Source organism: Fervidobacterium sp. 2310opik-2, assembly GCF_011057735.1.
In the GTDB taxonomy this organism is placed as follows: Bacteria; Thermotogota; Thermotogae; order Thermotogales; family Fervidobacteriaceae; genus Fervidobacterium; species Fervidobacterium nodosum.
In genome coordinates this window covers 1-115,343 of the sequence record NZ_LNGG01000006.1, presented here as the reverse complement: position 1 = coordinate 115,343, position 115,343 = coordinate 1, and the positions used below count along the sequence as shown (strand labels likewise).

At 34.7% G+C, this 115,343-nt stretch carries 107 protein-coding genes and 3 tRNA genes (1 of these 110 running past the window's edge); 69 read left to right on the top strand and 41 right to left on the bottom strand.

Annotation, left to right across the window (positions count from 1 at the left end):
- The 7 genes from AS161_RS03740 to AS161_RS03710 form a co-directional block, all read right to left on the bottom strand.
- A protein-coding gene (locus tag AS161_RS03740) for a 5'-nucleotidase C-terminal domain-containing protein (protein ID WP_164541837.1) crosses the window boundary here: on the bottom strand, positions 1-1,210 show its 5' portion. The gene continues 596 nt to the left of window position 1, outside the view; 1,210 of the gene's 1,806 nt are visible here — the first part of the coding sequence; it begins with the start codon at positions 1,208-1,210; the stop codon falls past the left edge of the window.
- 139 nt (positions 1,211-1,349) lie between these two features.
- The gene (gene pdxT / locus AS161_RS03735) at positions 1,350-1,925 is read right to left on the bottom strand and encodes a pyridoxal 5'-phosphate synthase glutaminase subunit PdxT (protein ID WP_011994874.1); all 576 of its coding nucleotides are present in this window, start codon (positions 1,923-1,925) and stop codon (positions 1,350-1,352) included.
- A 3-nt stretch (positions 1,926-1,928) separates the two neighbouring features.
- Positions 1,929-2,804, bottom strand: a complete 876-nt coding sequence (pdxS, locus tag AS161_RS03730; RefSeq protein ID WP_011994875.1) for a pyridoxal 5'-phosphate synthase lyase subunit PdxS — start codon at positions 2,802-2,804, stop codon at positions 1,929-1,931.
- Positions 2,805-2,843: 39 nt separating this feature from the next.
- On the bottom strand, positions 2,844-4,508 hold the full coding sequence (locus AS161_RS03725; RefSeq protein WP_164541836.1) for a methylmalonyl-CoA mutase family protein: 1,665 nt from the start codon (positions 4,506-4,508) through the stop codon (positions 2,844-2,846).
- Positions 4,509-4,550: 42 nt separating this feature from the next.
- The gene (locus AS161_RS03720; protein ID WP_011994877.1) at positions 4,551-4,871 is read right to left on the bottom strand and encodes a flagellar protein FliT; all 321 of its coding nucleotides are present in this window, start codon (positions 4,869-4,871) and stop codon (positions 4,551-4,553) included.
- 30 nt (positions 4,872-4,901) lie between these two features.
- A complete protein-coding gene (folK, locus tag AS161_RS03715; protein WP_164541835.1) occupies positions 4,902-5,678 on the bottom strand; it encodes a 2-amino-4-hydroxy-6-hydroxymethyldihydropteridine diphosphokinase in 777 nt (258 codons plus the stop codon).
- Positions 5,675-7,051, bottom strand: coding sequence for a pyruvate carboxylase subunit B (locus AS161_RS03710; RefSeq protein ID WP_164541910.1), 1,377 nt, complete (start codon positions 7,049-7,051; stop codon positions 5,675-5,677). The genes folK and AS161_RS03710 overlap by 4 nt, the downstream gene beginning before the upstream one ends.
- 238 nt (positions 7,052-7,289) lie before the next feature.
- Between AS161_RS03710 and AS161_RS03705 the strand changes: the two genes are divergently transcribed.
- The 26 genes from AS161_RS03705 (at position 7,290) to queD (ending at position 28,741) form a co-directional block, all read left to right on the top strand.
- Positions 7,290-7,826: a hypothetical protein gene (locus AS161_RS03705; RefSeq protein ID WP_164541834.1), complete on the top strand. Its 537-nt coding sequence runs from the start codon at positions 7,290-7,292 to the stop codon at positions 7,824-7,826.
- A 6-nt stretch (positions 7,827-7,832) separates the two neighbouring features.
- A complete protein-coding gene (locus AS161_RS03700) occupies positions 7,833-9,110 on the top strand; it encodes a nucleotidyltransferase (RefSeq protein WP_011994881.1) in 1,278 nt (425 codons plus the stop codon).
- Complete coding sequence (locus tag AS161_RS03695; RefSeq protein ID WP_164541833.1) at positions 9,107-11,878, top strand: DEAD/DEAH box helicase; 2,772 nt, start codon at positions 9,107-9,109, stop codon at positions 11,876-11,878. Before AS161_RS03700 ends, AS161_RS03695 begins: the two co-directional genes overlap by 4 nt.
- A gap of 58 nt (positions 11,879-11,936) precedes the next feature.
- Positions 11,937-12,593, top strand: a complete 657-nt coding sequence (locus AS161_RS03690; protein ID WP_164541832.1) for a hypothetical protein — start codon at positions 11,937-11,939, stop codon at positions 12,591-12,593.
- Between the two features lie 2 nt (positions 12,594-12,595).
- Positions 12,596-12,880: an EscU/YscU/HrcU family type III secretion system export apparatus switch protein gene (locus AS161_RS03685; protein WP_206518766.1), complete on the top strand. Its 285-nt coding sequence runs from the start codon at positions 12,596-12,598 to the stop codon at positions 12,878-12,880.
- 28 nt (positions 12,881-12,908) lie between these two features.
- Positions 12,909-13,856 (top strand): PEGA domain-containing protein, encoded by a 948-nt coding sequence (locus AS161_RS03680; protein ID WP_164541831.1) that lies wholly within the window; start codon positions 12,909-12,911, stop codon positions 13,854-13,856.
- A gap of 33 nt (positions 13,857-13,889) precedes the next feature.
- Entirely contained in the window at positions 13,890-14,999 is a 1,110-nt protein-coding gene (gene prfB, locus AS161_RS03675; protein ID WP_164541830.1) for a peptide chain release factor 2, read from the top strand.
- Between the two features lie 20 nt (positions 15,000-15,019).
- Positions 15,020-15,835: a septum site-determining protein MinD gene (gene minD, locus AS161_RS03670; protein WP_164541829.1), complete on the top strand. Its 816-nt coding sequence runs from the start codon at positions 15,020-15,022 to the stop codon at positions 15,833-15,835.
- A 5-nt stretch (positions 15,836-15,840) separates the two neighbouring features.
- Positions 15,841-16,116, top strand: coding sequence for a trigger factor (locus AS161_RS03665; protein ID WP_164541828.1), 276 nt, complete (start codon positions 15,841-15,843; stop codon positions 16,114-16,116).
- 41 nt (positions 16,117-16,157) lie between these two features.
- Positions 16,158-16,904 (top strand): hypothetical protein, encoded by a 747-nt coding sequence (locus tag AS161_RS03660; protein ID WP_164541827.1) that lies wholly within the window; start codon positions 16,158-16,160, stop codon positions 16,902-16,904.
- 29 nt (positions 16,905-16,933) lie between these two features.
- Positions 16,934-17,248, top strand: a complete 315-nt coding sequence (locus AS161_RS03655; protein WP_011994890.1) for a hypothetical protein — start codon at positions 16,934-16,936, stop codon at positions 17,246-17,248.
- Positions 17,187-18,020, top strand: a complete 834-nt coding sequence (locus tag AS161_RS03650) for a class I SAM-dependent methyltransferase (protein WP_206518760.1) — start codon at positions 17,187-17,189, stop codon at positions 18,018-18,020. The genes AS161_RS03655 and AS161_RS03650 overlap by 62 nt, the downstream gene beginning before the upstream one ends.
- Positions 18,021-18,063: 43 nt before the next feature.
- Positions 18,064-18,978, top strand: a complete 915-nt coding sequence (gene ftsY / locus AS161_RS03645) for a signal recognition particle-docking protein FtsY (RefSeq protein WP_164541826.1) — start codon at positions 18,064-18,066, stop codon at positions 18,976-18,978.
- The gene (locus tag AS161_RS03640; RefSeq protein WP_164541825.1) at positions 18,959-19,615 is read left to right on the top strand and encodes a DUF2225 domain-containing protein; all 657 of its coding nucleotides are present in this window, start codon (positions 18,959-18,961) and stop codon (positions 19,613-19,615) included. Before ftsY ends, AS161_RS03640 begins: the two co-directional genes overlap by 20 nt.
- Positions 19,594-21,174 (top strand): 3D domain-containing protein, encoded by a 1,581-nt coding sequence (locus AS161_RS03635; protein WP_164541824.1) that lies wholly within the window; start codon positions 19,594-19,596, stop codon positions 21,172-21,174. Before AS161_RS03640 ends, AS161_RS03635 begins: the two co-directional genes overlap by 22 nt.
- Before the next feature lie 46 nt (positions 21,175-21,220).
- Positions 21,221-21,646, top strand: coding sequence for an Rrf2 family transcriptional regulator (locus AS161_RS03630; RefSeq protein ID WP_011994895.1), 426 nt, complete (start codon positions 21,221-21,223; stop codon positions 21,644-21,646).
- The gene (gene mnmA / locus AS161_RS03625; protein ID WP_164541823.1) at positions 21,643-22,689 is read left to right on the top strand and encodes a tRNA 2-thiouridine(34) synthase MnmA; all 1,047 of its coding nucleotides are present in this window, start codon (positions 21,643-21,645) and stop codon (positions 22,687-22,689) included. The genes AS161_RS03630 and mnmA overlap by 4 nt, the downstream gene beginning before the upstream one ends.
- A gap of 55 nt (positions 22,690-22,744) precedes the next feature.
- Positions 22,745-23,266 carry a hypoxanthine phosphoribosyltransferase gene (gene hpt / locus AS161_RS03620; RefSeq protein WP_011994897.1) on the top strand — a complete coding sequence of 174 codons (522 nt, stop codon included), beginning with the start codon at positions 22,745-22,747 and terminating at the stop codon, positions 23,264-23,266.
- On the top strand, positions 23,263-24,465 hold the full coding sequence (locus tag AS161_RS03615; protein ID WP_164541822.1) for an LCP family protein: 1,203 nt from the start codon (positions 23,263-23,265) through the stop codon (positions 24,463-24,465). Before hpt ends, AS161_RS03615 begins: the two co-directional genes overlap by 4 nt.
- 30 nt (positions 24,466-24,495) lie before the next feature.
- Positions 24,496-25,116 carry a hypothetical protein gene (locus tag AS161_RS03610; RefSeq protein WP_164541821.1) on the top strand — a complete coding sequence of 207 codons (621 nt, stop codon included), beginning with the start codon at positions 24,496-24,498 and terminating at the stop codon, positions 25,114-25,116.
- An 11-nt stretch (positions 25,117-25,127) separates the two neighbouring features.
- Positions 25,128-25,628 carry a hypothetical protein gene (locus tag AS161_RS03605; protein ID WP_164541820.1) on the top strand — a complete coding sequence of 167 codons (501 nt, stop codon included), beginning with the start codon at positions 25,128-25,130 and terminating at the stop codon, positions 25,626-25,628.
- A gap of 88 nt (positions 25,629-25,716) precedes the next feature.
- Positions 25,717-25,801 (top strand) — tRNA-Leu (locus tag AS161_RS03600).
- Positions 25,802-25,918: 117 nt separating this feature from the next.
- A complete protein-coding gene (locus AS161_RS03595) occupies positions 25,919-26,650 on the top strand; it encodes a WecB/TagA/CpsF family glycosyltransferase (RefSeq protein WP_164541819.1) in 732 nt (243 codons plus the stop codon).
- Complete coding sequence (gene rsmG / locus AS161_RS03590; RefSeq protein WP_164541818.1) at positions 26,616-27,257, top strand: 16S rRNA (guanine(527)-N(7))-methyltransferase RsmG; 642 nt, start codon at positions 26,616-26,618, stop codon at positions 27,255-27,257. The genes AS161_RS03595 and rsmG overlap by 35 nt, the downstream gene beginning before the upstream one ends.
- A 13-nt stretch (positions 27,258-27,270) precedes the next feature.
- Positions 27,271-28,362 (top strand): Gfo/Idh/MocA family oxidoreductase, encoded by a 1,092-nt coding sequence (locus AS161_RS03585; protein ID WP_164541817.1) that lies wholly within the window; start codon positions 27,271-27,273, stop codon positions 28,360-28,362.
- Positions 28,363-28,384: 22 nt separating this feature from the next.
- Entirely contained in the window at positions 28,385-28,741 is a 357-nt protein-coding gene (gene queD, locus AS161_RS03580; protein WP_011994904.1) for a 6-carboxytetrahydropterin synthase QueD, read from the top strand.
- Between the two features lie 75 nt (positions 28,742-28,816).
- On the opposite strand, the gene AS161_RS03575 is transcribed toward queD, so the two are convergent.
- The 10 genes from AS161_RS03575 to AS161_RS03530 form a co-directional block, all read right to left on the bottom strand.
- On the bottom strand, positions 28,817-33,769 hold the full coding sequence (locus AS161_RS03575) for a DNA-directed RNA polymerase subunit beta' (RefSeq protein WP_164541816.1): 4,953 nt from the start codon (positions 33,767-33,769) through the stop codon (positions 28,817-28,819).
- A gap of 120 nt (positions 33,770-33,889) precedes the next feature.
- Positions 33,890-37,438 (bottom strand): DNA-directed RNA polymerase subunit beta, encoded by a 3,549-nt coding sequence (locus AS161_RS03570; RefSeq protein WP_164541815.1) that lies wholly within the window; start codon positions 37,436-37,438, stop codon positions 33,890-33,892.
- A 196-nt stretch (positions 37,439-37,634) separates the two neighbouring features.
- The gene (rplL, locus tag AS161_RS03565) at positions 37,635-38,024 is read right to left on the bottom strand and encodes a 50S ribosomal protein L7/L12 (RefSeq protein WP_164541814.1); all 390 of its coding nucleotides are present in this window, start codon (positions 38,022-38,024) and stop codon (positions 37,635-37,637) included.
- A 61-nt stretch (positions 38,025-38,085) separates the two neighbouring features.
- Positions 38,086-38,631 carry a 50S ribosomal protein L10 gene (gene rplJ, locus AS161_RS03560; RefSeq protein WP_011994908.1) on the bottom strand — a complete coding sequence of 182 codons (546 nt, stop codon included), beginning with the start codon at positions 38,629-38,631 and terminating at the stop codon, positions 38,086-38,088.
- A 236-nt stretch (positions 38,632-38,867) separates the two neighbouring features.
- Complete coding sequence (locus tag AS161_RS03555; RefSeq protein WP_164541813.1) at positions 38,868-40,628, bottom strand: penicillin-binding protein 2; 1,761 nt, start codon at positions 40,626-40,628, stop codon at positions 38,868-38,870.
- Positions 40,625-40,885 (bottom strand): hypothetical protein, encoded by a 261-nt coding sequence (locus tag AS161_RS03550; RefSeq protein ID WP_011994910.1) that lies wholly within the window; start codon positions 40,883-40,885, stop codon positions 40,625-40,627. The genes AS161_RS03555 and AS161_RS03550 overlap by 4 nt, the downstream gene beginning before the upstream one ends.
- Positions 40,886-41,034: 149 nt before the next feature.
- The gene (rsmH, locus tag AS161_RS03545) at positions 41,035-41,919 is read right to left on the bottom strand and encodes a 16S rRNA (cytosine(1402)-N(4))-methyltransferase RsmH (RefSeq protein WP_164541812.1); all 885 of its coding nucleotides are present in this window, start codon (positions 41,917-41,919) and stop codon (positions 41,035-41,037) included.
- 253 nt (positions 41,920-42,172) lie between these two features.
- Positions 42,173-43,108 (bottom strand): carbamate kinase, encoded by a 936-nt coding sequence (arcC, locus tag AS161_RS03540; RefSeq protein WP_164541811.1) that lies wholly within the window; start codon positions 43,106-43,108, stop codon positions 42,173-42,175.
- 42 nt (positions 43,109-43,150) lie between these two features.
- A complete protein-coding gene (locus AS161_RS03535; RefSeq protein ID WP_164541810.1) occupies positions 43,151-44,032 on the bottom strand; it encodes a bifunctional enoyl-CoA hydratase/phosphate acetyltransferase in 882 nt (293 codons plus the stop codon).
- Between the two features lie 42 nt (positions 44,033-44,074).
- Entirely contained in the window at positions 44,075-44,911 is an 837-nt protein-coding gene (locus AS161_RS03530) for a M55 family metallopeptidase (protein ID WP_164541809.1), read from the bottom strand.
- Positions 44,912-45,424: 513 nt separating this feature from the next.
- Between AS161_RS03530 and dnaA the strand changes: the two genes are divergently transcribed.
- The 10 genes from dnaA to AS161_RS03480 all read left to right on the top strand — a co-directional run bounded on the left by dnaA (position 45,425) and on the right by AS161_RS03480 (position 55,382).
- The gene (gene dnaA, locus AS161_RS03525) at positions 45,425-46,759 is read left to right on the top strand and encodes a chromosomal replication initiator protein DnaA (protein WP_164541808.1); all 1,335 of its coding nucleotides are present in this window, start codon (positions 45,425-45,427) and stop codon (positions 46,757-46,759) included.
- Between the two features lie 75 nt (positions 46,760-46,834).
- Positions 46,835-47,017 (top strand): ferredoxin, encoded by a 183-nt coding sequence (locus tag AS161_RS03520; RefSeq protein ID WP_011993198.1) that lies wholly within the window; start codon positions 46,835-46,837, stop codon positions 47,015-47,017.
- Positions 47,018-47,357: 340 nt separating this feature from the next.
- Positions 47,358-49,211, top strand: a complete 1,854-nt coding sequence (locus AS161_RS03515) for a hypothetical protein (protein ID WP_164541807.1) — start codon at positions 47,358-47,360, stop codon at positions 49,209-49,211.
- Complete coding sequence (locus AS161_RS03510; protein ID WP_164541806.1) at positions 49,208-50,308, top strand: BMP family ABC transporter substrate-binding protein; 1,101 nt, start codon at positions 49,208-49,210, stop codon at positions 50,306-50,308. Before AS161_RS03515 ends, AS161_RS03510 begins: the two co-directional genes overlap by 4 nt.
- A gap of 210 nt (positions 50,309-50,518) precedes the next feature.
- The gene (locus tag AS161_RS03505; RefSeq protein WP_164541907.1) at positions 50,519-52,063 is read left to right on the top strand and encodes an ABC transporter ATP-binding protein; all 1,545 of its coding nucleotides are present in this window, start codon (positions 50,519-50,521) and stop codon (positions 52,061-52,063) included.
- Positions 52,060-53,094, top strand: a complete 1,035-nt coding sequence (locus tag AS161_RS03500) for an ABC transporter permease (RefSeq protein WP_164541805.1) — start codon at positions 52,060-52,062, stop codon at positions 53,092-53,094. The genes AS161_RS03505 and AS161_RS03500 overlap by 4 nt, the downstream gene beginning before the upstream one ends.
- Positions 53,091-54,050, top strand: coding sequence for an ABC transporter permease (locus AS161_RS03495; protein ID WP_164541804.1), 960 nt, complete (start codon positions 53,091-53,093; stop codon positions 54,048-54,050). Before AS161_RS03500 ends, AS161_RS03495 begins: the two co-directional genes overlap by 4 nt.
- 45 nt (positions 54,051-54,095) lie before the next feature.
- Positions 54,096-54,494, top strand: a complete 399-nt coding sequence (locus AS161_RS03490) for a secondary thiamine-phosphate synthase enzyme YjbQ (RefSeq protein ID WP_011993204.1) — start codon at positions 54,096-54,098, stop codon at positions 54,492-54,494.
- Positions 54,495-54,496: 2 nt separating this feature from the next.
- Positions 54,497-54,979: a shikimate kinase gene (locus tag AS161_RS09390; RefSeq protein WP_041256715.1), complete on the top strand. Its 483-nt coding sequence runs from the start codon at positions 54,497-54,499 to the stop codon at positions 54,977-54,979.
- A gap of 127 nt (positions 54,980-55,106) precedes the next feature.
- Complete coding sequence (locus AS161_RS03480) at positions 55,107-55,382, top strand: HU family DNA-binding protein (protein ID WP_011993206.1); 276 nt, start codon at positions 55,107-55,109, stop codon at positions 55,380-55,382.
- A 77-nt stretch (positions 55,383-55,459) separates the two neighbouring features.
- Here AS161_RS03480 and AS161_RS03475 read toward each other — a convergent pair whose 3' ends face one another.
- Genes AS161_RS03475 through AS161_RS03455 form a run of 5 tightly spaced genes read right to left on the bottom strand, consistent with a single transcriptional unit; the run spans position 55,460 to position 62,405 of the window.
- On the bottom strand, positions 55,460-56,704 hold the full coding sequence (locus AS161_RS03475) for an HD domain-containing phosphohydrolase (protein ID WP_164541803.1): 1,245 nt from the start codon (positions 56,702-56,704) through the stop codon (positions 55,460-55,462).
- 18 nt (positions 56,705-56,722) lie between these two features.
- A complete protein-coding gene (locus AS161_RS03470) occupies positions 56,723-58,876 on the bottom strand; it encodes a FecR family protein (RefSeq protein ID WP_164541802.1) in 2,154 nt (717 codons plus the stop codon).
- Positions 58,873-59,523: a DUF3307 domain-containing protein gene (locus AS161_RS03465; protein WP_164541801.1), complete on the bottom strand. Its 651-nt coding sequence runs from the start codon at positions 59,521-59,523 to the stop codon at positions 58,873-58,875. The genes AS161_RS03470 and AS161_RS03465 overlap by 4 nt, the downstream gene beginning before the upstream one ends.
- Entirely contained in the window at positions 59,520-60,464 is a 945-nt protein-coding gene (locus tag AS161_RS03460; RefSeq protein ID WP_164541800.1) for an HD domain-containing phosphohydrolase, read from the bottom strand. The genes AS161_RS03465 and AS161_RS03460 overlap by 4 nt, the downstream gene beginning before the upstream one ends.
- Before the next feature lie 12 nt (positions 60,465-60,476).
- Entirely contained in the window at positions 60,477-62,405 is a 1,929-nt protein-coding gene (locus AS161_RS03455; RefSeq protein ID WP_164541799.1) for an adenylate/guanylate cyclase domain-containing protein, read from the bottom strand.
- 147 nt (positions 62,406-62,552) lie between these two features.
- On the opposite strand from AS161_RS03455, the gene AS161_RS03450 reads away from it, so the two are divergent.
- From AS161_RS03450 to AS161_RS03425, 6 genes are all read left to right on the top strand, one after another.
- Positions 62,553-62,963: a secondary thiamine-phosphate synthase enzyme YjbQ gene (locus AS161_RS03450; RefSeq protein WP_164541798.1), complete on the top strand. Its 411-nt coding sequence runs from the start codon at positions 62,553-62,555 to the stop codon at positions 62,961-62,963.
- Between the two features lie 27 nt (positions 62,964-62,990).
- Complete coding sequence (locus AS161_RS03445) at positions 62,991-64,679, top strand: sigma 54-interacting transcriptional regulator (protein ID WP_164541797.1); 1,689 nt, start codon at positions 62,991-62,993, stop codon at positions 64,677-64,679.
- Between the two features lie 34 nt (positions 64,680-64,713).
- A complete protein-coding gene (locus AS161_RS03440; RefSeq protein WP_041256717.1) occupies positions 64,714-64,935 on the top strand; it encodes a hypothetical protein in 222 nt (73 codons plus the stop codon).
- 120 nt (positions 64,936-65,055) lie between these two features.
- A complete protein-coding gene (locus tag AS161_RS03435; protein WP_164541796.1) occupies positions 65,056-65,256 on the top strand; it encodes a hypothetical protein in 201 nt (66 codons plus the stop codon).
- Positions 65,253-65,471, top strand: coding sequence for a DUF2922 family protein (locus AS161_RS03430; RefSeq protein ID WP_164541795.1), 219 nt, complete (start codon positions 65,253-65,255; stop codon positions 65,469-65,471). The genes AS161_RS03435 and AS161_RS03430 overlap by 4 nt, the downstream gene beginning before the upstream one ends.
- 20 nt (positions 65,472-65,491) lie before the next feature.
- Complete coding sequence (locus AS161_RS03425) at positions 65,492-65,686, top strand: hypothetical protein (RefSeq protein WP_011993217.1); 195 nt, start codon at positions 65,492-65,494, stop codon at positions 65,684-65,686.
- A 70-nt stretch (positions 65,687-65,756) separates the two neighbouring features.
- On the opposite strand, the gene AS161_RS03420 is transcribed toward AS161_RS03425, so the two are convergent.
- Both AS161_RS03420 and AS161_RS03415 read right to left on the bottom strand, forming a co-directional pair.
- A complete protein-coding gene (locus AS161_RS03420; protein WP_164541794.1) occupies positions 65,757-67,949 on the bottom strand; it encodes a fibronectin type III domain-containing protein in 2,193 nt (730 codons plus the stop codon).
- Positions 67,950-68,087: 138 nt separating this feature from the next.
- On the bottom strand, positions 68,088-69,386 hold the full coding sequence (locus AS161_RS03415) for a nucleotide sugar dehydrogenase (RefSeq protein WP_164541793.1): 1,299 nt from the start codon (positions 69,384-69,386) through the stop codon (positions 68,088-68,090).
- Positions 69,387-69,579: 193 nt separating this feature from the next.
- Here AS161_RS03415 and AS161_RS03410 point away from each other — a divergent pair, with 193 nt between their 5' ends.
- Both AS161_RS03410 and AS161_RS03405 read left to right on the top strand, forming a co-directional pair.
- The gene (locus AS161_RS03410) at positions 69,580-73,098 is read left to right on the top strand and encodes a polysaccharide biosynthesis/export family protein (protein ID WP_164541792.1); all 3,519 of its coding nucleotides are present in this window, start codon (positions 69,580-69,582) and stop codon (positions 73,096-73,098) included.
- Positions 73,099-73,127: 29 nt separating this feature from the next.
- On the top strand, positions 73,128-75,083 hold the full coding sequence (locus AS161_RS03405; RefSeq protein WP_164541791.1) for a GumC family protein: 1,956 nt from the start codon (positions 73,128-73,130) through the stop codon (positions 75,081-75,083).
- Between the two features lie 70 nt (positions 75,084-75,153).
- Here AS161_RS03405 and AS161_RS03400 read toward each other — a convergent pair whose 3' ends face one another.
- Positions 75,154-77,067, bottom strand: a complete 1,914-nt coding sequence (locus AS161_RS03400; protein WP_164541790.1) for a putative glycoside hydrolase — start codon at positions 77,065-77,067, stop codon at positions 75,154-75,156.
- 203 nt (positions 77,068-77,270) lie between these two features.
- On the opposite strand from AS161_RS03400, the gene AS161_RS03395 reads away from it, so the two are divergent.
- Entirely contained in the window at positions 77,271-77,471 is a 201-nt protein-coding gene (locus tag AS161_RS03395; RefSeq protein WP_011993223.1) for a cold-shock protein, read from the top strand.
- A 66-nt stretch (positions 77,472-77,537) separates the two neighbouring features.
- On the opposite strand, the gene AS161_RS03390 is transcribed toward AS161_RS03395, so the two are convergent.
- Positions 77,538-77,741, bottom strand: a complete 204-nt coding sequence (locus AS161_RS03390) for an FmdB family zinc ribbon protein (protein WP_011993224.1) — start codon at positions 77,739-77,741, stop codon at positions 77,538-77,540.
- Positions 77,742-77,886: 145 nt separating this feature from the next.
- Positions 77,887-79,392: a diguanylate cyclase gene (locus tag AS161_RS03385; RefSeq protein WP_164541789.1), complete on the bottom strand. Its 1,506-nt coding sequence runs from the start codon at positions 79,390-79,392 to the stop codon at positions 77,887-77,889.
- 156 nt (positions 79,393-79,548) lie between these two features.
- Here AS161_RS03385 and AS161_RS03380 point away from each other — a divergent pair.
- Positions 79,549-79,624: transfer RNA gene (locus AS161_RS03380), tRNA-Asn, on the top strand.
- A gap of 35 nt (positions 79,625-79,659) precedes the next feature.
- On the opposite strand, the gene AS161_RS03375 is transcribed toward AS161_RS03380, so the two are convergent.
- Positions 79,660-80,400, bottom strand: a complete 741-nt coding sequence (locus AS161_RS03375; protein ID WP_241241324.1) for a pseudouridine synthase — start codon at positions 80,398-80,400, stop codon at positions 79,660-79,662.
- 93 nt (positions 80,401-80,493) lie between these two features.
- Between AS161_RS03375 and AS161_RS03370 the strand changes: the two genes are divergently transcribed.
- Positions 80,494-81,606: a DUF445 family protein gene (locus tag AS161_RS03370; protein ID WP_164541787.1), complete on the top strand. Its 1,113-nt coding sequence runs from the start codon at positions 80,494-80,496 to the stop codon at positions 81,604-81,606.
- Between the two features lie 147 nt (positions 81,607-81,753).
- Positions 81,754-81,829 (top strand) — tRNA-Asn (locus AS161_RS03365).
- A 57-nt stretch (positions 81,830-81,886) separates the two neighbouring features.
- Here the strand turns inward: AS161_RS03365 and AS161_RS03360 are convergent.
- Entirely contained in the window at positions 81,887-82,366 is a 480-nt protein-coding gene (locus tag AS161_RS03360; RefSeq protein ID WP_164541786.1) for a ferritin family protein, read from the bottom strand.
- Between the two features lie 68 nt (positions 82,367-82,434).
- Positions 82,435-82,875: a M15 family metallopeptidase gene (locus AS161_RS03355; RefSeq protein WP_164541785.1), complete on the bottom strand. Its 441-nt coding sequence runs from the start codon at positions 82,873-82,875 to the stop codon at positions 82,435-82,437.
- 99 nt (positions 82,876-82,974) lie between these two features.
- On the opposite strand from AS161_RS03355, the gene AS161_RS03350 reads away from it, so the two are divergent.
- A complete protein-coding gene (locus tag AS161_RS03350; RefSeq protein ID WP_164541784.1) occupies positions 82,975-84,591 on the top strand; it encodes a Na+/H+ antiporter NhaC family protein in 1,617 nt (538 codons plus the stop codon).
- Positions 84,592-84,646: 55 nt separating this feature from the next.
- Here the strand turns inward: AS161_RS03350 and ndk are convergent, their stop codons facing one another.
- Genes ndk through AS161_RS03330 form a run of 4 tightly spaced genes read right to left on the bottom strand, consistent with a single transcriptional unit; the run spans position 84,647 to position 88,129 of the window.
- Positions 84,647-85,090: a nucleoside-diphosphate kinase gene (gene ndk, locus AS161_RS03345; protein WP_164541783.1), complete on the bottom strand. Its 444-nt coding sequence runs from the start codon at positions 85,088-85,090 to the stop codon at positions 84,647-84,649.
- On the bottom strand, positions 85,072-85,611 hold the full coding sequence (locus tag AS161_RS03340; protein WP_164541782.1) for a hypothetical protein: 540 nt from the start codon (positions 85,609-85,611) through the stop codon (positions 85,072-85,074). Before AS161_RS03340 ends, ndk begins: the two co-directional genes overlap by 19 nt.
- A complete protein-coding gene (locus AS161_RS03335; protein ID WP_164541781.1) occupies positions 85,611-87,671 on the bottom strand; it encodes a transglycosylase domain-containing protein in 2,061 nt (686 codons plus the stop codon). The genes AS161_RS03340 and AS161_RS03335 overlap by 1 nt, the downstream gene beginning before the upstream one ends.
- Positions 87,668-88,129 (bottom strand): methylated-DNA--[protein]-cysteine S-methyltransferase, encoded by a 462-nt coding sequence (locus tag AS161_RS03330; protein ID WP_164541780.1) that lies wholly within the window; start codon positions 88,127-88,129, stop codon positions 87,668-87,670. Before AS161_RS03330 ends, AS161_RS03335 begins: the two co-directional genes overlap by 4 nt.
- Before the next feature lie 82 nt (positions 88,130-88,211).
- Here AS161_RS03330 and AS161_RS03325 point away from each other — a divergent pair, with 82 nt between their 5' ends.
- The 7 genes from AS161_RS03325 to AS161_RS03295 all read left to right on the top strand — a co-directional run bounded on the left by AS161_RS03325 (position 88,212) and on the right by AS161_RS03295 (position 94,164).
- The gene (locus AS161_RS03325) at positions 88,212-88,724 is read left to right on the top strand and encodes a dCMP deaminase family protein (RefSeq protein ID WP_164541779.1); all 513 of its coding nucleotides are present in this window, start codon (positions 88,212-88,214) and stop codon (positions 88,722-88,724) included.
- Positions 88,711-89,532, top strand: a complete 822-nt coding sequence (locus AS161_RS03320; protein WP_164541778.1) for a 2-oxoacid:ferredoxin oxidoreductase subunit beta — start codon at positions 88,711-88,713, stop codon at positions 89,530-89,532. Before AS161_RS03325 ends, AS161_RS03320 begins: the two co-directional genes overlap by 14 nt.
- Positions 89,529-90,125, top strand: coding sequence for a 2-oxoacid:acceptor oxidoreductase family protein (locus AS161_RS03315; RefSeq protein WP_164541777.1), 597 nt, complete (start codon positions 89,529-89,531; stop codon positions 90,123-90,125). Before AS161_RS03320 ends, AS161_RS03315 begins: the two co-directional genes overlap by 4 nt.
- Complete coding sequence (locus AS161_RS03310; protein WP_241241323.1) at positions 90,049-90,570, top strand: diacylglycerol kinase family protein; 522 nt, start codon at positions 90,049-90,051, stop codon at positions 90,568-90,570. Before AS161_RS03315 ends, AS161_RS03310 begins: the two co-directional genes overlap by 77 nt.
- Positions 90,546-91,583 (top strand): chemotaxis response regulator protein-glutamate methylesterase, encoded by a 1,038-nt coding sequence (locus AS161_RS03305; RefSeq protein WP_164541776.1) that lies wholly within the window; start codon positions 90,546-90,548, stop codon positions 91,581-91,583. The genes AS161_RS03310 and AS161_RS03305 overlap by 25 nt, the downstream gene beginning before the upstream one ends.
- A gap of 50 nt (positions 91,584-91,633) precedes the next feature.
- Positions 91,634-93,001 carry an S-layer homology domain-containing protein gene (locus AS161_RS03300; protein ID WP_164541775.1) on the top strand — a complete coding sequence of 456 codons (1,368 nt, stop codon included), beginning with the start codon at positions 91,634-91,636 and terminating at the stop codon, positions 92,999-93,001.
- Positions 93,002-93,084: 83 nt separating this feature from the next.
- On the top strand, positions 93,085-94,164 hold the full coding sequence (locus tag AS161_RS03295; RefSeq protein ID WP_206518758.1) for an iron-containing alcohol dehydrogenase family protein: 1,080 nt from the start codon (positions 93,085-93,087) through the stop codon (positions 94,162-94,164).
- An 83-nt stretch (positions 94,165-94,247) separates the two neighbouring features.
- On the opposite strand, the gene AS161_RS03290 is transcribed toward AS161_RS03295, so the two are convergent.
- The 4 genes from AS161_RS03290 to AS161_RS03275 all read right to left on the bottom strand — a co-directional run bounded on the left by AS161_RS03290 (position 94,248) and on the right by AS161_RS03275 (position 99,174).
- Entirely contained in the window at positions 94,248-95,312 is a 1,065-nt protein-coding gene (locus tag AS161_RS03290; RefSeq protein ID WP_164541774.1) for an ABC transporter permease, read from the bottom strand.
- Between the two features lies 1 nt (position 95,313).
- The gene (locus AS161_RS03285) at positions 95,314-96,357 is read right to left on the bottom strand and encodes an ABC transporter permease (protein ID WP_164541773.1); all 1,044 of its coding nucleotides are present in this window, start codon (positions 96,355-96,357) and stop codon (positions 95,314-95,316) included.
- A complete protein-coding gene (locus tag AS161_RS03280) occupies positions 96,350-97,957 on the bottom strand; it encodes a sugar ABC transporter ATP-binding protein (RefSeq protein WP_164541772.1) in 1,608 nt (535 codons plus the stop codon). The genes AS161_RS03285 and AS161_RS03280 overlap by 8 nt, the downstream gene beginning before the upstream one ends.
- A 101-nt stretch (positions 97,958-98,058) precedes the next feature.
- A complete protein-coding gene (locus AS161_RS03275; protein ID WP_164541771.1) occupies positions 98,059-99,174 on the bottom strand; it encodes a DUF3798 domain-containing protein in 1,116 nt (371 codons plus the stop codon).
- Positions 99,175-99,469: 295 nt separating this feature from the next.
- Between AS161_RS03275 and AS161_RS03270 the strand changes: the two genes are divergently transcribed.
- The 5 genes from AS161_RS03270 to AS161_RS03250 are packed head-to-tail and all read left to right on the top strand — an operon-like array spanning position 99,470 to position 105,534.
- The gene (locus tag AS161_RS03270) at positions 99,470-101,341 is read left to right on the top strand and encodes a thiamine pyrophosphate-dependent enzyme (RefSeq protein ID WP_164541770.1); all 1,872 of its coding nucleotides are present in this window, start codon (positions 99,470-99,472) and stop codon (positions 101,339-101,341) included.
- Positions 101,338-101,928, top strand: coding sequence for a 2-oxoacid:acceptor oxidoreductase family protein (locus tag AS161_RS03265; protein WP_206518757.1), 591 nt, complete (start codon positions 101,338-101,340; stop codon positions 101,926-101,928). The genes AS161_RS03270 and AS161_RS03265 overlap by 4 nt, the downstream gene beginning before the upstream one ends.
- A gap of 44 nt (positions 101,929-101,972) precedes the next feature.
- On the top strand, positions 101,973-103,658 hold the full coding sequence (locus AS161_RS03260) for a 2-oxoacid:acceptor oxidoreductase subunit alpha (protein ID WP_164541769.1): 1,686 nt from the start codon (positions 101,973-101,975) through the stop codon (positions 103,656-103,658).
- A gap of 56 nt (positions 103,659-103,714) precedes the next feature.
- Positions 103,715-104,545: a thiamine pyrophosphate-dependent enzyme gene (locus AS161_RS03255; RefSeq protein ID WP_164541768.1), complete on the top strand. Its 831-nt coding sequence runs from the start codon at positions 103,715-103,717 to the stop codon at positions 104,543-104,545.
- Entirely contained in the window at positions 104,542-105,534 is a 993-nt protein-coding gene (locus AS161_RS03250) for a redoxin domain-containing protein (RefSeq protein WP_241241322.1), read from the top strand. The genes AS161_RS03255 and AS161_RS03250 overlap by 4 nt, the downstream gene beginning before the upstream one ends.
- A 69-nt stretch (positions 105,535-105,603) precedes the next feature.
- On the opposite strand, the gene AS161_RS03245 is transcribed toward AS161_RS03250, so the two are convergent.
- Entirely contained in the window at positions 105,604-105,837 is a 234-nt protein-coding gene (locus AS161_RS03245; protein WP_164541767.1) for a DUF4258 domain-containing protein, read from the bottom strand.
- 101 nt (positions 105,838-105,938) lie between these two features.
- On the opposite strand from AS161_RS03245, the gene AS161_RS03240 reads away from it, so the two are divergent.
- The 8 genes from AS161_RS03240 to AS161_RS03205 all read left to right on the top strand — a co-directional run bounded on the left by AS161_RS03240 (position 105,939) and on the right by AS161_RS03205 (position 114,318).
- The gene (locus AS161_RS03240) at positions 105,939-107,543 is read left to right on the top strand and encodes a GGDEF domain-containing protein (protein WP_164541766.1); all 1,605 of its coding nucleotides are present in this window, start codon (positions 105,939-105,941) and stop codon (positions 107,541-107,543) included.
- A 345-nt stretch (positions 107,544-107,888) separates the two neighbouring features.
- Positions 107,889-108,878 carry an aspartate-semialdehyde dehydrogenase gene (locus tag AS161_RS03235; RefSeq protein ID WP_164541902.1) on the top strand — a complete coding sequence of 330 codons (990 nt, stop codon included), beginning with the start codon at positions 107,889-107,891 and terminating at the stop codon, positions 108,876-108,878.
- Between the two features lie 5 nt (positions 108,879-108,883).
- Complete coding sequence (gene dapF / locus AS161_RS03230; protein ID WP_011993261.1) at positions 108,884-109,621, top strand: diaminopimelate epimerase; 738 nt, start codon at positions 108,884-108,886, stop codon at positions 109,619-109,621.
- 28 nt (positions 109,622-109,649) lie between these two features.
- Positions 109,650-110,528: a 4-hydroxy-tetrahydrodipicolinate synthase gene (gene dapA, locus AS161_RS03225; RefSeq protein WP_164541901.1), complete on the top strand. Its 879-nt coding sequence runs from the start codon at positions 109,650-109,652 to the stop codon at positions 110,526-110,528.
- Positions 110,525-111,172: a dihydrodipicolinate reductase C-terminal domain-containing protein gene (locus AS161_RS03220; RefSeq protein WP_011993263.1), complete on the top strand. Its 648-nt coding sequence runs from the start codon at positions 110,525-110,527 to the stop codon at positions 111,170-111,172. The genes dapA and AS161_RS03220 overlap by 4 nt, the downstream gene beginning before the upstream one ends.
- Positions 111,173-111,193: 21 nt before the next feature.
- Positions 111,194-111,943 (top strand): 2,3,4,5-tetrahydropyridine-2,6-dicarboxylate N-acetyltransferase, encoded by a 750-nt coding sequence (dapD, locus tag AS161_RS03215; RefSeq protein WP_011993264.1) that lies wholly within the window; start codon positions 111,194-111,196, stop codon positions 111,941-111,943.
- A 6-nt stretch (positions 111,944-111,949) separates the two neighbouring features.
- Positions 111,950-113,152, top strand: a complete 1,203-nt coding sequence (locus AS161_RS03210; protein WP_164541765.1) for an aspartate kinase — start codon at positions 111,950-111,952, stop codon at positions 113,150-113,152.
- A gap of 32 nt (positions 113,153-113,184) precedes the next feature.
- Positions 113,185-114,318 (top strand): aminotransferase class III-fold pyridoxal phosphate-dependent enzyme, encoded by a 1,134-nt coding sequence (locus tag AS161_RS03205; RefSeq protein WP_164541764.1) that lies wholly within the window; start codon positions 113,185-113,187, stop codon positions 114,316-114,318.
- Here AS161_RS03205 and AS161_RS03200 read toward each other — a convergent pair.
- Positions 114,290-115,030, bottom strand: coding sequence for an energy-coupling factor transporter transmembrane protein EcfT (locus AS161_RS03200; protein ID WP_164541763.1), 741 nt, complete (start codon positions 115,028-115,030; stop codon positions 114,290-114,292). The two genes, AS161_RS03205 and AS161_RS03200, sit on opposite strands and share 29 nt — an antisense overlap.
- A gap of 103 nt (positions 115,031-115,133) precedes the next feature.
- A partial coding sequence (locus tag AS161_RS09205; RefSeq protein ID WP_206518755.1) for a hypothetical protein occupies positions 115,134-115,343 on the bottom strand: 210 nt, incomplete at its 5' end.

The window sequence follows — 115,343 nt, the reverse complement described above, 5'->3', positions numbered from 1 at the left end:
CTTTAAGAGTGTTAGCGTATATATATACTCCATAGATGTCTCTTAAGGATACAGGTCCTTCTTTCCATCCTTTTATGTCGTTGGTAAATAAAGCTGTAGATGATATTTTCGCTCCACTATAGTGCATTTGGACTTTATTAACAAACTCTATCAAAGCATTATCTTTTAATCTTGCAAATAATGGATTTTCAACCCAGAAATCTCCTTTTGCGTACCCAACAGGTTGGTCAAGCCATGCTTGGACTTTATCTTCGTATTTCTTTGCTAATGAAAGTATTTCTTCATCTGGTTGAACACCTTTTACCGAAAGTGTTTCTACTTTGCTATCAATAATTTTCCAATTGTCTTCTTCTTTTTCAAGTTTTAAAGTAACTTGACCAAGGTATGAACCCCAATTTCCTGGCATAGATACAGGTATGTTGTTTATTTTTGTTGCGATAACCCTATGCTGATGACCTAATAATAGGACATCTATATTTGGGACATTGCTTAAGATTTCATAAGCTTGGTCTTCGCCTGTTAATTCCTCAGTTGGTTGGCCAGTTTGTGGATCTCTTTCTAATCCACCATGATAGACAGCTATAACAATATCAACTTTTTCTTGATTTTTTAGAATGTTAACATATTCTTTGGCTACTTCTACAGGATCCAAAAAATCAAGCCCTTCTATGTTTTTTGGATCTTCCCAGTTGGGTATAAATTTTGTTGTGAGACCTAAGATCCCTATTTTAACACCATCTACGGTTACAATATGATAAGGTTTGAATGCAGGTTCTTTTGTGCCTTTCTTAACTATATTTGCACTTAAAGCTGGAAATTGTGCTTCAGATATTGCTTTGTTTAATATTTTTAGTCCATAGTTGAATTCGTGGTTACCCAAGGTCCATGCCGAATAACCAAGTTTGTTCATTACCAAAATCATGGGATCGATAGGTTCGTTGTCAACTTTTGCGTGGTAGTATTCTAGAGGTGTACCTTGAATTAAGTCACCTGAATCAATCAGAATAACGTTTTTGAATTTGCTTTTTATTTGCTTTATCAGTGTGGCAACTTTGGCTAGCCCAACATCGGAAGGTTGATTGGTAGCATAGTTGATCGGATATATGTTACCGTGAAGGTCTGTTGTGTGCAAAATAGCAATTTCAACCGTTTCTGCAAAAACTATCAATATGAAACTCAAAACAAGTAAAAGTGTAAGAAACTTTTTCATACCTTAAATTCCCCCTTTTCGATATGGTGAAAAGTTAGTATTTTATTAGATTCACAAAAAATTATACAATAAAAATTTGTTCAAGGTGCAGTGAATTATAAAAAAACCTACCACCGGAAAACCGGTGGTAGGTTTTTGCTTATTTTCTATATTCTTCAACCATTTTTATAAAGTATTCGTGCACCCTTGTGTCATCTGTAAGTTCTGGGTGGAATGAGGTGACAAGTACATTTTTCTGTCTAAGCATTATTGGGTGATTATCTAATGTTGATAACACATCAACTTCTGGTCCCCATCCATCAACCCTTGGTGCCCTTATGAATATCGCTTTGAACGGTTTGTTGAATCCTTTAATTTCTACCATTTCATCAAAACTGTCAACTTGTCTGCCGTATGCGTTTCTCATTACTTTTATATCTATGACCCCCAACGACTCTTGCGGGTAGTTTTCGATTTCTTTAGCAAGAACAATTAATCCAGCGCATGTGCCGTATACAGGTAGTCCGTTAAGTATTTTTTCTTTCAATTTTTCGAATAACCCTATTCGTTTCATTATGCGAATCATTGTTGTTGATTCGCCACCAGGGATTATTAGCCCGTCAACTTTCTCCAAATCCTCTGGTGTGCGAACAACGTATGATTCGTGTCCAAGTTTTTCTATCATCCATTTGTGTTCTCTAAAGTCACCTTGTATTCCCGAAACTCCTATTATCATTTTTTACCATCCTCTTTCTTGAAGTCTGACTTCTAATGTCTCAATTTCCAATCCTTCCATTGGCTCGCCAATATCTTCGGAAATTTTCAGGAGCATTTCTGGGTCGTTCCAATATGTTACAGCCATAACTATTGCTTTAGCCATTTTCATTGGGTCTTTTGATTTGAATATTCCGCTTCCTACAAATACACCGTCTGCGCCAAGCATCATCATTAATGCGGCATCTGCTGGTGTTGCTACTCCACCTGCCGCGAAGTTGACAACCGGTAATCTACCGAGTTCTTTAACTTGCAATACTAATTCAACAGGTGCGCCTATTTCTTTAGCGTATGTCACTATTTCTTCATACGGCAAGTTTTGAACTTTTCTTATCTCCGACATGACTGTTCTCATGTGTTTTACGGCTTCTACAACGTTTCCTGTTCCAGCTTCTCCTTTTGTTCTTATCATTGCAGCGCCTTCGGATATTCTTCTTAATGCTTCTCCGAGGTTTCTTGCACCACATACGAATGGTACTTTGAATTCATGTTTGTTGATATGGTATTTGTCATCCGCTGGTGTTAAAACTTCTGATTCGTCTATGAAGTCAACACCAAGCGCTTCGAGTATCCTTGCTTCCGCAATGTGACCAATTCTCACTTTTGCCATTACTGGTATGGATACTGCTTCCATTATTTCTTTTATTTTTGCGATGCTTGCCATTCTCGCAACTCCACCAGCTTTTCTTATATCCGCTGGTACTCTTTCCAGTGCCATGACGGCAACTGCTCCTGCTTCTTCTGCAATTTTTGCTTGCTCTGCTGTGGTAACATCCATAATGACGCCACCTTTGAACATTTCAGCAAAGCCTTTTTTGATTTCAAATGTACCCTTTTCCATGTTTATACGCCTCCTTTTAATCAATTAATTAATTTATTTTTAAACTATGACTGTTTCAGTGTATTCTCCGAATACTTCCCTTAATGCGTTGCTTATTTCTCCAACGGTGGCATATGCTTTTACTGCTTCAAGTACGTATGGGAAGAGATTTTCATCTGTTGCTGCTACTTCTTTTATTTTATTGAGGAGTTTCTTTACTTTTTCATTGTCTCTTTTTTCTTTGAGTTTTTTGAGTCTTTCTTTTTGTTTTTGTTCAAGTTCTGGGTCGACTTTTAAAACTTCTTTTTGTTTTAAATCCTCTTTTATTGTGAATTTGTTTACTCCAACGATTATTTCTTCACCTTTCTCTACTGCAAGTTGGTGTTTGTATGCACTTTCGTGGATTTCTTTTTGTACATATCCCATTTCTATGGCTTTAACCATTCCACCAAGTTGGTCTATTTTTTCGATGTATTCCATGGCTCTCTTTTCTATCTCGTTTGTCATAGCTTCTATTACGTATGAACCCGCTAATGGGTCAATTGTATCAGCAACACCTGATTCGTAGGCGATTATCTGTTGTGTTCTGAGAGCAATTCTTGCTGATTCTTCGGTTGGTAGAGCTAATGCTTCGTCATAGCTGTTTGTATGTAACGATTGCGTACCACCGAGAACGGCGGCAAGTGCTTGGATTGTGACCCTTATTATGTTGTTCATTGGTTGTTGTGCTGTAAGTGTGGAACCACCCGTTTGAGTATGGAAGCGGAGTTTCATTGCTTCTGGGTCAGTTACACCAAATCTATTTTTCATAATTTTTGCCCATAGTCTTCTTGCGGCTCTGAATTTCGCTATTTCTTCTAAGAAGTTGTTGTGCGCAGCGAAGAAGAATGAGAGCCTCTTACCAAATACGTTTGGATCCAGTCCTTTTTTGACTGCTGATTCAACGTATGTTATTCCATCTGCCAATGTGAAGGCTACTTCTTGCACGGCTGTTGAACCTGCTTCTCTTATATGGTACCCACTTATGCTTATTGGGTTCCATTTTGGCATGTATTTTGAACAGTATTCAAATATATCTGTAATTAGTCTCATTGATGGTTCTGGTGGGTATATGTATGTGCCACGTGCGATGTATTCTTTGAGGATATCGTTTTGGATTGTTCCACTGAGTTTTTCCTGTGATACGCCCTGTTTTTCAGCAACTGCTATGTACATCGAAAGTAATATCATCGCGGTGCTATTTATGGTCATTGATGTACTTACTTGGTCTAATGGTATACCATCAAAGAGTATTTCCATATCTTCGAGTGAATCTATTGCAACGCCAACTCTTCCGACTTCGCCTTCTGCCATGGGGTCGTCTGAGTCATAGCCTATCTGTGTTGGAAGGTCGAATGCAACAGAAAGTCCCGTTTGCCCTTGCTCAAGTAGATATTTGTAGCGTTTATTTGATTCTTCCGCGGTACCAAACCCGGCGTATTGTCTCATCGTCCAGTGCCTTGCACGGTACATTGTTGGTTGAACACCACGTGTAAATGGGTATTCACCAGGGAAACCTAGGTCTTCAACATAATCAAGGTTGGTTATATCTTCAGGCGTGTATAGCCTTTTTATTTCATATCCTGATGTTGAATAGAAAGTTTCTTTTCTTTCAGGAACTTTTGATATTGATTTTTTAACGACCTCTTCATATCTTTTTTTTGCTTGTTCGAATTTTTCATCCATAGTATAATAGTCCCCCTTTCAAATTTTCTCGTTGATTAAGGTTTATCCTTGTCTGTTTAATATCTGACCTTTATCATCCTGTTGTATGTACGATTGGACCATACGTTTGCCATCTTCAATGTTTTTAGTTAGGCTTTTTAGTTCTTCGAATTTTTGTTTTAGATTTTCTTGACGTTTTAAATCTCTTTCGTAGATTTCTCGTAGTGTATTTTCGGGTAATATAGGGAGTAACTTTTCTCTTTGATCGAGTAATGTGTTAAGCTTTTCGTAATCTTCATCTTCTATCGCCAGATCTATTTGTTTTTCTATTTCAAGAATATCTAATGTTTCTTGTGTCTCATTTTTTGCGTTTTTGTCTTCCACGAAGCTCACCTCTGAGGCTTCTAATTTTTTCTAAAATTCATCGATTTTCTTAAGTAATATTGGATGAACGAAATTTGGCGCTATTTCTTTCATTGGGTTTATGAAGAAGTCTCTATTTTGAAAGTCATAATGTGGGACAGTTAATAATTCGTTTCTTATGACAAGATTGCCGTAAAAGAGTATGTCTAAGTCTATTATTCTCGGTCCCCATTTTTCTGTTCTGACGCGTCCTAATTTTTTCTCGATTTCAAGTAGTGTTTCCATTAATTTATCAGGTGGAAGTTCCGTATCGATTTCAACAACGCAATTTAAAAAATCTGGTTGGTCTGTTTTTCCGTAAGGTTTTGTTTCTATTATACTTGATATTTTAACTATTTTTGAGATATATTCAAGTTCTTTTATAGCTTTTTTTATGTTATTTTCTCTATCCCCAAGATTAGTTCCAATCGCTAAAAATATTTTTCCTTGCTCTTTCTCAAGTATGGTATTCGCTATCGCAAATTTGTCATGTGAGAGTGTTATGTGCACGAAGTTGTAAGTGCCAAATTTTGCTGCATGATATCTGTGTATTTTTATGTATAAACTTCCGTCTTCTCTATTTAGAAAAGATATGTCCTTAAAAGAATGTCCGTTTAATCCTGTGCCAATTGCTTTAAAAAGGCTTTCTTTTAGCGCAAATCGTCCGGCTATGTACTCTTGGGTTACTTTATTTTTGTTTGTTTTTTCTTCCTCAGTTAGTATTCTTCCCGCAAGTTTCAGGTCAATTCTTGATATATCGACTATGTCATTTCCAATTCCAATAATCAAACTGGATAACCTCCTTCAAAGTTTTCGACTAATGTCCAATCAACCTGTATTTTCTCGTCGTATTTTTTCTTGAGGTATTGTTTTCCAACTTCACCAAGTATGGCATATATCAATAGTTCTTCATCTGTTTCAGCTAAAACGCCTATTTCTTTTCTGCGTTTTTCAAGTTCCGGTTCTATGTAATCGGCTGGTCTGCCTTCTATTGGTCTTTCATCACCGAGTATTTTTTGTATGAGTTCTTCGTTGATTGGAGCGGGTGGTTTTCCATACAAACCCTTTACGTAATCTTTTACTTCTCTTGTAACTTTTGCGTATCTCTCACCTGTCATAACGTTTAAAACTGCTTGGACACCAACGATTTGGCTTGTAGGGGTAACAAGTGGTGGATAGCCAAGGTCGGCGCGAACTTTAGGTATTTCTTCAAGTACGGCATCTAATTTGTGGAGCAGTTTTTGCTCAGATAATTGTTTGACAAGGTTTGAGTACATGCCGCCAGGTACCTGCGATGTTATTATTCTGTGGTCTATACTGTACATTTTCACATCATAGTTTTCGTGTTTTTTCCTTACATCCCATAAGTATTTTACTATTTTGTCGATCTTTTTCCAATCTATTTCCGGTAATTTTTTGTATTCTGAGAATGAATAATATATAGCTTCAAACGCTGGTTGACTTGTTGTCATTCCAAAAGGAGATATCGCTGTATCAACTATATCAGCACCAGCAAGAAAAGCTGATAAATAAGCAAGTTCTCCCAGTCCCGCTGTTGCATGAGTGTGAACTTCAACTGGTAAGTCAAATTTTTTCTTTAATTGACTGACAAGTTCACCTGCCATCTTTGGTGTCAAAAGTCCCGCCATATCTTTTATACATAATGAATTTACACCTCTATCAACAAGCTGTTGTGCGTAGTCTAAATAGTATTCGACGGTGTGGACAGGACTTGTTGTATACGAAATTGCTCCTTGAACGTGTGCTCCACATTTTAGAGCTACCTCTATGCTTTTTTCCAAATTTCTTATATCATTTAACGCATCGAATATTCTTATTACTTGTACACCATTTTCAATGGCTTTTTTGACGAAAAGTTCAACTACATCATCGGCATAATGCCTGTAGCCAACTAAATTTTGACCTCTAAGTAGCATCTGGGCTTTTCCGTTTTTTAACCTTTTTCTTATTTCCCTTATTCTCTCCCATGGGTCTTCGTTTAGAAACCTTACACAGACGTCGAATGTTGCTCCACCCCAGACTTCAAACGCTTGGAAACCTATGCTATCTACTTCTTCGATTATGCCAAGTATTTCTGAAGTTTTCATACGTGTTGCTATAAGTGATTGGTGTCCATCTCTAAATGTTGTATCTGTAAACATGCTAAGCATTTGATAACACCACCTTTTGTATATTTAATGTTTTTTGAATATCAATTTTAATTATACCACCTATCTAAGAATTGTTAAATTTGCTAAAAGCCTAAATCCACCAAATTGGTATTTGAAAGTTTGAGAATTCCTTACTTTGTGTTTAAAAGCTTATGTTTATAAAAAATCATGGTATAATTGGTATGCATTATTTATATAAAGCTTTTTAGATACTCGAGGAGGTTGAACCATGCAGGTAGATAAATTGGTCGAAAAACGTGAAAAACATGTAATTGCAAGAGGCGATTTAGCAAGAAAAAGGGTTGAGATAGGCAAAGGCGAATACCTTTTTTTGATATTAGTTGGATTTATAACTTTTGTTTTTGGGTTTATTTCTTTGGCAGTTTATGTCGGTGTTATGTATTTAGCACCAATTGTCTCTAATTTGACTGGTTTGACTTTTCTTGATTCAAGATTTCTGTTGTTTGTTTTAATAGCAATTACAGTAAGTGGTTTTTTCACAAGTACTTATCCTTTTTCTAAAGCGATTGGTGGGAATGCTTCTTTTCACATAATTTTAGCGTTTATGATTTCAGCTGCGGCTTTGGGTGTCCAAGTTTACAAGCTTGCTTTCACAGGTCCTACATGGATAGGCATAGATCTTTTAGGCGAACATGGAAATAATATTCAAATGATGTATCTCTCAGCTATTTATTTTGCGTACAATTTGATATTGCTTGCTTTGCAATTTACAGTGTTAAGAAAAGAATTTTCGCACCAGGAGTAAAACAGTATGAGAGTACTTGGAATAGTTGTAGAGTATAATCCATTTCATTTTGGACACTTGCATCATCTTGAAGAAGCAAAAAAGCTTATAAATCCAGATTATGTTGTTGCGGTGATGAGTGGCAACTTTTGCCAACGTGGTGAACCCGCGATTGTAAATAAATTTGCACGAACAGAAATTGCTTTGAAAAATGGTGTTGACGTTGTTTTTGAGTTGCCTGTTGTTTATGCTATTCAAGATGCTGGTGGTTTCGCTTTGGGCTCAGTCGGCGTTTTAGATAGAACAGGGGTTGTTACCGATATAGTCTTCGGTAGTGAGAGTGGAGATGTAACTTTTCTTAGAAAAGTTGCTAATCTTCTCACTAACCAAACACCTGAGTTTGAGAAAACTTTTAAGAGACATTTGAAGATGGGATATTCGTATCCAAACGCAAGAAAGTACGCTTTGATGGATGTTTTGAGTAACGATGTTGAGAAATTGTCAAAATCTAACGATATACTGGGAATAGAATACATCAAAGCCTTAATAAAGTATTCCAGTGATATCCAGCCGCATGTTATCAAAAGAATTGGTGCTGACTACAATGATGAGCAATTTAAAGGGAAATTTTCATCTGCGAGCGCGGTGAGAAAGGCTATAAAAGAGAATAAATTTGAACAAACGAAAGAAGCTTTACCGGAATGGACCTTCAAAATTCTTGAGCGAGAGTTTTCTGAAGGTAGGGGGCCAGTTTTCCTTGAATATTTTGATTTTGTTATAGCGATGTTTAGGAAATTAAAACGCGAAGATTTTGAAAGGATTTATAGTTTTAACGAAGGACTCGATTTGAGGTTTTACGAAAGCGCAAGAGAAAGCGGAAACTTGCAAGATTTTGTTGAAAGAGTGAAAGCTAAAAGATTTACATATTCACGCATTAGAAGAGCTATTTTTCATGTGTTGTTTGACATGGAAAAGTCTTTTGTTGAGTTAAGTAACGAAAAAGGACCACAGTATTTGAGGGTCCTTGGTTTTACCAAAAGGGGAAGAGAGTTGTTGAAAGCGATGAAAAAAAATTCAAAGGTGCCAATTATTTCAACTGCGTCTTTGTATAGAAACGTGCTTGAAGAAGCAAAGAAGAAAATTGCCGAAGGAAAGGTTAGCTGGGAAATCGATGAGTCGTTATACATTTGGCAATTTGAGAGAGATTTGCTTGCAAGTGATATATATACGTTTTTGTATCCAAATAAGTTTCAGCGGAAAGCTGGCATGGATTTTGAATACAAAGTTATTGAGATGTTAGGGTGATTCTTTTGTCAAACGAAATTTTGATTGTACCGAGTGAAAAAGAAACTAACATAGAAGGTTACTATTACATACCTGATTACGATGTCCTACCATATGAAAATCTAAGACCTTCCTGGTATGTCCGTTCAAGAAGAATTTACGCGCTTTATCTTGCTGTCCAGGGTAAACTCAAAGGTATTGCAACGTTGAGGTCTTTACTCCATTATGTTATGAAACCTTCAGAGTTTAAGAAGTATGTCTATCATTTGAAACCTGGTGATGAGCTCTCGTCACCAGAAGAATTATTTGCAAAACTTGGTTATGAAAGGGTTTTTAATGTACGTGAAGGTGGCACATTTTCCATTCGTGGCGAAATAATAGATTACCTTGGACCAGATAATATGCCCGTGAGAATTGAATTGTACGGTAATTTAATTGAAGAAATTAAAAGGTTTGATTTGAAAACACAACGAAGCCAAGAAAAGCTTGAAAGTGCGTTACTTTTGCCGGCAAGAGAATTTGTTGTTGAAGAATTCAAAAAAATAGAAAAATTAGAGCCTATAGATGAGCAGTTAACTGGAAAATACTGCGATGGTACGTTTTTGGATTACAATGTTAATTTTTATATATACAATAAGAAATCTGTTATCGAGCATTTTTCATCTTTTGAAAGGGAATTGAGAAATTCTATACAGGATATATATCAAAAAGACGAATACAAAAAATTTGGAATAGTAAGCTACGAAGATATTCTTTTGAAGGCTCAAGAAATTGAGCTAAAACAGCCAATAACTCAAGAAAAGTTATTGATAGAAGAAGAGTATATTCCTTCAGCTCCTGTTTTATCTGAAGATGAGCTTCAGGTTGGTGATTTGGTAGTTCACAAGAGATATGGAATTGCCCGCTTTACAGAAATAAAGAAGGTTGAAACGATTTCTGGTGCAAAGGAGTTTCTTGTTTTGAATTTTGCAGATTCGACTTTGTACGTTCCAATAGAGAGAATCGATTTGATAGATAAATATATCGGCGATGATGTAAATGTTAAGTTGGATTCTTTAAAGAAAGGAACATGGTCAAAGAAGGTATCAAAAGCGAAAAGAAATATAGAGACGATTGTAAGGGATATGCTTTTAATACATTATATTAGAAATAATACAACTGGAGTTGCTTTGCCTGGTGACTCTGAGCTCGAAAGTGAGTTTGCGAAGACGTTTCCGTATATAGAAACGGAGGACCAGTTAAAAGCTATACAAGATGTTTTTGAAGATCTTGTAAGTGGAAAACCTATGGATAGGTTACTTGTTGGTGACGCCGGATATGGAAAGACGGAAGTAGCAATTAGAGCTATATTTCGAGCAATTGTCTCAGGTAAACAAGCGGCATTGTTAGCTCCAACAACTGTTCTTGCAAGACAACATTACGAAAATATCGCTGAAAGATTTAAACCCTTTGGCATAAAAGTTGCGCTGCTTGATAGATTTGTGACAAAGAAGGAAAGAGAAGAAATATTGCGTGATGTGAAAAACGGAAAGATAGATTTACTCATTGGCACGCATAGTATCTTAAATAACGTGGTTTTCGCTGATTTAGGGCTTGTTGTAATTGACGAAGAGCAAAAATTTGGTGTTGAACAGAAAGAGAAGTTCAAAAAGCTTAGAGTAAATGTCCATGTTTTATCTATGAGTGCTACGCCGATACCAAGGACACTTCACATGGCACTCTCTGAATTGAAAGAATTTTCTGAAATTAAAACACCTCCATTTGGAAGAAAGGAAGTGCAGGTACATATTGGACCTTTCGACGATAGGATTGTTAGGATAGCGATACTTCGTGAAATAAACAGAGGTGGACAAGTGATTTATGTACACAATAGAGTGAATACGATATACGATGTGTACGAAAGGTTAAAAGAGCTTTTACCTGAGGTATCGATAGTCATTGGTCACGGTCAACAATCTAAAAGCGAATTGAAGAGGGCAATCGATATGTTTTTCCATGGTAAGGCGGACGTTCTTTTGTGTACTACAATAGTTGAAAATGGCGTTGATGTACCAAACGCAAATACGTTGATAGTTGATGATGCTCACAGATATGGACTTGCTCAGTTATACCAGCTTAGGGGAAGAGTTGGAAGGAGTGATAAGATATCTTTTGCGTACTTTTTCCATCCAAAGCATGTTAACGATAAGGTACTTGAAAGGTTGTACGCGATAAAGTCTTACGTTGGACCTGGAAGTGGATTGAAGATAGCGATGAGAGATATGGAAATTCGGGGTATTGGTGCAGTATTTGGACTTGAACAACATGGTTATATTAACGATATCGGTTTGAATTATTATCTTGAATTGCTTGATGAAACAATAAAAGAAAGCAAAGGTGAATTGATTAGCAAGGTAGATACGGAGTTAGAAGGTATACCTGGTAGTATAATAATACCAGAAGCCTATATATACGATCCCTTCGAACGTATGAGGTTTTACAGAAGAATAGCTTCAGCAACAAGTATTGATGAATTAATGGATATAAAACTTGAGTTAGAAGATAGATTTGGGAAGATTCCAAACAGTGTCGAAAACCTTTTGAAGTATGGAATGTTACGTGTACTGTTATGGAAAATGGGAGTTAAAAAGGCAACTATTGGAGATTCCACGATAGTCGTTGAATTTAAGAATGGATTTTTTGAAAAAATTTCTGAAAGGTATATATACAACGAAAAGGAAGATAGCTACATATTTTTCTGTGAGGTCGAAGAGGTATTGGAAAAGTTCTCAACGGTTTATGCTAAATGATTAGTCAAATATATAGATAGAGTTTAGTAAAGTGTAAATTTGGAGGTTTAAATATCAGATGAGAGCCTATGGATTTGTGCTTGAATCCTATGGAAAGTATGTAAAGGTAAGAACAAAAGATGGAGAGTTTATAGTAAAGAGTGATAAGAAACCTCCAAAGGAAGGAACAAAGATTGAAGTTAAGGACTTTGGAAAAGGTGATTATTTGGCGAAAGTTGTTGCCAAAAAACCCGGTGAGTTTGAAGAACTTCCTAATGTAAAGTTTGTCGAGATTTCCGAAAGAATTACTTCTGGTTTGAAGTTTAAGCACATGAATACGATTTCTGTAGCCGTTGCTTTGTTTCTTGAAGAAATATCAAAGAGAATAGAAATAAGCAATCCATTTATTTTGAGAATTCAAAAGCTTCTTTCCGGTAAAGATTTGGATGATGAAGATAGAAAATTTGAAAGATATTTGAATGTGTTGTCTGGTAGGTACGGTTTGAAAAGTGATAGTGGAACAATAATCTTTATGGATAGAAAAACCAGTACATTTCATGTTTTTTTAGAAGCCAACAAAATTTTTGGTAAGGTTGAAGACGGTATTCAAAATTCCGTGGTTTTGTATTTTGAAAAATTTCCAGAAAATGTACAGTATCTGGAAGAATCTTTGAGAAAACATTTTCAGATAGTGTCTATAAAACTTGAAGGTTTTTCAGAGGGAGCGTATGTGTGAGTATGAGTACAGATATGAATTCGAAAGATGATTGCACGGAGAAGTTAGCCGTTGCTTTAAAATATCAAATGGGGAAGGATTTTGCTCCCTTTGTTGTAGCTAAAGGGAGGTGTCAGTTGGCCGAGGCTATAGTAAAGAAAGCAGAAGAGAACAATGTTCCGATCGTTAAATCACCAGATTTGGTTGAAGAACTTTTCAGGCTTGATATATTGGAGATGATACCATCAAAATTATATGTTGCAGTTGCTGAGGTACTCGCATTCGTACAATTACAAAATAGAAAATAATAAATATTATTTCCAGGAGGTGATATTTATGAAAAAGATATTTACGATTATTATTTCGATTACTTTGCTTGCGGGTGTATTTGCTCAATTCAGTTTTCAAATAATCATCGGTTTTGGAAACACTCCAACACCTAACATAGATAGTTTAGGAGATTACTCAGTAATTATATACACAGGAGAACCATTCGCAACAGTTTATATAGATGAGGCTTTTGCGGGAAAGACAGATACTTTTGGAAAGCTTGTTGTTCAATTTTCTTCAGAAGGTTATCACACTGTATGGGTTGTAAGTTCAAATCAGTACATAACATATGAAAGGGTTATTTTTAAAGTTGAAAAACAACCAAAGTACGTTTATGTTTTTGGTACGGGTCTTGGAAAGCTAACAGTGTTTTCAAACGTTTACCCTGTGTATGTTTACACACTTGATGGAAAAGGAGCCGGTGTTATCGAAAAACGCGGCGATAGTTTGTTAGTACCTACTGGAAATTATAAAATCAGGCTTGAATCACCTGGATATGAAACATTGGAAAGCCAAGTGTCAATTGCGTACGCTAAAGAGACGCCAATTTGGGTTGAGTTTAAGCCATTACCGTTTAATTTGGAACTTATAGTAAAACCTGAAAAATTCTCACCGAATGGTGATTGGAAAGATGATGAGTGTTACATTAAGATTTATTCTTCAAGAAGTGCAGAAGGGACACTTCAAATAACTGATTTTTCTGGTAAAATAGTATTAGAAAAAAGTTTGACTGTTAAACCCGGAACAACTGAGATAAAATGGGACGGTGGAGGAAATAAGGACGGTACATATACCGTCAGTGTTTTGTTATCTGATGGTATCAACCGAGTTGAAAAGAAAGCTAATGTAATTATAGACACAAGCACGTATACATACACAAAAGAGATTACTTTGACTTTTTTGGCTGTATTTTTGGCGATAATGGGATACCTGATTTATACAAGTGTAAAATAACGGATAGTGATGGTAAAGTTGGAGGTGTAAGTTGTGATTACTTATGAGATGAAACAACGAATCGATGAGCTTAAGAAGAAGTATGATGATATTATCGAAGTTTTTCACCCTGAAAATAAGAAGGAAAAGCTCAAAGAACTTGAATCAGAGACGTTAAAACCAGATTTTTGGAACGACCAAAAGAAAGCTCAGCAGATAAATAGAGAAATTCAGAGGATTAGAAGGATAGTCGAAGACATGGAAAAGATTAAAGTTTTGTTTGAAGATATTGAAGTTGGTATTGAACTTGCCGAAGAAGATCCTTCTATGCAAGAGCATCTGGAACAAATAGTTGATGAAGTTGGTGAAAAGATAAGGGAATTTGAATTAGCTTTGATACTTAATGGAAAATTCGATGGTTCTAATGCGTATCTTTCTATACACCCAGGTGCTGGGGGTACCGAATCGCAAGACTGGGCATCTATGCTTTTAAGGATGTACATGCGTTGGGCAGAAAGAAAAGGTTTTTCTGTAGAATTGGTTGATTATCAAGAAGGCGAAGAAGCGGGTATAAAGAGTGCGACGCTGTATATAAAAGGTGATTTTGCTTATGGATATCTTAAGTACGAACGTGGTGTACATAGGCTTGTGCGTATTTCACCTTTTGATGCAAATAAGAGAAGGCATACGTCTTTTGCTTCTGTAAACGTACTCCCTGAAATAGAGGATGATATAGATATAGAAATTAGACCAGAGGATTTAAGAGTTGATACGTACAGAGCAAGTGGTGCAGGTGGACAATACGTTAACAAAACGGAGTCTGCGATAAGGATTACTCACTTGCCAACAGGTATAGTTGTTACATGTCAAACGGAACGTTCGCAGTTGCAAAATAGAGAAACAGCTATGAAGATGTTAAAAGCACGGTTATACCAACTTGAACTTGAAAAGAGAAGAAAACAGATTGAGCAAATTCAAGGAGAGTTAAGGGATATCAGCTGGGGAAATCAGATTCGCTCTTATGTCTTCCAGCCGTACACTATGGTTAAAGACCATAGAACAGATGTTGAAACTGGAAACATCGAAGCTGTGATGGACGGAGAAATTGACATGTTCATCGAAGCAGAATTAGTTTACTATGCTAAGCTTGGAATAAACGAGTAAATTACGGGGAGTGGGATGTGATGGCGGGTAAACAGAAAGTATTTGTTGTAACTTCCGGTAAGGGTGGAGTCGGTAAAACGACTTTCACTTCTAATTTAGGTTGCACACTCGCGAAAATGGGTGAGAAAGTTTGTCTTATAGATGCTGATATAGGTCTTAAGAATCTTGACGTTGTTTTAGGTTTGGAAAACAGGATTATATACACATCGTTCGATGTTGTCAATGGTACTGTTTCGGCAAAAGAAGCTCTTGTAAGACATAAGCAATTGAAAAATCTATATCTTCTTGCAGCATCACAAGTTGCAACTAAAGAGATGATGTCTCCAGAAGATATGAAGAGGATCGTTCAAGAGCTTTACGATGATTTTGATTACATACTTATAGATTCTCCTGCCGGTATTGAAAGGGGATTCAGGAACTCCGTTGCACCTGCAGAGGCTGCATTTATTGTTACGACTCCAGAATTACCTGCAATCTCTGATGCCGATAGAGTTATTGGATTACTTGAGAATTATGGATTCTCCGAAGATAGAATGTATATTGTCTTAAATAAATTTAAACCACACATGGCAAAACGTGGAGAAATGTTGGATAAAACAGATGTTGAAAAAGCTCTTGCAATGAGGATTATCGGTGTAATTCCTGATTCGGAAGAAGTTATTATCGCAACGAACAAAGGAATTCCTGCTGTACTTGAAGATGGGGTTGTAATAGGAAAGAGTTTTGAGAATATAGTGAAGAGGGTTAAGGGGGAAGACATACCAATAGAAGAAGACCTCAAAGGTGTTTCCAAAGGATTTCTCTCTTCATTACTTTCTGTATTTAAGAAGAGGTGAGAGCGATGTGGATTATCGATATATTCAAGAAGAAAAAACACAAAAATATAAAATCTCCAAAAGAGGAAGCTGCTGAAAGACTTGAAACAATGCTTACAAGAAGAAGAGAGATAGTGAGAATGATACCCGTTGAAGAGTTTGAAGCTAATTCCGAAGAGATAAAATACGCAGTGATCGAAACAATAGCAAGAAAATTCAACATACCACCAGAAAAGGTTAAGGTGGATTACCACGAACAAAATGGTTACGTTGTAATCGTAACAAACGTTAATTTCAAATGATTAAATATAATTAAATCAACTAAGAAAGAGGTTGAGAGAATTTGAGAAGAATAGTTGTTCTTTTATCTATTATTGTTATAGTTCTGGTTTTGTTCAGCAGCTGTGGTTTTTTACTGAGTCAACTGATTACAGGAACTAATCAAAGACAGTATAATGTACAATTTTTTATTAACGGTTTGCCAAGAGAATTCTTAAATTCCGGTATCAGTGAATTTCAAGATGTAAAATTTCAAGATGTAAAAATCGATGAAACACGTATAGAGATTAAAATCTCTATAGGAGGTGTTGATTACAGTATCTCTGAAACTAAAATTTCGTCATTTGTTAATGGATTTGGTGGTACTTTTAATGCTCAAGAGTCTAAAAACATAAGTATCGAAGGAACTGTCACTATCAGATACAGTACTGATACTTCTTTTGAATCAACGGAAGTAAGATTGAGCTTTCCTAAAAGTACTTATACTATTCCAAATAACTCAAAGAATTTTTACGTAGTTTTTGACGTTCCGTATAATAGCAATGTTCCAACGATAAGAATTATCGATTATCCGTATACTTACAGATTCATTCTTGTTACCTCAGATGAGGAATTTGTTAAAATAACAGATGGAACAAATGAATACAAATTATTCACAAACGAACTCTCTGGAAAAAAGCAATGTACTTTTGTTACTGAAAGAGGAACGACAAAAATTTATACTTTTGAATCTGAAAAAGGAGTTTTAAAATCAGGGACTCCTAAACAGGTTGGCATTACACCAGACTATGAAGAAATTGATTTGAAATAGTTTTGAAAACACAAAGAGGTGTCCTAAATGTGAGATTAAAAGAAAAAAAACAAAGAAAGCAGTTGAATATCATTATACTTTTCTATATTGTTGTGTTTATAGTATTCCTTGGTTACTTTCTCACAAGTTATCTTAGGTATAAGGCTATACTTGAAGAATATAGAACTATAAAAGAAGCTTACGAGAAAGAAAAAAAGGAACTGAAAGACAAAGAAGAAACTTTAAGAAAATTGGAAAGTATCATCAAGGCACTCGAAGAAAAGGAGGCAAGTAATACAAGCAATGAAATATCACAATCAACAGATACATCAAATAACATTCCATCAGACTCAAAAATATACTAATAAAGTAGTTATAACTACATCGCATAAGGCATCAAATGAAGCTGTCGGACTTGCAAAGTTTTTATCAAAAGAATTTTCCATACCTTACTATAATAGAAGGCATGTCGCGGAAAGAGTTAAAAACGGAGAAATTGATTTTTATTATGTTGTTGATAATAATCTTAATCTTTCGATTCATATAGGTGATCAGAAACTTTTCTTTCATCCAGGTATAGCAAAGATAAGGATGGAGAATTATAAAAGAGATGGTAGAGATTATCTCATAGAAGCTTTAAAACCTGATGAAAACGATGTCGTTTACGATGGAACATTTGGGCTTGGTATGGATGCGGTATTTATGGCATATTTTGTAAAAAAGGTTGTTGGGACAGAAGTCTCACCACATATATTTAGGGTTGTTTCCTATGGCCTCAAGAAATACGTTTCAAAGGAAAATTGGATAAATGAATCAATTAAAAAGATAGAACTTTACAACGAAGATATGAAGGAATTTATCAAAAAACAACCAGATAAGTCATTTGATATTGTTTATTGCGATCCAATGTTTGAAAATCCTGTTTTTGAAAGTTCTTCACTCAATCCTATAAGACCTTTCGCAAGCTATGATACGATAAATGATGAAACAATTCAGGAAATGATTAGAATAGCACGTAAGAGAGTTGTAATAAAATCCTTAGAAAGGGATAGATTAATTGATAAATTGAATATTAATTTTAGTAGAATAATTATGAGTAGGAAGAATGGTCTAGTGTTTGCATGTTTGGATCTTTAACGTTTTTATATTTTTCATATTTCGGATTTTGGAGGTGTCAATTGTGGGTTTTTTCGATAAGCTAAGAGACGGACTCAAGAAAAGTAGAGAAAGTTTTTTTAACAAGATAGGACAAATATTGAAATTTAAAAAGTTTGATAAGGAAACAAGAGAAGAGATAGAAGAATTACTTATACTTGCAGATGTTGGTGTTGAAGCAACGGAGTATATCATTGAAAAACTTGAAGAGATGAAACCAGAGGATGCTTTTAGCGCGTTGAAAGAAATACTAGTTGGTATATTGAAAGGTAAAAACGAATTGAATGTGCCATCTGAAAAACCTTTTGTGATAAGTCTTGTAGGTGTGAACGGTTCTGGTAAGACAACAACTTGTGGAAAATTGGCATCGATGTTTAGAGGTGAAGGTAAACAGGTAGTTATAGGTGCGTGTGATACATTTAGGGCAGCAGCGATTGACCAATTAAGAGTTTGGGCAGATAGGTCTGGCGCGACTTTTATAGCACATATGGAAGGAGCCGATGCTGCTGCAGTCGCGTATGATGCTGTTAATCATGCGATTTCAAAAGGAAAAGATGTCGTACTTTTAGATACAGCAGGAAGGCTGCATAATAAAAAGCATTTGATGGATGAACTTCAGAAAGTAAACAGAGTTATTCAAAAGTTAATGCCGAATGCTCCTCATGAAGTATTGCTTGTACTGGATGCAGTTACAGGGCAAAATGGTCTCCAGCAGGCTAAAATATTTAAGGAAGTTGTTAATGTAACAGGAATTGTTCTGACAAAACTTGATGGTACGGCAAAAGGCGGTATTGCTATTGCAATTGCGAAAGAATTAGGAATACCAATCAAATTTATAGGCGTTGGAGAAGGGATAGATGACCTTAAACCGTTTGACCCTGTGGCTTTTGTTGAAGCCCTTATGGCAGGGGATGAAAACGATGCCGGATCTTTGGGATAAAAAGTACGTTTGCCCAATTTGTGGGAGTCAGGTTGCGAGTAAGAAAGTTTTTACAGATAAGGTGAGGATAAAAGAATACGATCCAGATATGAAACCAAATTACGAAGGTGTTAATGTACTTTTATACTCTGTGGTTGTATGTAATCAGTGTCATTATGCGGCACTTGATACCGAGTTTGAGAATCATGTTTCGCCGATTTATCTTGACCAAATAAGGGAGATACAAAGGAAGATTAAAATACCAGACAATGTATCTTTTTCTGCTGAACGTGACCACAGAGCAGCTATTTTATCTTATGCTCTTGCAGCGTTATTTTACGAAGCAAAAAAGCAACCGTGCAGAACTGCAGAGATGTATTTACGAATCGCATGGCTTTATAGGGAACTAAAAGATAAAGAAAATGAATACAAAGCTTTAGCAAGGTCATTATTGAGCTTTGAAGAATGTTATTCTAAAGCAAATATATCTGAAGAGAAAGAACCAATGGTGCTATTTTACCTCGGAGAGCTTTCTTACAGACTTGGTAAGATGGAAGATGCAAGAAGGTGGTTTTCTATATTGATTAATAAATATAGAAATTCTAATTCATATTATGTTAAGGCAGGGAGAGATAGATGGCAAGAAATAAAAGAGTAGGTATTTTAAAAACGATGATTCTTTTCCTTCTTTTCATTATATTTTTATTGCTTTATGGCTGTTTCCCTCTAGGAAATTATTTTGAGCTCTCCATGAGAATTGAAGAATTAGAGAGTAGGGTTGATAATATAGAACAATCCTATGGCCAGAGTGTTTCTGATAAGATAAAAGGAGATAAGGAGATTGTTGGGATAAAAAATAACATTTCTGAAATTAAATCAAATGTAGAGATGATTGATAAAAAAGTTGTAAATTTAAACTCTCAAGTTATTAATTTGAATGATAAGGTTTCAAGCTTGCAAAAGGATGTATCCGCCATAAAAGCAGATTTACCTAATGTGAAAGCCAATTTGAGTGACCTTGAAAAGAAATTAACTTCGACCAATAATTCTATGACAAAATTAAGTAATCAAGTAAGTGATTTGGACAAAAGGTTGGGTAATTTGGAAAATAAAACGGTTAGTGATATATCCACTCTGTCTAAGAGAATTACTACACTTGAAAACAATAACTCTTCAATAAATACTAAGCTATTCTCAATAGAAAATCAGTTCAAAGTTATTGATAATATTAAAAAGGATTTAGATGTCTTAAGCGCCCAAATAAGGGAATTAAAAAGTCTTAGTCAGCTAAGTATTCAACAGAGCGATATAGAGTTTATTAAACAGCTTCAGCAAGAAATTCAAGATTTGAAAAGTACTATTCAATCAATGTCGATAGAGGAACTTTTAAAGATAAAAGAAGGGTATATATACTATTTAGTTAAATCCGGTGATACTTTGAGTAGTATAGCCAATGCGTACGGTGTTAAAGTTGACGCTCTTTCTCAAGTTAATAATATTACAGATCCCTCAAAGATAGCTATTGGGCAATTGATAAAAATTCCTGTTAATGACCCTTCTAAATATTATAGAGTGCCTGTTAAAATAGTACCCTCTGATATTTTAAAGTATCATGGTCAAGAAGTAAATGGGAATAAAACTGTAGGTATCGATATATACGCTAGAGGTCAAGATGTTTATCCAATTCTTCCAGGTAAAGTTATAAGTGTAGATAGTTACAGAGTAACCATAGATCATGGAAATATGATTATGGCTGTTTACGATGGTATCAACACAACGGTTAAACAAGGAACCTTTGTCACAAATAACAAACCACTTGGTCAATGTATCGACGTTTTTCATTTCGAGCTTTACATAGATGGTGAACCTAGAGATCCTTTGAGACTCTTTACGGAATACAAAGGGATTTTCACAGTTACATTTTATTCTGAGTGGGACGACGGAAAAGTGCCTTCACATCCAACATTCAGGATTGCAAGAAACGGTAGAGTTCCAAGTAGTTTTAGGACAATAGCGGTTGATCCTACAGTTATACCTTTAGGTTCACTTGTTTATATACCTACGCTTAGTAATGTTGTTTTTATAGCCGAAGATACTGGTAGCGCTATAAAGGGTAATAGGATAGACGTTTATGTAAGTGATGTTAGATTGGCTCTTAATCAGGGTATTTCCGCCCACCCTGTTTATATTCTTTATCCTCAAAAGAATGTACAATAATGTGTTTAAGAAATGAGATGTAAACTTTAGTGGAGGCGAACGTCTTATGGCTATAACGATGAAGAGTGAGTATGCTATTAAAATAATGATTTTGATAGCAGTTGAAAATAAAAGGGTTAACGCGAGGGAAATTGTTAAGAAGTGTCGTGAAAGGCTTCCCCTTGAATTTGCTGAGAAAATATTAGCTGATCTCGCACGAAATGGTATATTACATGCTTATAGGGGTCGTGGTGGCGGTTACGAACTTGCAAAAAAACTTGATGAGATAACAGTTTACGATGTCGTTTCATCGGTTGATAATCCAAGTGATACTATAAAATGTTTTGTTGATATAAATGATAAAGCAACCAGTCCTGAAAGCTGTACAGTTAACAAAATTTGGGAGTCTGTTTTGGAAAAGATGCAGGAAATACTCAAATCTATAACTTTAAAGGAACTTACTGAAGATTACCTAGCGAGGTGCCAAAGTTGAGTGCTAAAGTAGGTGTTTTGCTTAGTGGAGGAGTAGATAGCGCTGTTGCTTTATATCTTTTAATTGAAAAAGGTTATGAAGTAACTGCTTATCATATGAAAACTGTAAGAGATGAGTTGTATATAACAAAGCAGATAAAGCATAAAGTCTGTTGTAGTCCGTCTGATACACACGATGCACAGTTAATAGCAAAGAAATTTGGCGTGCCTTTTAAGATAATCCATGTTGAGGATGTGTTCAAGGAGAAAATAATAGATTATTTCATATCCGAAAATCTTGCGGGTAAAACACCAAATCCTTGTTTTTTCTGCAATGATTATATAAAGTTTGGATTTGTTATGGATGTTGCGCTTTCAGACGGTATGGATTTTGTAGCATCAGGTCATTACGCAAGGATATTAAATGGAAAGCTGTACAGAGCTTTGGATAAAGAGAAAGACCAATCGTACTTTTTAGCTTCAATAAAGAAGGAAAAACTCAGCAAAATTTTGTTGCCAAACGGTGAATACAGTAAGGAAACAATTAGGGATATAGCTGAAAGAGCTGGGATTCATGTAGCTAAAAAGATTGATTCTCAGGATTTGTGTTTTCTTCCAGATAACGATTTTAAGTCTTTCTTTGAAGAGCGTGGTGTTAAAATCGATCCTGGGAATATAATCACAAGTGAAGGAAAGATAATAGGTAAACATGAGGGGCTGCCATTTTATACGATTGGGCAAAGAAAACTTGGAGTGGCCGCTGGACAAAAACTTTATGTTAAAGCAAAAAATGTGGAAGGGAACTTTATAGTTGTTTCTCCACTTGATGAAGTGTATCAAAATGAAATGCGAGTTAAAAATTTAAATATATATGTAGATTTACCTGATGAGTTTTTGGCAACTGTAAAAATACGCAAAAAGTTTAAGGAAGTTCCTTGTCGTGTGGAATATTTAAAAGATGAACTGAAAGTACAATTCCTCGAACCAGTTTTTGCTGTCACCCCCGGACAAATAGCTGTGTTTTATAACGAAGACGAAGTGCTTTGCTCAGGAGTTATAGAATAAAATAAAAATTTTACTGTTGTTGTTTATTGTTGACTATTCGAAGGAGGCGATTAATTTGATAGAGGTTATGATTTCAAAAGATGAATTGAGAAAAAGAATAAGGGAAATGGGGAAAGAAATTACGGAATATTATAAAGGCAAAACCGATACATTACATGCTGTATGTGTTTTGAAAGGTTCTATTCATTTCTTTAGTGAATTAGTTCAAAATATAGACATGAATGTTGAGTATTCGTTTATACAAGTTTCAAGTTACTCTGGTGTTTCATCTACTGGAAGAATAAGGGTTAAAAGTTGGATAGACGAACCCATAGAAAATAGGCATGTAATCGTTGTTGAAGATATACTTGATACAGGATTAACACTTTCGTATGTGCTTGAGTACCTTAGAAGGTACAGACCTGCAGATTTGAAAGTGGTTACTTTGCTGAAAAAACTTGGGCGTAACCCTCAAGTTACACCAGATTTTGTAGGTTTTGAAATCGAAGATAAATTTGTAATAGGTTACGGACTTGATTACAATGAGAAGTACAGAAATTTACCTTACATAGGTTGGGTAAAGGGAGACATAGTATGAAAGGTTTTCTCTACGCTCTTGTAATATTTCTCGGTATTGCTGCCGCGCTCTTTATTTCCGGTGTATGGATTGAACTATTTATAAAATTTCTTTTCATACCTACGGAGAATCCAGTTAATATTCTTGTGCTTGGATTAGATAAAGACATTTCTGGTACTAGAAGAACCGATGTAATTCTTGTAGCAAGTATTGACCTTGATAAAAAAACGATATTGATTTCCAGTATACCAAGAGATTTGATTATAGATGGTAAAAAAATAAATGCGTATTATCAATCAGAAGGACTTGAAAATTTTAAAAAGCGTATAGAAGATTTAACAGGAATAGAAATTAAACGTTATTTTATAGTCGATTACGATATATTTAAATTTCTTGGTGACGAACTTGGACCTATTGAAGTCTTTGTCGATAGACCCATGCATTACAAAGATGTAGCTCAAAATCTCGAGATAAATTTTTCACCCGGATATTATAAAATGAATGGCAAGGAATTGCTAGCATACCTGAGGTTTAGGAAAACAGCGGAGGGCGATATAGGTAGGTTGGACAAACAACGAGTCATAATTGAGAAATTAGCTCAGAAAGCTCTTCAGAAAAATATTTTCTCACTTACTGCTCTTTACAAGGAAATCCGTGAAAGAACGGAATTAAATATAGAAATTGGCGAAATAGTCTATATGTTTTCAAAGATTAAAAATGGATTTAAATTGGATAGTGCAACCTTTCCATTTAATATAGGAACAGATGGAAATTTGTATATCGATGAAGCAAAGTTGGATAAATATAAGGAATCTTTGCAGTTAGGAGAGAAGAAAACACAAGAAACTTACAGATATTACGTTATCAATAATACTTCAAAAAGGAATCTAACAACTTTAAGTGTGATTGAGAAATTGTTTAAAGACAAGGGTTATTCACCAAATAAGATATTCTACGATGGTGTAGATGTTGATTTTAAAAACGATACAGTATTAATTTTGAGAAAGAATGAGGGATTGAAGATTTACGTTGAAGAGATGATTGGGAAAGTTTTTAAAGATAAGAAGTTCGATATAGTCTTTGTCGATGATAGAATAGATTATATCAGTAAGTATCTTTCAGTTATTGGAGAGCTTACAAAAAGTGGAAGACAGGTTCTTTTCCCCATAGATTTTATAGTAATCTTGAAAAATGATTCGACGATTTTAACAGATAAATGATAATATTAGAACTGTTAGGGAGTGAGTTTTTTGAGAAATTATTCAAACTTTTATAAAACGCTCATTGTAATATTTTTACTATTCATATCTTCTTTGCCAATTAAGATGTTTTCTCAGGAAAAAAATGAAGGCATTAGTGTTTACGGGTTTATTGAAAAAATGGCTGGTCAACGTGATTTTTCTATCTCTGTTAAGTTGACCTTTGAAACATTAGATGGTGAGAAAAGGAAAGTCTTTACTACTGCTTTTGATATGAGAGTTGATAATTTGGAAAATTTTAATTTTAAAATGAAGCAACCTGAAATTTTAGATGGAATCGTTATAAATTATAATGTTATTTCTAAGAAAATCGAGTACGTTTACAAAAACATAAAAACATCAGAAATAGCTAAAGCTGAGACCACTCAAATTGGCGAGATTGTTCAGAATATTACGGATTTCCTCTCATCTCCGCTCTTTGACGCAAAGGAATATAAAGATTACGTGGAGTTTAGACCGAAAAATTTTCAAGTACTTTCACGTTTTGGAGTTCAACCTATAATAGTTAGAATGTATGTTAAAAACGATTTACCAGAAAGAATAGAAATAACTAATGATAAAACCGATGAAAAAGTAACCTTAAAGTTTGAAAAGTTCATTATTGGAAAATAGGGGGGATTAACATGTCAAAGTCGAAATTTTTTATCATTTTTCTGACGTTATTTTCTACCGCAATTTTTGCATTTGTAAATATTGGTGTAGGATATGGAATAAACAACAATAACTGGGTTGTTCGTGTAGGTTACGAAGATAATATGTTTTCGTTAAATGGGAATTATTTTGTTAATTTAGAATGGGGTATAGATGGTTCAATATTATTCGAAACGCCGTTGGGCGTTTCAACGGGTCCGATGATAGGGATAGTTAACGATTTACAAAACAACAAAATTTACATGAATTACGGAGGATTTATAGGTTACAAGTATAAAGGGCAATTCGATATAAAACTTGCTTTTTTAATGGAATATGGTAGCAGTTTGAATTTTTTAGATAATCTTTTTGCAAGTTTCAGAGCGTACATACCAGATCCGCCGGGAATGAAGATGAAGGATAAACTTTATGTGGAAATGAGTTACTTTAAACAGAGGTTTTATATAGTTGTTGGTTTGCTTGAACCGTTTTAATAATTTAATGAAGTACACTTAGTCTTGAAAGTATTATATTTAATGGTATAATAAGGTTGCTAAGATTTTGGAATGTTATTGTGAATGCGCCGAGGTGGCGGAATTGGCAGACGCGCATGACTCAGGATCATGTGGGGTGACCCGTGCGGGTTCAAATCCCGCCCTCGGCACCAAAAGGTGAGTTTGTTTTTTTAGTTTTTTAAAAGCTTGGGTCGGAAATATAAAACCGACCCGGTTTTTTTGTAAAGTTTAAACGGAAATAACAAAAATATACGTTTGGTGGTGGAATTTTGGAACAGGTTTCTTTTTATTCTTATAACTTGCTATGTGGCAAAGCTGAAGAGTTACGCCGGTATCTTGTTGATTCAATAGTTTCAGATAACAAACTTTTTGTTGTAACTTTAAATAGTCAAATTTTTTTAAGAGCTCAACAAATTCCTGATTATGATGAAGCATTAAGGCATGCCACATTTCATTTACCTGATGGATCTGGAGTTGTTTGGGCCGTTAAACGCCACTGCAATGTGGTTACTGATAGAGTACCAGGAATTGATACTATGCTTTATTTATGTGAGGAAGCAAAGAACAGAGGTTGGAAAGTTTATCTTTTGGGAGCAAGACCGGATGTAGTAAATAGAGCAGCTGAAAATTTGAGAAATAAAGGGGTCAACATTGTTGGGTACCATCATGGATATTTTGAAGACCAAACGCCTGCGGAAGAAATAGAAAAATTAAAACCAGATTTACTATTCGTTGGTATGGGCGCGCCAAGACAGGAACTTTGGATTTACCAACACATGCAATTACCATTTAAGTTGGCAATGGGAGTTGGAGGTAGTTTCGACGTAATTGCCGGTGTTAAAAAGAGAGCTCCTAAATTTTTCCAAAAGACACGTTTAGAGTGGTTTTACAGATGGATAACAGAACCAATATCAAGGTCTCGCGTGCCTTTAGATGTGGCTAAATTCTTTTTCAAGGTGGTGCTTGATGGAAAAGACGGAAATTGTAAGAAAATACGTTGAAAGGTTGATAAAATCACCGATTAATCTTACTGCTTATAAAGATCTTGATGAAGCAATGGCATTTTTGTATCTTGATTCCGTGCTACCGGTTAAATCAGAAGATATTGGAGAGTTGTTTTTAGACATTGGAACTGGTGGAGGTGTACCTGGCGTTTTTCTTTCGATTGAATTTGATAAGAAGGGTTTGTTAGTTGATAGTATATGTAAGAAAGTACATTTTATCCAACAAACATGCAAAGAACTTGGAATCGAAAAAGTAGAAACATTATGTGCGCGAGCCGAAGAATTGAAAGAAAAAGGTGCTTTTTTTGAAAAATTCGATAGTGCCGTTTCTCGTGCTGTTTCAAAAATAGCAACAGTTCTTGAGTTAACAGCTCCTTACGTTAAAGTTGGTGGAAAGGTACTCTTGTACAAAGGACCCGGATACAACGAAGAACTTGGGCAATCTGTTAATGCGATGAAAGAACTTGGTGTTAAATTATCCGAGGTAAGAAAATACTCAATACGTGGCAAAGATAGATTTTTGCTGATTTTTGAGAAAATTTCTCATACGCCCGATAAGTATCCAAGAAGGGTTGGCCTTCCCGAAAAAAGGCCAATAAGATAAAGGGGGTTAGAATATGAAGAAACTGAAAATGGGATTGATTGGCTGTGGAAGGATAGGTTCTTCAAAACATGTCGAGGCGATAATAAGAAATAGTGATATAATTGAAGCTATTGCTGTATGTGATGTAATCGAAGAAAAAGCCCTTAAATGCGCTGAAAAAATTGAAAAAGATGCTGGTTACACCCCCAAAGTTTATACCGATTACATAAAGATGCTCGATGAAGAAGAAATTGATTTTGTAGCAATCGCTACCGAAAGTGGATATCACTATGAGATATCTATAGAAGCACTAAAAAAAGGTAAGCATGTTCTTGTTGAAAAACCTATGGCTTTGTCTACAAAAAATATGGATGAGATGATTGATATATCTCGTAAAAATAATCTTAAATTAGGTGTTTGTTTCCAAAATCGATTTAACCCTCCTATAGTAGAACTTAGAAAGAGGATAGAAAATAATAGTTTCACGAGGATAAATTACGGTGTTGCGAGTATCAGATGGAATAGAGATAAGAATTATTACGAACAGGCAAAATGGAGAGGTACTTGGCGGTTAGATGGTGGGAGTTTGATGAATCAATGCACGCATAATATCGATTTACTCCAATGGATGCTTGGCGGTGAAATTGATGAAGTATATGGTGTAATAAGAAATTTCCAACATCCTTATATAGAAGCTGAGGATTTCGGTGGGGCACTCGTGAAATTTAAGAATGGCAGCGTTGGTATAATAGAAGGTACATCGACAATTTACCCAAAGAATCTTGAAGAAACGCTTTCGATCTTTGGTGAAACAGGTACCGTTGTGATTGGTGGGCTTGCGGTTAATAGAATTCAAGTATGGAGATTCACAAATGAAGATAGTCATCCGTTTATGAACCTGCCAGACCCTGATACAGTTTACGGTTCAGGGCATGTGCCTTTGTACAGAGATTTTTACGAAGCGATTGTAAACAACAGGGAACCCAAAATTCCTGGTGAAGAAGGAAGGAAAGCTGTAGAAATAGTTTTAGCGATATATAAGTCGGCTATTGAAAACAAGCCCGTTAAGTTTCCATTTGAATTTAGTGCGGAACAAATGCTTAATTTCAGTGAGAAATGGAGATAGAAATTTTGTTGAGGTGAGTTATATGTTTTGTGTAGTTAAAGAGTTTACGTTCGATGCAGCGCATAATCTGGTTGAGTACCATGGTAAATGCGAGAAATTACACGGACATACTTATAAATTGCAGATAATGGTTTGCGGTGAGAGGGATAAAGAGGGAATGGTAATTGACTTTATTGATTTGAAAAAGATAGTACAAGAAGAGGTGTTGAGTTATTTAGATCATGCTTACATAAATGAAATTATTCCTCAACCAAGTGCAGAAAACATCGCTGAGTGGATATGGAACAAACTTGAAGAAAAGCTCTCAAGCGAAAGATACAAACTAAGTGAAGTAAGGCTTTGGGAGACACCTACTTCTTTTGTAATATATAGAAAATAAGAGAATATAGGAACAAAAAAAACAAAAGCGCCCGTGTCAAAATCGTACGGGCGCTTTTGCTTTGCTATTGTATTATCATGCGAATTTTTCTTTTTCTTCTTTTGCAAGCCTTGGTGTTTCTTCGTATTGAACGGATGAGAATATATCGAATCCTGTACCAGCTGGTATTAGTTGACCGACTATTACGTTTTCTTTCAAACCTTTCAGATAATCTACAGCACCTTTAATTGCGGCATCTGTTAGAACTTGTTGTGTTTGCTGGAAGCTTGCCGCACTTAACCAACCTTCGTACTCGAGCGATGCTTGAGTAATTCTCAATAGTCTTCTTCTGTATTTTACAGTTTCTTTTGGAAGGATCTGATAAACTTCTTTTTCTTTATCGTGATTCATGATAACTACTTCTTTTATTCCGTATTCAATAAGTTTTTCAAGGAGTTCTTCTGTGACCTCTTCACCTTCAGCGGCAAGTTCTACAATTTCTCCATCTTCATTTTTCACAATGATATGTTTGGCAAGTTCTCTACCGATAATTTTCTTTTTGTTCATTTCAACTTTTGCATTACCTTCCATTATTTCTCTGTTAACCTTGTTAAGCAAGCTTATCGGTACAAGGTCACCTGGTAAGAATTCTGTGTCACCAGAATCTATGACTTCTGCTTTATTCAACATTTGCCTAATTATAAGTTCGAAGTGTTTGTCGTGAATGTCAACACCTTGTTGTACATAGACTCTCTTTATTTCTTTGAGTAGATACGTCGCTGTTTCTTCTGGTCCAAGTTCTTCCAGAATCTTTCTAACTTTGAGGGAACCACTTGTTAGCGATTGACCAGGTAATACTTTTTGACCAACTGTAACATTAACTCTTACTCTTGAAGGTACTTCGTATTCATGAATTCCACCAAGTTCATCTTGTATATAAATTTTCTTTGGTTCATCATTTGAAATATCAACAACTGTACCTTTTACCTTTGAGAATATACCTTCTGGGTCTTTTGTTTTCTTTCTTGCCTCAAATAATTCCTCAACCCTTGGTAAACCTTGTGTGATATCTGCTGTAGTTGCAATACCACCAGTATGGAATGTACGCATTGTGAGCTGTGTTCCTGGTTCACCGATTGATTGAGCAGCAATTATACCAACTGATTCACCAACTGTAACTACTTTGTGGTTTGAAAGGTCTAATCCGTAACATTTTGCACAAACGCCATGTTCTGATTCACATGTGAGTACTGACCTGACATATATTTCTGGTCTTACATAGACGCTGTCTATATTGTTTTCTTCAAGTAATTTAGCAAGTGCAACGTCAACTTGCTCTTCTTCAACGGCTATCTGCTTTTTCCTATCTTTATCCCAAACTATCTCTTCTGATATTACAGAACCAACTATCGGATAAAGCTTAATTTTTACGTTCTTTATACCTGCGTCTCTTAGTTTTCTTACAACATCCCAATCGATTTCTGTTTCAGATGGTATTAGCCCTGATGGAGTGTCAATGTCTTCTGCAAGTTCAGCATAAACTTCTGGAATGTTTCCAGCTGATAGATCTAATACACTTTCTTCGACAACATTTACTCTCTTTTTGTAATTTGATAAGAATTTTGCGTCCTCATCAAGAATTACGGTATCTCTCGTGTAAGACTTATTGGTATTTGGATTGACTAGTATATTTCCTGTACCAGGTTCATAAATATCTTTTGCGAGTACGCGACCAAAGATGAAATCTTCTATTTTTTCAACAACAAAATTGTCAGAACTCTTAAGAAGAGCTGCGCGAACACCTTCATGTGTACCACAGTCTGGTTCTGTTACAACAACGCTTTGTACAACGTCAACAAGTCTTCTTGTTAAGTAACCTGCCGAACTTGTTCTCAATGCTGTATCAGCGGAACCTTTCCTTGCACCGTGTGTACTGATGAAGAATTCAAGAACCGATAGACCTTCACGGAAGTTTGAAATAATTGGTATTTCGATAGTTCTACCTGACGGGTCAGCCATGAGACCTCTCATACCTGATAGTTGCTTGAGTTGGTCTTTGTTACCTCTTGCACCAGAGTCAACCATTATGTAAACAGGGTTGAATGGATTTTCACCAAGGTATCTGTATGTTTCTTCCTGGACTAAGTTTGTTGTTTCTGTCCATATCTTTATTGTTTCTTTATACTTTTCCTCATCACTTAGCAAGCCATCATCATAGAGCTTTTCGATATACTCTATTTTTTTCATTGCATTTGTTATAATCTCATTTTTCTTTGGAGAAATCATAAAGTCTTTAAGACTTATAGTAAGTCCTGAGATAGTTGCATAATGAAATCCAAGATCTTTTATGCTATCAAGTAGATCAGCTGTTCTGTCGATACCATGTGTTTTAAATGTTTTGTAAACAACGTCTTTTATGCCGTTTTTACCAAATGTTTTGTTGTAATCTCTAAGTTCTTCTGGGAGTATGCTGTTGAATATGACCCTTCCAAAAGTTGTTTTTATTGCTTTATCATTGATTTTTATAATGATTGGTTCATGTAGTTTGATAAAACCAAATTCGTAAGCAAGTTCAGCTTCTTCTGGATTTGCAAATTTCCATTTAATATTTTCCGGCTCTATTTTATCGTAGTTCTTATCAACCATCGTCAAGTAGTAAACACCAGCAACAATGTCTTTTCCAGGCATTGAAATAGGTTTACCATGAGCAGGCGATATAATGTTGTATCTTGAAAGCATTAATAATCTTGCTTCTGCTTGCGCTGCTGGCGATAATGGTAGATGTACCGCCATTTGGTCACCATCAAAGTCAGCGTTGAATGGCGGACATACCAACGGGTGAAGTTGTATAGCGTTGCCCTCTATTAATTTTGGCTCGAAGGCTTGAATTGACATCCTGTGTAGTGTTGGTGCTCTGTTAAGTAAAACAACTCTTCCTTGTATAACTTTTTCGAGTTTTTCCCAAGCTTTTGGATCTTCTCTTTGGAGTTCTTTCCTATATTTTTTGACTTTTGTTTGTGTTGCTTCTGTGTTTTCTTCTTTTGAAAGCTCTGCAATAACAAATGGTTCAAAAAGTTCAAGTGCCATCTTCTTTGGTAAACCACATTCGTGGATTTTCAAATGTGGACCGACGACGATAACCGCGCGTCCTGAATAGTCAACACGTTTACCAAGAAGGTTCCTTCTGAACCTTCCTTTTTTTCCACGGATAAGGTCTGTCAATGATTTTAGTTGTCTTCCGTTTCTGTCAACGTAAGCTTTTCCAATTTTTCCATTGAAAATGAGGTTATCAACAGCTTCTTGTAACATTCTTTTTTCGTTTCTTACGATAACCTCTGGCGCATTCATTTCAAGAAGTTTCTTAAGTCTGTTATTTCTCATTATGACTCTTCTGTATAGATCGTTAAGATCCGTTGTTGCGAATCTACCACCATCTATTTGAATCATAGGTCTTATTTCTGGTGGAACTACTGGTAAAGCTTCAAGAACCATCCACTCAGGTTTTGTTTGACTATCTATCAAGTCTTTAACTATTTTCATTTTTTTGAGTAATTTCTTTGCCCTGACACTGCTCTTTGGTATTTTCTTAAGTTCTGCTTCGATTTCTGCTTTCATTACTTCAAGGTCAATTTTTTCAAGAAGTTTTTTAATTGCCATTGCGCCTGTTTCTGCTTCTATCTTACCAGGGTATATTCTCGAGTATGCTTCGTAATCTTGTTGAGTGATAACTTGTCCTTTTGTTAAGCCTGTTTCTTCTGACACAGAAGGATCGATATCGGTTATGACCATTATTGGTTTATCGTTTTCTATTTGCTCTTCAACTACAAACATTCCAGGATAATATTCGCTAAAGAGTTTATATTCTTCGATAGTTAATTTTTCTTCTTCAAATAAAAATCTATCGGCGAGTATATCGCCAGCTTTTACCATTTGACCGTCTTCAACTTGAATAGGTGCTCCTTCAAACACAGGGTATTGTTTTATATTTTGAACGTTTTCAATGTATATAACTCCATTTGTGAGAACTTCATATAATCCGTTTTCTAAAGGTCTTAAATTAAGTTGTTTGCTGTATCTAATTGTACCTGAGACTGGAGCAACAATAGAGTTGAGAATGGTTTCTGTTGTAAGTTGCTGCCCTTTCTTAACTTTTTCATTGTTTTTTACCAAAGCTCTAACACCGTACGGAAGTGAAAACGTTATTGGATTATTTTTGCTTGTTGGCAATGGATTTATAGTTATAGTTTCTGAAATCTCATCTACTTCAACGGTACCATCAAATGGTGCAAATATTGCTTCGACTCTTTTTTCAGATACAATTTCATCACCTTGATTGACTTGATCATTGTCTTTAAAGTTTAGTACCATTCCAGTGTAAACTTTCAATTCGGTTCGAGAGATGTTTTTAACAACTATCCAGTAAAGCTCTCTATCTGTGTGTGTTTTTTCGTGTTTTATGTGTACTTCACCATCTATATCAGATACTAAAGGTGAACGTGGTTCTTTAACTATATACGCTGGTGAGACTTCAAAATCCCACTTTTGTGCGTAAATTTCATATTCAGTTTGATTTAATATAGAACCTTTTATGAAAGGTGTATTTTTGGGATCGGTAACGATAACAACACGTTCATTAACTCTTCTACTTCCAAAATAGACAATTGTCTCTATATCTTTTACAGTCATGTCGAGGAGTGTTGCTATAACACTTGGAGAATTTTTTAAGTACCATACGTGTGTAACAGGTGCAGCAAGTTCTATATGTCCAAATCTCCTTCTGCGCGCGTCTTTTGATTCAACTTTAACACCACATTTTTCACAAACTGTACCTTCATATTTCTTTCCACTGTATTTTCCACAAGCGCATTCGTAGTCTTTTACAGGTCCAAATATCCTCTCACAGAAGAGACCATCTCTTTCTGGTTTGAAGGTACGGTAATTTATTGTCTCAGCTTTCTTTACTTCACCGTTTGACCAGTTTCTAATAACTTCGGGTGAAGCTACTCTAACGTTCACACTTGCAATTTTTCTTTTGAAAGAAGAACTCATTCAGTTTCCCTCCTCATCATGAATAGGGGTTCACAACCTTTGATACTCATTTTGATCAATAATCAGCGGTCATAGAAGGTTGGTTAAATTTCTAACCTTGACCGCTGATTCAATAAAATATTATAATTTTTCAATATCTATTTCATTTCCGTGTTCATCGTATACTCTTACATCCAAAGCTAAACCTTTAAGTTCTCTGACAAGAACTTTAAAGCTCTCAGGTAACCCGGGTTCTGGGAGATTTTTACTCTTCATTATAGCTTTGTAAACTTCTGTTCTTCCCTTTATGTCATCGCTCTTTACTGTTAACATTTCGTTGAGTGTGTAAGATGCTCCGTAGGCTTCAAGTGCCCAAACTTCCATTTCACCAAATCTTTGACCACCAAATTGTGCTTTACCACCAAGTGGTTGCTGGTGAATAAGCGAATATGGACCTGTTGCTCGTGCGTGTATTTTATCTCGAGCTATGTGGATAAGTTTCATAATGTACATGTAACCAACTAATACTGGGAAATCAAATTCTTTACCTGTCCTACCATCTCTGAGCGTGACTTTTCCAGATGGATTATTTGGATCATCGCCATGATGTAAGTTAAGTGTTTCTCTTACTTTGTAAAGTTCTGGTAGTATGTCATCTTCTTTTGCTCCATCAAATACAGGCGTTGCAAAGTATCTGTTAGTTAATTTTGCGAGCCAACCAAGCGATGTTTCAAGCACCTGACCGATATTCATACGTGATGGAACACCAAGAGGACTAAGCACAACTTGAACCGGTGTACCATCTGGTAAGAACGGCATATCTTCTTTTGGAAGAATCATCGAGACAACACCTTTATTACCGTGTCTACCAGCGAGTTTGTCACCGACTTCTAATGGTTTCCTAGTTGCCAAGTAGACTCTCACAAGTGTATTTACGCCAGGTCCCAAATCACCGACTTCTTCTTTATGGAAAACGTGAACGCCTATAACTCTTCCTTCAACACCATGTGGTACCCTCAATGAAGAATCCTTTACATCTTTACCTTTCTCACCAAAGACTGATCTCATAATTTTTTCTTCTGGACTTGCGTCATTTTCACCTTTTGGTGTTACTTTACCAACTAATATATCCTGTGATGTAAAGTATTTTTGTTTACCAACGTACGCACCTATCCTTATTATTCCATTCTCGTCAAGGTTTCTAATATTTTCTTTTGAAACATTTGGTATTTCTGATGTAATTTCTTCTGGACCAACTCTTGTTTCTCTTGCTGTTGTTTCGTAAACCTCTATATGTACGGATGTAAATGTATCTTCCTCAAGAAGCTCTTCACTTACCAATATTGCGTCTTCAAAGTTGTAACCTTCCCATGGTAAAAATGCAACGAGTACATTCTTTCCAAGTGCAAGTTCTCCATTGTCAGTTGCTGGACCATCAGCGATTGGCGAGCCTTTCTTTACGAAATCACCAACATTGACGATTGGTTTTTGCGTTATTGATGTATCTTGGTTTGACCTTACATATTTTAGAAGTGTGTATTCGTCAATTATTGGGTTACCTTTTTTATCGTACATTAGTTGACCATTTTCATCTATTCTGTGAATGATAATTTTTCTACCATCAACCTTTTTAACTACACCATCATTCTTTGCTAACACTACGTGACCTGAGTATATTGCTGCTGCGTATTCCATTCCTGTACCTACAAATGGTGCTTCTGGCTTTATAACAGGAACAGCTTGTCTTTGCATGTTTGAACCCATCAACGCGCGGTTTGCGTCATCGTGTTCCAAGAATGGTATAAGTGATGTTGTGACACTAACTATCTGCTTTGGAGAAATGTCTACAAAATCTACTTCATTTTTGTGGACGTAAACAATTTTTTCAAGATACCTTACAGGAACTCTTTCTTGTATTATATTCCCTTCTTTGTCAAAACCGATTGTTGCAGATGCTATTTTGTAGTTTTCTTCTTCGTCGGCAGCTAAATAAACCACTTCGTTTGTTAATTTTCCGTTGGTGATTTTTCTATAAGGTGTTACTAAGAATCCATATTCATCGATAGTTGCATAGACTGAAAGCGATGTTATAAGACCAATATTACCACCTTCTGGTGTTTCGATAGGACACATTCTTCCATAGTGTGAGTGGTGAACGTCACGAACCTCAAATCTTGCTCTTTCTCTTTTTAAACCGCCGGGTCCGACTGCAGTTAGCCTTCTTTTATGTGTTAATTCAGCAATTGGGTTTACTTGGTCCATAAATTGAGAGAGCGGGTTTGTGGCAAAAAAGCTATTCAATGAAGCTATGACATTTCTCAAATTTATTAAACTTGGAATAGATATCTTATCTAAACTTGTGTAGGTAGCTAATTTTTCTTGTATTTGGTGTATTGATTTCGAAAATGCTCTTTCAAATTCTGAACCTATAAGTTCACCAACTGTTTTAACTCTCTTATTCGATAGATGGTCTTTGGTATCCAACGTTTCTGGATGTTTTTCTGTTTCAAGGAGCATTCTAATAACCAAGATAATATCTATTGGTGTAAGAGCATTCGATTTTTCTTCGTATTCTATCCGTTCAACACTTTTTGGATTTCTTCCTTCTATTTCAATCAAATATTTTCTATAGGCATTTGTCAATTTTTTATTCATTTTATAGCGACCGACTTCTGAAAGTTCAAACCTTTCTTCATTAAAGTAAAGGTTATTCCAATATGATTTTGCGGCATTGTATCTGAATACTTCTCCGGGTCTTAATTCCTTGTATATTTCCATGAAAGCTCTTAACTCACTGATATTTTCTTCTAATGGCATTTTGAGTTTTTCTTTAAGCTTCATGTATGTTTTGAACATATAGTTATTAACAACTTTAATTTTTTCAATTCCATGTTCTCTTAATATTTCGACAAGTGTCGAAGTTAGAACTGACCCTTTTTCTGCAATTACTTCTCCGCTTTTTGAAACAATTTTCTCGAGAATAATTATTCCTTCAGATTGTTTTAAAGAATAGTCGTCTTCGACATCTAAGTAAGCTGGGAAGAGAGAGAGTATATCTATATCATTTTGAAATCCAAGTGTTTTTAAAACAAGGAATAGATTGAGTCTTTTTCTTCTATCAATTCTTGCATAAAGTGTTTCATCGTTTAAATTAAGCATTATTTCTAACCATACACCACGAATTGGTAGAAAATGAGCAAGATATATAGGTTTAGCACCAATGTTTTTTGTTGGTTCTTCGACAAAATATATACCTGGGCTTCTAACAAGTTGACTTACAACAACCCTTTCAACACCGTTAATTACAAAAGTTTGATTTTCAGTCATTATTGGGTAGTTTCCAAGAGAAACCTCTTCTTCACGCATTTCTCCGGTTGAAACATCTGTGACCCTAACTGTTGCATAGAATGGAGCTACATAAGTTAACAATCTTTGCTTACATTCTTCAACACTGTGAAGTGGCGCACCAACTCTGAAGTTTACAAACTCAAGATTGAAGCCCTTCTCTCTTCTGCCTTCAACTTTTGCAGAAGTTATAGGGCTAAACTTCTTAAGAATACGTAAAATACCATGGTTCAAAAGCTCTTCGAAAGACTTTCGCTGGATTTCAACAAGGTCGGGTACTTGGATAATCTCATCAACCTTACCGAAAGAATACCTTGTACGTTTACCAATTTGGTAGGTTTTCATCTCATCACCTCTTCCTCAATCATTGCACATTTGCACATTACAATCTGGATGGAAAAATAATCACCGCGGAGGTTTAGAAAGAAAAAGGATTGGAAAAGTCAATAATAAGCCAATTATATATTAAACCATAAAAACCCCGCACTGTACAGTACTGTGCGGGGTTTGATACACAATATTCTTTATTTTGAAAAGTATGTTACTTTATTTCAACTTCTCCGCCAACTTCTGTAATCTTCTTCTTGATTTCTTCTGCTTCTTCTTTCTTTACGCCTTGTTTAATGAATGCATCTGCTGCTCCTGCTTTTTCTACGAGGTCTTTTGCTTCTTTAAGACCGAGGCCTGTTATTTCTCTTACTACCTTTATAACTTCAACTTTCTTTGCTCCGAAGCTCTTGAGGAGAACATCGAATGAATCTTTTTCTTCAGCTGCTGCAGCTGCTGGTGCTGCTGCGCCTGCAACGGGCATTGCTGCCATTACTGGTGCCGCTGCGCTTACTCCAAATCTTTCTTCAAGCATCTTGACAAGTTCTGCAAGTTCTGCAACTGTTAAACCTTCAATAGCTTTTACAAGTTCTTCCAATGTCATGATATACACCTCCATAATCGTATGTTCTTAAATTTTTTAATTAAAGCAAATCTTGTGTTTATCACTGCTTTTCTTTTTGCTCTTTAATAGCATTAAGCGCATAAAGTACGCTTCTAAGCACACCTGCAAGAGAGTTGACAAGACCGCGTATCGGAGCCTGAATTCCTCCAACAACCATTGCGATAAGTTGGTCTCTGGATGGAAGTTTCGAAAGGTCTTCGAGTTGTTCCCCGGCAAAGAACTTTCTTTCAAGGAATAAACCTTTACATACTGGTGTACCCTTGTTTTCTTTAACAAAGTTGTAGAAGACTTTGATAGCTTCTACTGGATCTCCCTCTGTTACATACAAAACCGCTGTGGGACCAAAGAATGAACTTTCATGAGAATCAACATCGTAACCAGAGTTCTTCAAAGCCATCTTTAAAAGTGTGTTTTTTACAACGGTTAACCTTGCACCACTACCAAGTTTTTCTCTTAAAGCTCTTCTTAAATTTGTCATTTGTGCAACGGTCAAACCTTTAAAGTCTGTGAAAAGAACAAGTGATGAATTTTGAAACTCGCTGGTAAGTTCTTGAACCAACTGTTCCTTTTCTGGTCTTCTAAGCACATCTTCACCTCCAATCTCTAAATAAAAACAAAAAATGCCTCTTTCCGAGGCATAACAAAAGAGAACTCCAGCTAAAAAGCGGGTTTCTCTTTTGTGCCTCCTGCAGGCGACCACTTGGGTCTTTTTTGTACCTGCATTCTTCGGCAAACATTGAGATATACCAATGCTATATTTTACCAGATATTGATTTTTATTAGTGAAAAAAATGTAACAAAAGCATGAATTTTTATTTTGGGTTATAGGGGTGGTAAATCGGAAAGCCATACGTTTAATGCGGTTCCTTCTGACGTAATTTCGAATTCGTATTTATCCACATAGAGACCTTTTTCATGAATCTTAATGTTTAACTTTTTTTCATTTGCCAATGAGATGAGTTGTTTAATTGTCCAGCCTTTTATATTTGGAATTTCTGCGTTATTTGAGTTTTGTGAATTCTTAGTTTGATATTGTATTAACTCTTCAACCACATTTTTAAAAAGTGGTGCTGCAACTATACTACTTAACTTTTCTTTTTGCGGAGAATCTACCCAAACAAGGATTGTGTATTCTTTATCTAACTTAACTTGACCAATAAAGAGTGCTGTAACATCCTTTTTCCCATTTTTTTGTGCTGTACCAGTCTTACCTAAGATTTTTATTTCATCAACTTTTGCATTTACTCCTGTACCTTTCTCTACAACATCAAGAAGCATTGTCTTAACTATTTTTGCTGTATCAGCCGAAAGAATTTTTTTAGTTCTAATTTCACCTGATTCATCAAGTGTTGGAGAAACGTATATACCATCATTTACAATTGAATTGAAAGCAGCTAATAATTGAATAGGTGTAACTCCTATTGATTGGCCAATTCCAATGAACGCCCAATCTGCACGATACCATTTGTCAGGTGGATTAAGCTTACCGGGAATCTCTCCTAACAATTCAATTCCAGTTTCTTTTCCAAAACCAAAAGATGTTAGTATCTCATAAAGTTTCTCTTGACCATATGTATCAATTATTTTTTTAGTGGTTAAAATAGAGACAACGTTACAGGAATGGACAAGTCCATCGTAAAGCGTTATATTTTCGTGTTTTTCAAGGTCTTTTATTGTTAAATCAAGTCCTTCTATGGGTTTAATGTACCCTGGACAATAAAAATTTGTTTCTGGTGTAACTAATCCAAGTTCAAGTGCAGCTGCAAAAAGTATAGGTTTTATTGTAGAGCCTGGTTCAAGATATCCCATATAGTATGTTGGCCAACTTTGAGTAGTTAGTGCGACTCTTATTTTCCCGGTTTTACTCTCCATCAATAATATTCCAACTTCAGTTGCTTGTTTTTCTAATTGATATTTTTTAGCAAAATCATAAAGTTTTTTTTGAAGAGATATATCAATTGTTAATTTTATATCTTTACCGTTTTCTGGTTCAATTCTTACTGATTTAACTCTGTTACCTATAAAACTTGAATAGCTAATAGAAATTATCCCATCTCTAATGGGTCTCAATAATTTATCAAAGTACGCTTCTGCCCCGCTGATGCCACATCTTTGTTCAGTACGGCCTACGATGAAATTCAAAGCAAAATCTTGGATAGAAATTCTCCGCTCCTCTTGCTCTATGTTGACAAACTTTAAATACTGGGTCGGTATCTTTTTTTGTATTTCTTCTCTTTTCGAAAAAGAACCAAGTCTTAAGATGTTATTATTATCTAAGTCAACGAGCTTTTCGGATAATCCAAAATTAGAAAGCATCTTTATAAAATCCGGATCACGCTTAAAGGCATTACCGGCAATTGCTTTCAAATATCTAATATCTAAGTATGCTGTATAAACGACTTCACTTGTTGCTAAAAGCCTCCCACGTGAGTCATATATATTACCCCTAAGTGCAATTACTTTGCTGTTTATAGCGTATTGATTAGTATATATATTATTCCATATTTTGAAAATTAGCGTTGATAATATTAATACAAAAGATATAAATACAATTTTGTATCTCTTATTACTCAACTTATTCAATTTATTACATCACGCCCCATAACAATTTTTGTAATTTGCAACCCAAGTACCTCGCTTTGTTGTTCAATTATTGAAAGATTTTCTCTATAAATTGAAAGTTCTTTACTTAATTGGACCGTTCTCCAATTAAGTATATATGCACTAAGAGCAAGTATAACCAACAAAACAATAGGAATCAAGTATTTGAAAAAAGTTGAAATAAAACTACTTTCTTTTTCAAGGATAACTTCTCTCTGTTTGGCCCTTACTAAAGTCATAAATATCCCCCTTCGCTCCGCTAGATTTTTAAATAGATAGAATAAAATAAAATGAATAAATGGATCGACAAGGAACGGTCTAAGTGAAAGCTTCGTTCGGACTATAAACCACTTTGAACTGGTTTTGTAAATTAAAGTTTTAATGGGGATTAAACTCGCTCCGCTAATCTAAGTTTGGCGCTTCTAGCTCTTGGATTTTCAGCTACTTCAAAAGTTGTTGGACTAATAAAATCACCAATAGGTTTTAACCTCTTATCATTCTTAAATGCATGTTTCACAATCCTATCTTCTAATGAATGGAAAGAAATTATAGCTAATCTGCCGCCAGGATTTAGATAATCTGGCGCGAATTCAAGAAATTTAGAAATATTCTCAATTTCTTTATTTACCTCAATTCTTATAGCTTGGAAAGTTTTTGTGGCAAAATGACGTTTCCTATTATGCACTTCCTTGTACGGGAGCGCCATCTTGATTACTTCAACAAGTTGTCTTGTTGTTTGTATAGGTCTATTTTGGACAATTGCTCTTGCAATTTTTCGAGAAAAATTTTCTTCACCATAGTTGTATATAATATCGGCTAATTTTTCTTCAGGATAGGTATTAACAACGTGGTAGGCAGTTAACTCACTTTCGAGGTTCATTCTCATATCCAGAGGTTCATCTTGATTAAAAGAAAAACCTCTACCCTCTGCTTTGAGTTGGTAGGTTGATACTCCCAAATCAACAAGAAGTCCATCAACTTTATGGACTTGTAATAAACTTAACAAGACGGGTAGTTCTACGTAGGAGAATTTAAAAAGTTGAACGTTAGGGTAGGATAACAAATTACGCTCCGCTATTTGTAATACTTCACTATCGACATCAATACCAATAACCCTACCACCATATGGTAATACTCTTTCTGCTATAGCTCGAGTGTGTCCACCTTCTCCTACAGTGCAGTCTACATACACCCCGTCCGGCTTCCAAATTAAATTTTCAACAACCTCATTTAACAATACCGGAATGTGATGCTCGTTATATACTCTATTCATCTTCTCTCCGCTCCGCTAAAATTAGAAAAAGACTGTTTATATTGTAAAGTAAAAGAATAACAAAATGCAATTTTGTATTAAAAAATAACATGTTGTAAGATGCTTTATTTATGGTGTTTTTCGACAACTTTTTAAAATATACTTGGGTATAGTAAAAATTAACATTTTGTTAATCAGAAAAATAAAAAATAGCGGTTGCCAATATTTTGAATTGAGCAACCGCTATTTTTTAATTATCTTTATAATTTATGTTTTATGGAACAATCTTTGTTCCAGTTTCGCCCTTTAGGGCTTTATCGAGTACTGCCATATCTGTGATTATACATTCACGACCCGTTGATGAAACAAAGTCGATAGCTGCTTCAATTTTTGGCCCCATGCTTCCAGATGGAAATTGCCCTTCAGCAAGGTATTTTTTTGCTTCTTCAACCGTTAGTTTATCGACTTCAAATTGATCTGGCTTTTTGTAATTTATGCAGACTTTTTCTACACCTGTTAATATTATTAAAATATCTGCTTCTACTTCCTTTGCTAATAATGCACTTGCCCTGTCTTTATCTATAACTGCTTCCACGCCTTTGAACATGCCGTTTTCTTTGACAACGGGTATTCCACCACCACCAGCTGCGATTACTATAACGTCTTTTTCTACTAACATTTTTATAACTTCTTTTTCAACAATATCTAGTGGTATTGGTGATGGTACGACTCTTCTATAGCCTCTTCCAGCATCTTCTTTCATTATCCAGCCTTTTTCTTGTGCAAGTTTTTCAGCCTCTTCTTTGGAATAGAATGGTCCAACGGGTTTTGTTGGTTTTTGAAATGCTGGATCGTTTTTATCTACTTCTATTTGTGTTACTATAGCAGCTATTTGTCTTTCAATATTTCGCTTTTTTAGTTCATTTTCTAAAGTAAGAGCTATCATATAGCCGAGACTACCTTGTGTTTGTGCGTCGTTTACGTCGATTGGAAATGGTGGAATTACATGCTTTGCAAGATCTTGTTGTACAAGCAAGTTTCCAACTTGTGGACCGTTCCCGTGTGTGATAATAATATCGTACTCATCAAGCATACCTGCTAAGTAGTGTGCTGTTTCTGAAAGATTTTTAATCATGTTTTCCGCTGTTGGTTCCTCACCAGGTCTGTTTACTGCGTTTCCACCAATTGCTACAACTGCGAGTTTTTTCATTGCTTTACACCTCCAGAACTTAGATATTTTAGGTATTTATCGTTATGATAAAGCAATTGCCAATGCTATCGATGCAAATTTAGAATCGCTTGTGTCGGCTCTTGAAATAACTATTACTGGTACCTTGGCTCCAGCTATTATACCTGCAATTCTTCCGTTAGCAAAGTATACAGCTGATTTACCAAGGAAATTTCCACTGTGTATGTCTGGAACAACTAAGATATCTGCATGCCCTGCTACATCCCCTTTCACACCTTTTACTTCCGCAGCGTAAATACTAAGCGCATTATCGATACCAAGTGGACCATCTATTTTGCAGTTTTTTATTTGTCCTCTTTCGTTCATTTTAGCAATTATTGCTGCCTCCATTGTTTCAGGCATATCGGGATTGACTGTCTCAACGGCAGCTATAAGACCAACTTTTGGTATTTCATAACCGAGTTTTCTTGCTACTTCCACAGCGTTTTGTATTATCTGCACTTTTTGCTCCAATGTTGGTCTTATAACCATTCCACCATCAGTGACAAATATCAATCTATTTACACCTGGGACTTCAACAACAGCAACGTGTGAGAGTAATCTATCGGTTCTTAACCCAAATTCTTTGTCAAGTACAGCTTTAAGTAATGTTGATGTTTTAACTAATCCTTTCATAACTATGTGTGCCTTTCCTTCTGTTATGCTTTTAACAGCTTGTTTTGAGGCCTCTTCTTCTGTTCGGCAATCAACGACAGGAAATTCGGCGCCTATCTCTTCGAGGTTTTTTTCAATGATTTCTTTTTTTCCAAAGAGTATTGCGGAAACTCCTAAATCTTTTGCTTCGTGTACTGCTTTTATTGCTTCTTTATCCTCTCCACCAGCAATAGCAATAATCTTGTTTTTTCCTTTTGCCAATTCGATGATATCGTCAAGGGTTCTAAGCACTTTAAACACCTCCGCTATACTACAATATATAAAATATAAAATTTATGAAAGAAGTTTTGCTGCTGCACAAATATAGGTCATTGCAAGAAGAGCTTCAAATATTACTTTATAGTCTTCGTGAATTATCCTTACTTTTCTTCCATCTAATCTTTCTACAAGTGGCATAGAAGAAACTAAATCAGCTCTAAGTGTATCTGAAAACTCAACAATCATTTCAATCGGTTTTTTGAAGCTGAATATATCAAACTCACTTTTTTCTCTTTGAATAAGTGCTTTTGCATTCTCTTCAAGTTCGGTTAGTAAGTCTTTCATCGGTCTCATAACGGCACTATGCCTACCTATTGACTCTTTTGTAACAGAATACAAAGCCTTTGGAATGTATTTTTTCGTTTGCTGAACAACTTTGTCATCTCCAACGATACAACCTACGGGTACGTTATACAAACTACCGAACGCAGCATTTATAAGCGCTTCATTCATTTCCAAACCATTTATCCACAAATTGTGTATAGACGAACTTGAATAAGTATGGTCCATGTTTGCACTTTCAGTGCCAATACCTGCATGATAACCAAAGAAAACAATGTAATCAAATGATTCATCGATGCCGTACATCATGTAATATCTTCTTATTCCGCCGCTAACCAAGTTCACATTTGGAAATTCTGAAGTGATTTCCCAAGGAATATTGTCGCCTGAGGCGTGGGAATCAACAAGAAGTATCTCTGAATTTCCAAGACCATTTAAAAACGCTCTGAGTTGTTTTAACATGTATTCTCTTTTGTAATCCGTTGATCTTTTGTCTACATCTGACCAATTTGTAATACCAGCTAATCCTTCAAAGTCAAAAGATATAAATATTTTTTTATTTCTGCTCATTCCTTTCCCCCACTTTTTTGATAAAAATAATAGGAAATAATTTTGCATTACAAAAAATATTATAATCTCTTATTTAAAAAATTAAAGTATAGCATTTTTTCAAAAGAAAAAGCATACATGCGCATACTTAAGATTTTTTTAACCACGTTTATTAGTTTTTAAGTCTTTATTTTTTTCTGTTACTTGTAAATCTTTAGGAGTACTTTTTAAAAAATTAAAAATTCTAAAGGATTAAATTTTGGGATCTCTATAACATTTTTTCTCATTTAAAACTAAAGGTAACATATTGTCATAAATTAGTATCACTCTGAAAAATATCATTTAGATGTTAACATAAACTTTGACTTGATTTTTAACATAGACCTGTGAGATAATACATATTGCTCTCTCCCAAATATACTTTTTTCTCATTTAATTATCTACCTAATTATATGTTTTTGTCGAATATCTTGCACTGATGGCAGCCCACAGAACATATTTCAAATTCAAAATTAAAAATTCGAGGTGTTGTTTATGTCTTCAAGAGGTGAAAAAATTCTCTCCTTACTAAAAGAAAAGATAAGTAGACAACAATGGGAAAGCTGGTTTATTGATTTCACAGTTAAATCGGTTATAGAAAACCATGTGATATTTGAAGTGGGAAATATGTTTATTAAAGGTTATATCGAGAAGAAGTTTGACAAGATAATACGAAAGGTTCTATATGAGGTTTTAGGCCCGAACTCTACATATGAAATAGTGTATGCTCAAGTACAAAAAGATGAAGTTTGCAACAACGATAATGGTGCGCTTGTAAGAAAAAGGCCCGTTCTTATTACACCAGTGAGTTCCAGATATACTTTTGGCAATTTTGTTGTTGAAGAATTCAACCAACTTGCTTACACTATTCTTCTTGAGTCGGCTAAGAAACTTGGAATCTTCAATCCTATATTTATTTACAGTAAAGCTGGTATGGGAAAAACACACTTGGTACAAGCTTTCGGAAATTATTTGCTTGAAAACGATCCAGATATTAGATTTGCTTATTTGACAAGTGAAGCCTTTATGAACGAATTAATCGCAAAGCTTAAAGCAGGTACAGTGGAAGAGTTTAGAGAGAAGTACAGAAAGAAAGTAGATGTATTGGTAATAGATGATATCCAATTTCTTGCTGGAAAGAAAGGTGTACAGATAGAACTTTTCCACACTTTCAATACTTTGTATGAAGCAGGAAAACAGATAATAGTTTGTTCTGACAGATCACCAAAAGAACTTAAAGATTTTCAAGATAGGGTAATTTCAAGGTTCCAGATGGGCGTCGTTGTTGAGATAAAAAACCCGTCGGTTGAAGCAATGTACCGTATAGCAAAGAAAATCGTTGAAGATGAAAAAGCCGATATTTCTGATGATATATTAAATTACGTAGCGAAACATTTTAAAGGAAGTATAAGAATTCTCAAAGGGGCTATAATTAAACTAATTGCATATAAGAGCATGTACAAGGATTTAGATGTTGCAACAGCAAGATTAATACTAAAAGATTTTTTAACTGAAGAGGAAGAAAATCATGAACAGAATGATATAATGAGTATCGTGGCTAGGTATTTTAAACTTTCTAAAGAAGATTTGCTGTCAAATAAGAAGGGTAAAAATATTGTAGTTGCAAGGCATCTAGCGATGTACATTTTAAGTACAAAATTTCAAATGTCATCAAGAAAAATCGCTACTTTACTTAAAAAAAGTCATCCTACAGTATTAAATGGTATAAAGGCTACAGAGAACAGGCTAGAAAACGATCCAGAAATTCGACAAATTTTAAAACTAATAGAAGATAATTTAGCACAAATGGTAGGTAAAGCATTATCTTAAGCCAGCATCCCATATTGTCTTATCTACAATATTATGGTATAATATCAAAGAACTTAAATGAGGAGGTGCTAAGAGATGAAAGTTAGAGTTGACGAAGCAACATGCATTGGTTGTGGAGTTTGTGAAAACCTTTGTCCAGATGTTTTCAAACTCGGCGATGATATGAAAGCAAAGGTACTTCAACCAGAGACAGATCTTGATTGCGCAAAAGATGCTGCAGATAGCTGCCCAACAGCAGCAATAACAGTTGAAGAGTAAGTTAGTATTAAGTTTAAACTTTTTCAAAATTAGATTAGGATAAAAGGGGGCATTGCCCCCTTTTTCTTTGAGTTTAGTTTAAATAGTAAGATTTATAATTTGTCATGTTTTGATGTTAATGATTAAATGTTTAAAATAGTAATATAGGTTGAATTACGCCTTAATTTAACCTGTTGTACTTATTTTCTATGTAGTTTTTTGATTTATTCTTGTGAAATGTTTATTTGATTTATTTTTGTGTGATATAATATAATTACAATGCTTCAATTATTTTATTTAAAAAAATAGAGTCACAATACAAATCATAAAATCGATAAAATAGAAAAGGAAGGTGCAAAACGTGATAAAAGAAAAGAGCGTTACAAAGAGAACTCTCACTTTTATTTTTCTAATTCTGATGGTTTTATTTGCTTACGCTTTGGATATTAAAAAATCTGAAAATTATTACTTATCGTATTTTGAAGGTTCTTCGAGTTTTGGTTCCTATGTTCGAGAAGTTATAAAAAATGACTTGCCTATTTACAGATTTTTGAAAATTTACATGGTTGGTTCTTCCGAAAAAACTGAGACAACAAAAAAGACAGGTGATTATTTGTTAAGTATAAAACCGTTTAATGGAACGAATTCTGATGAAGAAAGACTTGCAAGAGCTATTTACTTGGCCTACTGGGAAGCGAAGTTAAACCATAGAAAAATGGATGTTGAGATTGTTAAAAATTCACCTATTTTCAACGAATTTTTCTCCGAATACCAATTTAGAGTCTCAGATGCTTTCAGAAATTACGCTCAAGATTTAGTTGCATACCTTTTTGGTTTAGATGTTCCCGGTTTGCCTTCGGAACTTGTGCCTGAAGAAATTAAAAATTTAAAGAAAAATTTGATAAACAATTACAGTTATGAACCTGTCTACAATGGAGAGGAAAAAGAAGCAATTTCGATATTGCTTTCTAAATCTGAAGTTGTCAAAGGGCTTCAAGAAATTATAATCGATGCTCAAAAGAGTACAAATGACTTTGAACCTGAAACGTTGATTATGAGAACAAGCGCAACAGTGTTTAGAAGCGCTTTTTCGTACATAGCAGGGTTGAAAAACGAGATAGCTCAAAAATTTGTTGATATAACACCAAAAGAAAAAAGCTTTGCTTGGGTAAGATGGTTAGTCTATTTAGCGTTGTTTACTGTAGGTTATTTCCTTTTAAAGAATATGAGATTGGTCTTTGCTTTGTTCTTAGCTTCAGAAACTGTTTATATAGGTTCATTCATGGATATTCAATCTTTAGTTGATGGAAAGATATACGGTATTGTTTTCGCTATTGCTGTAATCTTTTCAGTAACTTACTTCTTTACCAGAAAGAAATATTTATACTCTCTTATATCACTGTTAACTATAATTGCTCTTTTCTTACCATCATTCGGAACCCCAGATCTTGTTATGAAAAATTCATTCTCAAATTCTCCTTTCTATTCAGCCCTTGTTGATGATATTATAAACGATCAACTTGGTAAGCTTAAAATTAACGCAAAAGACTATAATACTTTGACAAACGAATCGATACAAGCTTTTTCGAATTTAATAGCGGAATTAGAAGAAGATGGAAATGTACCAGAAGAATGTTTTGAACCTGAAAAATTTGACAAGAGAATTGAATATGTGAGTAACCTTTTAAGTAAGCACAAAGATAAGAAGAAGGAAATTGATGATTTCGTGTACTTTGAAAAGAGCAGAATGAAGAAAGTCGAAAAGATAAAATTATCAACGCAAAAACTTTTGGTGAAGATGGCTTCTGTATCTTCTGAGAAATTCAAAAATGATTTGATTAGTTTTGTTAATTCTAATTTTAGTGAAAATACAGCGAAAGAATTTTCAGAGAAGATAAACTCAACAAAAGAAATTTCCGTTGTTTCATTGCCTGGATACAAGATTCAAAACTATCTGGCTGCAACAATTTTGTTAGCTCTCTCTTTATTCTTAGTGGCTTTAAACTTTAAAGAGGCTTTTATACCTTTAATTGGAAGTATCGCGGTTTCTGTGCTAAGCTTATTAAAGAATCAAATACTGTTTGTTCAAGTTGGTGTACCATCGATAACAATTTACATTAGCTGGACAATTCCATATGTTTTAATTTTGTCGCTCGTTTTTGGATTTATTTGGTTTAACTCTACAAACACCTTGAGAAGGAGGGAAAAGGTATGAAAAGGTTTTTAGCAGTTGCGTTGTTAGCACTCTTGTTAACGTTCGGTTTTTCGTTCAAGGCTATTATGGTTACCGACACAGGTGGTCTTGGCGATAAGTCATTTAACGATGGTACATGGGCTGGTATTCAAAGGGCTGCGAAAGAGCTTGGTGTTGAGGCAAAAGTTATCATGTCACAAGAACAGTCAGATTATATACCAAACCTTACTAAAGCAGCAGAAGAAGTTTCAAAGGAAAAAGACGGCGGTATCGTTTTTGCAGTCGGCTTCATGATGCAAGATGCTCTTGAAAAAGTAGCGAAGCAATATCCTTCTGTCTATTTCGCAGGTATTGATATTGAATTTGGTAAGGAACTTCCAAACGTTATTAATTTCCTCTTTAAAGAACAAGAATCAGCATTCCTTGTTGGTTACGTCGCTGCAGCAATGACAAGGACAGGAAAAGTTGGATTTATAGGCGGTATTCCAATTCCACCAGTTGAAAGATTCAGATACGGTTATGAAGCAGGTATAAAGGCATATCAAGACCTCCATGGTAAAAAAATTACGGTTATTAAAGGCTACACAAACGAGTTTAGTGATCCAAAGAAAGGTAAAGACCTTGCTAATTCTCAATTTTCACAAGGTGCAGATATTATATTTGCTGCAGCTGGTGCTTGTGGTAACGGTGTTATAGAAGCAGCAAAGGAAAGAAGCGAAAAACTTGCCGGTAAAGGTTTAGATAATATTAAGAAATATGCCCTTTCTGGTAAGGCACTTTACTATGCGATAGGTGTCGATGTTGATCAAGATTACATGGCCCCCGGTGTAGTTCTCACAAGCGCTATGAAAGGTGTTGATACAGCAGGTTATTATGGAGTAACTTGGGCATTCAAAGGACAATTCAAAGGTGGATTGAAGACTCTTGGACTCAAAGAAAATGGTGTTAGAATGTCTGAAATGAAATACACAAAAGACATTATAGATAAACTTGCTCCAAATGTACTTAAAGAGCTTGAGTACCTTAAAGGTCTTATAATCGAAGGTAAGATTACAGTTCCAGACTCAGAAGACGCACTTAAGGCGTTTACAGTAAAAGGAGTAAAACTTCCAAAATAATTCTTGTTAAAGTTTTTCCATTATTTCATAAACTTTGCGGGGGCTCTCGCCCCCGGTTTTAATAAATTATTTTTGTTTAATCGGTAGTCAATGGCCTTTTAGAAATATTCACTTATCTTCTATAGGTCATTGAGTGCTGATTAATTTATCTGATTTAACATATGATAATACTACGGAGGTGGACATTTAGTGAATTCAAAAGTTCATGACATGTTGAAAAGCGAAGAGTACGCCGTAGAGATGATCGATATTACAAAGAGATTTCCGGGAGTTTTGGCAAACGATAAAGTTACCATACGTATAAAAAAAGGTGAGGTTCATGCTATAGTCGGTGAGAACGGTGCCGGAAAGAGTACATTGATGAATCAACTCTACGGTCTATACCATCCAGATAGTGGAGAAATAAGAATTTTTGGCGAAAAAAAGGTATTTGCTGGACCAAGAGATGCGATAAAAGCAGGTATAGGTATGGTCCACCAACACTTTATGCTTGTTGATACATTAACTGTTGCAGAGAATGTTGTTCTTGGAAGTGAACCAACTAAAGGACTGAATTTTGACCTTCAAAAGGCAAGGAAAGAAGTTAGAGAGTTATCGGAAAAATATGGGCTTTATGTTGATGTTGACGCAAAAATAGAGGATATACCAGTTGGTATGCAGCAAAGGGTTGAGATTATAAAAACATTGTACCGTGGTGCGAATATAATTATTTTGGACGAACCTACCGCTGTTTTGACACCGCAAGAAGTTGAAGAACTATTTGTTATTATGAGAAATCTTCAAAATGCTGGAAAGACTATTTTATTTATTTCACATAAATTAAATGAAGTTATGGAAATAAGCGATAGGATAACAGTCATGCGTGGTGGTAAGGTAACGGCTGAGTTAATTACTAAAGAAACAAACGAAAGGGAAATTGCAAGAGCGATGGTCGGAAGAGACGTTGTACTCAAACTTGATAAAGCTCCTCACAGTCCAAAAGAAGTGATTTTTGAGGTTAAAGACCTTTGGGTTAAAGACAACAGACACTTAGATGCTGTTAAAGGTGTTACATTTAACGTAAGGCGTGGTGAGATTGTTGGAATTGCTGGTGTTGCTGGTAACGGTCAAACAGAACTTGTGGAAGCAATTACAGGTTTAAGGAGAGTAGAAAAGGGGCAATTAATCTTTGAAGGTAAAGATGTTACCAACGCTCATCCAAGGCAGTTAAGAGATATGGGCATGACACATATAGCCGAAGATAGGTTAAAACACGCTCTTATAAAGCCTTTCCCAGCTTATTATAATGTCGTATTGGGAAGACATATAAAGAGACCTTTTGCGAAAGGCGCATTTTTAAATCATAGAGAAATAAAGAAATATGCAGCTGAACTTATGGAAGAATTTGATGTAAGGCCTAGAATAATAGAACATCTTGGAGGTAATTTTTCAGGAGGTAACCAACAGAAACTTGTTGTTGGTAGAGAAATAAAGGCAGGACCAAAGTTTATGGTTGTTGCCCAACCAACAAGGGGACTTGATGTTGGAGCGATTGAGTTCATTCATAGACAGATTTTAAAAATGAGAGAGCACGATGTTGGGATATTGTTAATTTCTATGGAGTTGGAAGAAATATTCTCATTGAGTGATAGAATTTTAGTGATGTACGAAGGACAGATAATGGGCGAGGTTAAACCTCAGGAAACGACTATAGAAGAAGTTGGTCTTATGATGGCTGGTAAAAGATTAGAAGAAATAAGAGGTGGTAAAAAATGAAGAAATTTATCGAAAATATTGCTGTACCTTTGATTTCTGTTTTGATTGCTTTAATTATCTCTGCTTTTATTATCCTTGCGATAGGTAAGAATCCTATACTTGCTTACGGTAAATTGCTTAGCGGGGCTTTTGGTAGCAAGCAAGCGATAATTGATACACTTATAAAAACGACTCCTTTGATACTCACAGGTTTGGCGGTCGGGTTTGGATTTAGAGCAGGTGTTTTTAACATCGGTGCTGAAGGTCAAATGGCTATGGGTGCTCTTGTTGCTGCAAGTGTCGCAAGTAATTTTGGAGGTCTTCCACCAGCTGTTGCAATTCCTCTTACTATGCTTATAGGTATGGCCGCTGGTGCCGGTTGGGCTGCGATAGCTGGTTTTCTTAAAGCCAAAACAGGAGCTCATGAGGTTGTTACAACTATTATGTTGAACTGGACAACCACTTATATTGCTTCATTTATGGTTACAGGTCCGCTTGCAACGGGTTCTGGAACGCCTAAGAGCCCTGAAATATCTACTTCAGCTCAATTGCCAATTTTGATGAAGGTTGGAGCTATGGAACTTAGTTCTGGAATAATAATATCAATTCTTGCAGCTATATTTATGTACGTTTTCCTTAATAAAACGACAGTTGGTTACGAAATAAAAGCTGTGGGTTTCAATCCTTACGCTGCAGAATACGGTGGTATTAGTGTTGCAAAAAATGTTGTATTAGCGATGGCTATAAGTGGTGCGCTTGCTGGATTAGCAGGTGTTACTGAATTAATGGGAGTGCATCACAGGTTTTTAGGTGAGCTTTCTGGTGGTAAAGGTTTTGATGGTATCAGTATAGCGTTGATAGGTCAGAATAATCCAATTGGAATAATCTTTGCTGCGTTATTAATTGGTGCTCTTAGAACAGGTAGTAACGAGATGCAATTCATGGGAGTTTCAAAGTATATAGTTATAATTGTTCAAGCTATTGTTATTTTCCTTGTAGCAGCTGATAGAATTGTACGCACTATTTATCTTAGAAAGAAGGTGAAAGCATGAGAGTCTTAGAAGCCATTTTATCGATATTTGTAAATCCACAATTTTATAAAATAGCACTAACAACTGCTACTCCTCTCATGTTTGCTTCTTTAGGTGGAGTATTTAGTGAAATTACCGGCGTTGTTAATATAGCACTTGAGGGAATAATTTTGATGGGAGCATTTACTTCTGTTGTCTTTACGTATTTAACTGGTAATGTTTGGTTTGGAGTTTTAATGGCGATTGTAAGCGGTATTTTGCTTGCTCTTCTCCATGCTTGGGGAAGTATAAAGTGGGCTGGTAACCAGGTTGTTTTAGGTACGGCTATTATACTTCTTTCACAAGGTTTAACAGGTTTTTTGATGGAACCCATTTTTGGTCAACCTGGTCAAACCGACTTTGTTGGAAAAATTGATGAGATAACGATTCCTGGTCTTGTAAATGTCCCATTTATTGGACAGATAATAGGTGAAATTAGTCCATTTGTTTACATCGCGTTTGGATGTGTTATTTTCGGTTGGTGGCTCATTTTTAAGACAAAACTTGGTCTGAGAATGAGGGCAGTTGGTGAAAATCCGGAAGCAGCTGATACTCTTGGTGTTAATGTTTTTGCAATCAGATATTTTGGTGTTATTATGAGTGGTGTCTTTGCTTCGCTTGCAGGTGTGTATCTAAGCGTTGGAGAAATTGGTCAATTTAAAGAATTGATGTCTGGTGGAAGAGGTTTTATAGGACTTGCTGCTATGATTATCGGTAAATGGAATCCAATAGGCGCGATGTTCGCCAGCTTATTCTTTGGATTTTTTGGAGCGTTTTCAAATCAACTCCAGAGTTTACAGCAGATAACAGTAGCCTCAAACGTCAAATCATTGTTTGATACTATACCATTCATACTTACAATTGTGGTTGTCGCTGGTTTTGTTGGAAAATCAAGAGCTCCAGCAGCAGATGGTGTACCTTACGAAAAGCACGATTAAAAATTATAAAAATTATAAAAATTATAGTTGTCAGGAAGTGGTTTCATGTTAAAGAAAATAGATGTTTCTACTTCAAAACGTGTAGAATTTCTAGACATTACTCCGATAGTTTCTAACATAGTTTCTGAATCTAATGTAAAGGAAGGCATATGTTTAGTCTATGTTCCACATACAACTTGTGGGTTGACTATAAATGAACATGCTGATCCTTCAGTCGTCAGTGATATAATTAACCATGTAAATAAACTTGTTCCATACAACTCAGATTACAAACACTTAGAAGGTAACTCCGATGCGCATATAAAAGCTTCGATTTTTGGAAGCAGTCTATCTATTATAATTTCAAATGGTAAATTGTTGCTTGGTACGTGGCAAGGGATATTTTTGTGTGAGTTTGATGGTCCAAGAAAGCGCAGTGTTTACATTAAAATCTTGGAGGGGTAAGACTGAATTTACTTATAGTATCTCTTCCTGGTAGTGACAAAGGGATAATTTTAAAAATATTAAAAGAAGATTTTGGATATGACGTTATTGATGTTGAAAAAATCCTCGAAGTTGAAACAAAAAAGGATTTGTGTTCCCTTGTTAAATATAACGGGATTGAAAAAATTGCAAAAATGGAACAAAAGATAATAGATAGATTTGGAAAGTTTTCTGGTAAAATAATATTTAGTTGTGGTATCATTGAAATGGTAGAACCAAAAAATTTTTTGATTGTGTATATAAAAACGCCTAAAGAAAAATTTATCAAAAAGTTTAGAAAATACATGGCAAGTAAGGGTATAGAAGAATACTACGCAAGGTTTCACAAATACTTTAGTTCACACTCTGATTTGGTTATATCTACTGAGCACAAGATGAAATTCGAAATATGTTCTATAATAAGTGATTTTTTCAAAAAAAGATTATCTTATAACCAAAATACTTGATTTTTCTATATGTTTTATGATATAATAACAAGGAAACCTGTATTCATCGTATTCTTGATTTTTATATATCAAAAGTGCTATTATATAAGTGGATTTTTACTACACTTTTTAAAAGGAGGGGGACTTTATGAACAAAAAACTACTTGTTAACGCGGTAGCAGAAAAGACACAACTTAAGAAAAAAGATGTAAAAGCCGTTGTTGATGCAGTTTTTGAAACTATTGCTGAAGCCCTTGAAAAAGGCGAAAAGGTTCAACTTGTTGATTTTGGTACGTTTGAAGTTAAGAAGATGGCAGGCAGAACAGGTGTCAATCCAAGAACGAAATCAAAGATTAAGATTCCTTCAAGAAAGGTTCCAAAATTCAGACCAGGGAAAGTTCTTAAGTCAAAAGTTAACAAGTAAGAATATTTAAAAAAATCAAGGCCGGGGTTTATCCCCGGCTTTTAATTAATTACAAAAATCAACAAATTTTAAAAGTATCAACCTTCCATATCATTGACAATTTCAACTAAATAATTATACAATTCTAAATCAAATTTTCCTTTTTCTACATCTTGTTTTATTATTTCAAAAACTTTTTCTTTTGTCCAAGCTTCTTTGTAAGATCTTTTTGTGGAAAGCGCATCGTAAACATCTACAATTCCTATGATTCTTCCAAAGAGAGATATCTCTCCATTCTTTTTTCCATAAGGATATCCACTGCCATCTAATCTTTCGTGATGTTCTAAAGCACCACTAAGTATTTCTTTATCAACATATTTAATTTGAGACAAGATTTCAGCACCGTAAATTGTGTGATTCTTGATTATTTGGTATTCTTCGTCCGTCAGTTTTCCTGGTTTTAATAGTATACTATCTGGTATTCCTATTTTTCCAACATCGTGTAATATAGCGGAAAATTCAAGTTTTTCAAGAAGTTCTTGGCTAATGCCTAATTTTCTGCCTATTTCAACCGAATACATTGACACATTTTGAGAATGTGTGTGTGTATAATTATCTCTTTTATCAATAGCGGTAGCTATTGCAAGCAATAATTTTTTGAAATTACTTGAGAATCTTTCATAATTCCATGTACTCAAGAGTTTTCTACCGATTATTTTTGCGAACAAATCGACAATTTTTGCGTCTTCTTCCGTGAAGCCACCTTTCTTATTAAGAACTTCAATAACACCTATCTTTTGATTTTCTACCCATATTGGTGCACCAACGATGTTCTCCGTTTTAAATTTTGCAGCTTTATCTACGCCTTTAAAATGAACGGGATTTTTTTCAAGGTCGTTAAATATCAATGCTTTACTTTCTTTAAAAATAGTTCCAGCTATTGATTCCATAGGAACTGGGATGCTTTCTATTTTTCCGCTCACCTTGCCTACTGTCACAAGGAATTTTAAGTGATCTTCTTCATAAATCAATATCGACGCTGCATCGGCGTCAACAATAGTGCAAATTTCACTTTGAATATCTTTTAGTAATTCATTTAGCCTTAAATTGCTATTCAGCTTTGCTGCAATATAAACAACTTGGTCTCGTACATTCGACGGATTTACAACAATTCCTTGTTTTAAAAGTTTATGTATTTTCGAAAGTAATTCATTAGAATATCCACCGAGTACATAAAAATCTATATCGCCTATTTTTACAAGTAATTTCGTTTTTCTTCCAAATAACCTATTATTAATAACATACCCACTTAGCCAAGTCGGTCCTTCAATTTTTTTGTGCATAGATACACCTCACAATTTTTACCAGCTTGTTTCACTCCCTATGTACACACTTTGGATCCATTGTTTAGCTATAGCATCCCAGCTGTATAAAATTCCTGCTACAAGATTTCTTTCCATAATTGGATAAGTTATTCTAAGAAATGCTATAGTATCTGAATCGGTGAACTGACTTTCAGCAAACGGAGTCGAATCATAGTAATAACCATATATAAACAATCCAGCCATAGCTCCAACTTGTGGAATACTTATTCTCAGCTCTCCAAGCAAATCCATATCACCTAAGAAATCACCTAGTAAATAGAATCTTCCCATTGCGTATTGTGTATCAAAATTAAATCCAGCAAGATATCCAAATAATATTTCTTCATTTGAAAGTGTATTAAGTTGGTTCTTCAATTTTTGGAATGTGTATATTCTACCAAAATGGAAAGGTCTAAATCCATTCCATGTGCCATATGCTCCGGCAATGACATCGAATATTGATAATCTTCCAGAAAGTCCTCCAAATAAACCGAGTCCAAATTTTGAGTAATCGCTTAAAAACTGTGATGCGGTTTCAACACCTAAATGCAATCCACCTGAAAGTGGGTATCTCAAGTAAACAGACGCGGAAAGATTTATTGGCGTTGCTTCGTTTAAAACATTATTTGTTGCAACGGAAGTATCGTAAAGTACACCGACACCTAAATCCATACCACCTAAGATGGATTTCATTTCTAACTCACCAGCAAAAACACTATCTGATTGTACAAATTCAAATGGCCAGAGTTTGGTTAGTTCGAATGGAAGATGAGCCATTAAACCGAATGTTCCTAAAAAAGCTTTTGTATCAAATGATTTTGAATATGGTTTATAATAGTCTCTAACAGAAAATCCCATTCCAATCGATATTTGTGGCATGTTGCCATATCTCAAGTAAAAATTACCTAGATTAAGAGCTACTGAGTTGATAGTTATCATATTGATTATGTTCGTACTTGGCTCAGTTGATGGAATACCGTAATACAACGTGCCACCAACTTCTGTGGCATATGCTGTTAATCCTATACCTAATGTAACAGGCCCTATTGTAAATTCTGGTGAAATTGTATAAACGATGTATTTTTGTCCGTCTTTAGAAGCTGTTTCAACACCTAATTGTGGAATATACGCTTGCATAGGTTGTGTTGGTTGGGAAGGTTTTTCTATAGTTGGTTCTGGTAATTTTTGCTCAGGAATTTCTTTTGGTAATTCTGGAATACTTATTTCTTCTAATTCAGGTAGAGTTTCAAGCAATTCTTGAAATTCTGTATTTTCGAATAATTGATTTATGTCTTCAATAACCTGTCCAAATAATTCAAATGCTAATTGGCCTCCCTCGAATACTGGGATTACGAAGCTATCATCATAAAATGCAAGTACTTCGCCTTCCCACACTTTTAATTGTGCTTTATCTTCATAGTAATCAACTCCAAATTTTGTTCCCCTAACACCTGCTGTAACACTTCCAGCTCTAACTTCAAACGAAGATCCAGCAACCATCTTTTGAACTACGTTATATGTTCCACCTTTCTTAATAATTATTGAAACGAGAATTCTCCCATCTTTAGCTTTTCTCATCTTTTCGAAAAGAACTTGAGTATTTTCTGTTATCTTTGTCATAGAACCATCCGGGAATTTTACGATTACATATGCTTTGTCAAGGGTTAATATTTCATCTCCCTCTTGTAAGATGGTGTCTGACTTTATAGATTCCCAAACTTGTTTTCCCTCTTTTTTATACGCAACGCTACCCTTGAATGAGTCAATTGTTGCTTTCAATTTATCAGAAAATTCGCTTTCGTCTTTTTCAGTTACATTAATTGATATTTCTTGTGTGTATGTTTTTTTATCTGCAGTTTCCGCTGAAAATGTTATTTTTACTTCTCCGGCTTTCTTTGGTGCTAAAAAGTTGAGCTCGGTTTTTCCATCGACTTTCAAACCTTTGGTAAGTATATCTGGCTTGTCGAAACCTCCAAGATTTATTTTGGCTTTCAATGTAAATTGTTGCGGTTTCCCAGAAACATCAGTCAACGAAATTTTAAAAAGTATCTTTTCACCTTTGACAACACTATAAGAACTCGGCACAACTTCAAATGCTGCAATCGCAAGGATGGAAATTATCAACAACAAAAAAATTAATAAGCGCCTCATAACATCACCTCCAGTAAGATTATAGTTGAAACAATTGTTGTCAAATAATTTAAAATAATTGATTTTGATGGTTTTATGATTACTAAGATTAGACATGAAAGAGCATATATAACAAATGCGTATATGTTTAAAATATAGAAAATAGGAGCTACCATTCTCATTAAATAACCCACGTAATCTCTTTTATATATACCATTTGACGTAATAAAGTGAACTAGTATGCTTAAAAAATATCCATTAAAAACCGCAACTGATAAGATCACGACGAAAAATCTGTCTAAAAACGGTTGAACGTCTTTACCAAGGTAAATAGCAGCTATTAGAAGAGTTGCGATATGAAATGATTGGTCGATAAGGTAATAATACCAAGTTTGACAAAAACGTTTTTTACATAAAAATTTTCCAATATCTATAAAAAAATGTGCTATTGAAAGTATTACAATAGCTCCAAATGATTTTAGTGTTAAATCTTCTCCAAAAATGAAAGAAAGTTGCGAAAGAAATACAATTACTATATGAAGCGTTAGTACACGTATATCTTTATTTTTTCTCATGGCGATGTAGCTATTTTGAAGTACGTAATCGCCTACAAGGTGACCTAGAAACAGATAAGGAAACAGGTATTTTATACTTTCCAGAGTTCTCACTCCTCATGTCTTAAAATATTTAGTGCTATATCGACATAATTTTCTGGATATTTATTTTTTAACAGTTCTTCTGTCCATTTTAGAAGGACTATACTTTCCGAAATTCCAATGATTAAAGCCAATGGTGGTATTTCATTTGGATTCAATTTTTTTGGGCCAGTACCATCAATTACTTCGTGATGATAAAGACACACATCTATTAGTTCTTTTTGAACTTCAAGTTCTTTTAGAATTTCGTAACCATGGTCGACATGCCTTAGATAATCATTCCATTCATCGTTGCTGTAAATACCTAATCTTATCTTTTCAAATAATTCATCTCTTACACCAATAAGGCCCACATTTGCTGTTCTAAGTGCTATTAAACAAAATTCTTGATCTATATTTTCATATTTGGCTAATTCAACAGCAATTTTTTCCATCGTAGACAATTCTTCTTCAGATAGTCTGGATCTTTTATTTAAAGCTATAAAGAGTGTGTTTAAAGCACTTCTTAGTAATAGCTCTAATCTTTGACCAAGAATAAAGCCTTCTATAACTGAAACAAAAGAATCGTAAAAGGCAAGTAAACCTAAAACTTCGTTTAAAGTGAATTTCCCGGTTATAGTTATTTGACCGAGATTTCCAGAATTTTTGCTTAATATTGGTATTTCTAATTTATTTTTAGTTAATTTGAAATTTTGGCCTTCTTCAGAGTAATTTAATTCAATATTTTTTCCATATCGTTTTTTAAAAAACTCTGCTATTTTATCTTTTGCTTGCTCAAAGTTGTATGTTTTGAGCAATTCATACAATAAATCAAAAATCTTTTCGTCAATTGCTATTCCAAATTCCATTGCAAATTCGTACACATCATCTTGTTTTGGTATTTGACCTGAAATTTCAAATTCATTACTTTCTAGATCAAAGAAATAATAAGTATCATTTAGAGTTTTTTCCAACTAAATACCCCCTCAAGTATTTAATTTTTCACTTATAAGCTTGTACAGATTGAGTTGTATGCTTTTACCTTTTACTGAATAACTCCCAACATATTCAAAGATAAAATTATTTGTTCTATTTACGATTTCTTCTGAAACGATTATTTCGGCATCTATTTCCCTAGTTAAGTGTTCTATTCTTGATGCCGTATTCACTGTATCGCCAATGCATGTGTAATCCATCCTAAATGGTGCGCCTATATTTCCAACGATAGCAGGACCATAGTGTATTCCTATACCACTATCAAGATCTAATCCAAGTTCTTCATCAAGTTTTTTTAATTCTTTTCGCATATCAAGAGCACATTTCAAAGCCCGGTCAATATCATCCTCGTAAGAAATCGGGGCACCGAAAATAGCCATAATAGCGTCTCCTATGAATTTATCAATTGTGCCATTATACTTGTAACGTATTATTTCACTCATTCTCGTTAGATAAACGTTCAGAAATGATACGACTTCCTCAGGTGATAATTTTTCCGACCTACTTGTAAAGCCTTTAATATCTGAGAAAAGTACAACAACGTTTCTTGTTTCTCCACCAAGTTTTAATTCACCCTGTTTTAATAGATTATCGGCAACGATATCCGGAACATAACGGTATAAAAATTCTTTCATCCTTCTTTTTTCTGCGTTTTCCTTAAGGAAATCGCCGAGAGTTTTCACACTGCCAACTAATAGTGTTGCAAAAAATGTATGAAATGTTGATATATATATCTTTTGTGAAAATATAATAAAAGATATTGAAATGAAAATAAATGGTATTAATAACAAAAAAGTATTGATTAACCTTTTATTGAATAAAGATAATAACGAAACTAAAAGCATTATAATGGCAAAAATAATCGAATTGTAAAAAGGTGAAATGGGTTTAATATATTCACCATTTATAATATTTTGAATAGCATTTGCATGTATAAAAACGCCTGCTTCGTCGTTTGAAAATGGTGTAATTCTGAGATCGTAAAGTCCTTTTGCAGTTGCTGTGTATCCAACAATAACAACTTTATCTTTAAAAGTCCCCTTTTCGAATTTTCCTCTAATTACGTCGTAGGATGGTATTTCTTTAAATATTTCCTTCCCTTTCCCGTAAAACCATATGTGCATGTATCCAGAATTATCAAATTTAATGTTCTTTTCTTTCATTATTACCTCTTTTTTGGAGAAATCTAAAATTAAATCAGTCGGATCTATTCCCAAATATAATGCAGCTGCTATTATATTCATATGTGGTAAAATTCCAGACGAAATTCCATTTTCCATAGACCATCCTTCAACAACAAGCAATGGCATTCTTCTGACTACACCATCAGCATCCAGACTACCAATCTCGTATGTAGCACTGTAAGCAGCAACAGAAAATGGTTCATAAATTGGTCTTATCTTATATATTTTGAACGGGTTTAAAAGTGCAAACTCCTTGAAGTTTGTCATTTTATATGCGAAATCTAAATAATTTGTGTTCTCTTCTATTCTTTTTCTGAGTCTTTCATCGTATGACAAATATGTACCTTTCTCGTTGATTAAGTACGTGCCAAGTACAACATTTTGATACATTAATAAAGTGCTTGCAAAGTAACTGTCTGTTTCTTCTGCTCCCGGTTCTGTGAATGACACATCAAATGCCACAACTTTTGCCCCGTCTTCGAAAACTTTTTCTAAAAGTTTACCGTAAACTTCTCTATCCCACGGCCACGTGTCACCTTCGACTTCAAGAGCGCTGAGTGAATATTCATCTATACCAATAACAACTACATCTGGTTTTATGTTAATTCTGCCACGTAATTTATAGAATAAGTCCATTATTTTTAAATCGATAATTTCAACAAAATCTAATCTGAAGAAGATAGCCCAGATAAAAAACACTGTGATTACAATTATTAATAAATGTATTTTGCTCATAATACCCCCCTTGTTGATTCATTTGAATTTTAAAGAGTTTAAAATTCGATGTATAATAAAAAGGAGTTTCTAGTTATTTGACTATCCAAAATTGTATATCGTTCTATAAGAAAAATTTGTCAAAAATGTGTTATGGAGGTGTTTATTGTGAAATCGTACACAGAATATCTTTGGTTTAATACGCAAAAAAAGAAAGAGCTTGTTCATATTACACCAAAAATTGAGGGGATAGTTGAAAAAAGTGGTATAAAAGAGGGATTTTGCCTTGTTTCTGCTATGCACATTACTGCGGGGATAATTGTGAACGATAACGAGTCAGGTCTACATAAAGATATATGGAATTGGTTAGAAAAACTTGCGCCCGAAGGAGATTATTATCATCATATGACTGGCGAGACAAATGGAGACGCTCATCTTAAGAGAATACTTGTTCATCATCAAGTGATTATACCCATTACTAATGGAAAACTTGATTTAGGCCCTTGGGAAGAGATATTTTATGCGGAATTTGATGGGCAGAGAAGAAAAAGGGTAGTTGTTAAAGTTATAGGAGAGTAACAAAATAATCATTTGGAGATGGAACTAATGGAAAGAATCTTAAAGTTTGTTCTGGATTCAGTTATTGAAGGGATTATTCTTGTTGACAAAGATGCAAAAGTAGTTTATGTAAATAACAACGCATGCAAACTTTTGGGGTTAAGCCCAGATATAATCGGACGCCCTGTTGATGAGGTTGTTAACAATACACGCTTACACATTGTTGTTCGTAACGGAATACCGGAAATAGATCAAGTCCAGTATACTGGTAATGCTATAATTATAACCTCCAGAATTCCTTTACGTGATGAGAATGGGAATATACTTGGTGCGGTTGCTGTGTTCAGGGATATAACAAGTATTAGGAAATTAGCAGAGGAAATTACAAACCTTAAAGAAATTGAAGCTCAGCTAAAGGCAATCATAGAATCAACAAATGATGCTATTAGTGTAGCTGATGAAAATGGAATTGTGCGCCTTGTTAATAAAGCTTATACAAGAATTACAGGTTTTTCTCCAGAGGAAGTAATTGGTAAACCAGCAACAGTAGATATAGCTGAAGGTGAAAGTATACACATGCTTATAGCTCGCACTAGGCAGCCTATATATAACGCAAGGTTGAAAGTCGGACCAGCGAAAAAAGAAGTTATAGTTAATGCCACTCCACTTTTCGTAAAAGGACAATTCAAAGGCAGTGTTGCAGTTGTGCATGATGTTTCTGAAATTCTACAACTGACAAATGAACTTGAAGAAGTAAAGAGATTAATTCGATATATGAAAGCTCAATATACTTTTGATGACATAATCGGTGATAGTAAATTAATTCAAATAGCTAAGGAACAAGCAAAGAAAGTTGCCCAAACACCTGCTACAGTTCTATTGAGAGGAGAAAGTGGAACGGGAAAAGAATTATTTGCCCACGCAATTCACAATTCGAGCCCAAGAAGATCAAAACCCTTTGTAAGTGTTAACTGTGCAACGATACCTGAATCGATACTTGAATCTGAACTTTTCGGATACGAAGAAGGAGCGTTTACCGGTGCACTGAGAGGTGGGAAAAAAGGACTAATTGAAGAAGCAGATGGTGGAACATTATTTCTTGATGAAGTTGGGAAATTGCCTCTACCTCTACAACCTAAATTGTTAAGATTTATAGAAACAAAAGAATTTGTACCAGTTGGAGGTAGAAATGTAAGAAAAGTAGATGTGAGAATAATCGCAGCTACAAATGTTGACTTAGAAAAAATGGTAAAGAACGGAGAATTTCTACCAGACCTTTATTTTAGATTAAATGTATTTCCTATATACCTTCCAGCTTTAAAAGATAGAAAAGAAGATATTCCGAAGCTTGCTTTACATATAGTCAAAAAACTTAATCAACAATACGGTCGCATGGTTGAAGGAATCAATCCAACAGTTCTTAAATACTTAGTAAATATGGACTGGCCTGGCAATGTTCGAGAACTTGAGAATTTCTTGGGAAGAGTTATGATAAATATGGGACCTGAGGAAAGAGTGATTGAACCAAAGCACTTGCCTGAAAATATTGAATTAAAGAGAACAAAGGCTAAAGAAGCAATTTCCATAGGTTCCCTGAAAGAGCTTATAGAAGATTATGAGAAAAAGATAATAGCAGAGGCACTTAAGAAGACAGGAGGTAACAAGGAAGAAACAGCAAAATTGTTGGATATAAGTATAAGAACATTGTATTATAAGATAGAAAAGTACGGTTTATAGAATTTGAAAAATCAAAAAAGGGGATGATGTACTTATGTGGATTTTCACGTTGATTGGAATTTTGTTTGTAGCTCTGCTTTTGGTTACATTCATTCCTATTTTAGCTCCAATATTTGTCTGGATACTTGGTATTTTAATTTTTGCTGTTATGTTGGCTCTAGCTTACGTTTTCTTTATAGCAATTGTCCCTGTAATAGCAATTGTTTTCCTTGTTTGGATTATCTATAGTGCTTTTAAAACTTGGCGAAGAAAGTAAAAAGTATATAATGTAAATTTTTTGTTAAAACCTTCCTTTCTGGTAGATATATCATTTTGCCTGCGCAGGTGAAAATTAGGTAAGATGGTATTCGATATTCCAGAAAGGAGGTTTTTTATTATGAAGAGATTATCAATAAGGTGGTTGATAGGTTATGATGAAAATAACAAACCGATTTACAGAAGACAAACAATCTCAGTAGATGACTTCTTCAACTTAGCTGATGCCCAAGCTTTTGTTAACATACTTGATAAGTACTCAAATTATACATGTGAAAGTGCACAACTTATCACAACAGAGAATGTAGGTGATACATTATGAAAAGACTGTCTCTCGTATATAGAAAAATAGAGAATGGTCAAATGAAAACCTACAGGATAAACATACCAGAACCTGTTGACAATATAAATGTGCAAGAACTTCAGCAAGATATGGAATATTTAAAAGCAATCAATGTTGTTCCTGATGGTTTTGAACCAGATGAAGCAAGAGTAACGGAAACAAATATCGAAGTTTTAATAAATCTAATAGAATAATACTCGGTTGGTGATTGGTTATGAAATGGCTTTGGGATATTTTAAAGCTTCTCATGATACTTGTTGAGCGACCTGGTGAAGGTGAGAAAAAGAAAAAAGAAGTTATTGAATTAATGGATGAACTTTACGATGAACTTAACATTCAAATACCAAGGGAAGTGTACCACTCTATAGTTAATGTTGCGATAGATTACCTTGCTTTGGTTTTATTTTAATCTGTTTTAAAATGAATTAAAAAATACCGGTAGCCTTTCTGGCTACCGGTATTTTTCTTTTTATTTCGATTTATTTTACTTCGAACCTCCAGACTGGTCCTTCCGTAACGCCACCATGTGGATCTTTTAGTGTTACATACCAATAATAAGTTCCTTTCTCATTTATGGTTATCGTTACGTTATTATTAGAAGAAATAATAGGTTCTACACTTTGGAGCAAACTTGTGGATGTGCTTACTCTAACTTCGTAAGTTAAATTATCACCATCCGGATCACTTGCATTCCAGCTAAGTGTCAGATTCCCGGTGCCTGTGATACTACCACCATCCGCAGGGTTAGGATTACTTGGCCAATATGGTGCTGTATTTTGCTTTGTGGTAAAACTCCAAGTATCGCTGTACGCGTAATTTTCAAATGAATCTTTTACCTCAACTCTCCAATAGTATGTTGTAACAGGCTTTAAACCTGATAAAGTATAAGTAAGTTCATCGGTTAACTGACCTGTAACTGTGGCAAAGAGAGTCATTTCATCTGCTCTTCCACAGTACACATAATAAACTAAATTCTCTTTAGGAGTTTCATTGTCTGAACTTGTCTTCCAGCGGAGTTGTATGTTATTAAAATTGATATTTGTCTGAGCGTTTGTTGGAGAAATAAGCAATGGCTTTGTTGGAGGTCTGTCCGCGTTTGTTATTGTGAATTTCCAAATAGGACCTTCGACGGGATCGTTATATCCGTCTTTTACGATAACTTTCCAATAATATGTTGTTCCGAAATCAAACAACATAGTTGTAGAGTAAGTATTAACTTCCAAATCAGCCGCAACCAATTTCAAATCGCTTTCTGATTTTCCAATGTATAAATCGTATTTTAACTGGTCGCCATCTTCATCTGTTGCATACCAAGAAAATCTTGGAATTCTATTGGGAAGATTGGTCGCGTTGTTCGCCGGATAGGGATTTGTTGGAGCTGTTGGCGGATTATTTTTATAAGTTTCAAATGAAAAAGTTTCACTTTTACTTGAACCGCCGTGTTTATCTAAGGCTTCTACATACCAAGTGTACCTTTGACCAATTTTAAAGAAACTTGCTAATTGGCTAAATTCCATTTCGTTATTATTATATGGGTACATCGTCCTATTTGTATTTCCGTCTGATATAACAAATCTATAGCTTACTACATCTTCATCAGGGTCAGTCGATGTAGTCCATTTGAATTTAAGAGAGTTGATTTTTGCAAGGTTAACTCTGTAATTATCTTTTGGTTCTATTAGTACTGGTTTTTGTGGAAGGGTGTTAACTTTTGTTCTAAAAGTAAATTGCTTTTCGAGCTTTTCACCATACGTATCTATAGCTTCTATGATAAGTGTGTAATCAGTAGATGGCACAAGGTCTGTTACCATATAATCAGTTACCGTTGAATTACTTAAAAGTGGTTGCCCTTTAGGTGTACCTGTTTTGAAAAGATACAGTGTATATCTTAAATCTTCGTAATCTTTATCAAACCCTTGCCAACTTAACATTAAATTGTTAAATTTAACATCCGTTGAATTTTCAACAGGATATTTTAGTTGAATGTTTTCTGGTGGCTCGTTTTGTTTCGTTTGAAAACTCGCCAGTGGTGATTCGACCGTACCTCCCCATTTATCTTTGGCTATAACCTTCCAAGTGTATCTCATCTGTTGCTTTAGACTTTTAACAGTGCAAGCGTCTGTTGAAACATTTTGAGTAAAAACTGGTGTGTCTTTGCCCTCTTCATATACAGTAACTGTGAAAGTTAATTCATCATCGTTTAGATCGCTCGCTTTCCAAGTTAACGCAAGCGCACCAAACGGATGACCAGTTGTACCGTCTGGGCTTAGGGAAGAAATTGTTGGAGGAGAATTTTTTTCTGTTGTAAAGTTCCAGAGTGAGCTTGCCTTTGAGTCATCACCACTTACCCTCACATACCACTTGTACTTTCTCTCTGGCTCTAAAAAACCTCTTGGAATAGTTATTGTTACTTCCTCATTGACAGCTGTTGCGGTAGTTGTATAAACTTCTTTCCCACTCGAGTAATCTTTTATTATCAAATCATACTTTTGACCTGGAAGTGCTTTGAATTTAAATGACAAATTGTTGAAAGGCAGGTTGATTGCACCATTTTTGGGTTCAAGCAAGGTTGGAGATATTTCTTTGGGTTTATTGATACACCCTTGACTAGAAATCAATATTAGAAGAAATATGGCAAATAAATAAAAACTTTTAGCCCCCCTGAATTGCATATAATCACCTCTTCGACTATTTTTTGAATTATAATTTCGAGAATATTATAACACATAAATATTTCAATATGAAGAGATAAAAAATCGGTGGTAATTTTACCACCGATTATAATTTACCAAAATTTATTTATTATAATCTTATAGGAGTATCACATTTTCATATTTACCTTTCGTTACGTTCTTTGTGTCAAAAATGAACGGCACATTTTTAGCTATATACTCGTAATCTATTCCTATAGTATGCCCAGACGTAATTACCGCACCGTCAATTGTCCTTAAGAATTCTTCTGTTAAATCAACCCTCTTGTAGTGTTTCCCATTGTGTGTAAATTCTGGTACAAATGGGTCGTAGTAGAACACATTGGCTTTCTTCTTCTCAAGAATTTCTATAACTTTTAAGGCAGGGCTTTCTCTTAAATCGTCTATGTTGCCTTTGTAGGTGACACCTAATATAAGTATATTTGTCCCATTTAGGCATTTCTTTCGTTCATTTAATATATCTGACAGCCTATCGACGACATAGTATGGCATTCCATCTGAAATTTCGCCAGCTTGTTCCACCAACATCATGTGTAAGTCGTATTCTTTCGCTTTATAAACAAGATAAAATGGGTCAATAGGAATACAATGCCCGCCTATACCAGGTCCAGGATAGAAAGGCATGTACCCAAAAGGTTTGGTAGCAGCGGCATCTATGACCTCCCAGATATTTATTCCCATTTTATTAGCTACCTTTGTCATTTCCTGAACAAGAGCTATATTTACAAGCCTGAACGTGTTTTCTAAAATTTTAGTCATCTCAGCGGCTTTTGGAGATGAAACAGGAAATACCCCAGCTTCAAGAACGCTTTCATACAATGCAACGGCATGTTTTGTACATTCAGGAGTCATACCACCAACAACTTTTGGAGTATTTCGTGTTTTGTACCTCGGATTGCCAGGGTCAACCCGTTCAGGACTAAAAGCAAGATAAAAATCCTTGCCTACTTTCAAACCAGTTTCTTCGAGTATTGGAAGGACAACTTCGTCTGTTGTTCCAGGATAGGTTGTACTTTCTAGGACAACAAGCTGTCCTTTTCTGAGCCTTTTCTTAATTTCATTCGCACTATTTATAATGTAACTTAAATCGGGTTGTTTAAATTTATCAAGTGGTGTTGGTACACATATGCTAATAACATCACAGGTCTTCAGTTCGTCAAAATCGGTTGTAGCTCTAAGCTTTTCTTCTGATACCAATTGTTTTAACTCGTTATCGTCCACATCTCCTATATAGTTTTCACCCCGATTTATCATATCAACTCGCTTTTGTTGTATATCAAAACCAATAACTTTATAACCAGCTCGTGCTTTCTCGACAGCTAATGGCAGGCCGACATATCCCATTCCAATAACACCAATTACAGCACTTTTACTTAAGATTTTTTCATACAAACTCATATAATTTTCACCTCCATTTGGTGTTAAGTTATTCATTCACTGAATGAATGATACCATATAATTTATCGGAAGTCAATTAAAAATCTTTAGTGGGGTAAAGTTAAAAAAAAATTAACAGAAAAAGTGAATTGGTATGGTATAATCATTCGATGATAATTGTAAAATTTAAATATTTTTGGGGAGGCTAAGAACTATGAAAAAAAGTTTACTTGCTTGTCTTGTGATACTTTTAGTTGTTAGTGTATTTGCGTACAAAGTGCGTGTTGGTGATACTATAGCCATTGAAGTTTTTAACCAACCATCGTTGAGTAAAGAAATTTTAGTTGCTAACGATGGAACCATTAGTTATCCGTTCGCTGGAAATATTAAAGTGGCGGGTAAAACTGTTGACGAAATTAGGCAAATTATAGAAACAAATCTGAAAAAAATTCTAAGGGATCCTATAATTACAGTTTACGTGGTTAAATATTCACCTATGAATGTTTATGTTCAAGGAGCTTTGAATAAAGTTGTAGATATTTCTTTAACACCAAATGTGACACTTTCTAGGTTGTTTTCATATCTCGATACCCAAATTAATTCAACAAAAAGTTCTGAAAAAACTGTAGATCTTAGAAGTATAATTGATTTTAAAAATATTGTTGTTATAAGAAACGGTAAGACAATGAAATTTGACATGCTGTCTTATTTTTATGATGGTAAACTTTCAGACGATATAGTCTTGGAAGAGAATGATATAGTTTATCTTCCACCTTTAAAGTATGATTTATCTATCCAAGTTATAGGGGCTTACACATTATTGACGTCTTATGAACCAGGAATGACTTTAAAACATCTCCTCTTAAAGATTGGAGTAATTGATAAAACAATAGCTAAAATAGAGTCTTCAGTGCTTACAGTAGATGGCAAGTCACAGACGGTTAATCTTGAGGATGTAATTGCTGGAAAAGTTGATTATAAGCTTTCTGCTGGGGCTTCGCTATACATACCTAAGAGGCAAGAGCGTTTTGTATATGTCCTTGGTTTAGTTCAATCAGTAGGCATTCAGACATTTTCTGTGGAAGAGGATATGAACCTTGCGCTTGCGCTTGCGAAAGCTGGAGGAATATCAAAAGAAAACGAAAAATGGGTGGAGAAGATAAGGATAACCTCCCCAAACGGTAAAGTAGAAGATTATCCACCAGCCATACTTTCCAATGCTTATTTAGTTAAATTGGAAATAGGAAGTATAGTTGAGGTTATAAAATATCCAGAATTTAAAGTGTACATTAAAGGAGATATTTCTACTGGAGTTATTGTTTCTGAACCAAATGAATCTAAAACATTATCTACTGGATTTATTACATTTGAACCAGATGAACCAAAAACGCTTGAGCATTTACTTACAAAAATTGGAGGAATTAAGACATCAGAATATAAATGGATAGAATCAGTGAAAGTAAATAATAAAGTGGTCAATATATCAAAAGCTAGTGAGATTATATTAAATAACAACGATGTGATCGAAATAAAGAAATATCCAGAGTTTAAGGTGTATACTACAGGGGATTTTGCAACAGGAGTTATTACATTTGAACCGGATGAACTAAAAACACTTGAGCATTTATTTACAAAGATTGGTGGAATAAAGACATCTGAGTACAAATGGATCGAATCTGTAAAAGTGAACAACAATCTAGTTAATATATCAAAAGCTAGTGAGATTATATTAAATAACAACGATGTGGTCGAAATAAAGAAATATCCGGAGTTTAAGGTTTACTTGACTGGAGATTTTAAAACAGGAATTATCACATTTGAACCAGATGAACCAAAAACGCTGAGTGGACTTCTTACAAAAATAGGTGGAATACAAACTGATCAAATTAAGTGGATTCAATCTATAAAGATTAACGATAAAGAAGTTAACATTAATAATATTGATAAGTACATGCTTTCGAATAATGATGTAGTTAATATTAAAAAATATCCAGAATTTTATGTGTATGTTCAAGGTCTTGCAAATGTAAAAGGTAAAGTTTACTTTGAACCACAAGAAGCGAAAACCTTAAAACTTCTTATTGCAAAAGTTGGTTTACCAAGCGAAGATGTTGAAAACGAAGGGAAAGCTATAATAAATAATAATCAAGAATTGAATTTGAAAGACGTGATTTACAACAATAAAGATTATGAGCTTTCTCTGGGTGACGTTATTCAAATTGTTTACGAGCCATTTATTGTGAATACAATAGGTACAAATGCTGGGGTTATTCAACTATCTTACAAAGAGCCTCGGACACTTGCGTATTTGGTTAAAAAGCTTGGAATTTCCCAACCTGAGAGTATAGATAGTATCACGTTGATACGTAATGGTAAAGAAATAAATTATTCTGTAAACGAAATAATATATGAGAAAGTCAACGTGCCACTTGAAAAATACGATACAGTTGTTGTAAAGCGTGCTGAAAATAACGCAGTTTATCTTACAGGAGATGTCTCAGCTTACGTTACATTCGACTATAATGAGCCAATAACAATACAAAAAGTACTTGCAAAAGTTGGTTTGAGCGATTTGAGAAGAATTGACAAGATAACTTTAGGAGACAAAGAAATAGATTTGAAAGAAAATACAATTATTGATAAAGGTTCAATATTAAACGTTTCTTTGAAAAGACCGTTGTTTGTAACGGCGATGGGGTATATCAAAACAACGGGAAGAGTACAATTCGATTATTATGAAACTCCCGATTTGAAAACGCTCTTTGCTAAACTTGGCGGGCTTGTGATTGGACCTGAACTTTATTACACATCCGATAAAGTTGTTGTAATGCGTGATGGGAAAGTATTAGCACAATACGATGCTGAAAAAATTTACAAAGGAATTGAAAATGCAATGCTTGAGGATGGAGATTTTGTCTATGTAACTACCAAAGAACCGAATTATGTTTATGTATTCGGTAAAGGAGTGCAAAACGGTCTTGTTAAATTTAATGCGAGCGAAGAGTTTGATCTGAGAACACTCATTAGTAAAATCGGAGGTATAAAGGAAGGTATAAGCAATAAGATAAATATAATAGTAAACGGTGAGATAAAAACAATTCAATGGACAGAGTTAACGAATATTCAATTAGAAAATGGTGCAATACTGACATTCGATGTGGATAGAGAAAATTATATCTATCTAATAACAGCTGACGGCAAACCAAATATGATATACTCGGATAAAGCCATAACACTTTATGAATTACTTACAAAATTTGGTGTAAATAAGAATTATAGAAAATTGGAATTGCTAAGTGGTACAGAAAAAAGTACCATCGAACTTAAAGATATATCTCAGGCAAGAAGTTACAACATAAAACCAGGAGATGTTGTAAGAATTTTGGATACTCCAGAAAATTTTGCATATGTATTGGGTGAAGTCAACAAACCTGGTATAATACAACTTACCGAAAACACAACGGTATTGCAGGCGATAATTCAGGCAGGATACTTTGCTCAAAAAGCAGCACCAGCGAGTATATGGCTTTACAAAGGTGGAGTGAATGGGAAACCTGTTAAAGTTAACTTGAGCGCAGCTATTTCAGGTGGCACACTAACGGACAATCCGATAGTTGAACCTGGTGATGTGATATACGTCCCATCAGACATATTCAAGAGCGCGCTTGAATGGATACCAATTATAAATAATCTTATAACTTTCTATAACAACGTTAGTGGATTATTTAAATAATAAACAAATGAAATTGGAGGTATGCAGCTATGAATTTTGAAGAACTTGAAAAGAAAAACGAAGAGCTAAGCTTAAAAGACATATTTATTATATTTAAAAGAAGGTATAAATTAGGTGTTCTTATATTCTTAATTACAATTTTATTGACAGCTGTTTATGTATTTTTCATAGCTAAACCAGAGTACGAAATTTCAGCACTTATTAAGGTTTCATCAAGTAGTACTCCCCAACTAAGTGAGACCGCTGCTTTAATTCTTGGAACATCTAATCCGCAGACTGCTGATGAGCCAATTATAATAAAAAGCAGGTCTGTTCTTCTCGGTGTTATAAAAGAACAAAATTTGGTGGAGTATTTTAAAAGTAAAGTTAAAGATCCAAAGAAAGCCGAGAAAATAACTGAAAATAATGTCTCTGAAATACTTGAAAAGAAAATACAAGTGAACAATGAGAAAAATTCGTCACTATTAAGAGTATCGTTTACTTACACAGATAAAGAATTAGCTTACAAAGTGTTGAATTCACTTATTAGTAATTATTTGAAATTTTCTGCTCAGTTAAATAAAGATGAGAAATCGTACACAAAAGAAATTTTAGAAAAGAAAATTCCTCAATTGGAAGAGGAAATAAAACAAATAAGCGAAAAAATTCAAAAATTCAAAGAGGAAAAATCACTTGCTCCTACAGTTGAAGCAGAAGAATTGAGTAAAGGTTTAATAAAGTTGTATCAAACCTTATCAGATATGGAGGCGAAGGTATCATCTTACGAAAAAACAGTTAAATTGATAGAAAGTCAGATAAAACAAACAAAAGGTATAATTTCTGAGTCTTTATATACTCCAGATAGTAAAGTTATATCAGAGCTTCGTGCGAAACTAATAAATTTAAATGTTGAACTCTCAGGTTTGTTGCAAACTTACAATGAATCTGCTCCTGAAGTTAAAGAAGTGAAAGAAAAGATTAGGAAAACAGAGGAAGCACTTGAGAAAGAAATAAGAAATAAATTATCAAGCAAAATTGATAGTAGCGATCCTGTACTTTCAGAACTCTATTCTAACTTGGCACAGGCACAATTACAATACGAAGTATCTAAAGTACAATACGAAGCTATTAAGAAGCAAATTGAAAATGTTGAAGCAAACTTAAAAAAGTTTCCATCGTATGAACAGGAGTACATAACACTACAGAGAGATTATACAATTAAACAACAATTGTATTCTCAATTAGTACTTCAATATGAGCAATCTAAGCTTTCCGAGGCGGGATTGACAGCTAAAATTCCAATTATAGTTGAAGAACCAACTATACCGGAAAAACCTTCTAAACCAAATAAGAAACTTACTCTTGCAATAGGTGGTGTTCTTGGAATTTTTTTTGGTATAATTGGTGTTTTCTTTAGAGAAGCAACTGATAAAATAATAAGAGATGAAGAAGATATTAAAAGATTGTTAGGGATACAGCCTGTGATATTTACTCAAAATGAAATTACAACGCTTTTGAATGTTAATAATTCGAATTCAAAATCATTAAAAGAACTCACTGTAAAACTTTTTGATGAAAAAGAACCTAAGGTTATTGGTCTTACAAATGTTTCTGATTTGGAAATATTTTTGTCAACAAAATTTGCAGATTATATCTCAAAGATAATGTCAACAGTTTTAATAACAAAAGATAAGAAAGAAAATATATCACATTATTCAATGAATGAAAGTTTAAGTATAATTAGTGAACCTGCTTTAAAAGGTGTTTTAGTGGGCAAAACAGAAGAAGAATTTTCAAGAAATTTAAACAGTCTCAAGAAAGAATATGAATTTGTGGTTGTTGAATTACCCAATTACGATGATCCGAATATCTATACTGCAGCAAAACACGTAGATAAAATTGTTGTTTTAACAATCAAGGATAACACTAAAAAATATGAATTAATGGATTTAATTATGAAATTTGGAAAAATGGAAAAAGATTTAGTAATTGTTTTGGTAAAGTAAAACATAACCTTATAAAAAAGGCTTCGGTATTTTACCGAAGCCTTGTTTTTTATTTAAACTTTGATTAATTTTATTCATAATTCATTTCTATATACCTATTAGATGCATTCCATAACATATACTCATTTATTCCTAGATCTTTTAGTGCTTTAATTTGTTTTCTAATTTCACTTTCTCCGTAAGTTATATGTCCTTTAACCCACGTAGCTGTAAAAGCTTGAATCCAGGGGCGTATCTTTGCAGGAGACGGAAGGTATCTATTTCTAATTACACCACCTAACACAGAATTATATACAGTTTCATACGGATATGCGTCTGGAACTGGTAATTTGAAAGAACCATTCGCGTAATGGCTTGGATAAACCATTGGACAAATATAATCTACAACGTTCGATATAAGTTCCCATTGTTGGCCTATTCCAAGGTCATCAACAACATTTGGAACAAGTCCAAATATGTCTGCGGCTAGTGGTATATTGTAGCTTGAAAGCTCAATTTTTGATTTAAGCAAGAATTTATATATAGCTTCGAACATTGTTTCATTTCTTTGATTTCTCAAATCTACCTTGTTGCGAAGTTCCTTTGATATTTCCGGGAATCTAACGTAATCATATTGTATCTCGTCAAAACCTATTTCTGCTGCCTCTTTTGCCACTTCTATATTGTAATTCCATAACTCTCTATCGTAAGCTGAAGCCCATGGAATTTTGTAAATACCAGTGTATAATTCTCCTGTATCTTTATATATAATTGCCTTGTCTTTATGAGTACGAGCATAAGTAGGGTCTTTGAAACACACGATACGGGCTATCAAATAAATTCCCTCTGCCTTTAGTGTATTTATTATTTCTTTTAATTCTTCTTTTGAATATACGGCGAAATTGTTTGCTGCGGGTGCATGTTTATTCGCAGCTTCGGATTTAAATAACAACTGACCATCGTCACCTTTAACGTCAATTACAAAGGCATTAATATTATTTCTTTTCGCAAATCTTAAGTACTTTTCAAGTAAATTAGACTTTGTGGTTGCTGTAGAGTATGAAATGTAAATACCGCGCACATTTTTTACTCTACCATGTATTTTTTTAATAGGTTCAAACACTATATTGCTAGATGATGGTTTTATATAGCTTGAAATGTTTGTTATAAAAATACTTTTTACCCATCCTTGCTTTTCGGAAGATTCATCATCTGAATATACAATACGATTGTATGTTGTATCAGTAGCGTTATATTTTTCAAGTACTTTTACGAAAGTTCCGTAACGAATTTTAGCTATCTCTTTTTTAGATTCTGGTGAATCAAATAAACTAACATTTCCAGCGTTTATAAATCCCAATTGATTAAGTGATGATATTGTCAAATTATTGTTTTTTTCTGAATATGATAAAATCTTATTAGTTTTTTCTTGTTCTTCTAATTTTGGTTCCTCATTTTTATTCAGATTATTTTCTTCAACATTTGTAACTTTCGTATCCTCTTTACTGTTCAAATTAACAATATTTGCGTTGTTTAAATTTGTTGAAGGTGATGATTCCTCTGAAAGCTCAATTTTTATTAGATTATTATTTTTATTGTCGTTTTTGATAAAAGTATTTGTAGCCTCTGTGTTAGTATTATTAGCATCATCAATAGGATCGGCTAATTGTTCAATTATTGTTGTAGTTGCTATTTTTATTTCTTCTTCGAATTTGTTTTCTTTTTTATTTAGAGTTATATTTTCTTTTGATTCTTGATTTTTATTTTCGTTTATCTGCGCTTTCTTGGCAAAAGCTTTTTCCGAAAGAATATTGATTGCTATATATGAAAACAGAAGAGCAATTGTTACAAGAGAAGTTACAAAGAGGATTATTGCAGTTTTTGCTATTTTTTCGGCATTTATTCTCTTCATGGTCAACTTTCCTTTCTTGCTAAGTTGGTAATTTCTATTGACGATTTTGTACCACTTTTTTTCCTGTTTTTCTTGGTTGGTCTTTTTGAACAAAATAAAAAATTCCCCCTTTAAATTTATTAAACTACGCCAAGAGATTATAACATAATTATTTATTGAATGGAAGATATTTTGATGTTTGAAATTCAAAAAAGAAAAAATAGTTGACTTTTTTCATACAGGGGTGTATAATAAATCAACCGCCAAGATTACGGCGGAAAGAAACAAAGAAACTTAGATTTTAGGAGGCGTTTTACATGAAAGGTACAGTTAAGTGGTTTGATGCAAAGAAAGGTTACGGTTTTATCACGAAAGAAGACGGCGAGGACATTTTTGTTCACTACAGCGCTATTCAAGCAGAAGGTTACAAAACACTTAAAGAGGGCGACAAGGTAGAATTTGAAGTTCAAAATGGTCAAAAAGGTCCTCAAGCAGCCAATGTTAAAGTTATAAAGTAAGCCTTGGTCGATAATAATTCAGCCCCCATTATGGGGGCTTTATTTTATTACTATTCTTTTGTTTAGTTATTCGCTTTTAGTCTCTGTAGTTGTTTTTTTGCTATCAGTTATATAGAACCCGCTTCCTTTAAAGACTATTCCTACCCTACTTATTGCTTTTGACATAGAATGTCCACATTTGGTACATGTTATATTTGGCGAGTCGTTTATACCATGAAGGTGTACTTCTTCGTTCCCACATTTTTGACACACATATCTGTACATTGGCATATATACACACCTCCTTAATTTCTCCAAGTTTAATCATTTCTTCTATCAAATTATAACAACAAGTGCTTATATTTTCAAGATTATTCTTAGTTAAATATTGTTTAAAATAAAAAAAATAGTGAAACAAATTATAAAACCTAAAATCTCACAATATGGTTGTTTGGTTCTTTCCGTTAGTTTTTGAAACATAAAGTGCGTCGTCTGCTCTCTTTAAAAAGTTTTCAATTGTATCTTCTGGTTTTAATTGTGTTACGCCAAGACTTATTGTAACTGTGTACGGTTTTGATTTAAATTCTTCCTGAACTTTATTTCTGATTCTTTCTGCTATCGAATATGCAGCATTTATATCTGCTTCTGGAAGAAGAATCAATATTTCTTCTCCACCCATTCGGATTGGGAAGTCGCTTAATCTTATGTTTTTTAGAATAATTTCTCCTATTTTCTTTAATACTTCATCTCCTTCAGCATGTCCGTAAGTATCATTTATCTTTTTGAAATTATCAGCATCTATTGAAATTGCAGATAGAGGTATCTTGTCAGCTTTGCTTGAAACGTATAACCTTTCAATTTGAGAATTGAACACATAACGTGTTAAAAGTCCTGTTAGAGTGTCTTTTTCCAAAAGCTTTCTAACTTCTTCATTTAGCATTCGCAAACTTGCGTTTTTACTTTCAAGTTCTTTAAGATAAATATTAATTTGTTCTTTCTGCTCCAAGTAATGTTTTATAGCTCGTGATAATTCACCAATTTCATCTTTTTGGTAAACGTATCTTTCTATAACATCAGGTGTATTGTTTTGGATTGCGTATTCGATTTTTTGAAGAGGTGTCACAACTGTGTCTGTTACAAAATATGCTGACATATAAAGTAAGAAAATAAATAGGAGTATAAACATAATTGTAAATATAGATAGATTTATAAAAGTCACTTTGAAAGCTTCTGATGGTTTTTGAGCTACAATGTATCCTATGATTTTATTCTGTGAGTTTTTCAATGGTTTTGAGTAAGTCAAAGTTATTCCGAATGGTTTTAAAGTTTTTTTTGGATCAGTTTCAAAAGTAATTTTTGATGCTGTTAATCTTTCCAACTCTAATAGTCTTTCAATGTTTATGAACCTTCCTAAAAGTATTGTACCAATTCTTCGTTTTTGTGTTTCACTATCTTTTTTTAATATAGGATATGCGTAATACTCAAATGGGAATAGTAAACTTTCTGAAAGTTCATATGAGTGAACAAAATCATTATTTTTCTGAAAATTCAGAGTTAATAAGAAGCTATGTAGAATTTTGTTTTCACAGTTTATATAAACCGATTTTTCATTTGAGTAAATAGCTACGAAATCTACATCTTGACTTAAGATAAGAGATTTAAATATATTATCTAGCTGTTTTTGGTCATTTTCCATTGTTATAAAACTAATTATTTTTTCATTCTTAGAATACTCTTCTGCTAAAATTTCAAGTTTTTCTGAATTTAGTTGAATTATAGAATCGATGGTAGAAGAGTAAAAGTGATTATCAATTTCGACACTTCTTTTCAAATTTCTCAAAGCAACGAAACTAAACAAAATCAGGACGAAAAAGAATATAATCAAAGAACTAGTAAAGATTCTTTTAATTCTTTGGTTTATAAGTATTCTTTCTTCTTTCATCTGATTTTTCCCCCTGAATAATCTTCGAAGATGAATTTCTACATTAGAAATTATATCATTTGACTTGACAACTTACAAAGTTTATTTTAAAATATCAAGCGAAGTGTTGAAAGATTATAATTCTAAACAAACTTTAGAATCACAGCTAATTAAAGTTCCGGCGTAGCTCAACCGGCAGAGCGGGTGGCTGTTAACCACTAGGTTGGGGGTTCGAGTCCCTCCGCCGGAGCCAATAAGTAAATGAAAATGGAGTGCTTGGCACTCCATTTATTTTTCAACATGTGTTCTTTTAAGAACTAAAAGTTTTTTGAGTTTTTCCCCTTCTATTTTTCTTAATTCTCCTTCATTTGGGACAAGGGAAATAGAAATTGGACCGTGAGATATTCTTTTTAATTCTAACACTTTATGACCTATGGAACTAAAGAGTCTTTTTATCTCGTGCTTTTTTCCTTTTATTAGTTCTACTTTTATAATTGAATATTCAGAACTTTTCTCAATTATTTTAAAATGTTCTAACTTTAAGAATTCTCCTTTATCATATATACCTTTTTTCAATTTTACTAATTCCTCAACGCTAACAACACTTTTGACTTTAACAATGTATTCTTTTTTTACTCTATATTTTGCGTTTGTGAGAATGTCTATTAATTCGCCATCGTTTGTTAGGATTAACACACCAGTTGCATCTTTATCAAGTCTTCCTGCGGGTTTCAAAGGTGTTTTAATATGTTTAATAAGTTCTCCTATAGTCTTTTTTTGCTTTGGGTCGAATAGAGTCGTCACGTAATCTTTTGGTTTATGGAGAACATAATACTCAAATTGATTTGGTTTTAAAATTTTTCCGTCTACCAAAACATTATCATCCTCGTTTACTTCAAACCAGGGTTCATCTACAGTTTTACCGTTCACGATCACTCTTTTTGATGTTATGTATTCATCAGCTTTTCTTCTTGCAAAACCACACAACTGTAAGTACTTTTGTAGTTTAATATTCTCATCTCCTTTCAATGATATTTTATCATGAAAAAATACTGAAAGTGTTGAAAAAATATATTTAGAATTCAAAATTAATTTGAAAGTTTTATAGCAAGGAGGAAGAATATGATTAGAAAACTTGCAAAAGATTTCTTATTTTGGATGCTATTTTTAATGTATTTGATAAGTTACAATATTTACTCAAAATTTGGTATCTATGTATTTAAAATTATCGGTCTTTTATCTATAGGAGGTCTTGTTGGATACATTACGAATGTGCTTGCAATCTGGATGCTATTTAATCCAAAAAGGAAAATTTTAGGATTTCAGGGAGTGATACCTAAAAAGAGAGATGAAATCGCAGAAAGTGCTTCAAAGATAATTGAAGATGAATTTATAAATCCAAAATCATTAAGAGAGTTTATAGAAAAAAACAAAGAAGATTTTGTGAATTCGATAATTGCTTTTTTAAATTCTAAGAATATTGTTATTCCACCAATAAAAAGTCTAACGAATAATATGAATTTAGAAAAGGAAATTACAGATTTTGTACTTGATAAAATTAACGAAGAGAAATTATGGAATCTGATAAAAGAAAGAAAACTTTCAGATACAAATATTAATCTTTCAGAAATTATCATCAACAATATTGACAATTTTTTAGATGATTCACTAAAAGAAAAAATTAAAAATTTACTGCTTTCTAAAGTAAAAATTCTTTTCATTCCAGTTGGTTCACTTTTTGAACCGTTAATGGATAGATTCTTTGACGAATTAAAAAACGATATTCAACGAAGAGGAGAAATTTACAATAACCTAAAACAAATGATTGAGCAAAACTTATACAACAAAAAAATTCAAGAAATTATTACATTTGATCAATTTGAAGAAATTGTACAAAAAGTTAAACTTGGTGTTTTCAATATCACTTCAGAAAAGCTTAAGGAATTGTTGGAAAAAGAAATTAACATAAAAAGTTTGTTTAGTTATTTTGGCTTAGACATAAATAAAACTTTGATTTATCTTATCGAAAAATACGAAAATCAGATAATTGATTCATTCGAGAAGTTCTTTGAAAAGATATCTTTCAAAGAGATAATAAGAGAGAAAATACAAAGTTACACATTAGAAGAGATGGAAGAAGTTACATTAAAACTTGCAAAAAGAGAATTGAGATACGTAGAAATATTTGGAATACCTTTAGGAATGCTTATCAGCATTTTCCAGATAATTTTTTAAGGTTTGAAACTAAATATAACGAGTATTGACATTTTCTCGTGTTGTGATATATTCTATATCGATATATAAGTTCTGAATATGTTTTAAATAAATATGTTCTTGACAAAAAAGAAAAATATGTTATAATAAATAATGGATTCAGCAAGTTCCGGCGTAGCTCAACCGGCAGAGCGGGTGGCTGTTAACCACTAGGTTGGGGGTTCGAGTCCCTCCGCCGGAGCCAATAGAATAAAAAATAAAAGAGCGGTTTTCAAACCGCTCTTTTTGTTTATATAACTAATTATATCATACTTCCTTCACTGAACATGGAAATATCCTCGCCCGTAAGTTTTTCTGAGAGTTTTCTTAAGTGTTCTTTTTCTTCTTTTATGATTTCTTCAACAGGTTTTGGATCTGGAACGATTAACCTTAGTTCGTTATAGTAAATGATAGAATCTTTCTCAACCTCGATAGCTTTTCTAATTGCTGCAACAAGAGTTTCCGGCATTTGCTCATTTTCGATTTCTGGGAATATGAAAGCTTTAGCATAGGTTTCCGCATATCCTGAAACTTCTTCATTTTGCCATGTTGCAAAATTAGAATCGTTTTCGTATTTTTTCATGATTTCTTCAAACCTTTTTGCATGGTCTCTTTCTTGGTTAGCTAATTCTTGAAACAATGTTTTTAAATCTCCCGAAGCTTTTTCAGCGAGCTTTGAGTAATAAGAGTAACCTGTGCTTTCAACCTTTACAGCTATTGAGAGTAATTCCTTACCTGTCATGTTTGCACCTCCTCAAAATATGGATGATGTGAAAAATTACACATAATACGAATACATAATTTATTATATCATATTCTAATATATTTTTTCCAATTTTTCATTTGAATATGTGGTTTATCAGGAAAATTTTTCCAACGACCACCCCATTCAAGACCAAGTTTTTCAGCAATTTTTCCACATTTTTCCCATATCTCTTTGTTATTCCAGACAACTTTTCCGTTTATTATAGGAACAAAATCAAATGCCAATCCATAACAATGTGGGGAATCTTTTAGGTAAGTGACTATTTTGTTTTCTGATTGGGTTATTGGTTTCAATTTTGCTCTCTTTCGTGCTTCGTTGACAACTTCTAAAGGTGCTCTCCCCTGGAGATAGAGTGCATACTGCTCTTCTTTCGTTCGTAGAGTATTGTATATTTTTACCTGGATGCCTTGTCTTTGACATTCCGAAAGAAATTTGTAAACTAATTTTTTAAATGATGTTTCAAGTTTTTCTAAATTGTTTTCCATGTTATCACCCCTGTAATAATATATCTACAGTATTTGTGTGATATAATAAAATAAAATTCTATTTTTCTTATTTAATCCTACACTGGGGAGGGAATTTTGATGGAACATTACGGTTGGTTAAGCTTATTACCGCCAGTATTAACAGTAGTACTTGCTCTTTTAACGAAAGAAGTTGTATTCTCACTTTTTACTGGTGTTTTTGTTGGTTATCTCATAGTTAACAACTGGAATCCTATAACAGCTCTTATTGGTGCAACAGATGGTATTGCAAATTCCTTAAACGATAGTTGGAATATAAGAATAGTTTTGTTCTGTGCCTTGCTTGGTGCATTTGTTGGTTTGATGCAAGCAACAGGTGCGGCAAATGCTTTTGGACGTTGGATGGCTTCAAAAGTTAAGAGTAGAGTTGGAACGCTTATCATTACGTGGTTATTTGGTATTTTTATATTTATCGATGATTATTTCAATTCACTTACTATTGGTACAGTTATGAGACCTGTGACTGATGAACAAAAAATTTCACGTGCGAAACTTGCGTATATCCTTGATTCAACAGCGGCACCTGTGAGTGTTCTCGCACCAATTTCAAGTTGGGTTGTTACAATTATGAGTATTATTAAAAGTTCTGATGGCTTTAGCAAACTTGGCGTCAGTGAATTTACATTTTTCATTATGCTTATACCAATTAATCTCTATGCGATTTTAGCGATATTAATGGTTCTACAGACAACTTTGAGAAAAGATTTTGGACCAATGTATCTGAGTGAGGAAAGAGCAATTAAAGGGTTAGGTTTATATAATGAGAAGTATGGACAACCAACTGGAGAGATTAAAGAAGGAATCGTTGTTAAAGAAAGAGCAAAGGCGATAGATATGATTCTTCCTATTTTAGTTTTAGTTGGTCTTGCGGTGATTTTCTTCCCTATAACAACATATCTTGGCGCAATTGATGGAGAGAATATTCATAACTTTAAAGAGGCTGTTCAATCGATGACTTTAAAAGATGCATTTAACAACACAGATGCGTCAAAAGCTCTATTTTATGCATCTCTTTTCACAATTGTCTTTTCTTCCATTTACTTTATGATTAGAGGGCTTTTGACTATTCAAAAAGTTGGAGAATCTATTATAGTTGGTGTAAAATCTATGGTTCCTGCATTGGTTATTCTTACACTTGCTTGGACAATTGGTGGTGTTATTAAGACACCTGCAACGGAAGGTGGATTGGGTCTTTCAAAATTCCTTGCAGAAGTTGTTACTAAGGGTGGTTTCCCAATATGGGCTTTGCCTGTTACCGTATTTCTTATATCAGCTGCTATTTCTTTCTCTACAGGTACAAGTTGGGGGACGTTCTCTATAATGATTCCAATTACGTTCCCAATTGCTATAGCGTTGGCTGAAAAAACAGGGGCAAGCCTTATGAACACTGCATTAGTCTCAATAGGTGCAGCAATAGGTGGGGCAATATTTGGTGACCATTGTTCTCCAATTTCTGATACAACAATTCTCTCTTCAACGGGAGCTTCTTGCCCACACCTTGAACATGTGGCAACACAAATTCCTTACGCTGTATTTGTAATGCTTGTTTCTGCTGTTGGATATCTCGTCGCTGGTATTTTTGATAACGTCATAGCTGGCCTTATTTCAGCTCTCGTAGTATTCTTTATAGCTTACGAGATAGTTTCTAGATATTGGAAACCAAAGGAAATAAAATAAATGAAATTTTATTATAATGTAAAAAAGCCTCGGAAATTCCGAGGCTTTTTTACATTTATATATCGTCTTGAACATCTAAATAATAGTCTATTATTTCATCTGGAGAGAAAAATATTGAAGATTCTCTAATAAAATTATCTGTAGAATCACTTGCATGTATAAGATTTTTTGTTATTGTTAATGCGAATTCTCCCCTTATAGAACCCGCTTCTGCTTTTAATGGGTCAGTGGCTCCAACAATGTGCCTTACAAGCTCAAGACATCTCGGCGCTTCAAGTATAACGGCAACTATAGGCCCATTGAGCATAAATTCTAATAATTCATCGTAAAATTGTTTTCCTTTATGTGGTTCGTAAAGTTTTTCCGCTTGCTCGCGGGTCATTTTTAAAAATTTTAAACCTACGATTTTTATCCCTCTTTGTTCAAATCTTTTCAATATTTCCCCTACAAGTCCACGTCTAACAGCATTAGGTTTAAGAATTATAAAAGTTCTTTCCAAGATACCACCTCCAGATATTTGTAGTTTGTTGAGAGAGCGCTAAGTACCTCGCCCATCTCATCTTTCGGATACCTTGTCATAACAAATGTCTTATCTGATTTTGTTTCTGAATCTATGAAGTTTACATATTTTGCAAGCATAACATCACCAAGTTCTTCCGGAAAAACAAGCTCTCCACATTTTTCATTTTTTGGAACTTCTGGTCCACCAATTAATTGGTTGAGATTAAATTGGTATTTTTTGGAAAATAAAGACAACATAGCGGCTTGTATGCCGAAAACAACTTTTGGATGATTTGGAAAATGTTTTTCAAGAATTTTCGAGATGAGAAATACATCCTCGGCTTTTGAATGTTCAATAATAGTTCTGTATTCTTCGATTACTCCCATAAAAATTTTGTAGTTTTCTCCCTTTCTTCTTATAGGTAAAATTGCCCCTGTACCGCTTATGTTATTTTCTTCAACTTTAACAACAATGTATTCGTAATTCTCAATTCTTTCGATATTGTAGAAAAATTTCATCAGAACTCTCCTCCACCTAATAGTTTTAAATAAACCTCTGAGGCAAACGTAGGATCAATCTCGTTAATTTTTGAGAGTATCTCGCGTTGAGTTTCTGAGTCTATTGTTTTTAATATGTCAACAATTTCATCAACTGTGATTGAGTGTTCTCTAATTTTTTTATAAATATCATCATATTTATTCGTACTTGCAGTTTGTTCATTCTGAGTTATACCTTGATTCTGATTTTCAGATAGTTGGTTTTCCAAATTTGTTGTTGTGTCTAGTGTTGTAGTTGGATTTAAGACCTGTTCTGCTGAATTATCCTGTTTTTTTACAGCTTCCCGAACGGCTTTGTTAATTGGTAGTGATAGCTGAATGGTTCCTATTTCTGTATTTTCAACTATTTTACGCCATATTGGCGCAACGTCTCCTCCACCGGTAAGGTTTTTACCATCCTTTGCTAACAAGAAAATATATCTTCCATCTCCACCAACGAACCAAGCGTTCTTTTCAGCTGTACCGGTCTTTCCATATATTTTTCTCCCTGGTATGTTTGCAGATCTACCTGTTCCCATTGTTACGACTTTTTCCATTAGCTGAAGAGTTAAAATAGACGCTTCAACTGGTGTACGTTCTTCAAAACCTTTAGGAGGTTTAACTACATTGAGTATTTCCGGCGTGTAAGAGTAATAATTTATCCCGTCTTTATCTCTCACGAATTCAATTAACTTTGGTCTTAAAACCACGCCTCCGTTGAATATAACTTCAAAACCTTTTGCAACATCTACGAGTGATGTTTCGATAGTCCCAAGAGATATAGTTGCGTCATTAGGATAGTAACCGTCAATCATTAAAGTATTTTTTAGAAAATTCTTGACATTGTTTTGACCTAGTTGCATAAATAGATTTACAGAAGGAACGTTTCGAGAATATATAAGTGCGTTTTCAAGAGTTACAACGTTCCAGAATTGCTTATCGAAGTTTTGAGGATTCCACAGTCCTATGGTAATTGGTTTATCTTCCAAAATATCGTTCTTATTCCATCCACCCATAAAAGCAAGATAATAATAAAGTGGCTTTATAACCGAACCAATCTGTCTTCTACCAGAAAGTATTCCAAGGCCGTAAGCTGCTCTGATTTTTCCTGTTGTATGTTCAATTATGAGCCCTGCCATGTTGGATTTGTCTAAATTTTTTTCAAGTAGTTTTTGTAGTCTCCAATCAATAGTTGTTCTAACTCTAAAACCGTTTCTTAGACTTCCAAGATCGAAATTTAATTCTTTTAACTCGAGTACAACCATCCAAAATAATTCTTCATCAAATGTGTTTTTAAATGTACCAACGTATCGAATACTTTCTTTTCCTATCTTGTTCGAAGAACTATTGTATTCTTCTTCGGAAATGACACCAGCATTAAACATTTTTTTAAGAACGATCTTAGTGAATTCTTCGTTCAATTTTGGTTTTGTTGGATTCGCATTTTCAGGAGATCTAAGCGTAGCTACGAGCATTGCTACTTCAAGGGGATTAAGTTCGTTAAGTGTTTTACCAAAGTAGTATTTAGCTGCCGCAGGAAATCCGTAAATGCCATTTCCAAGGTAAACTGAATTGATATACATTTCCAATATTTCTTCTTTAGAATAGTTTTGCTCTAACCAAAATGCGATAAGAGCTTCCTTTATTTTCCTTTTCCACGTTCTTTCTGTTGAAAGATAAATTGTTCTTGCAAGTTGTTGAGTTATAGTACTTCCACCTTGTATTTCGTCGGTTGTAAGTATAACGAAGAATGAACGAATTATACCTTTTATATCTACTCCACTATGCAAGTAAAACCTCTTATCTTCAGAAGCTATTATAGAGTCTTTCAAGAGAGCTGGAATATCAGCAAAATCAATCCAAATAGTCTTTGGGGTGTATAAAGGTGTACCGTCTGCGTATTCCACAATCAAACTTGCCGGAATTTTGTTAACGGGTTTTTCTAAATTTTTTGTGTAACTTGTATATATGTTTGCCAAGAAAACAAAAACTAATATTCCTACAGTTATGGTAGTTACCAAAAAGACCAATAATTTTTTCAAAGTGATCCCTCCAAAGTTAAGAAGTATTTTTTCCATTTAATACCGTCTATATTATGTTCTTTTCCAGAATATCCACCGATACCTTTACTTCCAACAACTCTATGACACGGAATATACAATGGAAGAGGATTAGATGCCATAGCATATCCCACAACACGTGGATTAGTATTGCATGCTTTTGCAAGCTCTGAGTACGTTACTATTCTACCATAACTTACATTTTCTCTCAAATAATTCCATATTTTTGTAAATATGGGGCCACTTGAATATTTGACCGAAAAATCTAAAATTTTTCTTTCTCCATTTAAATATTCTCTAATTTGAATTGTAAATATATTTTCATCGCTTTCAGGAATAAACTCTTCTGTGAAACTTATTTGCTCACAAATCCCTGAATTAGTATAGACAAGAATACTACCGATTTCACAACTAATAGAAAAAAATTCGTATTTATCCATGAATATACCTCCTTCAAGTTGGTTGATTAAATTTTAGAAATAAGTTAAAATATTAAATATAACACATTTGAGAGGTGTTGATATGAGTTTTGAACTTGAAAACTACTTAAAGAATGTTACCATAAAAGAGTCAAAAAATGAACGGGAAAGTTGGGATGACTATTTTAAAAGACTTGCAAAAGTTATCGCTGAGCGCTCTACATGCGTTCATAGAAAAGTTGGAGCATTGATTGTCAAAGATAAAAGAATTCTCGCAACGGGTTACAACCAACCACCTTCTGGATTTCCGCATTGCGATGAAATAGGCTGCATAAGGGATGATTTAAATATTCCATCTGGAAAAAATCAAGAGATTTGTTATGGCCTACATGCCGAACAAAATGCACTTATACAGGCAGCGAAATTTGGTATCTCTACAGATGGAGCAACCATATACGTTACTCATAAACCGTGTTCTGTATGCGCAAGATTGATAATTAACGCTGGCATAAAAAAAGTTGTTTATATAGAAGGATATCCAGATCCACTTACGGATTTTTTCTTTAAAACATGTGGAATAGAATTAGTTGGAGGTGATCAAATTGAAAAGGGATAAATTAGCTCAGTATCTTAGGAGTGACAGATGGCCGACTGTTTGGTGTCCAGGATGTGGCAATGGAATTATCTTAAAGAGCTTTATAGACGCATTTGATCAAACGGGAATGAAAACAGAGGAAACAGCTGTAATATCCGGTATTGGTTGTTCGTCTAGGTCAACAGGATATTTAGATTTTAATACTATGCATACACTACATGGTAGAGCTATAGCCTTTGCAACAGGGGTTTCCCTTGCAAAGCCAGATTTTAAAGTTGTAGTTATGGGTGGAGATGGAGATATTACGGCGATAGGTGGTAATCATTTCATTCATGCTTGTAGGAGAAATATAAATTTAACGATAATAATTTACAATAATATGATATATGGTATGACGGGTGGGCAACATTCGCCAACCACACCTGGCGGAAAAATCGCAGGTACCATGCCTTTTGGAAATGTTGAAGAGCAGTTTGATATTGTGAAACTTGCCCTTACCGCTGGTGCAACTTACGTTGCAAGGTCAACAGTTTATCACTATCCACTTACTGTAAAATACATAAAAGAAGCTCTTTTACACAAGGGCGTTTCGGTAGTTGAAGTTATGAGTAACTGTCATACTTACTACGGTAGATATAACGGTTTAAGAGAACCATGGCAAATGATGGATTTCTTCAAAGAAAACATCATTATGAAGGAAAAAGCAGAAAAGATGTCAGAGGAAGAATTGAAAGGAAAGATAGTAATAGGGGTATTTAGAAAAGATGAATCGAAACCAGACTTTTACACTAGATATAGGATGACGTATGCAAGGAGTGATAAAAAATGATTAGACCTTTTTCGATAAGAATCGCAGGCATAGGTGGACAGGGTAATTTACTTGCAGGATATATACTTTCAGAAGCTTTCGTTTTGATGGAAAAGTACGTTATTCAAACGCAAAATTACAGTGAGCAAGTACGTGGGGGCCCAAGTTATTGTGATGTATTAGTTTCAGATGAACAAATTCTTTACCCAAAAGCTGTACTGTTTGACTCTTTGATAATAATGCACCCTTCAATGGTAAGCCATGGTAAATATGTTGCAACTAATGGTATAATAATATACGATAGTACAAATATTCAAAATTTACCAAATGAGATAAAAAGAATAACACGAAGGATAATAGAGATACCAGCAAGTAAACTTGCAATTGAAAAATACGGAAACGCTATGGTTTCAAATATGATTTTGCTTGGAGCATTTGTTAAAAGTACTGGTCTTGTTGATTTTGAAACACTTTTTGAAGCTGTAAGAGAGGAAGTTAATCCGAAGTATTTTGAGATGAATGTGGAGGCGATAAAACTTGGCGCATCTCTCACCGACAAAATTTTCAAACCAAGACTTGAAAGAAAACGAAAGAGAACAATTGGGTTCGAATAATTTAGCACATTCATTTTCCCATGCTATTGAAGGTATAGTTGAATCTATAATATATGAAAGGAATCTCAGAATTCACTTTTTTATAGGTCTTTTAGTTCTTGCAATTACTTTCTTTCTTCCGGTTGAAAAAGAAGATTTGTTATGGATAATATTTGCAGTATTTTTTGTAATTTGGTCTGAGTTGGTAAATACTATAATTGAGAATTTAATGAACCTTTACAGTAGAGAATTTCATCCAGTTATAAAAATAATAAAAGATGTCAGTGCAGGAGTTGTCCTATGGGCAGCTATATTTTCGGTCGCAGTTGGTATTATAGTGATTGGTGGTTTGATTTTCAACTGGAGTTTGGAAGTTGGGAAAATTTTTGCTATAATATCACTAGCTGTGTTTCCTGTACTTAGTATAAAGGTGGTGAGAAATTGGAAAACACGAAAATCAAAGTGATGATAGTTGATGACTCGCCTTTTATGAGGATGATATTAAAGGACTTGTTAGATCAACAATCTGACATTCAAGTTGTTGCAGTTGCAAAAGATGGGATGGAGGCAGTAGAATTAGCCTTAAAATATAAACCTGATGTTATTACCATGGATGTTGAAATGCCAAAATTAAATGGTATAGAGGCTTTGAAAGAAATAATGAAGAGATCACCTACAAGGGTGATAATGGTAAGCAGTCTTACGGAAGAAGGAGCAGAAATAACACTTTTAGCTTTGGAGCTTGGTGCAGTTGATTTTGTAACAAAGCCTTCTGGAAGTGTTTCAATGGACTTTAGAAAGATTGGACCAGAATTGGTGGAAAAAATTCGTTCTGCGATGAAAATAGATTTGTCACACATATTACTTAAGAAGAAACCAGTTGCTGGATTAAAGTTGAAATCTATGGTTTCAAGTAAGATAGTAGTAATTGGCTCGTCCACAGGTGGACCGCGTTCGCTTGATTTGGTTATTCCGCCTTTGCCAAAAGAATTTCCTGCACCGATACTAATTGTTCAGCATATGCCACCTGGTTTTACAAAGTCGTTAGCGCAAAGATTGGATAGAATATCTAATCTTTCCGTGAAAGAAGCTGAAGAAGGCGATGAGATTAAACCTGGTTGGGTGTACATAGCGCCTGGAGATTACCATATGGGGATTAAACATCAAGATAGAAAAAGTATAATCTATCTTGACAAAAGAACCGAAAAGATAAATAATGTCAGGCCTTCTGTTGATTATACACTTGATAAAGTGGCTGAAATTTACAAGGAGAAAACAGTCGCTGTTATTCTTACCGGAATGGGACGAGATGGGGCTAAGGGAGCTTTTAAGGTAAAGTTTTTCAAAGGGAATGTTATAGCGGAAAGTCAAGAAACATGTGTTGTGTACGGTATGCCAAAAGCCGTAGTTGATGAAGGATATGCCGACTTCGTTCTTCCAGCTGATAAAATTCCAGAAAAACTTGTTGAAATTGTATGATTATTGATTAATTGATTATTACAATTAATATTATTAAGGAGGGATTTCAGATGAAAAGACTTATTCTCGCATTTTTTTCCTTTGTGTTAATTGTCTCACTATCATTTGGTGCTACTTTCAAAGATGTTCCGGTTAACCACTGGGCAGCTGAAGCAGTTGACCAAATGAGTAAGTTGGGTGTAATCACAGGTATGCCTGATGGTACTTTCCAAGGTAATCAGTCGGTTACAAGATACCAGCTTGCACTCTCACTCTATAGACTATACGGTGTGCTTAACGACAGAATTAGCAGTGTTGAGAAAAAAATTCCAACAACAACGTCTACAACAAATAAAACACAAACAACTGAGATTCCAGCGAACCTTGATACTCAGTTAAAATCTTTATCAGACCAAATTCTCTCGCTTGCGAATAAAGATAAAACTATTGATAGTAGGCTTGATATTTTAACTCAAAACTTAGAAGCATTAAATAAGGATTTGGATAGCGTAAAAACTGATGTATCTGGCTTAAAGTCATTGTACGATGCTTTAGTACAAAAGGTAACAGAATTAAGAACACTTGTTGCAGTTACACCAACTGGTCAAAGCTTAAATACAATTGCTCAAGATGTAAGTAACGTGAAAAATGATATATCTAAGATTAAGACAGATATTTCCGCTGCCCAAAATAACATTACTAATTTGCAAACAAATTTGAAAGGTTTATCTGATAACTTTACAAGCTTAAATTCGAAAGTGGATAGTTTGGATTCGAAAATTTCAAATGTTGATAGTAAATTAAATACTGTTTTAGTACTTCCAGATAGGATAAAAGCTGTTGAAGATAATTTGAAAAATTTTGTTCAAACTGAAGCAGCAAACAATGCTAAATTAAGCGACGAAATAGCAAAGTTGAATGCTAAAATCCAAGAAATTCAAAACGTAAATAAAGATATCACAGCATTGAGTGAAAGGTTAAATGCTGTGGAATCAAATGTAGCAAGCTTATCTAAGGTAATAACAACCGAAACGACAAATCTTAAGAACAAAGATGCGGAAATTGATAAGAATATAAATGCGATAAAAGACGAATTAACCAATTTAAAAGGTGATCTTGAACTTACTAAAGGTGATTTGGCTGATTTAACAGCAGTTAAATTGCCTAAGCTAGAAGAAGAACTTAAGACTAAAGTTGATGAAAAAGCTGTTTCGGAACTTAAAGAAAAAGTTAGCAATCTAAGTGATAAAATTTCTGAAGTAGATGGAAAAACTTTGAAAAATCAGGAAGAAGTGAACAGGTTAAAAGCTGAAAATGAGGAGTTGAAAAAGAAATTGGAAATGGCTTCTTCAAATAATCTACCAGCATTTTCACTTGTTTTAGGTCTAATTGGTGTAGTACTTGGAGCGGCAGCATTGTTCCTTATAACGAATAAATAAAAAATAATTTTCAAATTATAAATTAACAAAAAGCTGGTCTTCGGACCAGCTTTTTGTAGCTAAAAAACGCGGAGGTGTTTGCGGTGTCTTTTTTCATGCCAACGAAAGTTTTATATGGTAAGGATATAATTTTGAAGAATCGTGAATTGATAAGAACTTTAGGAGAGAATTTTTTGATAATTACAGGGAAGAGCTCACGCAAAAATGGCAGTTTAGACGATTTATTAGATGTGTTAGAAGGTAAAAATGTGCAGATATACGATGAGACTCCGGAGAATCCACCAACCGATATAATTAAACCTATCGCTCAAAAATACTACGATGTTGATGTGGTAATTGGACTTGGTGGAGGCAGTCCGATGGATGCTGCAAAAGCAGTTGCGGTTTTGATTGAAAATCCTCATTTAGATGCAGAGGATTTATACGATAAAACGAAATACAGCAAAGCTAAAACAATAGTCTGTATACCCACAACGGCAGGAACTGGTAGTGAAGTTACTCAGTATTCCGTCTTAACCTTTAATGGTAAGAAACGCGGTTTTTCCCATGAGTGTGTATTTCCAAAAGTATCTTTTGTTGATTACAAGTATACAATGACTTTAGGAAAAAATTTAACGATATCAACCGCACTTGATGCTTTATCCCACGCTATGGAAGGTTATATATCTCTTAAATCCACACCATTTAGTGATACCTTAGCGATAGAGAGTATGAAAATAATAAAAGAATACCTTCCAAGACTTTTAGATGACCCAGAAAACGAATTTTACCGTGAAAGAATTATGTTTGCCTCCACTCTTGCAGGAATGGTTATTGCCCAAACAGGTACAACGATTGCACATGCGCTTGGTTATAATCTTACAACTGATAAGGATGTAAAACATGGATTAGCTACTGCAGTATTTCTACCTTTTGAGCTTAGAGAAGCTAGTAAGTTTGTAAAGGAAAAAGTTGATACAATTCTTAAGATTTTTGATGGTTCACTGTATGAATTTTTTGCTCTTATCGGTTTAAGATTAGATATTAGTGTATCTGATGAAGAAATCAATAAATGGGCAAATATTGCATCAACTGCCTCACATATAGCGTCCACACCTGGAACTTACGATTTGGAAAGGATAAAGCTGGCTTATGAAGAAGTGAGAGAAAAGTTTGTATTTTAATTGATAAATATGGAATGCAATAAATTACAAAAGCCCCACAAAAATTCATGTGGGGCTTTTGTAACTATGATAAGTTTGCTTTATTAATGTATTCCTCTTCTTGTTTTCCAACCGTGCATTGCGAGTGCAAATGCGATAACCGCATATGCGACAAATTCTCTGAAAAATTCGCCAATTTGTGGTTGACCAAATAATCTGTTTCCAGCACTCGGTGCGACTATAAAGAGCGTGTGGAAAAGAATAACACCAATTATTGCGTTCCATATATTAGCTTTTCTTGTACTTGCACCACCGACTAGGAGCGCGGCAATCGAGAAGAGACCTATTTGCTCATGACTGTTGTATGTATTTATTGTTCCTATATCTTGTAAGTATATTATCTGACCTATTGCTGCAAGAACTGTTGATATTATTATTGCAGTAATTCTTGTCTTATCAACATTGATTCCAGCAGTTTGAGCAACGTGCATATCCTGACCAACTGCCTTAAAATCCTGACCAAGCTTAGTTTTAAGTAAAAATGTAATTAATAAGCATAGTCCAACAATTATGAATAAAGGAATCATGTAAACGTTTATGAATTTTATGCTTACTATCCATATGTTGTTAAGTGCTCCATCAACGACTCCGTAGAGGTCGACTGTATTTCTAAGTCCAACACCTTGTGGTAAAAGGAATGCTTTTTTCGAATAAGGTATAAGCGAACCAATGAAGAAAAGGAAAATCAATTGATAAACACCGTTTGCAAAAAATCCGAGAATCATAGAAGTAATCATTTCTCTTCCCTTTGCCCTATTAAGTGTTCGTCCAACGAGCCAACCTAATCCTATGGAAAGTACACTAGCCATAAGCATCGCAAGTAATATACCTTTGATACCTGTTATTCCCCAATCAACTACGAAAAATAACGAAGCTTGAGCGGCCATTGCTCCAAGTACGATTGCAAAGTTCAAACCAAGTCCTGCAACAACTGGTATTATCAAAGCTAATACTAAGAATGTATTTCGACTTATCCTTCTAACAATCTCTGATAGTAAAAATAATATTGGGATTTTTGCGACGATTACTGCACCAAGCGTTAAAATAAAAAACGCAATAGGAACTATATTGCTTAAGAGTATATTTTTAAGACTAATTTTTCTATTCATGTTAGTTCGCCTCCTTTGGGGAACGTGTGAGTGCATAGAGTATCATTCCATTACTCACGATTAGTCTCATAACTTCAGTTACGTCGCCCCGTGTAACTTGGCTTAAAACAGGCAATGAGACTGTTAGAAGGGTTTGGAATACAATAGTACCTATAACAACATTAGCAATTGTAGCTCTCCTTATAGAAGCACCACCAATCAATATTGATGCAACCGCTGGAAAAGTCATAAAGAGCGGTGCTTGATAGAGCTGTAGAAATCCATAGCTTTGTGCATATACAAGTATTCCTATACCACCTAAAATTGTTGAAAGTATCACGGCGTTTCGTCTGGCTTTTTTAGGGTTAACACCTGAACTTACAGCATAAAGTTCATTTTGACCTGTTAAATCAATCGCTAATCCTTGACGTGTTTTGAAATACAAGCTTACTATGAAACAACTTGCCGCAAAGAAGAGTATAAGCCCCGTTGGGAAGTAAAAATCTTTACCTATTTGGAATCTTAGAAAGTTGTTGAGTATCTTATCAAAGTAATTCTGCAATGTTAGTGTATATCTTAATCCTTTTCCACCTATTGCCCATATCATTTCTGGATTAGTGAATGGTAAAATAAGCCACATAATTGACATGAACGCTACTATTGAATAACCAACGTAAGTTTCAACCATCATTTCCTGACCACGAACTTTATCGAGTAACCATGCGTAGATATAACCTAAGAGTAAATTGAATGCCACTGAAAGTACTAATGCAACTAAGAATCCCCAAAATCCCGTTATTTGCAATTGCATTACAATTAATCCACCTAAGAGACCACCTATAATTCCAACTGGTAAACCAAAGTTTGGACCTATTCCCGCTCTTATAGTTGGTAGCATTGCAAGCACTAACACACCATTCATACCGACTCTAACAATCGAATCGCTGAGGAGTGAAGTTATAGACATCTTTGTTCCAGCTGCAAGGATGAATAGACCTATGAGAAATAAAATTATTACTAAGGTAGGTATATCTGTCTTCTTTATTAACTCTATGATTTTATTCATTGGACCTCACCTCTTGTAATTCTCCTGCCATAGCAAGACCAAATTCTGTATCAGATGCATCAGGTGGAAGAATTGCAGCAAGTTTACCTTCACAAACGATGGCAATTCTATCACATATGGACTTCAATTCTGCCAATTCACTCGAAGTAAGAACTATAGTTATTCCATGCTCTCTATTTAATTTCACAAGGTAATCAAGCACAAGTTTCTTTGCACCAACATCTATTCCCCTCGTTGGTTCTGAAACGAATAGCAGAGAAGGGTTAAGTGTAAAAGCGCGCGCAAGGCATACTTTCTGTTGGTTGCCGCCGCTCAACCTTCTCACAGGTTGCGTAGGTCCCTTGCACCGGATATCAAGTTCCGAAATTAACTTGAGAGCGTGTGCACGTATCTTTTTCCTGTCATAAATTTTTATCCCAAAAAGATTCTTGACGAAATCACCAAATGCTTCTATAGCCGTTGCAACGATGTTCATTTCAATTGATTCATCAAGAAGCAAACCTACTCCCCTTCTGTCTTCTGAAACATAAACTATACCATTTTTCAAAGCAAATAGTGGAGAATTCAGTTGGTAATCTTTTCCTTTGTATTTTACATCACCATCTGCAGGATACATACCGAATATACCATTTGCAATTCCGAGCTTACCTTGACCTGCAAGACCTCCAATACCAAGAATTTCTCCTTCTCTTATATTTATTGAAAAGTCTTTTACTTCCTCACCAGGCATGGAGACACGCAAATGCTTTATTGACATAATTATCTTTTCATCGGTAACTTCAAACTTTCTTGGCGGTAATTCAATCTTTTCTATCTTTCTTCCAACCATCTTTTCAGCTATTTGAGCAACTGTGAAATCTTCTTTAGCACCTTCAGCAACTACACTACCATCTCGCAAAATAACTATCTTATTCGCTACTTCAAGAATTTCATGTAGCCTATGGGATATGAATATAATGGCAATACCTTTATTTGCTAATATCTTTATTGCATTCAAAAGTGTTTCGGCCTCACTTTCAGTAAGAACAGCTGTTGGTTCATCTAGTACAAGAACTTTCAGAAATTCCTTATCAATTTCTCTTGCAATTTCAACAAATTGCTTGTGTGCAACAGGTAGTCCAGCTATTGGGAGCATTTCATCGATTGTATGCATTCCTATTGTATCTAAGGCTTTGCGAGCGTCTTTTCTCATGGATTGAATATCCAGTGTTTCAAGCTTTTTTCCAAAAACTTTACTTATGATGTTTGGTTTTGTAATTTCGCGGTTCAACTTTATATTTTCCGTAACGCTAAAACCTGGAAGAAGCATAAATTCTTGGTGAACCATACCTATACCAAGATTCATAGCAGTTATAGGTGAGTCAATTTCAACTTTTTTCCCGTTGAAGTAAATTTCTCCTTCAAATCCTCCGGTAGAATGTATAACAGACATTCCGAAAAGTATATTCATCAGTGTTGATTTTCCAGCACCATTTTCACCAACAAGCCCTAATATTTCACCAGGTTTGAGACTTATCGATACATTTTTAAGAACTTGGTTTCCGTAGTAAAACTTACTTATATTTCTCATCTCAAGGACATAACTTGTGCTTTCGCTCATATTTTTCAACCCTCCTTATGGTTTATAGCCAAAAAATTTAAATGAAAGGTGCCGGCGGTGCCGACACCTAAAAGCTTAATTCTTCTTTATGTTTGATGTATTTAGAATTTGTCAACTCCAAAAATAACTGATTTGTGGATAAACATATAGTAATTTTTGTATTGATCGAGGGTTCTAACTTGCAATTCTGCTTTCGGATATTTTGTTTTCGCCGTCTCTGTAACAACGAGTTTTATACCATTAATATTTGTTGGACTAAGTTTCTTTTGGACAATTTTTGCAGCAACTTCGACACCAGCTTCAACAAAGAGCATGTTCATTGGAACTGGCCAAGTTGCGAACCTTCCTGCGCCACCCATTTCTATGATTTTTTGGTTCACTACCCTAAGAATGTATGTCATATCACCTTTTTTATCTTCTGGTATTGAAATACCCAATGAACCTGGGAATCCATGTGTTGGTGATGGACAGCATGGTTCGAGATAATATCCACCATGTTTGAGTATTGCTTTTTGAAGAGGTTCTTGCATACCACAGTTTGTTGAGAAGAAACCTGTTTTTGGCCCGTATTTTGCAAGTTGTCTTGGAACGTCCTCAAGGATAAATTGTTGTGCGCCTGTTAAACCTTGTTCACCAAGTGGGTCTGGTGCAGATACAAATACGAAATTAATTCCCATTTCTTTTGCTGTCTTTTCCATGATATCTTTTCTTTGTGCAAGAAGTTGATAGCTCATGTGTCTCGGGAACGAGTAGTGAATTATTGTTTGGACACCCATCTTCTTTGCGAGTTCAACTATTGTCTTACCACGGCCAGGTGTATCAACTTCGAGGATAACGTCAGCTGCTGAAGAAATAACTGCTGGATCTTCGTGTGGAACAGCAGCAACAAAAACTATATCTTTTCTCATCTCTTTAACTCTTCTAATTGCCGCTGTTGTACCTGGAACTGCTTGACATATGACAATTGCTTTGACTTGTGGGTCGTACGCAAGTTCAACTATCCTTGCAATCGTTGTTTCTTGTTCTTGCATAAATTTATCTGGATATGTTACGTGGATAATCTCTTTACCGTATTTTTTTACAACTGCTTCCGCCCCACGGTACTCGTCTTCACCCTGAGATACTGTACCCGTTACAACACCTATCTTGAAACCAAGAGCTGCAAAGATACTTGAAAGCATGAAAACTGCAAGTAATACAACTAGTAACCTTTTCATCATAACCCCTCCTTCTTAAGTGATGGTAAAGCGAAAGTAATACATTTAAATACATTTATATTATATTTTATTTTGTACTAACTTTGGAAAATTTCCACAAAAAATAGGGTCTTAATTACCAAAAATATTTTATTCATTAATCTTTGACAACATCGAAAAATACGATAAATACTATCTACTTTTTACATTGTAAATTTTTATGATATAATTAATTATAGACAAAATCTACTTTTGTATGATATAATAAGGTAAACCTAATTAATTGTAAATTCATATTAATTAAGGGGTGAGTTTTGTGAAGGCGTTGGGTGATATGCTTATACAGAGGGAGCCTTTTTCAGAGATTGTTATAGGTAATACTGCAATTGTTCGTGCTATGGTGGAGAGTGGTGTCAGAGTTGTTACAAGTTATCCTGGTTCCCCTACTCCAGAGATTGCGGAAGCCATAAATTCTATAAGAAAAGAAGATAGACCATTTTATTTTGAGTTTTCAACCAACGAGAAGGTGGCCCTTGAGGTAGCATTTGGTGCATCAATAAACGGTTACACATCATGTGTGTTTTTCAAAAGTGTTGGTATGAATGTTGTCGCTGATTCTTTTGTCCAGCTAAGTATGATGGAACTTCCAGGAGGGATGGTAGTCGTTATTGGTGATGACCCAGGTGCGAATAGTTCACAAAACGAACAAGATAATAGACATTATGCCAGATTGTCTTACACGCCTTTGTTTGAGCCCAAAGACGCTCAGGAAATTTATGAAATGTTTTTAAAGGCAGTCGAATATTCTAAAAAGTTACGCTCGCCAGTAATTTTTAGATTAACAACTCACACGGCCCATTTTAAGCAAAAAGTAAGCTTTGGGAGTTACACTTCTTCGCAGGTAGGATTACCCATTTTCGATGTTAAGAAAAATGGTCCATATATACCAATAGGTAACAACGTACCTGTAATGAAGCGAAGAGCTTTAGAAAAATTAAGCGAGTGGGTAAAAGTTTCCGAAGAGTTTGTTTATATGTCAAAAAACCACTCCAATCGAGGGATTATAACTGCTGGACTACCTTATCTTTCACTTTTAGATGTACTTGGTGATAACGTTGAAAAAGTAGATGTTTTAAGACTTGGTATGGTTTATCCTTTGCCAAGAAAAGCTGTAATTGAATTTCTAAAATCACACGAAGAAGTTAAGATTTTAGAAGAGCTTGATGATTTTATTGAGCAATACGTTAAATCAATGGCCTACGAAGAGGGCATAAATACAAAAATAATTGGGAAGATAGATTTAGAAGATTGGATTGGTGAATATACACCTGAGAAGGTGAGAGATGTTCTGAAAAAAGTGTGGCCTGATTTAGTTTACGAATTTCCCAAAAAAGTTGGAAACATCCGTGTTATACAAAGGCCACCACAACTTTGTCCAGGCTGCGGACACAGACCAGTTTTTTATGCACTTTCTAAGATTCTTTCAAAGGATGATATCTCTGTTGCAGACATAGGATGCCATACGTTAGGATTTTTGGAACCGTATGAAGTGGGGCAGGTTTTGTTGTCGATGGGGCATTCCACAGGTACAGCTTCAGGTTTAAGTTTGTTCAACACAACAAGAAAGGTCGTAGCGTTTTTAGGTGATTCAACGTTCTTCCACGCTGGCCTCCCTGGAATAATCAATGCCGTTTTCAACAACCATAATTTCACACTTGTGGTTATGGAAAATGGCACAACAGCTATGACGGGACATCAAGACCATCCTGGAAAGAGAATAAAAATAAAGAATTTATTGGAAGCTATGGGTGTTAAACATATATGGGAAGTTGATACATACCAAATAGATAAGTTAGAAGAGATATTGAAACAAGCGTTAGATACACCTGAATTCAATGTGGTTATAGCTAAACATCCATGTATGCTCAAGTTTACAAGGGAAAGAAGAAGAAAGGGAATCGTTAAAGTACCACAGATGAGTGTAACGAACAAATGCACACTTGCAAATGTATGTATTACAAAATTCGCCTGTCCATCTTTCCAGAGAGATTCAAAAGGGAGTATATACGTCAATAAGGATCTTTGCATAGGTGATGGTTCGTGTATTGGCGTATGTCCAAGTGGCGCACTTGAATTTGAAAAATTTGAAAAAGTTGATAATACCAAAAGTGCAGGTGATGTAAAATGACACAAGCAATAAAAGAAATTAAAACTTTTAGTGTATTTATGGTTGGTGTTGGTGGGCAAGGTATAGGAACATTAAGTGAAGTTCTTATCAGAGCAGTTGATTACAGCGGACAAAGGTGCGTCGGTGTTGACACACACGGTTTAGCACAACGAGGTGGTGTTGTTTCATCGCATTTGAAGATAGGAAATGTTAATTCACCTTTGGTTATCCCAGGTGAGGTTGATCTTGTTATAGCACTTGAACGTCACGAGGCTATGAGGGGGCTAAGTTATCTTAAACCCGGAGGCACACTTGTATACTACGATACATCGTGGCAACCATTGCCCGTCAGACTTGGAAAAGAAAAAGAAATTCAAAGTGTGGAAATCGATAATTTTGCAAAGGAAAATAATATAAGTGTTCATAGAGTATTTTACGACCTACCAGATGCAAGAATGCAAAATACAGCAGTTCTTGCAACTATTGCAAAATACAATTTGATTCCAAAAGTTAAACCAGAACATTATTTGAAAGCAATGGAAGATTTAATGAGTGAAAAAGTATACATTTTGAATAAAGAGGTATTTGAGAAGATATTCTCTGAATAATTTGCATAGTAAAAGTTGGTTAGAAATTTAGGAGGTGTTTTTAAATGCAAGAAATAAGGAAAAATGAAGTATCGATAGTTCTCAGTGGTGCAGCTGGTCAAGGAATTCAAACAGTTGAACATATCTTGACGAGGGTTGCGAAGGACTCTGGATTTTATGTATTTGCAACAAAAGAATACATGTCAAGGGTTAGAGGTGGAAATAATTCAACGGAGATAAGGATATCAGAAAAACCCGTTTATGCTTACGTTGATAGAATCGATATCCTTGTTCCATTAAATGATAACTCTCTTGATAGACTTAGAAAAAGGATAACGAAGGATACAATCATTCTTGGAAATCCAAAATACGTATCCAACGAAGAAAACTCGCTTAGCGTAAAGTTTGAAGAAATTGCGGAGAGTTTTGGAAACAAGATTTACGAGAATTCGGTTGCGATAGGTGTGCTCTCAGGAATTATAGGGGCCGATGAGGAAGCATTGGTAAAACATATATCTGAGTATTTTAAGAAAAAATCAGAGGAAGTTATCAAGGCAAATATCAACGCAGCTCTGAAAGGTTATGAAATTGGTAAAGAACTTGATTTGAGAATAGAAATAAAATCAGATGAAAGAGTAAAAAATCAAATACTAATGAATGGTTCAGAAGCCGTTGCTAAGGGTGCAATTGCTGGTGGGTGTAATTTTATCTCATCTTATCCAATGTCACCTGCAACTACAGTTTTTACGGAACTATCAAGATTATCTTCCCAGTATGGTATATTAGTCGATCAAGCAGAAGACGAGATAGCGGCAGCTAATATGGCAATTGCTGCATGGTATGCAGGAGCACGCGCTATGGTTTCAACATCTGGTGGAGGATTTGCATTAATGACTGAGGCTATCAGCCTTTCTGGGATGATAGAAACGCCTATCGTAGTCCATCTAGGGCAAAGACCAGGACCAGCGACTGGACTCCCAACGAGAACAGAACAAGGAGATTTAAATCTTGTACTGTACGCAGGACATGGAGATTTTCCAAGGATAATTTACGCTCCTGGAAATTTATGTGAAGCTTACCAATTATCTGCTAAAGCGTTTAATCTTGCTGATAAGTATCAAGTACCTGTTTTTGTTCTTACTGATGAGTACTTCTTAGATTCATTTTACAATGTTCAGGATATGCCTGAAGTGAAGGTTGAAAGATATATCGTAAAAACCGATGAAAATTACAGGCGTTATGAAATCACAGAAGATGGTATCTCACCTCGTGGAATACCAGGATATGGGAAAGGTTTGGTTAGAGTTGATAGTGATGAGCACGATGAGTATGGTCATATAACAGAAAGTGAAGAAGTGAGAGTTAAGATGGTTGATAAGAGACTTAGAAAGTTGGACAAAATATTGGATGATTTTGTTGAACCAAAACTCTTTGGAGATCCAAATTACGAGTATTTAACAGTATGCTGGGGTTCAACACAACAGATAGTAAAAGAAGCTGTTGAAAAATTAGGAAATGAAAAGGTTGCAGTACTCCACTTCTCACAAGTTTATCCAATTGCTCCGCATGTTAAAGAATATTTCAAGAAAGCGAAAAAGGTTATATTCGTCGAGCAAAACGCTACGGGTCAATTTGCGAATCTTTTGAAATTGGAACTTGGGATAGATACTTCAAATAAAATATTGAAATACAGTGGGTACGTGTTTTCTGTCGAAGAATTGGTTGAAAAGATTGGAAAGCAATTGATTTGAAAAGCGTTATCACGGAATTAAAAGGAAGTTAGAAAGTTAGAAGGAGGATGATTGAAATGTTTGAAACAAAGATTTACGATATACCAGATGCGGATATAGCTTGGTGTCCAGGATGTGGAAATTTTGGGATTATAAATGAACTTAAGACGGCTCTTGCACAACTTGAAATAGAACCCACAAGAGTTGTTGTTGTATCTGGCATTGGGCAAGCTGCGAAGATGCCACAGTATGTTAAAGCTCATATGTTCAATGGTTTGCATGGAAGGTCACTTCCAGCGGCAGTTGCTATAAAGATGGTTAATCCAGAGTTGATAGTTATTGCAGAAAGTGGAGATGGATGTACTTATGGTGAAGGTGGTAATCACTTTATACATACAATAAGAAAAAACCCAAATATAACGAATATTGTACACGACAACCAGATATATGGTTTAACGAAAGGTCAAGCTTCACCGACAACTGCCCGTGGTCAGGTAACAACACTCCAATTTGAAGGTACATATGTTGATCCGTTCAATCCAATAGCAGTTGCCGTGGCTTTAGATGCGTCTTTTGTTGCGCGGAGTTTTTCTGGGAATTTTAATTTGACAGTCGAACTAATAAAGATGGCTATACGACACAAAGGTTACGCACTTGTGGATATACTCCAACCATGTGTTACGTTTAATAAAGTTAACACATATCAATGGTACAGAGAAAATACATATTTACTTCCAGATAATTACGATCCAACAGATAGAGAGGCTGCGTTCAAAATAGCTACGGATACAAATAAATTAGCCCTTGGTGTTATATACAAAAATCCAAATAAGCCAGTTTTTGAGGAACAATTAGCTCCTTACAAAAACAATAAAACACCAGTAGCGTATAGGGGGATTGAATTATGATTAACATGGTGAAAGTTGATAGTAATTATAAAACAGTGCCTGAATTTGTCCTGAAAGATGAAGATGGAAATGAATTTTCATCGGTGAACCTTCTTAGTAAATACACCGTTGTGTATTTTTATCCAAAAGCGGATACTCCAGGTTGTACAATGGAAGGTATCGATTTTACACATTTAATAGACGAATTTAATGGAAATGTTATCGGTATATCACCAGATAATTGTAATGCGATTTCTAAATTCAAATCAAAAAGAGGATTAAAGGTAAAATTACTATCCGATCCTGATAAAAAAGTTGCCGAACAATTTGGCGTTGTTAAAGATGGTAAATTAATACGTTCAACCTTTATCATTGACCCATGGGGAAGAATCAGGAGAGAATGGATTAAAGTTAGTGTTCAAGGGCACGCGAAAGAAGTTTTAGAAGAGTACAAGAAATTAATTGATGAAGACAAAAAGATTTTGGATAGTATAAAAGTTAGGCGTGCGTTTAGAGGTATAATGCCTGTTCCAGTGAGTGATGAAGATTTGAAAAAGCTTGTTGAAGCGGCACATCTTGCACCTTCTTGTATGAATAAGCAGCCATGGAGATTTGTAATAGTGAGAACTCAAGAAAGGCTCCGACAAATTCATAGTGCATTAAGCGAAGGAAATTATTGGATGAAACACGCGCCTGCTTTAATAGTGGTATATACTAAGAATGATTTTGGTTGCCAATTAAGCGATGGAAGAAATTACGCACTTTTTGATACAGGTACGGCTGTTGGATTTTTACTCGCTCAAGCAACGCAAATGGGTTTAGTTGCACATCCGGTAGCTGGATACGATCCGTTGAAAGTTAAGGAAATCTTAGGGATAGACGGTATCGTTATAACCATAATCGCAGTTGGATACTGGGGAAATTTTGAGATGCTTAACGAAAAACATACTCAAGCGGAACAAAGTGAAAGAAACAGACAGCCTTTAGAAAATATTTTAAAAATAATATAAACTCACCCTCCACTCACCCTGCAACTCCGAGCATTTAGTATTTTCCGCCCGAAAGGGCGGTTTTTTTATTTAATCTCTATAGACAGTGACGAGATAAAATTCACGTCCAGACCATCTTATTACTGCTGATAATTTTCCATTTGTTATCCTTATGTTTCCATTCTTTTGAAAGATTACCTGTGAATCTTTTGACTCTAAAAGCTCTTTTAGCTCCTCGAAGTTTATTTGCCTTTCTAACATTCTTTCAAACGAATGGGGTGTTAAAAGCAAATCTTTGTCTAGTAGTTCTATATGTATAATCAATTCAGTAGACCTCCTTAAAAAAGTCTTTCGTTTCTTCTGTTTTGTTGTGATATAATTATTAAAGATATTATTTTCATTGATGCTTATTTGGGAGGATAAGAATGAGAACAAATGAACAAGTCTTTAAATTTATTTCGCTCATTAGATTCTCTTTTATATATTATTTTATAGCATTTTTAGTATTTTTGCTTTTAGTTATGATTATGAGATATTCGATATCAGTCCAAGGTTACAAGATTCAAGATTGGACAATGATACGTGAGAACAATGTTGATAGTATAGAAATTAAGCAAATAAAAGTTCCGTATTACGAGATATTAAGAAAGCCAGCAACAGTAATATTTTTCTCGAAACTTGAAAAAAATTATTTTGGTGATAAGGTTTATTATCTTTATTTACCACAGGTTGATGGAAGTTATTTGGCGGTTTATTCAAATAACAGATTAATTGGAAGTTATGGGTTTTCTGAAAGTCGTAATGGGCATTTTTGGTACCAACCTTTTCTTTTTCAAATTCCGTTAGATACAAGTGAGATAACAATAGAGATCTCTGGCATTTATGAAATAGGTATAGACTTTGTACCTACTATTATACCTGAGAATGAGAAGTATAAATATTTGATTTCATACTTAATGACAAATATACTTTTATTGACAAGTATTGGACTTGCTATGACATTATCTATCATATTGTACCTTATCTCCCGCAGCCTTTCGAAAGAGAAAAAAAGTGCATACCTTCATTTATCAATGTCAAGTTTGCTAGGAGCAATTTGGATGCTTGATCTTCTTCCAATACCAACTACGGGAAGTTATACGATAATACTTATACTTAGAAAGATATTTGTTTCATCTGCTTATTTGGCTTTCGCTGCTTTGATTTACGGAATTTTTAAGCTATTTAGTGGAAAGATATCCATTGGTGCAAAGATATTCATTTTTATTAATTTCCTATCGGCAGCAATATTGTTGTTGTCTCCAAGTCATTATTTTTTAAAAACGTTTACAAATAACATCGCTGTTATGTTGTTTTTAAATGCAATATATCTAGTTATAGTAATTTTCAAAACATATTCACCTGCACAAATTGCTTTTTCATTTTTCTTTGCTTTAACAGTTATCCATGATGGTTTTGTAATGTTTCTTTCAAGAAATCAAAAATTACTGTCTATGTATGGCATCATAGCTCTATTCGGTGGTTTTGCGTACAGTCTTGTTAACGAGTACAGAGATATGGTTGTTGGTATTTCTTTAGCACATATGAAAAGTATTACAGATAGTCTGACAGGTGCGTATACAAGGGGCGCACTTTCGGAGATTAAAATTTCTGAAAACGATGCTCTGGCCTATATAGATTTAAATAGATTCAAACAGATTAACGATAATTATGGGCACGATGTTGGTGATCAGATACTCAAATTGTTAGTTAATACTTTAAGGTCGGTTATAAGAAAATCTGATTCGATAGTTCGAATGGGTGGAGATGAGTTTTTGGTTGTTTTAAAAGATTGCCCTGTTGAAAAAGCGAAGGAAATAATGGACAATGCAAAAGAGAAGTTTAACTCATCTCACGAATTGAAACCAGATTTCTCTTACGGTGTTGTCTCAGGTTCCTCAAATTTACAAGAGGCATTATTTAAAGCAGATAAATTGATGTATGAGATGAAAGATAATTTTTACAAAAAAATAGAAAATAAAGATATATGAATCATTATAGAGATTAAGTAAGATTTTCGATTTTTTTCAAATTTATCTTGACAAATATGGGAGTTTTTTTGTATAATTTATCCAAAAGATTTAACACTTTTTGATAGGGAGTATTGAAGGTATGGAATTAAAAAGTCAAGCAGACCTTTTAAACAATAATTTCAGCAAAATGAATAAGAAAGCTAAACGCAGCTGCCCGCTGGAAGGTGGTCAGCTTGCGTTTGGCATGGAATAAATAAACGCAAGTAAATCACCTAAAGCGGGCTACAGTTAAATCTGTAGCCCGCTTTTTTTATAGATTTCATAAATTTTACAATTTAGGTTTAAAGGGAGGTTGGAGTTATGTTGAAGGTAGGTATTGTTGGTGCAACAGGTGCGGTTGGTAGAAACATGGTGGAAGTTTTGGAGAATTCCAAAGTGGAAATTTCAGAGATTAGGTTATTTGCTTCTGAAAGATCGTCTGGGCAGGTTATGAAATTTAGGGGTATGGAAGTTTTAGTTGAAAGGCTTACTCCAGATGCTATGAAAGAAGGCTTTGATTATTTACTATTTTCCGCTGGTTCAGATGTTTCGAAAGAATTCGCACCTATTGCGGCTGAAGCTGGGACAGTAGTTATCGATAATTCTTCGGCATTTAGGATGGTACCTGAGATTCCATTGGTTGTTCCTGAAATCAACGGTCATTTATTGAAAAATTACCAGGGAATAGTTGCAAATCCGAATTGTTCAACTATCCAGATGGTCCTGGCACTTTACAGAGTACACGATAGATACCAACTCCACGAGATTTTTGTTTCTACGTACCAAGCAGTTTCAGGTGCAGGGTATAAGGCTATAAGAGAATACGAAGAACAACTTGCTGGTAGTAACCGTTATTCTGTTTTTGCGAGACAAATTGCGCATAATGTTATCCCACTTATTGGGAGTATAGTAGACGATATAACTCAAGAAGAATGGAAGATGATAAATGAAACTAAAAAGATTTTAAATTCTCGTTCTGTGAATGTTTATCCTACAACGGTTAGAGTGCCTGTTAGGATAGGTCATTCTGAAAGTATTATTGCCAGAACCCTCTTTCCAATCATGTCAAAAGAAGATTTAATCGATACTATTTCAAGTGGTGAAGATGTCGTTGTTCACGAAGACATTGTTACACCGATCGAAGTTGAAAAGGATGATTACATACATGTAAGTAGAATAAGGTTGTTTGATGCACATACATTCGGTGTGTGGGTTGTTGCTGATAATCTTCGTGTTGGTGCTGCGACAAATGCCGTTAGAATTATGGAAAAGCATATTGAATTGAATAAAATATCCGTCAAGTCAGGCGAGTGATTTTGATGGATAAAAAATTAAAAATTTACAAGTACAACGCTAACGGTAACACGTTTATATTAATAGATTGTCTGGATAACACTCTAGATGATTCTGAAAAGTCTGAAATAGTACTCAAAAGTGTTGAAAATCGTGATGGGGCGATATTCGTTGAAAGGAATAACAATTTGTTTCATATGGATTATTTCAACAGAGATGGTAAAAGGGCGGCATTTTGCGGTAACGGTGCAAGAACGTTTGTTAATTATTTGAAGGAATACTATGGTTTAAGTGGAGAAGTTTTATTTTCAACAACTTCAGGGATGTTAAAGGCATTAGTTGATGAGGATGTATCTGTTCAAATGCCCAATCCAAAATATGTAAAACAAATATCTTACGAAAGTTTTCAAGGAGCTCTTATCGAAACAGGTGTTCCACACATCGTGATACGAGTTGAAAATGTAGATTTTATAGATATTGAAAATGTGGCACCTGAAATTCGAAGGATTTTTGATGCAAATGTTAATTTTTACGATGTAGTTCAAGAGAAATTTCTTAGGGTAAGAACTTTTGAACGCGGTGTAGAGCGCGAGACAAAATCTTGTGGTTCTGGAATTACTTCAACGTCGTTTTATTATAAGTATTACATTTTAAAAGATGGTAAACAGCCTGATGAAATCAAAGTTTTGTCACTTGGTGGTGTGTTGCATGTTTTGTTTAAAGAGAATGAGGTTTATCTTGAAGGGAGGGTCGAACATGAGTGAGGGTGGAATAAAGATTCATGGCTTTGAAATGTTTACAGGCGTAGGCACAGCAATTGTGACACCGTTTAGTAATGGTGAGGTTGATTATGGTTCGTACGAAAAGTTAGTCCGATGGCAGATTGAATCGGGGGTTAAAGCTATCGTTGTTGCAGGGACAACCGGTGAAGGAGTAACATTGACTGTTGAGGAACGTGAAAAACTTGTGGCTTTGACAAAGCAAATCTGCGAGGAAAAAGCGCAAGTTATAGTTGGTACGGGAACAAACGATACTCGTAAGACGTTAGAACTTTCCTTGAGTGCTGAGAAATCGGGAGCAGATGCACTGTTAATTGTTACACCGTATTACAACAAACCAACACAGGAGGGGTTATACGCGCATTATAGATACTTATCTGAGCGTTTATCTAAGCCAATAATAATTTACAATGTTCCAAGTAGAACAGGTGTAAACATCTCACCTGAGACGGTTGCAAGACTCGCAAGTGATTGTAAAAACATAGTGGCGATAAAAGAGGCAAACACTGATGTCAATCAAGCTGATGAAATATACAGACTAACCAATGGTGATTTTTACATATACTCTGGAAATGATGATAGAGCTTTTCATATGATATGCGCCGGTGCAAAAGGTGTTATTTCAGTGGCTTCAAACATTATTCCAGAACAGATGGTAGAATTAGCAAATAAAACTCTTCAAAATGACGTTGTCACAGCTAGGAATATTCATTTCAAATACTTAGAACTTATGAAGGTTCTCTTCGTAGAGACTAATCCAATTCCGGTAAAAGCTGCTTTAAATTTGCTTGGAATAATTAAAAATGAACTCAGATTACCACTTGTTCCAGCAAAACAATCAACTGTAGAGCTTTTGGAAAAAGTTATGAAGAAAGTTGGTGTATTATCATGAAATACGGAGTTATTGGTGCCAACGGGAAGATGGGAAGAGAGATAATAGATTATTTTTCAAGTATAGGTGATGAGCTGGTCATGAAAATAGATATTGGTTTAGAAGAAATAGTAGATAGACCAGATGTAATAATAGATTTTTCAAATAGGTCAGCGCTTGATAAAACTATTGAACTATGCCAGAAATTTTCATGCCCACTTGTGATAGGTACAACTGCTTTAACAGGCGAAGATTTCGATAGGTTAAGAGAGTTATCAAATATTGTTCCTGTCGTTCAAAGTTATAACTTTTCGCAAGGTATAGCTATTTTGAAATCTATTTTGGAAAGTTTTGGTAAATACTTTTCAGATTGGGATGGTGCTATAGTCGAGATTCATCACAATCAAAAGAAAGACGCACCTTCAGGAACAGCGATAATGCTAAAGAACTCTCTGAGTCGTGAAATACCTATAAGCTCTCTAAGAATAGGTGGTGTTTTTGGTGAACATGTAGTTATATTTTCAAACGCTGGAGAAGTTATAGAAATAAAGCACACAGCTTTATCAAGGAGGGCATTTTCTTTAGGTGTTAGAAAAGCAGCATTGTTTGCCTTGGAAAAAAATAAGGGTTTTTATTCATACTCAGATGTTTTAAATGAATTTTAGACAAAAAATGGGGGAATGAATATGGCTGATATATCCAATAAGAAGGTAAGTGAATTAACCAGTGAAGAGATAATACAACTCATAGCTAACAGTAAGAAGAAAACCATAGTTAGAGTTTACGTAAGTGGTAACTTAAAGGCTTTGGATATTCGTGATTTCGAAGGATACGGTAAAGAATTTGAGTTTGTTGGTGGTCAAGATTTTGGTGTGCTTTTTGGAAATTACGAATATATAAAAGAAATACTCCGAAACAATTCAATCACTTCTTTTAAAGTTGAATACATAGCACATAATTCGGCTATACCACTTTCCGATATTTCAAAATTTAACGCTCGAATAGAGCCTGGCGCGATAATTCGTGAATATGTTGAAATAGGTAATAACGCAGTTATTATGATGGGTGCGGTAATTAATTTGGGAGCTATCATTGGTGAAGGTACAATGATTGACATGAATACTGTTATTGGTGCAAGAGCAAGGATTGGAAAATATTGTCACATTGGTGCTGGGAGTGTTATCGCCGGGGTTGTTGAACCACCAAGTGCTCAACCAGTGATTATAGAAGATAACGTTGTAATAGGTGCAAACGCGGTCATTTTAGAAGGTGTAAGGGTTGGTGAACACTCCGTTGTTGCGGCTGGTGCGGTCGTTGTTGAAGATGTTCCACCTTACACGGTGGTTGCGGGTGTTCCAGCAAAAGTAATTAAAAAAGTTGATGAAAAAACTATAAGTAAAACACAGCTCATCGAAGAATTAAGAAAATTGAGGTGAGGAATAGTGAGGGTAGTTGTACAAAAATATGGAGGTTCTTCGGTTGCTGATACGGATAGAATAAAGAATGTTGCTAATAGAATTGCCAAAAAAGTTCAAGAAGGGTACAAAGTTGTGTCAGTTATTTCAGCTATGGGGAAGACAACAGACCAGCTTATAAACCTTGCCAAATCACTTTCACAAAGGCCTGATGAAAGAGAATTAGATATGCTCCTTGTAACTGGTGAACAAGTTTCGTGTGCCCTTGTTGCAATTACTTTAAAAGATATGGGAATAAACGCAATATCTCTAAACGCATTCCAAGCGAAGATATTAACCACAAAGCACCATACAAACGCAAGGATAATGGATATAAGTGTTTCTCATTTAAGAGAATATTTGAAAGAATACGACGTAATTGTTGTTACCGGATTTCAGGGGGTTACAGAAGATGGTCACTTCACAACACTCGGTCGCGGTGGATCGGATACTTCTGCAGTTGCTCTAGCTGCGAAATTAAAGTGCGATTGTGAGATTTACAGTGATGTTGTTGGTGTCTATTCGTGTGACCCAAGGTTATATCCGAATGCAAAGAAATGGGATTATATAACCTATGATGATATGCTTGAACTTGCCGCGACTGGCGCAAAAGTCCTTCACTCAAGGTCTGTTGAAATAGCAAAAAAGTATAATGTAAAAATTTACTGTGCTTCTTCATTTTCACAGGAGGAGGGAACGTGGGTGGTTGACAGATTACCAGAATGGCTTGAAGAGCCTGTTGTAACGGGTGTAAGTTTGGATAGAAATCAGATGAAAGTTTCAATTATGGATTTACCAAACGAAGCCACGGTTATCGCCGATATATTCAAAAGAGTTGCCGATAAAGGCATAAATGTAGATATGATTTCACTTGTTAAGAACGGTTCATCAACACATGTTTCTTTTACGGTTGTGCCCGATGGTGTTGGAAAGATTGAAGAGCTATTGAACGAAACACTTTCGGTCTATGGTGCGAAGTATCATTTTTACGGACAATTTGCAAAGATAACGGTTGTTGGTACTGGTATGAGGTCAAGTTACGGTGTTGCATCAAAACTTTTGGAAGTATTGCAAAGTGAGCAAGTAGAACCAGAATTAATAACGACATCCGAGATAAAGATATCAGTTCTTGTTCCGGAAGATAAAGCTGAGATGCTTGTTAAGAGAATCTGTGAGGCGTTTGAATTGTAAAATTTAACATAAAATGACAGGGAGTGAGTTACGTGAGCTATATCGCCAATACTTACAATCGCTATCCGATGAAAATATCACGAGGAAAAGGCATATACCTTTGGGATGATAGAGGGAATCAATACATCGACACATTTATGGGCATTGGTGTTCTGCTCTTTGGACATAACCATGAGAAGATAATAGATGCAATGAAACGTAAAATGGAAAGGTATGTCCATTTATCAAACTTTTTCTTAGACGAAGATGCGGAGTTTATCGCTGAAAGATTAGTAAAAGAGACCAAAAAAGATGGAAGAGTTTTTTTCACAAATTCTGGAGCAGAGAGTACAGAATGTGCTTTAAAAATTATAAGAAAAGTTCGTAAAAGTGGGAAAATAGTTTCATTTGATAAGAATTTTCACGGTAGGACGATGAAAGCTTTGAGTGTAACAGGTTTCCCGAACATAAGAGAACAGTTTGTCAATGACCAAGATGTTGTATTCTTGCCATATGATAATGATACCGTTACCAATTTTTTTGAAAGAGAAAGTGACATTGCAGCGGTATTTGTAGAAGTTATTCACGGTAGCGGAGGTCTTGATGTGATACCTAACGATATTTTAAATATCATATCTCGATACAAAAAAGAGAAAGGATTTATACTTGTAGTAGACGAAGTCCAGAGCGGTTTAGGAAGAACTGGGAAATTCTATGCATACCAGCATTTTGACGTAGAACCGGATATCGTAACTTTGGCAAAGGGAATTGGTGGTGGGGTACCTTTAGGTGCATGTATTATGCTTGGTGAGTACGCGGATGTACTAAATAAAGGTGAACACGGTTCGACGTTTGCACCTAACCCTGTAGCTTTAGCTGGCGGAAGAGCTGTACTTGAGATGATTGATGAAAAGTTATTGGCACATGTTGAAAAAATGGGAGAGTTATTCGAAGAAAAATTCAAACGTTTAAGTTTTGTTAGCTCAGTGAAAGGAATGGGACTTATGAGAGGTATTTCATTAGCCAAAAACAATGTATTAAAAGCGGAGGTATTTTTAGAACATGGACTTTTAGTAAATATACTTGGAAATGGGACTATAAGATTTCTATTACCATTGAATATAAATGAGGAAGAAATTGAAGAAATATCTTTAAAATTCAAAAAAGCCTTATCACAATTACAATAGCAAGTACGGCTATATTGGATAATAAAAACACAGTATCTGAAATGTTCCATTTGAGTGAGTAATAGTGCGTTCGTTTACCAAGACCATATTTTCTTGCTTGAAGTGCAAGAGAAAGCTCCTCTGCTTTCCTTAAAGATGAAACGAGCAACGGAATTATTATGCTTGTAACAGCAGAGAGTTTGTTTCTTATACCCTTTTCAGAATACTTAGCACCTCTTGAAAGTTGTGCTTTAATTATTCGGTCAGTTTCGTCTAATAGTACAGGGATAAATCTTATCGATATAGCTAACATCATACCAAAATCTTCGCGAGCTTCTTCTTTGACCTTTACATATTTTAACATTTCGACAATGCCTCTCGCTGTTAAAAGTGGTGGTGTTGTGTAAGTCAACATTGAGGCAAATAAAAATACCAATACTAATCTTAAAATTATATACAACGCAGAAACAACACCACCTTCAAAATATTGGACTAACCCTGCGAAAAGTATTAAAAACCACATACTTTTCAAACTTCTTAAATAAGCTATTGGCTTTATTTTTGAAAGGTACATCAATATAATGAAAAGCGATACAGGAATTATATATTCAATTAAATTACTCACAAGCATAACTAAAGTAATTTGAATTATCACACTTATCAATTTTGCCCGTGGATCTATTTTATGAATCACAGAATCTTTTGGAATATATTTTCCAATGGTAATGTTCAAAAAAACACCTCCGATTTTTTTCAAGATTTTGTTAACCAAAGGTATTGATAAATTTCAAAAATCATATTATCTTCTTAAATAGGGGACACCCCCCAATATACTCTCAATAAGGAGGTATCCCGACATGACTAATATCCAACTCAAATGCCCTCATTGTGGCTCTTCTAACTTCATCAAAAACGGTCATGATAAGTTCAAAAACCAAATCTTCTTTTGCAAAGACTGCAAGCGTTACTTTAAACTTTCTTTCACCAAAAAACACAAACTCTTCTCTTTCCCTTACCCTCGTTGTGTTCATTGTAACCATGTCATG

Coding starts and splice junctions, on each gene's coding strand:
- pdxT (WP_011994874.1), bottom strand. CDS start 1,925: ATGATAATAGGAGTTTCGGGAATACAAGGTGACTTTAGAGAACACAAA.
- pdxS (WP_011994875.1), bottom strand. CDS start 2,804: ATGGAAAAGGGTACATTTGAAATCAAAAAAGGCTTTGCTGAAATGTTC.
- AS161_RS03725 (WP_164541836.1), bottom strand. CDS start 4,508: ATGGATGAAAAATTCGAACAAGCAAAAAAAAGATATGAAGAGGTCGTT.
- AS161_RS03710 (WP_164541910.1), bottom strand. CDS start 7,051: ATGTTTACAGATACAACATTTAGAGATGGACACCAATCACTTATAGCA.
- AS161_RS03705 (WP_164541834.1), top strand. CDS start 7,290: ATGCAGGTAGATAAATTGGTCGAAAAACGTGAAAAACATGTAATTGCA.
- AS161_RS03700 (WP_011994881.1), top strand. CDS start 7,833: ATGAGAGTACTTGGAATAGTTGTAGAGTATAATCCATTTCATTTTGGA.
- AS161_RS03690 (WP_164541832.1), top strand. CDS start 11,937: ATGAGAGCCTATGGATTTGTGCTTGAATCCTATGGAAAGTATGTAAAG.
- AS161_RS03685 (WP_206518766.1), top strand. CDS start 12,596: ATGAGTACAGATATGAATTCGAAAGATGATTGCACGGAGAAGTTAGCC.
- AS161_RS03680 (WP_164541831.1), top strand. CDS start 12,909: ATGAAAAAGATATTTACGATTATTATTTCGATTACTTTGCTTGCGGGT.
- minD (WP_164541829.1), top strand. CDS start 15,020: ATGGCGGGTAAACAGAAAGTATTTGTTGTAACTTCCGGTAAGGGTGGA.
- AS161_RS03665 (WP_164541828.1), top strand. CDS start 15,841: ATGTGGATTATCGATATATTCAAGAAGAAAAAACACAAAAATATAAAA.
- AS161_RS03650 (WP_206518760.1), top strand. CDS start 17,187: ATGAAATATCACAATCAACAGATACATCAAATAACATTCCATCAGACT.
- AS161_RS03640 (WP_164541825.1), top strand. CDS start 18,959: ATGCCGGATCTTTGGGATAAAAAGTACGTTTGCCCAATTTGTGGGAGT.
- AS161_RS03635 (WP_164541824.1), top strand. CDS start 19,594: ATGGCAAGAAATAAAAGAGTAGGTATTTTAAAAACGATGATTCTTTTC.
- AS161_RS03630 (WP_011994895.1), top strand. CDS start 21,221: ATGGCTATAACGATGAAGAGTGAGTATGCTATTAAAATAATGATTTTG.
- AS161_RS03615 (WP_164541822.1), top strand. CDS start 23,263: ATGAAAGGTTTTCTCTACGCTCTTGTAATATTTCTCGGTATTGCTGCC.
- AS161_RS03605 (WP_164541820.1), top strand. CDS start 25,128: ATGTCAAAGTCGAAATTTTTTATCATTTTTCTGACGTTATTTTCTACC.
- rsmG (WP_164541818.1), top strand. CDS start 26,616: ATGGAAAAGACGGAAATTGTAAGAAAATACGTTGAAAGGTTGATAAAA.
- AS161_RS03585 (WP_164541817.1), top strand. CDS start 27,271: ATGAAGAAACTGAAAATGGGATTGATTGGCTGTGGAAGGATAGGTTCT.
- queD (WP_011994904.1), top strand. CDS start 28,385: ATGTTTTGTGTAGTTAAAGAGTTTACGTTCGATGCAGCGCATAATCTG.
- AS161_RS03575 (WP_164541816.1), bottom strand. CDS start 33,769: ATGAGTTCTTCTTTCAAAAGAAAAATTGCAAGTGTGAACGTTAGAGTA.
- AS161_RS03570 (WP_164541815.1), bottom strand. CDS start 37,438: ATGAAAACCTACCAAATTGGTAAACGTACAAGGTATTCTTTCGGTAAG.
- rplL (WP_164541814.1), bottom strand. CDS start 38,024: ATGACATTGGAAGAACTTGTAAAAGCTATTGAAGGTTTAACAGTTGCA.
- AS161_RS03550 (WP_011994910.1), bottom strand. CDS start 40,885: ATGACTTTAGTAAGGGCCAAACAGAGAGAAGTTATCCTTGAAAAAGAA.
- rsmH (WP_164541812.1), bottom strand. CDS start 41,919: ATGAATAGAGTATATAACGAGCATCACATTCCGGTATTGTTAAATGAG.
- arcC (WP_164541811.1), bottom strand. CDS start 43,108: ATGAAAAAACTCGCAGTTGTAGCAATTGGTGGAAACGCAGTAAACAGA.
- AS161_RS03530 (WP_164541809.1), bottom strand. CDS start 44,911: ATGAGCAGAAATAAAAAAATATTTATATCTTTTGACTTTGAAGGATTA.
- dnaA (WP_164541808.1), top strand. CDS start 45,425: ATGTCTTCAAGAGGTGAAAAAATTCTCTCCTTACTAAAAGAAAAGATA.
- AS161_RS03520 (WP_011993198.1), top strand. CDS start 46,835: ATGAAAGTTAGAGTTGACGAAGCAACATGCATTGGTTGTGGAGTTTGT.
- AS161_RS03510 (WP_164541806.1), top strand. CDS start 49,208: ATGAAAAGGTTTTTAGCAGTTGCGTTGTTAGCACTCTTGTTAACGTTC.
- AS161_RS03505 (WP_164541907.1), top strand. CDS start 50,519: ATGTTGAAAAGCGAAGAGTACGCCGTAGAGATGATCGATATTACAAAG.
- AS161_RS03500 (WP_164541805.1), top strand. CDS start 52,060: ATGAAGAAATTTATCGAAAATATTGCTGTACCTTTGATTTCTGTTTTG.
- AS161_RS03495 (WP_164541804.1), top strand. CDS start 53,091: ATGAGAGTCTTAGAAGCCATTTTATCGATATTTGTAAATCCACAATTT.
- AS161_RS03490 (WP_011993204.1), top strand. CDS start 54,096: ATGTTAAAGAAAATAGATGTTTCTACTTCAAAACGTGTAGAATTTCTA.
- AS161_RS03480 (WP_011993206.1), top strand. CDS start 55,107: ATGAACAAAAAACTACTTGTTAACGCGGTAGCAGAAAAGACACAACTT.
- AS161_RS03475 (WP_164541803.1), bottom strand. CDS start 56,704: ATGCACAAAAAAATTGAAGGACCGACTTGGCTAAGTGGGTATGTTATT.
- AS161_RS03470 (WP_164541802.1), bottom strand. CDS start 58,876: ATGAGGCGCTTATTAATTTTTTTGTTGTTGATAATTTCCATCCTTGCG.
- AS161_RS03455 (WP_164541799.1), bottom strand. CDS start 62,405: ATGAGCAAAATACATTTATTAATAATTGTAATCACAGTGTTTTTTATC.
- AS161_RS03445 (WP_164541797.1), top strand. CDS start 62,991: ATGGAAAGAATCTTAAAGTTTGTTCTGGATTCAGTTATTGAAGGGATT.
- AS161_RS03440 (WP_041256717.1), top strand. CDS start 64,714: ATGTGGATTTTCACGTTGATTGGAATTTTGTTTGTAGCTCTGCTTTTG.
- AS161_RS03435 (WP_164541796.1), top strand. CDS start 65,056: ATGAAGAGATTATCAATAAGGTGGTTGATAGGTTATGATGAAAATAAC.
- AS161_RS03430 (WP_164541795.1), top strand. CDS start 65,253: ATGAAAAGACTGTCTCTCGTATATAGAAAAATAGAGAATGGTCAAATG.
- AS161_RS03425 (WP_011993217.1), top strand. CDS start 65,492: ATGAAATGGCTTTGGGATATTTTAAAGCTTCTCATGATACTTGTTGAG.
- AS161_RS03420 (WP_164541794.1), bottom strand. CDS start 67,949: ATGCAATTCAGGGGGGCTAAAAGTTTTTATTTATTTGCCATATTTCTT.
- AS161_RS03415 (WP_164541793.1), bottom strand. CDS start 69,386: ATGAGTTTGTATGAAAAAATCTTAAGTAAAAGTGCTGTAATTGGTGTT.
- AS161_RS03410 (WP_164541792.1), top strand. CDS start 69,580: ATGAAAAAAAGTTTACTTGCTTGTCTTGTGATACTTTTAGTTGTTAGT.
- AS161_RS03405 (WP_164541791.1), top strand. CDS start 73,128: ATGAATTTTGAAGAACTTGAAAAGAAAAACGAAGAGCTAAGCTTAAAA.
- AS161_RS03395 (WP_011993223.1), top strand. CDS start 77,271: ATGAAAGGTACAGTTAAGTGGTTTGATGCAAAGAAAGGTTACGGTTTT.
- AS161_RS03390 (WP_011993224.1), bottom strand. CDS start 77,741: ATGCCAATGTACAGATATGTGTGTCAAAAATGTGGGAACGAAGAAGTA.
- AS161_RS03385 (WP_164541789.1), bottom strand. CDS start 79,392: ATGAAAGAAGAAAGAATACTTATAAACCAAAGAATTAAAAGAATCTTT.
- AS161_RS03370 (WP_164541787.1), top strand. CDS start 80,494: ATGATTAGAAAACTTGCAAAAGATTTCTTATTTTGGATGCTATTTTTA.
- AS161_RS03360 (WP_164541786.1), bottom strand. CDS start 82,366: ATGACAGGTAAGGAATTACTCTCAATAGCTGTAAAGGTTGAAAGCACA.
- AS161_RS03355 (WP_164541785.1), bottom strand. CDS start 82,875: ATGGAAAACAATTTAGAAAAACTTGAAACATCATTTAAAAAATTAGTT.
- AS161_RS03350 (WP_164541784.1), top strand. CDS start 82,975: ATGGAACATTACGGTTGGTTAAGCTTATTACCGCCAGTATTAACAGTA.
- AS161_RS03340 (WP_164541782.1), bottom strand. CDS start 85,611: ATGAAATTTTTCTACAATATCGAAAGAATTGAGAATTACGAATACATT.
- AS161_RS03330 (WP_164541780.1), bottom strand. CDS start 88,129: ATGGATAAATACGAATTTTTTTCTATTAGTTGTGAAATCGGTAGTATT.
- AS161_RS03325 (WP_164541779.1), top strand. CDS start 88,212: ATGAGTTTTGAACTTGAAAACTACTTAAAGAATGTTACCATAAAAGAG.
- AS161_RS03315 (WP_164541777.1), top strand. CDS start 89,529: ATGATTAGACCTTTTTCGATAAGAATCGCAGGCATAGGTGGACAGGGT.
- AS161_RS03300 (WP_164541775.1), top strand. CDS start 91,634: ATGAAAAGACTTATTCTCGCATTTTTTTCCTTTGTGTTAATTGTCTCA.
- AS161_RS03290 (WP_164541774.1), bottom strand. CDS start 95,312: ATGAATAGAAAAATTAGTCTTAAAAATATACTCTTAAGCAATATAGTT.
- AS161_RS03285 (WP_164541773.1), bottom strand. CDS start 96,357: ATGAATAAAATCATAGAGTTAATAAAGAAGACAGATATACCTACCTTA.
- AS161_RS03280 (WP_164541772.1), bottom strand. CDS start 97,957: ATGAGCGAAAGCACAAGTTATGTCCTTGAGATGAGAAATATAAGTAAG.
- AS161_RS03275 (WP_164541771.1), bottom strand. CDS start 99,174: ATGAAAAGGTTACTAGTTGTATTACTTGCAGTTTTCATGCTTTCAAGT.
- AS161_RS03265 (WP_206518757.1), top strand. CDS start 101,338: ATGACACAAGCAATAAAAGAAATTAAAACTTTTAGTGTATTTATGGTT.
- AS161_RS03260 (WP_164541769.1), top strand. CDS start 101,973: ATGCAAGAAATAAGGAAAAATGAAGTATCGATAGTTCTCAGTGGTGCA.
- AS161_RS03255 (WP_164541768.1), top strand. CDS start 103,715: ATGTTTGAAACAAAGATTTACGATATACCAGATGCGGATATAGCTTGG.
- AS161_RS03250 (WP_241241322.1), top strand. CDS start 104,542: ATGATTAACATGGTGAAAGTTGATAGTAATTATAAAACAGTGCCTGAA.
- AS161_RS03240 (WP_164541766.1), top strand. CDS start 105,939: ATGAGAACAAATGAACAAGTCTTTAAATTTATTTCGCTCATTAGATTC.
- dapF (WP_011993261.1), top strand. CDS start 108,884: ATGGATAAAAAATTAAAAATTTACAAGTACAACGCTAACGGTAACACG.
- dapA (WP_164541901.1), top strand. CDS start 109,650: ATGTTTACAGGCGTAGGCACAGCAATTGTGACACCGTTTAGTAATGGT.
- AS161_RS03220 (WP_011993263.1), top strand. CDS start 110,525: ATGAAATACGGAGTTATTGGTGCCAACGGGAAGATGGGAAGAGAGATA.
- dapD (WP_011993264.1), top strand. CDS start 111,194: ATGGCTGATATATCCAATAAGAAGGTAAGTGAATTAACCAGTGAAGAG.